Genomic DNA, 115,343 nt, shown 5'->3' with positions numbered 1-115,343 from the left:
CAGCCCTGTGTCGCGCTGTACACCTCGGGGGTGCTCGCATAGGTGTCGTCGGTCGGCGGGTACTGGGCGTTGCCTTCGTAGGCGCGGTCGATGCGCCCGCCGATCACCGCCTGCTCGCCGGTGGCGGTGGTGATCAAGGTGGCATACCAGCGCTGGTAGGCCATGGCCTGCGACTGCTTCGTCAGCTTGTTGTCGGCCGGCGTGAAGAGGTTGACGTCGTTGTTCGCGTAGTTGCGCTTGCCGTTGACGATGCGGTCGCCTCCGACCAGCAGCACATTGCCGCTGCCGGGCAGCAGCGCCTGGCCAGCGCAGAAGATGTCGGTACCGGTGGTGTTGGGCAGCATCGTTTTCGAGCTGTCGCCCGTGCCGAGCGCCGGATCCCACACCGCATAGTGCAGCAAGGCGCCCTGAGCACCGTTGGGCTTGGTGCCGAAGCTCAGCACGCGGCCATCGGGCAGCAGCACGGTGTGCAGCGGGATGAGCGGCCAGCCGAAAGCCTCGCCGAACACGCCCTTCAGGTGGGCATCGGCCGGGCCGTTCGGGACCGACAAGGCCTGGGCCACGCCGCTTTGCCCGAGCGCAGACCGGCGTGCGTCCTGGGCGGAGCTGGCGGCCGGCAGCCCCGGCCCCGGGCCGTAGTCGACCGGCGCCTGCTCGTGCTCGCCCACCAGGTCTTCCTGGGTCAACTGCTCGGGATCGGGTGTGCTGGAGCTGCCGTTGCAGCCGGCCAGAGCCGCCATCGCCAGGATCTGTAAAGCGAAGCAGCCGGTGCGGAGTGACTGCTGGTGGCGTTGTCGCAGCGTGTTCAACATGGCGGTAAACATCAGGTAAGAATTGGCGTTAGGGTCTGGTCTGGACAGGGTCCGGCCAAGCTTCGGCATCCTAGCCCTCCAGGCGGCCACACCCGTATCCCTAGGCAAGGGTGTCGTCAAGCGCCACCGGAATACGTCTGATCACGGCGATCATTGATTTGCATCAATGCAGCATCCTGGCGCGCTGCACTACCCGCGCCAGCGCGCCCGCTTCGCGGGCCTGCACACCCCTTCGCCGAAGGCCGCCGTTGCGGGGCGGGCCTGGGTGTTTGCCCTTGCCAAGCCGGCCCCCGGAAGCCGGTACCTTTGGCACCCAGACCCGTCCACCAGACACCCGTCACCACACGCTTGAGAGGCATCGACATGCGCTTCGAGATTCGTGCACTCGCCATCCGGGCCCTGGCGCCCATCGCCCTGGCCGGTCTTTGCGCATCGGCATGGTCCGATTCGACGCAGGTCAAGATCGCCAACCATCGCAGCGCGGCCATTTACGTCAGCTTCTCGAACGCCGAGCAAGGGGCCGGCACGATCAGCTGGGGCCAGGGTTGCCTGAAGCCCGGCGTCACGGCCAAGGCCTCTTACGCGCGGGTCAAGCCCGGCACCACCTGCGTGGCCAATGTGGCGAGCACCAACGGGTCGTCGCGCTTTTGTGCGGCCGCCAAGGCGCCGCCGTCCAACTGCTGGGAGGCCCAGGCCAACCACCTGACGATGGTCGAGACGAACTTCGAGCCGGCCAGCGCACCGGGTTGTTTTGGCGGCGGCTCCTGCGTCTGGTACGACGTGAGCGTGATCCCCTCGACCTGCACCGACGAGGCCTGGCGGCGCGACCAATGCCAGGGCCAGGGCGGTGCGTCGTACAACCTGCCGGTGTCGCTGTCGTGCGAGGGCAGCCCGGCGATGCCCACCTACACCTGCCGCGGGCCCAAGACCACGAAATACGGCTCGCAGATGTACCCCAGCAACTGTGGCAACCCGTATGGCACCTGCGCGGTGGGCACGTCTCCCAACGGCCACCCGTGCGAAGACGGGGTGGCGGCTTATTTCTTCCCGATGTTCACGCCGCCCGAGAACGCCTACCAGCCGAACGCGGTGTGCATTGCGCGTACGCTGGCGATCGATTTCGTGTCGGGCAAGTGAACCTCGGCGAGGGCTACAGCACGGTCTCGATGCCGTGGAAGTTCTCGTAGAACCCGAGCCCGAAGACCTGGCCCGCCTGCAGCGGGAAGCGCTGTTCGAGCCAGCCCTGCAGGCGGGCGGCCTGGGTTTCGTCGCCGTTCCAGACCAGGCGGGCCACCTTGCGGCAAAGCGACGGGGTCATCGTGAACGACAGGCGCCGGTGGCCGCGCAGCACCTCCAGCGTCACCGGCTCGGCATGGCCGGCCGCCCACGACAACGCGGCCGGCGTGTAGTTGAAGCCGTTGACGCCAGTGATCACGTCGTCTGGGGCGAGGCCGCTTCGGCCCGCGGGCGTGTCGTCCAGCACGTTGTAGACCGTGGGCGCGCCGGCATCGAGGAACATCACGCCGATCTGGTGCACCGTGGTGTGTTCCACGGTGAAGCCCAGCTGTTCGAGCAGCGCCTCGGTGGTGAGGCCCTCGGGGTGGCGGACCGCCGCTTCCATCATCGCGCCGAGCTCGGGCTGCAGGCCCTTGAAGTAGGCGATGGCGTTGTCGGTGGTGTAGCCCGCGCCGCTCGGGCCGCCGCCCACGTATTCTTCGTAGAAGCCGCGAAACGCGGTGTCGAGGGATCGCGAGGGTGAGCCCAGGTGCAGCATCGCGTCGGCGCCAAAGGCGATGAGCATGCCCTTGTCGTAGTAGTCGATGCAGTTGGCGGGCCGGCCGGCGTATTTGGGGCTGTGGTTCAGGTAGGTGGTCAGCGACGAATCAACCCCGCTGACACGCTGGTAGGCCGGCACGGCCTGCAGGTGCTCGAGGTAGCCCACCACGTTGCTGAAGAACTGGTCGGGCGTGTAGACCCGGGCGCGGGTGCACGAGAGAAACTCGTAGTAGCGGGTGAAGCCTTCGGCCATCCACAGGCCCTCTGTGAAGCTGCCGCTCGTCAACTCTTGGGCCACGTGCATCAGCGGCGCAGGGCGTAGGCGGCGCACGTTCCAGGCATGGAACAGCTCGTGGGCACAGACCCTGACGCCGATGTTGTGCTGATCGGGGTCGGTGAACACATCGGGCCCGAGGCCGCACATGGTGCTGGTCAGGTGCTCCAGGCCCCACTCGGCCTGCGGATTCAGGCTGAGGACGAAGGTGTAGTCGTCGAACGGGAACGAGCCGAACTGGCGGCCGTAGCCGGCGGCGACCGCCGCGATCTGGTCGACGAATCCGTCGACCTCGGCCTCGAAGCCCACGCCGCGATCGACGAAGACGAAGTAGAACGGTGTGCCGGCGACATCGCGTTGGCGGATGTCGTATCGCCCCATCACGACGGGCGTGTCGAGCAGGATCTCGTAGCTCGGGTAGCGCCAGCTGTTTTCGCCGAGCGGCGTGGCGCCTGAAGGGTGGTGCACGGTGCCTTGCCACGCGCTTGGCAGCTGGTAGGTCACGGTGCATGCGCCCAGGTGCGCCGGGCTGTGCAGGTAGCGTGTGCCGAGCAGCACGCCATATTGGCCGTCGAGAATGCCCGAGGGCTCGCTGAGGTCGGTGGCGTAGGCCCAGGCGCTGTAGGTGACGGTCACGTCACCATCACCGCCGTCGACGTGAAAAGCCTGCCAGCCATCGCGGCTGACGGCCAGCGGCACCGCATCGCGGCTGGTGGCGGCCTGCACCTCGAACAGGTCGCGGCCGAGCTGGGTGAAGGTGTAGTTGCCCGGCACCCAGGTCGGGATTTCCAGCCGGATGCGCCCCTGCGCCACGGCGCCGGTCAGCCGCATGCGAACACGCAGCTCGTGCCGTTCGGGGTGGATCTCGACGTGGTAGTGGACGTCGGAGGGCGCGGTCTGGCTCATGGCGATGTCTCCTGGTTGGATGGCGGCGAGGCCGGGCCTTACATCACCACCGGCGGGATCGGCGTGAGCATGGTGGGGTCGGCGCGCGCCGCCTCGGTGGGCTCGATCTCGAGCGAGGCGCGGATCGCGGATTCGATGGCGCCTTCGATCCAGGCGTGGCGCAGGGTCGTCCAGTCGCCGGCGAAGTGCAGGTTGCCGACCGGCCGGGTGACGTATTGCTGCAGCTCGCTCAGCTGGCCCGGCGCGAACATCGCGGCCTCGCCCATCGCGAAGGGGCTTTCGTCCCAGAAGACCGACGTGCCACCCAGGAAGTGACCGCGGATGTACTCGCCGTGCACCTTGGCCAGCCCGTCGAGCGCGTAGGCGACGCGCTGCTCGTTGGTCAGCGAGCCCCAGCCGCGGGCCTCGGTCTCCCAGGTGTAGCTGGCCAGCACCACGCCGGACGGGTCACCGAAGCCGTGGCTGGGGTAGTAGATCATCCGGTTGGCCATGTCGGTCACCGAGCCGCCGCCCCAGATGTTGTCCTGCGTTTCCCAGAAGCGCTCGTCGAACGCCAGCAGCACCTTGGCGGCCGAGTCGTAGTAGAGCTCGCGGATCAGCTTGCGCTTGTCGTGCGGCAGCAGCGGCGAGAAGTCGACCGTGCGCAGGCAGGGCACCGGCACCGTCAGGATCACCTCGTCGGCCTCGACACTGTCGACGAAGCCTTCGGCGCGCAACTCGGCGCCGAGCTCGACGCTGCCGTCCCAGGCTTTGTCGAAAGGCGAGAAGCGCAGCCTGGCGGTGCCGCCTTCGGGGGCGTAGTCGACGCTGTCGATCCACTGGTTGAAGTAGACCTTCACGCCGGCGGCCTTCAGTGGCGCGATCCACGCCTTCACCAGGTTGTCGGTGCCGTTGGTGATCTCCCAGTAGGTGTTGCTCGAGTTGATCAGCGAGATCTCGATCAGGTTCTGCACGAAGCTCAAGGCGCTGCGGCTCTCTAGGTTCTGCAGCACCTGCACATACTCGATACCGGGGTCTGACAGCAGCGTGAACTGCTTGAAGAAGCCCTGCACCGAGTACGAGTCGTAGCGCTCGATGGCCACTGGCCAGTTGGCGCGCGGGTTCTGGTTGACGAAGTCCTTGACCGGGTTGGTCGCGGTGCCGAGCAGGTCGGACGCGTTCATCTTCTGCTGCGCGAGCGGCAGCGTGGTGAGGTCGTAGCCGAGCGCCTTGCCGGGGAAGTCTTCGCTCAGGTACTGGTGGGTGCGCATCTTGACGCCGTTGACGAAGGTCCACGAGTTGTAGGCCTTGGTCGGCGCCTTGGCGGGCGCACCCTTGCAGATGACCTCGCTCTGGTTCTGCTGGTTGATGGTGTCTTTCTGCACATCGACCTGGAAGAAGATGTTCACCGGCACGGCGTACTTGCAGATGTAGCTGCGCAGCATCTCGTGGTAGACCAGCGGCAGGCGCATGGCACCCGCTTCGCCATAAAGGTCGGGGCGGCCGAAATACTTTTCGCCACGCAGCGTGTGCACGCGCCCGCCGATGCGCGTGTTGCCCTCGAAGATCGTCACCTGGTGCCCGGCCTCGGCGAGCAGCTGGGCGCAGGCCAGGCCCGAGATGCCGGCGCCGACGATGGCGATCTTCTTCGGCTTCGTCGTGCGGGGCAGGCCCTGGCGAATGATCTCGATGTAATGCTTGACGACAGGGTCGTCCGACTCGGGCAGCAGGTCGTGAAAGCTGGGCATGGCGGTTCTCCTGGGGTGTCTTGGTGGCGGCGGCGCGGTCACTGGCCTGGGCAGGCGGTCGACGTGGCCGGGATGTCGCAGCAGTCGACCTTCCAGCGGGTGTTGCTCGGCAGGTCGTTGCACACGTTGCGCACCGCCACGAGCGTGAAGGTAGAGCCGCGCGGCGCCGGTGGGCCGCCGGCGAAATCGCAGCAACCTGTTCCACCCGACCCCGATGTGCAGGGGCCGGAGGGTTGTGCAGGCGGCGGCGAGCCGGCCTTGATCTTGGCGATGACCTGCGCGAGCTCTTCGTTGGTGGTGACCTCGTAGCCCACGCCGCCAAAGCCCTGCGCCAGCGCGGGCCAGTTCCACAGCGACGTCTCGGGCACGCTCGTGAAGGGCGCGAACGGCGGCACCGGGTTCGGGCTGGGGTTCGTGCACTGCGCGGTTTCGGCCGCGGTGCAGAAGGCATTGGCGTTGACCAGGAACTGCTCGATCGCGAACACGCCGTTGGCCATCACGAAGACCACGTTGTCGAGGCCGAGCGCGGCAATGGTGCCGATCGCGTTCGAGCTCTGGCTGAAGGCCCCGTCGCCCGAGACCGAGACGACGCGGCGCGGGCTGCCGGTGGCGTTGAGCGCCAGCTTGACGCCGTAGCTCGCGGCCGGCGAGTAGCCGATGGCGCCCCAGGCCAGCTGCGCGATGAAGCCGTTCTGCGGCACCCTGACGTTGTTCAGGTTGTAGAACGTGAGGCCGGTGTCCGCCAGCAGCACCGGTGCATCGTGGTTCTCGTCGTTGCCGAAGGTGGTGAGGTAGCCGTGGTGCAGGAAAGACTTGAAGCTGTCCCAGGTGATCTGGGCGTTCGGGGCGTAGGTGTCGGGCGTCGGGATGTCCCACACGGCGCCCTGGATGCCCGGGAAGGGGGCGGCCGGCAGGCGGCCCTGGTGGCTGACGAGCTGTTGCTGCAGTGCCTGCAACTGCGGGTACTGCGCGACCAGCGCGTTCATCGCCGGGCCCGAGGGCTCGCAGATGACCTCGTTCAGCGTGGTGACGAAGGCCGTGAGCTGGATGTCGCCCCAGTAGACCTCGCCCTGGCTCCGGGGCATGAGGCCTGCGTTGATGCGGGCAGCACCCAGGCGCACCTCGATCGTGCTTTCGAGCGGCAAGCCGGGTGGGCTCTCGGGGTTGTAGTCGGTGCTGGCGACGCCGGAGAAGTTGAAGTCGGTTTCGCGCACGCCCAGGCTCAGGATCACATCGGCGCCGTTGACGAGATCCTGCACGTTCTGCTGCGAGTTGCGGCCGTTGTAGGTGCCGCTGAAGTACGGCGCGTTGTATTCGCTGAGCACGCTCTTGCCCAGCAGGCTCGACAGATAGGGCGCCTGCAGCGTGTTGAGCAGGTTGGTGAAGCGCGATTGCAGCGAGTACCGCGCAATCTCCACGCCACCCAACACCACCAGCCGCTGCGCGCCAGCCAGCACCGGCAGCACGGTGGCGATCGCCTCGTTCAGCGACGATTCGCTTTGCGGCACCGGCGATCTCACCAGCGCCGCGCGTGAAGACACCGGCGCGACCGGGTAGCCCTCCATCGTGTTCGCGATCTCGATGTAGACCGGCTTCGAATCGGTGATGCAGGCCGTCAGCGCCGCGTCGATCAGATCGGGTGCGAGGGCTGGGTTGTCGATGCGAACGGCCATGCGGGTGATCTGCTCGAAGATGCGCAGGTCGGTGAGCGAGCCGTCGAACATGTGGTGCCACAGCACCCCCTGGTCACGCTGCGAGTTGAACTGCGCGGTCGAGGGTGTGCCGTTGACCAGCACCAGCGGCACGTTCTCGACAAAGGCGCCGGCCACCGCCTGCGTCGCATTGAGCGCCCCGACGCCGTAGGTCGTCGCGACGCACCCCACGGTCTTGCCGCCGGTGGCGCGGCCGTAGCCATCGGCCGCATAGGTGGCACACATCTCGTTGTTGGGATGCACGCGCACCAGCCCCGCATTGCACGGGGTGTCGAGCGTCTCGACCCACTCGCTGATGTAGTCGCCGGGGATCGCCATCACGTGCTTGACGCCGATCTCGGCAAGTCGCTTGTTCAGGTACGACGCGACGGTCTCGGCTTGCGTGGCCGCGGTGGCGCCGAACGCCCGCGCGGCCCGGGCAGGCGCGGTGGGCAGGCCATCGGGCGTGCGGAAGTGGCGAAGAAACTGTCGGCTGGACATGAGCCCGCTTTGCGGCATGGTGGTTCTCCTGGTCGAGGGTGCCCAGGCACTGCCGCGTGGCGAACGGCGCGGCAGGGCGAGGGGCTGGAAAGAAGAGCGAACTCAGATCTGGATCTGGTTCATCACCGCCGAATTGAGGTAGGCCGGTGCCGTCCACGGTGTGAGGGCCGGGCTGAGGTAGTAGTAGGCCAAGCTGTTCGGCACAGGCGTCGACCCCTTCCACGATTCGATGCGCGCCTTCTGGTTGTTGGTGATCTGGCTGTTCACCGATGCCGGCCCGGTCCAGATCGTGTCCCAGAACTGGGTCACTGCCGCCAACTGGTTTGAACCAGCGGCGTAGGGGAAGACAGCCTGCATCGACGCCGGGCTGTCGCTGGTCTGGGCCAGCGTGTCGGGCGGCGTGACCCCGGCGGTGCCGTTCATCACGAAGGCGATCTGGTTGACGATGACGTTGTTCAGCGCCGATGGGTCCTGCGGGTTGGGCAGCGAGCTCAGCACGGTCTGCCGGGTCACGCTCTGGGCGTCCATCGGCGGGGCGGCCTGCATCGCGAACGCGCCATTGGGCGTGAAGGCCCAGCCGGCGAGCATCGTGTCGTTCACCGCGGTGTGCTGCACCGAGCAGGTGAACAGCAGGTTGGTGAGCGCACCGGTGAGGTCCACCATCGTCGGCTGCCAGGTGAAGCGGGTCTGGCCATCGTGGTTGAACGCGGTCTGTGCGGCGTTCATCCAGCCGTTGAGGCCAGCGTCCGCGGCCACTTCTGCATCGCTGGTGTAGGTGGCACCGACGATGCCTCTCACGAAGGCCTGGATGGCCTGCCACCAGACCTGGCCGTCGTCGCGGTAGGGGAACGGCACGCTCGCGATCGCGCCGCTCTGCAACCCGCGGTTGGTCATTTGCGCCGGGAACGCATTGGCGTCGAAGTCGTAGTTCTTGAACAGGTCGCTGACGACCTGGTACAGGCCGATGCGGCCGGTGGGCAGCACGGCGTCGCAGAAGTTGGCGGTGGCGGTGCTGCTCTTCTGGTAGATGCCGCTTTCATTGGTGCCGGGCGCTGCGATCACGACGTTGTTGATGTCGAACACCTGCGCCAGGAACGGCTGCGCCAGCACGACCAGCGGATGGGTCGCCGACAGCGTGCCGAGCTGGATCTGGTTCAGCGCGGCGATGCCGAAGGTCATGTCGATCGTGTGGGCGTTGAACAGGTGCGAGCCACTGAACCACCATTGCTGGTCGGCCGACGCTGCCCACAGCTTGGCCAGCAGCCAGGCGTCGCCGTTGGGGTCGTTCGGGTCGCCGGGCGTGAAGATGTAGCCCTCGACGTTGGTGCCGGTGATCTGGATGGCCAGCGGCATCAGCGCGTTGGTTTGCGCGTCGACCGTGAAGTAGCAGATCGGTGCCGCCAGGAAGCGCCCGTTGACGACGAACTTGTTCTTCACGGCGTTGCCGAGCACCGTGGTGTAGTCGCACACGTAGAGGTTGTTGGCGTTCTGTGCGGCCGTCAGCGTGCTGGCCAGCGCGGCCAGGCTGCTGCCGTTGGCCGAGCGCTGCACCCACAGCGCGACGTTGTAGCTGCCGGCATCGGCGGCACGGATGACGTTGGGGTTGGCGCCGCCCAGGCGCTGGCGGGCGAACTCGGCGTCGTCGGCGATCCAGTTCTGCGTCAGCGTTGCGGTCTGGTCGGGCTGGAAAGGCGCAGGCAACGCGCCGCCCGGGGAGAACGGCACGTAGTTCGGGTCCCACATGCCTTGCGTGTACCACTGCTGGATGAGGCCAGCCGTGGTCGTGGCCGTGTAGGTCTGGCCCGGCACGTTGCCCTGGACATAGGCCACCTCGGCTTGCACCTGTGCGGCACGCTCCTTGTTGTAGGCGTCCCATATGCTGCTCCAGCCCCAGTTCGCCGGCACGAGCGAGGCGTCGTTGAGCCATGGCGGCATCACGCCCTGGAAGGTGCCCGCCACGGGGTATTGGCTGGTGTCGTAGGTCAGGTCGGTGGGGGTCAGGCCGCTGTAGACGAAGTCGACCACGGGCGATTGGGCTGCGGCAGCCAGGCCGCGTGTGGCGGGCACGGCCTGTGCCGTGGCGTAGCGGCTGTGCGGGGGCTTGGCCAATTGGCTAATGTAGGCCCGCATCGGGGCCGGGATGCCGGCAAGCTTCGAAGTCAGGTTCGAGTCCATGGTGTCGATGACCTTTCAGTGACGGGGGCGGTCGATGGCAACCATCGACGCGTTTCAATGGCGTGGCGCTCGCCTGCCCGCGGCAGGCGAGCGAGCGGGGCGGTGTGGGGCCGATGCAGGGCCGGAGTGGTACCGGTGTGGGCGGATCAGGCCAGGTCGGCGAACACGCTTCGCGCGGTGTCCTCGATGTCTTTCCTGCCGAAGTAGGGGACCATCGTGGGCAGGATGAGGCCGCCGCCGAGGGCGTCGCGCAGGCGCTCCATCGTGGCCTTGTCCATGCGGCCTTCGAGCACGAGGATTTCCCACACCGTGCGGAAAGCCGAGTCGTAGGCCCCGGCGATCCAGTAGTGCACCATGTCGAGGTGTTCGCCCGCGAAGTGAAAGCGGCCCTCGGGCTCGCGGGCGTCCATGAACTTCTGCAGAAACTGACCCGGCGCGAAGAACTCGAAGCCGCCGCCGGCGAGCGGGTCGTTGTTCCAGACGATCGAGGCGCCGTGGCCCAGGTACTCGTCGCGCGCCACCTCGCCGTGCAGCTCGACCACGTGGCGCAGGCAGGCTTCGAACATCTGCTCTTGCGTCAGGTGCGCGAACTTGTCGGCGTCGTTCTGCCAGCAGTAGCTGGCCAGGATGTAGGCCGGCCCGGGTTGGTCGATCCCGAAAGACGGGTACACCACGCTGCGAACCGGCAGGTCGGTGTTGCTCTGGCCACCCGCCATGCGGGCGCTGTAGGGCCCCGGCCTTTCCCAGAATCGGCTCTTGAAACCAAGCGCCACCTTCACCGCATTGGTCATCTTGAGCATGCGGATGGCCTCGAGCTTCTGCACCGACCACGACCGCGGTGTCTCGATGAACCGCAGCACCGAGAACGGCACGGTGACGATGACGCGGTCGAATTCGGCCGACTCGGTGAGGTTGCCGTCGCCGAACCGGTAGTGCACCACCGTGCGGTCACCCTTTTCTTCGACGCGGAAGACCGAGGCCCCCATCGTCACCTTCTCGCGCGGGACGCGGTTGGCCATTTCTTGCGCGACGCGGGCGGTGCCGCCGTCCATCGCCGACCAATGCGTCGTGTCGTCGAACGAGAAGTTGTCCAGCAGCATCTCGATGAACGCCAGGTCGTAGACGCCGGTGTAGCTGAGCACGCTCTCCATGTAGTCGACGATGCGCACCGGGTAGGGCTTGTGGCGGTCGCCGATCTCTTGCAGGTAGCTGCGGCCCGAGTACCCGTCGTACTTCAGGATCTCGGCCCAGGCCTGGTCGATGTGGCCGCTGCCGAGCAGGTCCATGAAGGGCTGGATGGCGTTGTCCAGCAGGGTCTGGGCGGGCTTGATCTTGCCGTTCGCGTCCCTGAAGTAGTCGAACTCGGGGCCGTTGAAATACTCGTCGAAGCCGAGCAGCGAGTTGTCGAGCACGACTTGGTTGCGCGTCACCGGCGGCTGGCCGTTGTAGCAAAGCAGGTTGCCGGCCTTCGGGTCGGTGCTGGCGTCGTACAGGATGTAGGGGATGCGCGTGATCTGGCGCGCCCCCGGCGTGCTGGGCGCCGTCTGGTTGAGGTGGTCCCAGAAGCCGAACAACCGCGACTGCAGCCACGACTCGGGAAAGCGCATGGCCCCGAGCTCGGCGTACTGGTGCGATTCGTTGTTGAAGTAGTGCGTGCGCACGCGCCCGCCCAGGCGCTCGCCCGAGGCCTCGATCACGTGGTAGTCGATACCGAATTGATCGAGCAGCATTGCGGCGTACAGGCCCGCCATGCCGCCCCCCACGATGCCGATTCGCAAGGGGCCGCCCGTTCGCGCGGCCGTCGTCACCCCCGGGCTTCGCCGGCCGCGCTGGCGGTCGAGATCTTTGAAGTGCGCGTCGATTCGATCGAACAAGGCCTTTCGGTTCTTCGACACGAGTTGGTGACGCTGTTCGCGCTGCTGTCGCGCGGCCTCGAGGTCTTTTGATGACATGGCGTTCTCCCATTCACTTGGTGTCGCACCGCGCCGGCGGCGTGGCGCTGGCGATGCGTCGCAGCCCTCACCGCGCGGGCGCCAGCCGTAGCGGCGCCGGTGCGGGCTCTGTGCTCAAGCTTCTGGGGGCGATGGCATCTGCCGATGACTCTAGGCAGCCCGGCCATGAGCGTCCATTACAGGCCATTGCGGCGGGGCCGGCCGAAGCGTCGCCGATGCCGGTTCAACCTTGGGCGGCCGGCAAGGCACTCACCGCCGAGAAGCCCCCCGGCAGAACTGGAGTGCGGACATGAACACGGTCTTTGTGGTGACCCTCGCGCTGGCCTGCTCCATCGGTGGGCCCACGGCCCGCGCCGCCGACGGCGACCTGGACCCCAGCTTCAGCCGCGACGGCAAGAAGACGACCGACTTCGCGAAGAGCGCCGACCTGGCCCGCGCGGTGGCGCTGCAGGCCGACGGCAAGATCGTGGTCGCCGGCACGACCTACCAGAACAACGACTACTCGCACGAAGACTTTGCCGTGGCGCGCTACACCGCCAGCGGCCAGCTCGACGCCACCTTCGGCGCGAAGGGCCGGGTGACGACCGACTTTCCCGGCTTGGCGGCAGAGCCCTCGGCCATCGCCGTGCAGCCAGACGGCAAGATCGTCGTGGCGGGCGGCGCGTTCCCGTTGTTCGTGTTTGCCGGCAACTTCGCGCTGGCCCGCTACAACAGCGATGGCTCGCTGGACGCCGGCTTCGGCAACGGCGGCATCGTGACGACGAGCTTCGGCCACGGCAGCTATGCCTTCTCGCTGGCCCTGCAGCCGGACGGCAAGATCCTCGCGGCGGGCACCGAGTTCGTCGACTTCAGCAGCGACGATTCGTCGAACACCGATTTCGCGCTCGCCCGCTACCACCCCGACGGCACGCTCGATGCCACGTTCGGCATCGGCGGCCGGGTGACGACCGACTTCGACGGCTTCGACGACGACGCGTTCTCGGTGCTCGTGCAGCCCGACGGCAAGATCGTGGCGGTGGGCTCGGCGAAGAACCCGACCAACTTCTACGATTTCGCGCTGGTGCGCTACCACCCCAACGGCACGCTCGACACCCGCTTTGGCGCCGCCGGCAAGGTGCGCACCGATGCCGGCGGCCACAACTTCGACCGGGCCCGCGCGGCCGCACTGCAGCCCGACGGCAAGATCGTCGCGGCGGGCTTCGGCAGCTCGCCCTTCGGCACGCAGCGGTTTGCGGTGGCGCGCTATGCCCCGAGCGGCGCGCTGGACCCCACGTTCAGCCGCGACGGCAAGGCGCAGATCGACTTCGGCAGCTGCTGCGAATACGCCAACAGCGTGCTGGTGCAGGGCGACGGCAAGATCGTTGTCGTCGGCATCGCCGACACCGAATCGTCGGACTCCGACTTTCTGCTCGCGCGCCTGACGCCCAAGGGCGCGCTCGATTCGAGCTTTGGCAGTGGCGGCAAGGTGCGCACCTCGTTCGGCGACCTCAACGGCGGCGCGTTCGGCGCCGCGTTGCAGCCCGACGGCAAGATCGTGGCGGTGGGCTTCCAGGCCACCAACAGCGACCAATGGGCCGAGTTTGCGCTGGCGCGCTACCTGGCGAGCGGGGCCGGGGCGCAGGCAGCTTCGCGGTAGCGCCGTGCCCGCTCGCCGGGGCGTCGTTCAGCTGATCTTGGCGAGCAGGTTCTGAAGCCCCGCCTTGATGTGGGCCACGCCTTGATCGTCTTGCGCCGCCACCTGGCCACCGTCTGCGGGGGCCACGTCCAGCAGCGTGATCCGGCCGTCCTTGGTGAAGGCGATGTCGACTTCGCCGACGTGCTGGCAGAGCTGGTCGACACGGGTGAAGCCCGGGTTGGCCGCATCGACGGGCGCGAGCAGCTTCTGCAGCTCGCCTGCCAGCTTGGGCAGGTCGACATCGGCGGTGCGAAGCTCTCTGACCAGCCTGTTGGTCTGCATGCCGCCGGCCATCGGGTGCCCCAGCGCCTTGGGCTTCTTGGTCGCGACCGCGTCGACGGTGGCGAGCCAGACGCCGCCGCCGGTGGCCTGCACGGGCTTGTTGGCGCCGTTGCTGGTGATGCTTTCGGGCGGTGGGCGGTCGATGATCTGCGCCACCGGAAAGTGGAGGTCCGCCAAGGTCCGGATGGTGGCCACTTCTCGTCGAACCGCCTCGACCTTGCCGTTGTCGCGCGCCTGCAGCCAGCCCATGGTGCCCGACGGGTCAGGAAACCACTGCTTGTCGTTGCCGCCCTTGGGGTCGTCGACCACCAGCTTGGCCGGCGGTGCGGTGATCGTGGCGGTGGGGCTGGCGGGGGCCACCGCCGTGGCGCTGGTGGGCGCGGCCTGGGGGGACGCGGGCTGCGAAGTGGGCTGGGTGGTCGGCTGTGTGGTGGGTTGTGTGGTGGGTTGTGTGGTGGGCTGTGTGGTCGTGGGCGAGGTCCGGCCGGTCAGATCCTGCAGCGACAGGCGAGGGCGCGGGCTGGTCGGCGAGGTGTTGGCGTTCGGTCGTGGCGACAGGTTCTCGCCGAGTGGCGATGGCGAGGGGCCGCGGCTCGTCGGCGCGGGCTGTTGCACGGTCGACGAGGTGCCCAGCTCTTGAGTCGCGGGCGTTTGGGTGTTGACGCGAAGGTTGGTGTGCATGGGCGTAGCGGAGCGCGGGCGGTAGGGGTATGGGCCCACACTACCGCTGCATCGGCATCCATGCCCGTCTGCCAGGCGAACCGATGGCGTGGCAGGCGAAGTGGCCTGCCGGGCCGCACACGCTTCCCAGCGGTCGCGGCGCCCATGGCGCGGCCAGACGGCCGCGCACCAGATTCACAAAGGCGGCCGCCGCTCGGCGGGCCGCCCATGCTCAGCCTCAGTTGCTGGCCGAGAAGGTGATCTTCGTGACGTTCTTGGTCACCGCCACGCCGTAGTTGCAGGCCGGTGCGCTGCCCGACTTCATCGTGTTCCAGGTGGTCGGCGTGGTTTCGGTGCCGTTCTGGTCGAACACGTGGATGGCCGAGAAGGTGATGCTGCCGTTGGCGGGGTACTGGCTGCAGCTGCTCACGCCATAGACCTCTTTCGCGCCGCCGAAGTACCAGTCGAACGACTGGCCGTAGCCTTCTGTGTTGAAGGTGGTCGACTGGCCGGTGGTCTTGTCGACGCTCTTGATCGTCCAGTTGGTGCAGACGCCGTTGCTGCAGTTGGCGCCGATCATCGAGCCCTTGATCTTGTCGCCGGTGTTCACCGCGATGGTCGAGCCGTGCCAGGTCTTGCCGCTCTTGCAGCAGTTCCAGTTCGTCATCGTCCAGCGCGAATCGCCGAAGCCGTTCCAGGCCAGCACGGGCTGCAGGATGGTCTGCACCGCGCCGCCGTCTTCGAGCCCGGGGAAGTAGTACAGCACCTGGCCGCTCTTGGTGGTCGGGCCGCTGGGCACGCCGAAGGTGGCGACCATCTTCTTGGCCGGCGGCGTGACGTTGGGGTTCGAGTTGCTGTCGGCCACCCAGCCGTCGAAGGCGGGCTGTTCACCATTGGGCTCGATGCGCTGCACCGCGCCGGCGCGCGCGACGAAGCGCGGGTGCATGCAGGCGGCGGATTTGCTGGCCACTTCGGTGCCATCGCGGCGAACCACGGCGCCGTTGGCGGTCACGCGCTCGTCATCGGCCACCTCCACCACGCACGAGGGGTGGAACAGCCCGTTGGGCGTGACCACGTAGTCCAGCGGCACGCCGAGCGGGCGGGTGGCCGCGCTCAGGTCACTCACCTTGGTCAGCGCCGAGGTGCCGGCGAGGGCGGGGCCTGCCAGCGTGAGCGTGGCCAGCGCGGCGGCCAGGAATTGACTGCTCAAATTCATGAAGTCTCCTTTGGGGGGAATGAAAGGACGAGCGATGCCGGGCTTGCCGGCGCGGGGATCGTAGGGCGGGGCGTGCGCGCGCCGCACCCCTAAATCGAATCCGAAGAAACGACTCGGTAACGAACCGTTAGGCCGCGCCGGGTTCGGCTTGCCGCGGGTCAAACCGCCACCCGTTCGGCAACCCAGTCTGCCGCCGATCCCAGGGGCCGGCAATCGGCCGGGCGGGGCGCGCGCGGCCGGGTTGACCGAAGTTGACACTTGGTGGCCAGCTCGGTTGCAGCCCAGGGCAAGGTGCCTCGCTTGCGCCAAATCAATAATTCCAGTATCGTTGAAATATGGATGAGCAAGACGTCGTTCGAGCCTTGGCTGCCTTGGCGCAACCGTTGCGCCTGCAGGTGTTCAGGGCCCTGGTGGTGGCCGGCCAAGAGGGCTTGACGCCTGGCACGATGGCCGAGGCGCTGGCGGTGCCGCAGAACACCTTGTCTTTCCACCTCAAAGAGCTGACCAACGCCGGCCTGGTGACGCAAGAGCGCGCCAGCCGCCACATCATCTACCGGGCCGCGTTCGACCGGATGAACGCGCTGCTCGGCTACATGACCGAGAACTGCTGCCAGGGCGCTGCCTGCGCCGTGGGCAAGAGCACCTCGTCCTGCTGCTGAAGCACACCCTCAAAGGAGAAGCCATGAAGCGATTCCATGTCCACGCCCACGTCGAAGACCTGCAGGCGAGCATCGCCTTCTATTCGAAGATGTTCGGCGCCGAGCCGACCCGCGTCGAGAGCGACTACGCGAAGTGGATGATCGAAGACCCGCGCATCAACTTTGCCATCTCCACCCGCGGCGGCCAGCCGGGCGTCGACCATCTGGGCATCCAGACCGACACCGCCGAAGAGCTGGCGGCCTTGAAGGCCCAGGCCGAAGCGGCCGACCTGACGCTGCAGGACGTGGGCGAAACCACCTGCTGCTACGCCCGCAGCGACAAGCACTGGGTGACCGACCCGCAGGGCATTGCGTGGGAGCATTTCCACACGCTCGACAACATCCCCGTGTTCAGCGAGAAGGCGCCCGCGGCGGCCGAGGCCAGCGCCTGCTGCGCCACGCCGGCACCGCGCGGCAAGCCCATCGGCATTGCCGTGAAGCCGTCTTCGTCTTGCTGCTGAGCGGCTGGCCATGCGCGGCCTTCTGACGCGGCATCTGTATGCGCTGGCCGTGGGCGGCAGCCTCGTGGCCTTTGGCATCGGCCGCGCACTGGGCTGGCCACCGGAAGCGGTGGTGCTGGCCAGCAGCGTGCTCACGCTGATGGCGGGGGCGGTGCTGGAGCGGTGGGCGCCGTTCGACCCGCAATGGGCGAAACCTCGCGACGACGTGGCCACCGACGCCACCAGCGCCGTGGTCTTGATCGGCTTGGTCGACCCCTTGCTGAAGGCGGTGCTGCCGGTGCTGGCCATTGCGCTGTTGCAGGGGGTGGGGCAGCCGGGCCGGCCGGGCTGGTTCTTGGCCGATGCGCCGTTTGGTGTGCAGGTGCTGGCGGCGCTGTTGTGGGTCGAGTTCGCCAAGTACTGGTCGCACCGCGCCCACCACACGCTGGGCGGCCTGTGGCAGCTGCACGCACTTCACCATGGCAGCGAGCGGCTGTACTGGCTCAACAACTTCCGCTTTCACCCGCTGAACCATGCGCTGAACGCGCTGGTGAGCCTGCTGCCTTTGTGGCTGCTGGGCGTGCCGGCCGAGGTGCTGCTGGGCGCCACCGCGCTGACGCAGCCGGTATTGATGCTGCAGCACGCCAACATCGACCTGCGCAGCGGTTGGCTGAACCGGGTGTTCAGCACCAACGAACTGCACCGCTGGCATCACTCGGCGCGGCCGTCCGAGGCGAACTCGAACTTCGGCAGCGCCCTGGTGCTGTGGGACCACGTCTTCGGCACCTTCCGCCACCCGGGCGGCGCCGCGCGCCCGGCCCGCATCGGCCTGTTTGGCAGCAGCAGTGGCTACCCGGCGCGTGGCTCGTACCTGCGGCAGCTGCTGGCGGTGTTCATGCCGCCTTGCTGCCGGGCCTGATCCCATCTCCTTTTCCTCTTCGATTTCGTTTGTCATGACCACCAACGTGTTGATTCTTTGTACCCACAATTCGGCGCGCAGCGTGCTGTCCGAGGGCATGTTGAACCACTGGGCCGCCAAGCTCGGCAAAGACGTGCGGGCCCACAGTGCCGGCAGTGCGCCGAGCGGTCGCATCAACCCGTTCGCGATCGAGGCGTTGGCCAACGCCGGCATCGACGCGAGCGGCTACCGCAGCAAGTCGTGGGACGAGTTCGTCGGCGAGGGCGCACCCGAGATGCGCGTGGTCATCACCGTGTGCGACAGTGCGGCGGCCGAGGCCTGCCCGTACTGGCCCGGCAGCCCGGTGAAGGTGCACTGGGGCTACCCCGACCCGTCCAACGCGGCCGAGGCGCAGAAGGCCGCTGCCTTCGAGCTGACGCGCCAGGCCATCGGCTACCGCATGCTGCAACTGCTGCAGCTGCCGCTGGGCACGATGAGCAACGCCGAGCTGCAGCAGGCGTTGGTCGACATTTCGCGGAGCTGAGCATGCCCGTGTCGACGCAGCAGAAGCTGCTGGCCGAACTGCTGGGCACCGCGCTGTTGCTGGCGGTGGTGATCGGCTCGGGCGTGATGGCCGAGCGCCTGGCGGGCGGCAACCTGGCGGTGGCGTTGCTGGCCAACACGCTGGCCACGGTGGGTGGCCTGTATGTGCTGATCGAGGTGTTCGGGCCGCTGAGTGGCGCGCATTTCAACCCGGCGGTGTCGCTGGTGATGGCCGGTCGTGGCGCGCTCTCGCGCTCGCTGCTGCTGCCGTACATCGCCGCGCAGCTGGTAGGCGCGGTGCTGGGCGCCTGGCTGGCCCATGCGATGTTCGACCTGAGCATCGTGCAGTTCTCAACCAAGCTGCGCAGCGGCACGGGCCAGTGGGTGGCCGAAGCCGTGGCGACCTTCGGCCTGCTGCTGGTGATCTTGCGGGCGCCGGCGCCGCGGGTGGCGCCGATGGTCGCGGCCTACATCGGGGCGGCCTACTGGTTCACCGCGTCCACCTCGTTCGCCAACCCGGCGGCGGCGTTCGGCCGCATGTTCAGCGACAGCTTTGCCGGCATTGCCCCCGGCAGCGTGCCGGGCTTCGTGCTGGCCGAGTTGGCAGGGGCAGGGCTGGCGGTGCTGGTGAGCCGGTGGCTGGAACCCGCGGCGACCAACGTGCAGACGGGCTGACCGAGCCACCAGGCCAACGGGGCGCTGCCCCGTTTTTCTGGCCCGGATAGGTGCTATTGACAACCAACCAAGGCGAGCCGAAGATGCGCCCAGATAGTTGCTATTCACACCCACATGAAAAGTTCGAACGGATCGGCCGGCGGTTTGTTGCGCGAGGTGGCGCGCTTGTACACACGCGCCCAGCGGGTGGTGGCCGACTGTTGCCGCACCACCAGCACGCAATGCCATTTGCTCACCGAGCTGGGTCGCTCGGGGCCGCTGCCGCTGGTGGAGCTGGGCGCGCGCGTGTGCCTCGAGAAGAGCTGGGTGTCGCGCGCGGTCGATGCGATGGTCGAGCGTGGACTGGTCACCAAGGAGCCGAACCCGCAAGACGCAAGGAGCTGGCTCGTCACGCTCACCGCCGAAGGCGAGCGCACCGTTGGCGAATTGAACCGCACGCTCGATGAGCATGCCGACCAATTGCTGGGAGCCCTGGGCGAGCGCGAGCGCGCTGGCGTGGAGCAGTCCCTGCTTCTGTTGATGAAGGCCCTGCGCGAGGACACCGCAGCCAACTGCTGCGTCTCGCCGGCCGAAGCGAAGGAATCTCGATCATGTCGCTGAACACGAACATCACGCTGCGCCAGGGCAGCCAGGCCGACTGGCCCGCGGTGGCTGCGCTGCTGCAAGCCAACAAGCTGCCGCTGGACGGCGCCCAGGCGCACCTGAGCCACTACCTGCTCGCGCAATCCAACGGCGAGGTCATCGGCTGCGCCGGTGCCGAGGTCTACGGCGACATCGCCTTGCTGCGATCGGTGGCCGTGCTGCCGGGCTTGCAGAAGCTGGGCATCGGCAAGCTGCTGGTCGGGCGCTTGATCCAGGAAGCGCAGCGCCGCCAGGTCCGCATGCTTTACCTGCTGACGGTGACCGCGCCGGAGTACTTTGCCCAGGTCGGCTTCAAGCGCATGAAGATGGACGACGCGCCTGCGGCGCTGAAGGCCTCGGCCGAGTTCCAGGGCGCGTGCCCGGCCTGCGCCGCGCTCATGGCGCTGCCATTGGCGCAGCCCGTGGCGGTGGCACCCCGCGCCGAGTTGCCGGTGGCCGTGTTGGGTGCCGGCCCGGTGGGCTTGGCGGCGGCGGCGAAGCTGATCGAGCGCGGCCTGCCGTTCGTGGTGCTGGAGTCGGCGGCCCAGGTCGGCGCCAACCTGCTGGACTACGGCCACGTGCGGCTGTTCTCGCCCTGGCAATACAACGTGGACCCGAGCATGGCCCGGTTGCTGGCCGGCACCGGCTGGCAGGCCCCGCCGGCAGACGGCTTGCCGCTGGCGCGCGAAGTTGTCGAGCAGGTGCTGGTGCCGTTCGCCCAGCTGCCGCAGGTGGCCGCGGCGCTGCAGCTGAACACGCGCGTGCTGGGCGTGAGCCGCGAGGGTTTCGACAAGGTCAAGAGCGCCGGGCGCGAGGCGGCGCCTTTCGTGATCCGCGCCGAGCGGGGTGGCGAGGTGGTCGAGCTGCGGGCGAGGGCGGTGATCGACAGCACCGGCACCTGGCGCACGCCCAACCCGCTGGGCGCCAACGGCTTGCCGGCGATCGGCGAGGCCCAAGCCGCGGCGCAGATCACCTACGGCATCCCGGACATCCTGGGCGCGCAGCGCAGCCGCTACGCCGGCAAGAAAACGCTGGTGGTCGGCGCGGGGCATTCGGCGGCCAATGTGCTGCTCTACCTGGCCGAGCTGGCGCAGCAGGCGCCGGGCACGAAGCTGGCCTGGGCAGTGCGCTCGCCAGCGCTGCACCGCGTGTTCGGCAGTGCCGCAGACGCGCTGCCGGCGCGCGGGCAACTGGGCGCCTCGCTGCGGCGCCTGCGCGATGCGGGCGGCTTGGACTACGTGGCCGGGCTGCGGATCACCGCGCTGCGCCGAGACGCCGGCCAGCTGACCGTGGTCGGCATGGACGCCCAGGGCCAGCCGCTGCAGCTGGAGGGCATCGACGAGATCGTCTGCGCCACCGGCCAGCGGCCCGACCTGGCGCTGACCAGCGAGCTGCGCGTCAAGCTCGACCCGTGGCTCGAGTCGACCGAGGCCTTGGGCCCGCTGATCGACCCTAACCTGCACAGTTGTGGCACCGTGCGGCCGCACGGGCATCGCGAGCTGGCGCACCCCGAGCCGGGCCTGTACACCATCGGCGTCAAGAGCTACGGCCGTGCGCCCACCTTCTTGATGGCGACCGGTTTCGAGCAGGCCCGCTCGGTGGTGGCAGCGATTGCCGGCGACATGGCCGCGGCCGACCGGGTTGAGCTGGCGCTGCCGGAAACAGGCGTGTGCGGGCTCGGCGAGCCGGCGGCGGCGCCGGGCAGCGGTGGCTGCTGTGGCGCCACGGCCGGCCATGAACCCGTGGCCGCCGTGGCGCCGCCTGCCAAGGCTGGCTGCTGCGGCCCTGCGGCCAAGACCGCCGGTGCGGCAGCGCCCACCACTGCGTGCTGCGGATGAGGGTCGGCCTGCATCAGCGCGCCGGCACCGTGGCCGCGTTGGGGTGTGCCCAGACCCTGTCCTGGGCGTCGACCTACTACCTGCCGGCGATGCTGGCCGCGCCGATGGCGCGTGACCTGGGCGTGTCGACCCCCACGGTGTTTGCCGCGTTCTCGGCGGCGTTGATGGTGTCCGCATTGGTCGGCCCCTACGCCGGCCGCACCATCGACAAGCGCGGCGGCCGGCCCGTGCTGCTGGCCAGCAACGTGGTGTTCGCGCTGGGGCTGGCGCTGCTCGGGCTGGCCGATGGCGTGTGGGGCCTGTTCGCGGCCTGGGTGGTGCTGGGCATCGGCATGGGCAGTGGGCTCTACGAGGCGGCGTTCGCAACGCTGGTGCGGCTGCATGGCCGTGACTCGCGCAACCTGATCACCGGCATCACCTTGATCGCCGGTTTTGCCAGCACGGTGGGCTGGCCGTTGACGACGGTGCTGGAGGCCGGGTTCGGTTGGCGCGGTGCCTGCCTGGCCTGGGCGGCGCTGCAGCTGCTGCTGGGGCTGCCGTTGAATGCGTTGCTGCCGAGCGTCCGGCAGGCCGAGCACCACGAGGTGCCGCCGCCGGCCCCTGCGGCGGTGGCGGATGAGGCGGCGCCGCAGGGCACGCTGCGCACGGCGGTGTTGTTGTCGTTGATGTTCGCCGCCACGGGTTTCATCAGCACCGCGATGGCCTCGCACTTCCCGCGGCTGCTGCAGGCCGCCGGCGCCACGCTGGCCACCGCGGTGGCGGTGGGGGCGCTGATCGGGCCGGCGCAGGTGGCGGCCCGGTTGATGGAGTTCGGCTTTCTGCGCCGGGTGCACCCAGTGTGGTCGGCGCGTTTTGCAGTGGCGCTGCACCCGCTGGGCGTCGTGGTGTTGGCGGTGGTGGGGGCGCCGGCGGCGGCGGTGTTCGGCCTGCTGCACGGTGCCGGCAACGGCATCCTGACGATCGCCAAAGGCACGTTGCCGCTGGAGCTGTTCGGTGCCCACGGCTATGGGCGACGCCAAGGCCTGCTCGCCGCGCCGGCGCGCGTGGCCCACGCGCTGGCGCCGTGGTTGTTCGGCGTGTGCCTGGACCGCTGGGGCGCCGGCGCGCTGTGGCTGTCGGCGAGCCTGGGCGTTGTGGCGTTGGCCGCGCTGTTCATGCTGCCGCACCGGCACGCGGCGGCGGCCACGGCGGCCTCGCGGCAAGCGCGAGTCGAAGGCTGACACGCCCCACGCTGCGCCGGCAAGCTCGGCGCGCATCGGCCGAACAAATCGGCTGCTGACTCGTCATCTCTGGTGAAACAGCCTTCACCGGAGCGTCATGCAGACCGAACCTGTCCACGATGTCATTGCCGTCGGCCTCGGCCCCTTCAACCTGGGGCTCGCCTGCCTGCTGGAGCCACTGGGCCAGTACCGCTGCCTCTTTCTGGAGCGGCAGCCCGAGTTCAACTGGCACCCGGGCCTGATGCTGCCCGAGGCCACGCTGCAGAACCCGTTTCTGGCCGACCTGGTGACGCTGGCCGACCCGACCAGCCGCTTCAGCTACCTCAACCATTGCAAGCAAGACGGGCGGCTGTACCGGCGCTTCATCCGCGAGCAGTACACGCTCACGAGGCGCGAGTACAACCGCTATTGCCAGTGGGCCTGCGCGCAGCTGAAGTCGGTGCGCTTCGGCAGCGAGGTGCGGCAGATCGAGCACGACGCGGCCAGCGGCCACTATGTCGTCAGCGGCCTCGGGAACGACGGCGAGTTTGCCCACCATGCGCGCAAGCTGGTGTTGGGCATCGGCACGACACCGAGCTACCCCGCCTGCTGCGAGCCGCACCAGGCCCTGATCCACAGCAGCAACTACCTGCAACACAAGCGGCGCCTGCAAGCCAGGCGCTCGATCACCGTGATCGGCAGTGGGCAGAGCGGGGCCGAGATCGTGCACGACCTGCTGCGTGAGCAGCCGCAGCATGGCTACGCGCTGCAGTGGATCACCCGCTCGCCGCGGTTCTTTCCGATGGAGTACGCGAAGCTGACGACCGAGCTCAGCTCGCCCGACTATGCGCGCCATTTCCAGCGCCTGCCAATGGCCGCGCGGCAACGCCTGCTACGCGGTCAACGGCCCATCACCAACGGCATCAACGCGCAGCTGATCAACGCGATCTACGACCTGCTGGAAGAGCAGGCGCAAGAGGCGGGCCTGCGCACGTTCCTGCTGCCTGGCTGCGAGCTGCAAAGCTGCCGGTTCGAGCCCGAGAGCGCCGAGTACGAACTGCGCTTCTGGCATACCGATCTGCAGCGCCACTACCTGCATCGCACCGATGGCCTGATCTTCGCCACCGGCTACGCGCACCGCGTTCCGGCTTTCATCGACGGGTTGCGAGGCCGGCTGCACATGGACGAGCACGGCCGCTACGAGCAGGCGCCCAACCACAGCGTGGACGTGACCGGCCGCGACGTGTTCGTGCAGAACGCTGGCTTCCACGCGCTGGGCCTGACGAGCCCCGACCTGGGCATGAGCTGCCTGCGCAACGCCGCGCTGGTGAAAGAGTTGACGGGGGTGGACCACTACCCGGTCGAAGAGCGCATCGCCTTGCAACATTTCGAGCCGCCCGCGGGCGGGCCGCTGCAGCGGGTGCGCGAGGAGCCCAAGGCCATTGGCGAGGTGCTGGCGTGACGCCGACCTTGCGCAACAGCGTCATCGCGATGTCGGCACTGGCCTGCTTCAGCGACGCTGTGCTGATCGCCTTCTACCCGCAGTTCTTTGCCCAGCGCTACGGCGTGCTCAGCGAGTTTCACACCGGGGCTTACGTCGCCTGCATCTCGCTCGCGGTGATGGTGGCGTTCCCGTTGTGGGCGCGGGTGGCGCGCCGCGTCGAGACGCTGCACCTGCTGGTGTGGACGCAGGCCGCCGCCGGTCTGCTGTGCCTGCTGTCGACCCAGGCGGCCGAGCTGTGGCAGTACTGGGCGCTGTCGATGGCGATGTTCGTCTGCAAGAGCAGCTACCTGCTGATGTACCCGTACCTGCTACGACTGCAATCGACCGAGCAGCACGCGGGTACGGTTGGCGTGCTGTCGGTGGTGGTGCACCTGGTGGGCATTGCCGGCGCAGCGGTCGGCGGCGGGCTGCTGCAGAGCTGGGGCGCCACCGGCTGCCTGGTGTTCATGGCGGCGGGTGACTTCTTGCAGATGGCGGTGTGTGCGTGGCTGTTGGTCAGTCGCCGCGCCGTTCGGGTGGTGGACAACGGGGATCAACTGCCTCACCGCAAGGCCAGTCCGGCCATCTGGCGCCTGGCGGTGCTGATGCTCGTGTTCGACTTCAGCGCCTACCTCGTCGGGCCGTTCTTCACCGGCCACTGGCAAGGCCTGACCGGCTCGGCAGACCAGGTGGGGGCGGGCCTGGCCTATGCGGTGCCGGCCGCCATGGCGCTGCTGGGCCTGGGCATGAACCACCGAGCGCGCTGCACCGGCCGCCCGCCGCGCGACGCGTTGGTGCCCAACCTGCTGCTCGGTGGTGCGGGCTTGCTGCTGCAGGCAACGCCTTCGGTGCCGCTGCTGCTGCTGGGGCGTTGCCTGTTCGGCTGGGCCTTGTTCCAGGGCATCGTGAAGCTTGAGACCAGCGTCTTCAGGCTCAGCACGCCCGAGGCCTATGCCACCGACTACGCGCTGGCGAACTTCTTCCAGAACCTGGGCGTGTTGCTCGCGTCCTTGGCGGCCGGCTGGCTGGTCGAGGTGATGGGCGTGCCGTGGACTTTCGCCGTGGCGGCGCTGGGGTGGCTGGTCACGGCCGCGCTCTGCCCGTGGGCGCTCGCGCCGCGCCAAGCCGCCGCCGTTTCAAACCCCGCAGGGCCAGCATGCCTGACATGAAGATCGACTACACCATCCCGTCGAACGGCTGGCGGCCACGCGGCGCCGGGATCACGCGGCTGCGTGCGCTGCAGCCCGCGGCCGACGCCCCTTGGCTCCACGCCTGGTTCACGCAGCCTCGTGCCAGCTTCTGGGGCATGCAGCAGCACACGGTGGCCCAGGTCGAGGCGGCGTATGCCGAGCTGGTGGGCTCTGGCCACGCATTGGCGGGCGTCGGCGAGATCGAGGGCCGCGACGCGTTCGTGTTGGAGTGCTACGACCCGGCGCACGATGTGCTCGGCACGCATGTCGAGGTGCAGCCGGGCGATGTGGGCATGCATTTCTTCGTCGGGCCGGCGCACGCCCCCTCCGGGCCGATCCCCGGCTACACGCGGCACGTGTTTCGCACCCTGATGTGCTTCATCTTCGAGCACTTGCGAGCGCAGCGGGTGGTGGTGGAGCCCGACATTCGCAATCAGAAGGTGCATGCGCTGAACGCCGCCATGGGCTTCGTGGTGCATGCGCCGATCACCCTGCCGCACAAGACGGCGCTGCTGTCGAGCTGCACCCGCGAACAGTTCCGGCGCGCGATGGCGCTGGACTCTCGATTCGATTCACTGCTTCTTGAACAACCGCTGACCCAGGACGCTGCAACATGACCCGCCCCACCGACACGACGCCCACCGCCGCCCATTTGGTACCCGAGGTCTGGCAACAAGCCAACCGCCACCTCGTCCGCAAGGCGATCGCCGAGTTTGCGCACGAGCAGGTGCTGGTGCCCGAAACCTTGGGCCCAGCCTCGCGCAAGGGTTGGCAACACTACCGCCTGGTGTCGCCGGACGGGTTGGCCGTCTATGAATTCGACGCGCAGCCCATGCCGCTGCGGCACTGGCGTGTCGACGCCCGGTCTGTGCAGAAGACGTTGGACGGCCAGGCGGTGCCGCTCGACGCGCTGGCCTTCGTCATCGAGTTCAAGCAGACGCTGGGCCTAAAGCCCGAGCTGCTGCCGATCTATTTGGAGGAGATCAGCAGCACGCTGTATGGCGCGGCCTACAAGCTCATGAACGGTGAGCGGTCGAGCGCGGCGCTGGTCGATGCCGACTTTCAGGCGATCGAGTCGGCGATGAGCGAAGGCCACCCCGGCTTCGTGGCCAACAACGGCCGCATCGGCTTCGACGCGAACGACTACGCGGCCTACACGCCCGAGGCCGGGGCACGCTTCTCGGTCGTGTGGCTGGCCGTGCGGCGCACGCACGCCGAGTTCAATGCCATTTCGGGCCTGAGCCACGAGCAACTGCTGGCAGAGGAACTGGGGCCGGAGCTGCTGGCGCAGTTCTACGCCAGGCTGGAGGCGATGGGCTTGAATGCCGAAGACTACTGGCTGATGCCGGCGCACCCCTGGCAATGGGCCAACAAGCTGGCGATGGGCTTCGCGGCCGATGTGGCCAACCGCCACATCGTCTACCTGGGCACCAGCGACGACGCGTACCAGGCGCAGCAATCGATCCGCACCTTCTTCAACATCAGCCAGCCGACCCGGCGCTATGTGAAGACCTCGTTGTCGATCCTGAACATGGGCTTCATGCGCGGGCTGTCGCCGTACTACATGTCGGGCACGCCGGCGATCAACGAATGGGTGCACGCCTTGGTGCAGAGCGACGAGACGCTGCAGGCCTGCGGCTTCATGGTGCTGCGCGAGGTGGCGTCGATCGGCTACCGCAATCGCTACATCGAAGCGGCGGTCGACAAGGACAGCGCGTACCGCAAGATGTTTTCGGCGCTCTGGCGGGAGAGCCCGCTGCCGCTGCTGAAACCGGGGCAGACACTGATGTCGATGACGGCGCTGCTGCATGTCGACGCGCGAGGTGAATCGATGCTGGCACACCTGATCCAGCGCTCGGGGTTGGACGCCACCACCTGGGTGCGGCGCTACCTGCACACCTTCTTGTCGCCGATGTTGCATTGCTTCTACGCCCACGACCTGGTGTTCATGCCGCACGGCGAGAACCTGATCCTGGTGATGGAGAGCCATGTGCCGGTGCGCGCGCTGATGAAGGACATCGCCGAGGAGTGCGCGGTGTTCAACGGCGGCGAGCACCTGACCGAGCGCATCGGCCGCATCGCGATCGAGATGCCGGATGAGTTCAAGCTGCTGTTCCTGTTCATCGACGTGTTCGATGGCTACTTCCGCCACCTGCAGCAGGTGCTGGTCGACGCCGAGTGCATGGACCCTCAGGAGTTCTGGTCGCTGGTGGCCGAATGCGCGCTGCTCTACCAGCGAGAGCATCCCGAGTTCGCGGCCAAGTTCGAGCGCTTCGACCTGTTCGCGCCCACCTTCGCGCACTCGTGCCTGAACCGACTGCAACTGCGCAACAACACCCATATGCTGAACCTGGCGGATCCGGCGTCGGGCCTGGCGTTCGCAGACCCGCTGGAGAACCCGATTGCCGGCATGCGGCAGGGCGGTGCGCAACCGGTGGGTGTGCGGCGAGGCGAGATGGCGCCAACCGCTTGAGGCGCTGGTGCGAAGGGCAGTGCCAGGGGCGCTGCCCGGCGCGTATCACTCTGCGGGCAGGGCGGCGCGGCAGCAATCCATGGCCTGGCGCAACAAGGCGTGCGCGGTGGAGAGCGACAGGCCCAGCCGCGCCGCCACTTCGCGCAAGGTCAGGCCCTCGAGTTGGTACAGCTCGAAGGCCAGGCGAGGGCGCTCGGGCAAGCCCGCCAGTGCCTCGCTCAGCAAGGCCAGGTGCTGCCGGCCCATGGCCTGCCGCTCGGGCGACGCGCAAGGGCAGCCCACATCGTCGAAGCCCTCGCAGGCTTCTTCGAACAGGTGGCCCTCGAGCGCGGACCGGCGGTGCTCATCGATCGCGAGGTTGCGCACGATGCGGTGGCAGTACGACACCGGTTCGTTCAGCGCCGCGCGTGGGCACGCCGTGGCCTTGAGATACGCGTCGTGCAGCAGATCGTCGGCACGCTGGGCACAGCCGACGATGCGTTGCGCGGTGCGTTTGAGCTGAGGGCGATGGGTGATGAACACCACCGCCAAAGGATGTGTCGACAAAGGAAGTCTCCCTGGAATTTGGTTTCGAGCGTCACATTCAAATGAGAAGCATTCGCATTTGAATGGTAGTCGGGAGAGAGGCCAGGACGCTGAAAGCACCCGCCGTCGCGATGGTCAAAGCGGGCCGTGAAAGCACCGGCATGGCAAGGGCGCTGGCTCCTGCGCCAAGCCGCAGACCTAACGGCAACCCTGGGTGAACCCCCAGGCAGGCCGCCGATATAGTCGACCGTAGATCGCACCAACATCGGGAGGGACGGGCAATGCGGCGATTCGAGCTGATCGAAGGGGCATCGAGCAAGTTTTGGGAGGTCGAGCGCGCTGGCTGTGACGTGACGGTGCGCTTCGGTCGCATCGGCACCAACGGGCAGACCAAAACCAAGACGCTTGCCAACGACGCGGCGGCCCAGAAAGAATTCGAGGCGCTGGTCAAGGAAAAGACCGGCAAGGGGTACGGCGAGGTCACGGTGGCTGCGGGGGCGGCATTGCCTGCGGCGCCAGCGCCCGCACCCGTACCCGTACCGGCCCCCGCCCCCGCGAGCGTTGCGGTGAAGGCGGCGACAAAGGACGTACCTGTCGCGGCAACCGCCGCGGCGTCGGCAACGCCAGCCGCCACCATCGCCACGGCCTCGGCCAGCGCCGACTTGCCGCCGATCGACTGGCCCTCGGGCGGTTTCGATTGGAGCGATGCCTTGCGCAAGGCGATGCCCGTGGTGCGCGGCATCCACACGCGGCCACCGCTCGATGGCAAGGCGCTGCTCGCGCAGCCGATCAAGATCCGCGACGACCAACACGGTTTTCAGGCGCGCAATTTCGCCTCGGTGACCACGGCGATGAACGCTCGCTGGACCCACTGGGACGCCAAGACCCTGGCCGAGATGTGCCAGCCCGATGCGCTGAAGCGGGCCGAACCCTCGTTCTGGCTGGAGCTGTGCGTGCAGTGCCTGTGCGGGCAAATGACCTTTGATGCCGCCGAAGCCCACTTTGGCCGGCATGGCCACCACTACCGCAACCTTGGCCTGATCTGGGCCACGGTGGTGGGGGCTGCACTGCACGGCTTGCCCTTCATGATCGAGGTGGCCCTCGACCTGGCGCGTGGCATCCAGACCGAGGCATACCAACTCAACCACGTCATCAGCTCGCAGTTCGAGGCGCTGCGCGAAGCGATCGCCGTGTGCAGCGACGCCGAGCACGACGCGGTGATCGCCACGCTGGACCGGCAGGCCGGCTCGACGCCGCTCGATCGCCTGCTGCGGGCAGAGATCTGCCCGCATCGCACCGACTGGGTTCAGGCCAGCATGGCAGACGAATCGCCGCTCGACCAGCTGTACCTGCGCGACGCCGTGGCCCCGGCCGATGTGATGCGTCGCTACCTGAAGAAGGCGACGCCCTACCTCTACACGCTGGAGGGCGCGCTGGCGCTGCAACTGCACCTTCACGACACCGGGGCGTTCGAACTGCTGGCCGACCTGCTGCGGCGTGCGCCCGACCGCGACAACAGCGAAAAGCTCACCGCCCTGGTCGCGCGGATGCGCATGCCGCAGATGGTCGAGCTGCTGGTGGAGCTGATCGAGCGAAAGGAATGCCGCGCTGCGTTGGAAAAGGTGTCCGAGCGCTATCCGGCAGCCGTGCTGAAGTGCGTGATCGGCCACGCGCTGTCGTCTCGCTCGCGCCTGGCCGAGGGCTGGGCCGTGCGCCTGGCGCTGCGCGAGCCGGCGGCACTTGCGCAGGCATTGCCCGTTCTCGCCGCCGGTGAGCGAGAGCGCTTCGAAGCGCTGCTCGAATCGTTGCGCACCGCAGAAGCCAGCCCGGAACAGCTGCCGCCCCTGCTGCGCGAGCCGCCCTGGCTGCGCAAGGCTCGTGCGTCAGAACTGCCGACGCTGGATGTAGCGCCGCGTGCCACGCCGGACCGCATCGAGTGGACGCCCGAAGTCAAGGCGAAGCACGCCGCCTATCAGGTCAATGCCTGGCGGCTGAAGCGCGCGGCGAACCCGACCGAGCACGCGTTGACCGAAATGCATGTCACGCCGGCCGGCCGTGCCCGCGTGATGGCCGGCCAGTGGCTGCAGGCCGACGACGTTCAACTCACCAAGTCGTACTACAGCGGCGAGTCGCCTGAGATCGTGCTGATCTTTCCCGACCCGGCGGGATTGGCGCTGTGGAACAGCTACCCCGCCAAGTACTGGTACAGCTATGTTGACCCCGCCGCCCCGGTGGCCGCCATCCTGGCCCGGCACGGGGAAGCGGCGCTGCCCGGGCTGGTGGCCTTTGCGCAGTCCAACGCAGAGAGCGGGCTCGCCATCGCATTGACCGTGGACAGCGCCCAGCTCGTACCGACCGCGCTGCATGCGCTGCGAAACCTGAAAAAGGCCAAGGCCGTGGCGATGGCATGGCTGCGGGCGCACGCCGACACCGCGCTGACGGCGGCGTTGCCGTTGGCCTTCGGCAAAGACAAGACCCAGCGCGACAACGCGCAGTTCGGGGTGCGCTGGCTGGTGGCCAACGGCTTCGAAGAGCGGGCGCACGATGTGGCCGCGGCCTACGGCGCCGAGATGTCGCAGGCGTTGCAGGCTTTGCTCGACGCCGACCCGCTGCTCGTGCTGCCGGCGCGCATGCCGAAGCTGCCGGTGTTCTTTGTTGCGCCGTCGTTCCGCCGCCCGCTGTTGCGCGATGGTGGCGAGGCACTGCCGACGAGCGCCATCGAGCACATCGGCACGATGCTGGCGATCAGCAAGCTCGAAGCCCCGTATCCCGGCCTGGCCATCGTCAAGGAGGTGTGCACGCCGGCGTCGTTGGCGGAGTTCGCCTGGGATTTGTTCGAGGCCTGGATGGCCGCCGCGGCGCCGAGCAAAGACTCGTGGGCCTTCGCCGCGCTGGGCCTGCTGGGCGACGACGAGACGGCGCGGCGGCTGGCGCCCCGCATCCGCGAGTGGCCGGGTGAGTCGGCGCACCAGCGCGCGGTGACTGGCCTGGATCTGCTGGCCGCCATTGGCAGCGACGTGGCGCTGATGCACTTGAACGGCATTGCCGGCAAAGTGAAGTTCAAGGCGCTGCAAGACCGCGCCAAGGAGAAGATCGCCGCCGTGGCCGAGGCCCGCGGGTTCACCGCCGCCGAGCTGGCCGACCGGCTGGTGCCCGACCTGGGCCTGGACGAGCAGGGCACGCTGGCGCTGGATTTCGGGCCGCGCCAGTTCTTCGTCGGGTTCGACGAGACCTTGAAGCCCTTCGTGAAGGACGCGCAGGGTGTGCGCCTGAAAGACCTGCCCAAGCCGATCAAGAGCGACGACGCCGCGCTGGCCGAGGCCGCGACCGATCGCTTCAAACAACTGAAGAAGGACGCCAAGGCCATCGCCAGCCTGCAGGTCACGCGGCTGGAGATGAGCATGGTCGAGCGCCGCCGCTGGACGGCCACCGACTTCAAGCTGTTCTTCCTCGAACACCCGCTGACCCGGCACCTGGCGGCTCGCCTGGTCTGGGGCGTGTACGACGCCAACGGCGCACTGGTGAGCGGTTTTCGCATCGCCGAAGACTGGACGCTGGCCGATGCCGACGACTCGCAGACCGAGCTGCCCGCTGACGCGAACGTCGGCATCGTCCATGTGATCGAGATGCCACCAGCGATGCAGGCGGCCTTCGGCCAGATCTTTGCCGACTACGAGATCTTGCAGCCGTTCAAGCAGCTCGGCCGCGAGACCTACACGCTGACACCTGAGGAGCTGAAGAGCAGCGAGATCAAGCGCTTCGAGCACAAGACGGTGGCCACCGGCAGCGTGATGGGCTTGGTCAACCGCGGCTGGGAGCGGGGCCAGGCACAAGACGCCGGCTGGGTCGGCTGGTTCAGCAAACGCGTGGCCGATGGCCTGCAGGTCGATCTCGAGCTTGACCCCGGCACGATCGTCGGCGACATCAGCTACGAGCCGAAGCAGCGCATCCCGAAGATCGTGCTGCGGCACACCGGCACCTGGGACAACCAGGGTCACGCCAATTTCGAGCGCCTGGACCCGATCGCTGCCAGCGAAGTGCTGCGTGACGCCGAGTTGCTCGCACCGCTGAAGGAGTAGCTTCGATGACCGCGAAGAAGACGACGGCGCGCATCCAGCGGCCACCTGCCGAGCAGCTGTATGCCGACGAGCTGGCCCAGCTCGCCAAGACCGACAAGGGGCCGGTGCCGCCGGGCTGGCGGCTGTCGATGAAGGCGGTGATGCAGTTCATCGGCGGTGGCCCGGGCATTCGCCGCAAGATCGTCTGCGCGCCGAGCCTGATCGAGCGGGCGATGGTCACGCTGGCGTCGAACCGCGCCTTGCTGCTGGTCGGCGAGCCGGGCACGGCCAAGAGCCTGCTGTCCGAGCTGCTCGCGGCCGCGGTGTGCGGTACCAGCACCTTGACGATCCAGGGCAGTGCCGCGACCACCGAAGACCAGATCAAGTACGGCTGGAATTACGCGCTGCTGCTCAACGAAGGCCCGAGCCACCGCGCGCTGGTGCCTTCGCCGCTGTACCGCGCGATGCGGGAGGGCCGGATCGTGCGCTTCGAAGAGATCACGCGCTGCCCGCCCGAGGTGCAAGACGGCCTGTTGTCGATCCTCTCCGAGCGTTTGCTGATGGTGCCTGAGCTGGCCGAGGACAACGCGGTGTTCGCCGCACCCGGCTTCAACCTGATCGCCACCGCCAACACACGCGACCGCGGCGTCAACGAGATGTCGGCCGCCTTGAAGCGCCGCTTCTCGTTCGAGACGGTGTTCCCGATCGCCGACTACGACGAGGAGCTGGCGCTGGTGCGGTCCGAGCTGGCGCGGCTGCTCGCGCAAGACCAGTTGGCCGTGACGCCGCAAGACGACGTGCTGGAGGTGCTGGTCACCACGTTTCGCGAGTTGCGCACCGGGCTCGACAAGGACGGCAACGCCGGCGAACGGCTGTCGACCGTCGTCAGCACCGCCGAAGCTGTCAGCGTGGCGCATGCGGTGGCGCTGCGCGGGCACTACCTGCGCGGTGATGCGGGCCAGCCCGGCGACATCGTCGAGGCGCTCGCGGGCGCAGCGGCCAAGGACAACCCTGAAGATCTGAAGAAGATTCGCCGCTACATCGAGCAACGCGCCAGCCGCCGCAAGGGCGAGCACTGGCAGGCGTTTCACGCTGCGCGCCATCTGCTGCCTGAGTAGCCGCCGTTCGTGAGCACCGTTCGCGTCATCGGCGTGCGACACCACAGCCCGGCTTGTGCCCGGCTGGTCGCCCACGCGATCGCGCAAGATCGGCCGCAAGCCATCCTGATCGAAGGGCCGAGCGATTTCAACCCGCGCATCGGCGAGCTGCTGCTCGACCACCAGTTGCCGCTGGCGCTGTACAGCTATGCCAACGAGGCGGACCAGGCGGCCCAGTGCTGGTTCCCGCTGCTCGACTACTCGCCCGAGTGGGTGGCGCTGCGCGAAGGCCACGCCATCGGCGCTGCGCTGCGCTTCATGGACCTGCCGCATTGGCGCTACCGCACGCTGCCCGATGCGCAGCGCCGCACGGCGGGGCAGATGAGCACACGCTCCCGCTACGGCGAGGTGGTGGAGCGGCTGTGCCGCCGCTTCGCCTGCGACGGTGACGACGCACTGTGGGACCATCTGTTCGAGTCGGTCCCCGTCGAGGCGCAGGCCGACCTGGCCCAGCGCCTGGAGCTGTATTTCGCCGAGCTGCGCGGTGACGACCCCGGCACCGAGCAGGACCAGGCGCGTGAGCAGCACATGTCGCAATGGCTGGCCTGGGCCTCGTCGAATTTCGAGCGGGTGTTGGTCATTTGCGGCGGTTGGCACAAGCCAGCGTTGGAGCGCGCGCTCGTTGCGGGGGGCGTGCCCAACGCGGCCGAGCCCGACGTGCCGCAGCCACTGAACGAACGGGCCGCCGGCTGCTACCTGGTGCCGTTCGAATACCGCCAGGTCGACGCGCTCGGTGGCTACGCCGCCGGCATGCCTTCGCCGATGTACTACCAGTGGGTCTGGCAGCACGGTGTCGGTGCCGCGGGTGACCGTGCCGTTGCAAAGGTGGTGTCGCGCCTGCGCCGCGCGCAGGTGGCACTGTCGACGGCGGACCTGATGGCTTTTGAACGCACCGGTGCCGCGTTGGCCGGCTTGCGCGGGCACGTGGCGCCGCTGCGCGTCGACTTGCTCGATGCACTGCAATCCGCCGTGGTCAAAGAGGCGCTGGAGGCGCCCGCACCCTGGAGCGGCGCACGGCGGCTTCACGCGCATCACCACCCGGTGCTGCGAGAGGCGCTGCTCGCCTTGACCGGAGACGGCGCCGGCCGCCTGCACGGCGATACGCCTCTGCCGCCGCTGTTGCACGACGTGCGCCAACGCATGGCCGAGCAAGCGTTGGAGATCGGTCGTGATCCGCGCAAATTGATGCTCGACCGCCGCCGGGTTGAGGACGCGCCGCGAGCGCATCTGCTGTGGCAACTGCATGGCCTGAGGGTGAGCGGCGTGCAGTTGGTGGAGACCAAAGCGCCGCAGGCCGCACGGGGCCTGGCGCGTGAGCTCCACTTCGAAGAGCACTGGCGGCTGCATCAGAACGAGCGCTGGTACCCCGACCTGATCGAGGCGGCGGTGCACGGCGCGACGCTCGAATCGGCCGCACGGCAGTGCCTGCTGCGCCAGGTGGCCGATGCGCATGGCGACGCTGCCGAGTTGGCGAGATGCCTGATGCAGGCCATTCGCGCCGGGCTGTTCGACATGGGGCGCGACCTGGTCGGCCAATTGCGCGATGGCATTGCCGAGAGTCACGACCACGGTGCGCTGGCGCAGGCTGCGCAGCTTCTGGCCGGCGTGGTGCAGGCCGGCTTCTGGGGCGATGACCCGCGCGAGCTGCTCGAAGGCACGCTGGCGTTGATGGCCGAGCGCTTGTTGTGGCTGCTCGAAGGCCGCGACGGCGCCGGCAGCCCGCAGCAGATGGCTGCCGACGTGGGGGCAGCCGCGGTGTTCGACACCCTGCTGCGTCTGGGCCTGCCGGCACTGGACACCGCCTTCGTGGGCCAGACGCTGGCACGCCTGGCCCACGCGGCCTCGAAGCCGCCGGCCTTGCGCGGCGCGGCACTCGGCGTGGCCTGCCAACACGGCGCCCTGGCCGGTGGCGACGCCCAAGCCGCGCGTGACGAGGTGATCGCGCTGACACGCGCGATGCCGCCGCGCGACGCGCTGGGCGACTTTCTCTATGGCTTGTTCTCGTGCGCCCGCGCACTGGCCACCGAGACAGACGGCATCGTGCGGGCGATCCACGCGGCGCTCGACGGCATGGGGGTCGAAGACTTTCTCGTCGCGCTGCCTGCGCTGCGTGCTGCGATCGGCTGGTTTCCGCCCAGAGAGCGCGGTGCACTGGCGGCTCATGTCGCCAAGCTGCTGGGCTTGCACACGGGCCAGCATCAACGCCTGCTGAACCTGCGCGAAGGCGTCGAAGCCTTGCTTGATACCCGCCGCGTCGAAGCCCAGGCTCTGGCGTGGGCGCGCGAGATCGGCCTGTGGCCGGGTGTGGCGCCATGACGAAACCGCTGCCCGAACTCGACGCCGCCGAGCGCTGGCGCCTGCTGCTGGGCGAGGCCGGCAGCGCCAGCCTGGGCGCTTGCGGCGGCACGGCCGGTGGCATGGACCGTGCGCTGGCGTGGCTCTATGGGCGCGACGACACCTCGCAGGGCAACCACAACCCCGATGACGTGCTGGACCGCCACGGCGGCATCGGCCCGTCGCCCATCACCGTGCCGGAGTGGATCAACCAGATCCACGAGCTGTTCCCGAAAGAGACGATCGAGCGGCTGGAGCGCGACGCCATCGAACGCTACGGCATCGACGAGGTGGTGACCAACCTCGACGTGCTCGAGCGCGCCACGCCGAACCCCGCATTGCTGCAGGCCGTGATGCGCACCAAGCACCTGATGAACCCGCAGGTGCTGGCGATGGCGCGCAAGCTGGTCGAGAAGGTGGTGCGCGAGTTGATCGAGAGACTGGCGAAGCAGGTGCAGCGCGCGTTCACCGGGGCGCGCAAGCCCCAACAGTTGAGCCTGCAAGGTGCGGCGAACCAGTTTGCAGCGCGGGAAACGCTCAAGCGCAACCTGCGCCACTACGACCCGCAGCGCAAGCGGCTGGTGATCCAGAAGCCGCTGTTCCATGTCCACACGCGCCGTGTGCTGGAGCCCTGGCAGGTGTTCCTGCTGGTCGACCAGAGCGGCAGCATGTTGAACTCGGTCATCCACTCAGCCGTGACCGCCGCGTGCCTGTGGGGGCTGCCGGGCATCAAGACCCACTTGATCGCCTTCGACACCGAGGTGGTCGACCTGAGCGAGAGCGTCAACGACCCGGTCGAGGTGCTGATGGGCGTGCAGCTCGGCGGTGGCACCTGCATCGGCAAGGCCGTGGGTTATGCGGCCGAGCACATCAGCGTACCGCGGCGCGCCATCGTCGTCATCGTCAGCGACTTCTACGAGGGCATGTCCGAGCATGTGTTGATCGGGCACGTGCGCGCGCTGGTGGCGCAAGGCAGCATCGTGCTCGGCCTGGCGGCACTCGACGAGCGCGCCGACCCGGTCTACGACAAGGAGCTGGCCGGCAAGCTGGTGGAAGCCGGGGCGCATGTGGGCGCGATGACACCGGGCCAGTTGGCGGCCTGGCTGGCGGAGAAGCTGAAGTGAGCGCCGTTCGCGCCGACTTGCTGCTGCTGTCGCCGGAGGCACTGTCGCACGCCGCCAATGCGGGCATCGTCAAGCGGGCGGTGCGCGAGCTGGCCGGTGGCTATCGGCCGAAGTTGGTGGTGGACGCCACCGGGGAGATCGAGGCGACGTTCGACGACGGCGTGTCGTGTCGCTGGCCACCTGGGGCCACGATCCAGAGCGTGCGCTGCAGCTGCGGTGCGGCAGGCGTCTGCCGGCACCGGGTGATCGTGGCGTTGGCCTACCGCGAATCGGTCACTGCGGACGGGGCCGATCCGGCACCGGCCGTGGCGCCGGTGGCCAGTGCCAGCGACGATGCGCTGGCGCGGCTCATCCCGGCCTCGCTGCTGGCCGAGGCCCGTTTGCAGCGCGATGCGGGTGTCAGCATCGAGGTGCGCCGGCGCGCCGGCGGCGAGCCCTGCGACACCGCGCGGCTGCCCAGTGCCACCGTGCGCTTTTGGGGCGGCGCAGCGCTCGAGACGGCCCGTTGCGACTGCCTGCGGGCGTCGGCCTGCGAACACGTGGCGCTCGGCGTCTGGGCGTTTCGTGCGGCCGACGAACAGGATTCGGCTGCCGCCCACCTCACCGTCCGGCTGGGCGCGCAAGGGCATCGCGAAGCAATCGATCACGGGCCGTTCCATCAAATCGTGGAAGCGGTCGCCCGCCATGGGGTGGCGCGCGGCGGCGCCGCGCTGATGCAGCCGCTGTCGTCGGCACGCGTCGCTGCCGCCGATGCCGCCTGGATTTCGCTGGTGGTTGCCGACCTGGAGACCTGGTGCGAAGCCTATGCGAAGCGAAGCGCCTTGTATGACCCGGCTCAAGGCGTGGACCTGCTGGCCGAGCTGACGCTGCGCTTGACGGCCGGCGGCTTGCCCGGCCATGGCGGCGCCGTGCTCGGCACCGGCCAATCGGGCGAGACGGCGCTGGACCGGCTGCGGCTGATGTGCCTGGGCGCGCGCACCCAGCGCGATGGCGAAGGCCGGCGAACAACGCTGGTGATGGCCGACATTGACACCGGCACACGCCTGGTGATCACGCACGACTGGCAAGTGCCTGAGGCGCGCGGGGCCGACGAGGCCGCATTGCGCGCCGCCGAGCGGCTGGCGCCGGGCGTTCGCCTCGAAGCCTTGGCGCAAGGCCAGCTGCTGGCCCAGCAGGCCGCACGCCGGCCCGATGGCAGCGTGCGGCTGGCGCGTGCACGCAGCTCGCAGAACAGCGTGCTGCCCCAATCGGCAGACTGGGCCCAGCTCGGCAGCCCGGTGCGTTTCGACAACGTGGCCGCCTTGCGCGCAGAACAGATGGCGCACCCGAATGCCGCCCTGCAGCCCCGGCACGCGGCGCGGCGTTTCATCGTCTTCAGCCCGGCCGAGGTGGAAGAGCCTGTCTACGACGCCAATTCGCAATGCGTGGCGATGGTGCTGCGCGACGCGCAGGGCGAGCCGTTGCTGCTGCGGCGGTTCCATGAGCGTCACGCCCCCCATGCGCTCGACGCCATTGCCGCGGCAGGGACGCGGCGGCACGGCGAGCTGCGGCACGTGGCCGGTGTCTTGAGCTGGCACCACGGTGTACCCAGCCTGGACCCATGGGCCATCGCCTGCGATGGCCTGGTCGTGCCCGACTTCGCCAACGCCGAAGGAGCGCTGGCCGCCTTGCCATTGGGCATGGCTGAGCTGGCCGGCGACGACCCGTGCGCCCGTCACCTGGAAGCGCTGCGCCAGCACCTGGCCTTGCTGCTGCATCATGGCCTGGCAGGGTTGCCACGGACTTGGCCCACCGATACCGCCGCACTCGCCCAGCGGCTCGACGCCGCCGGGCTTCGCGAGCTGTCGCAGGGCTTGCGCGCGCTGGGCCCCGAGGTGGCTGCAGCCCAGGCCAACCCGGCAGACGCCAGACTCGCCCCGGCCCTGACGCCACTGCTGGCGCTGCGCCAGCTGCACGCCGACGCGGCGACACTCGATCAATCACCTCATACGCCATGACCCCGGCACCTGACCACAGCGGCACGGGCACGACCGGCCACGCGCCTGTGTTCAGGCCTGCCGATCTGCGCGTCGACCGGGGCGCGCTGTTCCAGCTCTCGGTCGAGTACATGCTGTGGGTGACCCAGGGCATCGCCGCCCAGGGGGCGACCACGGCGCCCTCATTGGCCTCGGTCGAGCGCCATGTCGCCGAGGGCCTCGACCTGCTGTGCGGCAAACAGCCGCCGGAAGGGGTGTTCTACCTGGTCGAGTGGGGCGGCGCGCCCGTCGGCACCGGTGGCCTGCGACAAATCACGCCCGGCGTGGCCGAACTCAAGCGGATCTACGTGCGGCCATCCCACCGCGGCCTGCGCTTGGGCGAGGCCATGCTGAACCGGCTGATCGCAGACGCCCGGGCCTTCGGCTGCGAGAAGGCCGTGCTGGATTCGGCGCCGTTCATGCCGGCGGCGCACCGGCTCTATGCCGCCGCCGGTTTCACTGACTGCCCGCCATACCCAGGCAGCGAAGCGCCGCGGCATCTGCTGGATGTCTGGCGGTTCATGGAGCGGCGGTTGTAGGCCTTCAGGTCGCCACCGGCTGCCCCAGCGCGCGCAGCGTGTCGCGGATGAACTGGGCCCGGTCGCGCGGCTCGGCGATCTCGCGCTCGATGCGCAGCTTGTCGTTGCCGGCGAGCTTGATGTGGCGGTTCTTCTGCACCAGCTCGATGATGCGCATCGCATCGATCGGTGGGTTGGGGCGGAAGGTGATGTTCATCAGGCGCGGGCCGGCGTCGATCTTCTGCACGCCGTAGGGCTTGGCGAGGATGCGCAGGCGGTGGGTGTCGAACAGCGTCTGGCCTTGCGTGGGCAGCTTGCCGAAGCGGTCGGTGACCTCTTCGAGCAGGGCGTCCAGGTGCTCGGCGCGCTCGGCCGTCGCCAGGCGCTTGTACAGGCTCAGGCGCATGTGCACGTCGCCGCAGTAGGCGTCGGGCAGCAGCGCGGGCGCGTGCAGGTTGATCTCGGTGGTGCTGCCGAAGACGCCGCTGGTGGGTGAGAGCAGGTCGGGCTCTTGCCCGTTCTTCAGCGCACGCACGGCTTCGCTCAGCATGTCGTTGTAGAGCTGGAAGCCGACCTCCATCATGTTGCCGCTCTGGTTGTCGCCCAGCACCTCGCCGGCGCCGCGGATCTCCAGGTCGTGCATGGCGAGGTAGAAGCCCGAGCCGAGTTCTTCCATCTCCTGGATGGCCTCGAGCCGCTGGGCCGCCTGCTTGGTCAAGCCCTCGACATCGGGCACCAGCAGGTAGGCATAGGCCTGGTGGTGGCTGCGGCCGACGCGGCCGCGCAGCTGGTGCAGCTGCGCCAGGCCGAACTTGTCGGCGCGGCTGATGACGATGGTGTTGGCGCTGGGCACATCGATGCCGGTCTCGATGATGGTCGAGCACAGCAGCAGGTTGTGGCGCTGGGCGACGAAGTCGCGCATCACGCGCTCCAGCTCGCGCTCGGGCATCTGGCCGTGGGCCACCGCAATGCGCGCTTCGGGGATCAGCTCTTGCAGCTTCTGGCGCCGGTTCTCGATCGTCTCGACCTCGTTGTGCAGGAAGTAGACCTGGCCGCCGCGCTTCAACTCGCGCAGCACGGCCTCGCGGATGGTGCCGGTGCCCTCGTTGCGCACGAAGGTCTTGATCGCCAGGCGGCGCTGCGGCGCGGTGGCGATCACGCTCAGGTCACGCAGGCCTTCGAGCGCCATGCCCAGCGTGCGGGGGATGGGGGTGGCGGTCAGCGTCAGCACGTCGACCTCGGCGCGCATGGCCTTGATCGCCTCTTTGTGGCGCACGCCGAAGCGGTGCTCTTCGTCGATGATCAGCAGGCCCAGGCGCTTGAACTTCACGTCCTTGCTGAGCAGCTTGTGCGTGCCGACGACGATGTCCACCGTGCCGGCCTCGATGCCTTCGAGCGCGGCCTGCACTTCCTTCGCGGTGCGAAAGCGCGACAGCTCGGCCACCTTGACCGGCCACTTGCCGAAACGGTCGGCCAATGTCTGGTAGTGCTGCTCGGCCAGCAGCGTGGTCGGTGCCAGCAGCGCGACCTGCTTGCCACCGTGCACCGCAATGAACGCCGCCCGCAGCGCCACCTCGGTCTTGCCGAAACCCACGTCGCCGCAGACCAGGCGGTCCATCGGCTTGGGGCTGATCATGTCCTGGATGACGGCGTGGATCGCGGCGCGCTGGTCGGGGGTTTCCTCGAAGCCGAAGCTGGCCGCGAAGGCCTCGTAGTCGTGCGGCGAGAAGCGGTGGGCCAGGCCCTCGCGCGCGGCGCGCAAGGCATACAGGTTCAGCAGCTCGGCGGCGGTGTCGCGCACCTGCTCGGCGGCTTTGCGGCGGGCCTTGTCCCACTGGTTGGAGCCCAGCTTGTGCAGCGGCGCTTCTTCGGCGCTGACGCCGGTGTAGCGGCTGATCATGTGCAGCTGGGCCACCGGCACGTACAGCGTCGCGTTGTCGGCGTAGGTCAGGTGCAGGAACTCGGAAGGGCCGTCGCCCAGGTCGATGTGGATCAACCCCTGGTAACGGCCGATGCCGTGGCTGGCGTGCACCACCGGGTCGCCGATCTTCAGCTCCGACAGGTCCTTGATCAGCGCATCGACGCTGCTGGTCTGCTCTTGCTTGCGGCGCCGGCGGGTGCTGGGGGCGCTGGCGAACAGCTCGGTTTCGGTCAGGAACTGGATCGCCTTGCCGGCTTCCGGTTCGTGCCAGAAGAAGCCGGAGGCCAAGGGCGCCGCGGTGATCGCCACCTTCTCGTCGCCGGCTTCGAACTCGGCCAGCGTCGCGACGCTCGGCACATCGATCTTGTGGTCGCGCAGCAGCTCGAGCAGGCTTTCGCGGCGGCCCTCGCTCTCGGCCACCAGCAGCACGCGGTGGGGCGTGGTGTCGAGGTGTTTTTCCAGCGCAGCCAGCGGCTCGGTGGCGCCGCGGTCGGTGGACACGTCCGGCAGCGGGCGGGCCCAATCCACCGGCTCGTTGCCACGCAAGCTCAACGCGGCGTGGTGGGCGGTGCGGGTGAAGAAGTCTTCGATCCGCAGGAACACGCTTTCGGGCGGCAGGATGGGCCGGTCCGGGTCGTGCTGCAGAAAGCGGTGGCGCTCGCGCGTGTCGGCCCAGAAGCGCTGCAGGGCGTCGTCGACTTCGCCATGCAGCGTCAGCATGGTGTTGTCGGCGAGATAGTCGAAGATCGTGGCCGGCTCGTCGAAGAACAGCGGCAGGTAGTACTCGATGCCCGCGGTGGCGATGCCTTGCGCGATGTCTTTGTAGATGCGCGACTTGGTCGGATCGCCTTCGAGCATCTCGCGCCAGCGCTGGCGAAACTTGGTGCGCGCCGCGTCGTCCATCGGGAATTCGCGGCCGGGCAGCAACCGCACCTCGGGCACAGGGTAGAGGCTGCGCTGCGAATCGGGGTCGAAGGTGCGGATCGAATCGATCTCGTTGTCGAACAGGTCGACGCGGTAGGGCACCGGCGAGCCCATCGGAAACAGGTCGATCAGCCCACCGCGCACCGCGTATTCGCCGGGTGAAACCACTTGGCTGACGTGGCTGTAGCCGGCCAGCGTCAACTGGCTCTTGAACGCGGCTTCGTCGAGCTTGGCCTTCTGCTTGAACTGGAAAGTCGTGCCGGCCAGGAACGACGGCGGCGCGATGCGCGTCAGCGCGGTGGTGGCGGGCAGCAGCACCACGTCGACCTCGCGCTGGTGGATGCGCCACAGCGTGGCCAGCCGCTCGGAGATCAGGTCCTGGTGCGGGCTGAAGGTGTCGTAGGGCAGCGTCTCCCAGTCGGGAAACACGGCCACCCGCAAGCCGGGGGCGAAGAAGGGCAGCTCGTCGGCCAGGCGCTGGGCATCACCCGGCTCGGCCGTGACGATGACGAGCATGCGCTGCTCGTCGGCCCGTGCCTGCGCCATGCGGGCCAGCAGCAGGGCATCGGCCGAGCCGGTGGGGCGGGGCAGGGTGAATCGTTTGCCGGGGGCGATGGATGGAAGCTGCATGCGGGCTGGGGTGATGACGGGGGATCGCCGAAGGGCCGCCCCGAGGCGATCGCTCCCCCTCGGGGGGACCGACGCCGAAGGCGGCGTAGGGGGCACATGACTCAAAGCAAAACACCCCGCGGCGATCGAATCGGCGAGGGGCAGGGGGCGCCGCATGGCGCATGAGGGGCGATTCTAGAATCGCCCCCATGTTGATCGACGCCGCAGGCACCATGCCCCGCTGTTATGCATTGGTACCTTGTGCCGGCATCGGTGCGCGCTCAGGCGCGGCCGGGCCCAAGCAGTACGAGCCGGTGGCCGGCAGCGCCATGGTGGCGCACACGCTGGCCGCGCTGGCCCAGGTGTCGCGCCTGGCCGCCACGCTGGTGGTGCTGTCGCCGGAAGACACGTTGTTCGACGCGGCCGTGCCCGGCTTTGCCGGCGAGCGCGCCTGGGTCGAGCGCTGCGGTGGCGCGACGCGCGCCGAGACCGTGGCGAACGGCCTGGCGGCGTTGCGCGAGCGCGGGGCCCAGCCGCATGACTGGGTGCTGGTGCACGACGCAGCGCGCTGCCTGATCCGCCCCGAGTGGGTCGACCGGCTGATCGACGCCTGCATGGACGACGAGGTGGGCGGCCTGTTGGCGCTGCCGGTGGCCGACACGCTGAAGGCTGAAGATGACGGCCGTGTGGCGCACACGGTGGACCGCAGCGGCAAATGGGCCGCGCAGACGCCGCAGATGTTTCGCCTGGGCCTGCTGGCACCCGCGCTGGCGCATGCCGGCGCCGCGGTGACCGACGAGGCCAGCGCGGTCGAAGCCTTGGGCCACGCGCCGAAGCTGGTGCGCGGCGAATGGGAGAACTTCAAGCTCACCTGGCCGGGTGACTTTCAACTGGCCGAGCGACTGCTGGCCACCAAAGAGGCATGACGATGACGAATTCCACCGCCGCTGCGCTGCCCGCCTTGCGGGTCGGCGAAGGCTGGGACACGCACGCGCTGGTCGTCGGCCGCCCGCTGGTGCTGGGCGGCGTGACGATCCCGCACAGCCATGGCCTGCTCGGCCATTCGGATGCCGATGCGTTGCTGCACGCGATCACCGACGCGGTGCTGGGCGGTGCGGGCCTGGGCGACATCGGCCGCCATTTCCCCGACACGGCCGCCGAGTTCAAGGGTGCCGACTCGTTCGTGCTGCTGGCCGAGGCCACGCGCCGCGTGCGCGCCGCGGGCTGGGTGGTGGTCAATGTCGACTGCACCATCGTCGCGCAGGCGCCGAAGATGGCGCCACACATCCCGGCGATGTGCCAGCGCATTGCCGAGGCGCTGGGCGTGGCCGCCGATCAAGTCAACGTCAAGGCCAAGACGGCCGAGAAGATGGGGCCCGTGGGCGAGGGCCGGGCGATCGAGGCGCGGGCGGTGTGTTTGCTGGCGAAGGCTTGACCGCCCCCCGTTTGACGCTTCGACGCTGAAGACTCGGGTGGGGCGCTGGCGCGCCGGCTACAGGCCCAACTCACTCAGGCTGGCGTGTTGGTCCGGTCGGCGCCCTGGCGCCCAGAAGTATTGGCGCTCGGATTCGTTGATCGGCAGGTCGTTGATGCTGGCATGGCGGTGCGTCATCAGGCCCGCGTCGTTGAATTCCCAGTTTTCGTTGCCGTAGCTGCGGTACCACTGGCCGGAGTCGTCGTGCCATTCGTAGGCGAAGCGCACGGCGATGCGGGCGCCGTCAAACGCCCACAGCTCCTTGATGAGCCGGTAGTCGAGTTCGCGGGCCCACTTGCGCGCCAGAAAGGCCTGCACGGCGTCGCGGCCCGTCACGAACTCGGCGCGGTTGCGCCAACGCGTGTCGGTGCTGTAGGCCAGCGCCACGCGGGCCGGGTCGCGGCTGTTCCAGGCGTCTTCGGCCAGGCGCACTTTCTGGGCGGCGGTTTCGCGTGTGAAGGGTGGCAGCGGCGGGCGGCTTTCCATGGGGTTCCTTTGTTTGGTGATCGTGGTGTGTGGACAGATCTGTCTACATCGGCGATTGTGGGTGATGTAGACAAGTCTGTCTACAATGCCGCCATGCTGACCGATGACACCCTCGACCTGCGCAGCCTGCCGGTGCGCGATCGAATCTTGTGGACCGCGCACGACCTGTTCTACCGAGAGGGCATCCGCGCCACCGGGATCGACCGGGTGATTGCCGAAGCCGGTGTCACCAAGGTCACGTTCTATCGCCAGTTCCCGAGCAAGAACGACCTGATCCTGGCCTTTCTGGCGTTGAGGCACGACCGTTGGATGACGTGGTTCAAGGACGCGTTGGTTCGCCACGGCAGCGAGCGCAAGGGCGTTCAGGCGCTGGTGCCGGCGCTGGCCGAGTGGCTGGGCCACGCCGATTTCCGGGGTTGTGCCTTCATCAACAGCGTGGGCGAGCTTGGCGGCACCCTGCCGGCGGTGGTGGAGATGGCGCGGCGCCACAAGCAGGACGTGGCGGACGTGGTCGCGGGGCTGCTGCCGCCGGGGCGGCTGCGTGCGCGCAACGCGAGGGCGCTGGTGTTGGCGATGGACGGCGCGATCGTGCAGGCGCAGTTCCAGGCTGAATCGGGCGAGGTCTTGAAAGGCCTGGAATGCCTGGTCACGGCACTGGTGGCTTGAGTCGTGAAGAGTTGGCCCATCGGGGCGCGCGGCTTGCTTGTTAACCCGTAGCTGGGGCGTGCGCTCGTCCAGGCAACATCTGTCCTTTCCAAAGACGATCCCGCAGGATCGATCACGACAAAGAGGGACTGATGATGAGAGGTGAGGGACGTCGATCGTTCACGTTGGGGCTGGCGTTGTGCCTGGCCACCGGCGCACCGGCCTGGGCTGCCAGTTCGACGCATTTCGAGAGCACGGCGCAGGTGCAGGGCGTCACCTTGCTGCTCAATGGCGGCGGCAGCCGGTTCAGGCTGATGTTCAAGGTCTATGACATGGCGCTGTACCTGCCGCGCAAGGCCAGCAGCGTCGACGCCGTGTTGAACATGGAAGGGGCCAAGCGACTGGCCTTCGTCGCCCAACGCGACATCCCGGGCACCGACCTGGGCCTGGCGTTCATCAAGGGCTTGCAGGCCAACAGCCCGGCGGACCTGGTGCAGCGGCACGCGCTGTCGTCCACACGCCTGATCGAGATCTTTTCCGGCAAGCCGAAGTTGGTGGCCGGCGATACCTTTGCGATGGACTACCTGCCCGGCAAGGGCACGCAGTTCTTCATCCAGGGGCAGCCGCAGGGCGCGCCGGTGGGCGATGCGGAGTTCTTCGCGATGGTGCTGCGGATCTGGCTGGGGCCGCAGGCCGTGGAGCCGGCCTTGAAGGACGCGCTGCTGGGCGTGGAGCCGCGCAGCACCTATTGACGGCTGACGCGGCGAGGCCCGGCTTGCGCGTCAGGCCCGCTTCAACCGGATGTGGGCGATCAGCCCGCCGTCGCGCGCGTTGGCGAGTTCGAGGTTGCCGTCCATCCGCTGCAGCGATTTCTTGACGATCGCCAGGCCCAGGCCGGCGCCGGTGGCGGCGGTGCGGGCGGCGTCGCCGCGGAAGAACGGGGTGGTCAGGTGCTCGAGCTTTTCTTGCGCCACGCCCTGGCCGTAGTCGCGCACGGTGACGATGATCGAGTCGCCCACCTGCACATGCGTGACCTTGACCTTGGTGACGCCGGTGTCCACCGAGCGGCCGTAGCGGCGGGCGTTCTCGAACAAGTTGGCGAACACGCGGCCCAGCTCGGTGTCGTCGCCCTTGACGATCAGCCCCGGTGTCAGCCGCAGCGAGATGCGGATCTGCGAGGTGTCGCGGAAGGCCGCGGCCTCGCGCACGATCACCTGCGTCAGGTCGACCGGGCCGGTGCGCGAATCGTCCGGCCGCGCGTAGTCCATGAACTTGTCGATGATCGCGTCGAGCTGGTCGATGTCGGCGGCCATGTTGCGGCGGGCCTCGTCGTCGGCCACGCTGATCTCGGCCTCCAGCCGCAGCCGGGCCAGTGGCGTGCGCAGGTCGTGCGAGATGCCGGCCAGCATCACCGCGCGCTGCTCTTCAACCTTGGCCAGCTCGCGCGCCATGCGGTTGAAGCCGATGTTGACCGCGCGGATCTCGCTGGTCATCGTCGACTCGTCGAGCCGCGAATCGAATTCACCCTCGCGGATGCGGCTGGCGGCGAACGACAGGTTCTGCAGCGGCCGGTTGATCAGCCTGGCGATCGTCACCGAGCCGAGCAGGGTGGCCACCAGCGCAATCGCGACCCAGACGAACCAGGTGCCCGGCGTCAGCGGCTTCAGCCGGGCCGATTCGGCCTGCATCCAGTAGGGGTCGCGCTCGATGTTGAAGCCGACCCACAGCGCGTCTACCCCGTTGACGGTGCGCGCGACGATCGTGCTTTCGCCCAGGCGGTTGCGCAGGTCGGTGGCCACCAGGCGGGTGAACCGGTCGGTCTCGAACGGCTCCCAGCGGTCGCCGGGCTCACGCGGCAGGATCTTGACCGCCTCCTGGTCGCTCATGGTCTTGACCACGGCGATGCGGTTGATGCCGTCGGAAAACCGCAGCGCAGCGCGCGACAGGTTCACCAGGCTGGCGATCTGCTGCGAAGCCTGCACCGCGCGCGGCTCGAACTCGAGCTGGCGCAGCGTTTGCACCCAGGCAAACACGCCCCCGAACAGCAGCAGGCCGAGCAGGAAGAAGGTGCGCCAGAACAGGTTCAGCGCAAAGGGGGGGCGGGCAATGGGCATTCAGCGAGCTCGGGCCTGCACCTCAGGCCGGTGATCAGCTCGCATTGTCAGTTCTCCATGGATCAATGCGTCAAACGCGACGCATGAATCCAACAGAACCTGGCGGCCACCGCGGAACCGGCCTGGCCAGGCCGCCGCTGGTGGCGGCCCCTCGAGCGCGAGGCGCCGATGGCGCTTCGGGGTGGGGTCAGTTCGTGTCACCCGGCACGAAGACATAACCGACGCCCCACACGGTCTGGATGTAGCGCGGGTTGGACGGATCGGGTTCCAGCATCTTGCGCAGGCGCGAGATCTGGACATCGAGGCTGCGGTCGAACGGCTCGAACTCGCGGCCGCGCGCCAACTGGGCCAGCTTGTCGCGGCTCAGCGGCTGGCGCGGGTGGCGCACCAGGGCCTTCAGCATCGAGAACTCGCCGGTGGTCAGCGTGATCTGCTCGCCGTCCTTGGTCAGGCGGCGCAGCGACAGGTCGAATTCGAACGGCCCGAAGTTGACGACCTGCGGGTCCTTGGCCGGGGCGCCGGGCGCTTCTTGCGCCGGGCGGCGGCGCAGCACCGCGTGGATGCGGGCCAGCAGCTCGCGCGGGTTGAAGGGCTTGGGCAGGTAGTCGTCGGCGCCGACTTCCAGGCCGACGATGCGGTCGACGTCTTCGACCTTGGCCGTCAGCATGATGATCGGGGTGGAGTCGTTGGCGGCGCGCAGGCGGCGGCAGATCGACAGCCCGTCTTCGCCGGGCAGCATCAGGTCCAGCACGATCAGATCGATGGTTTCGCGCGTCTGCAGCCGGTTCAGCGCCTTGCTGTCCTCGGCCAGCAGAACTTCGAAACCTTCTTGCGTCAGATAGCGCCGCAGCAGGTCGCGGATGCGGGCATCGTCATCGACAACGACGATGCGGTCCGGGCGGGCGTTGCTGGTGGTGCTCATGTCGACTCCTAATTTGTAACAGAGGCATTGTGCAAGCCGAAAACGGGGTTTCCGGGCGGTCTGACCCTCTGTTACAAATGTTGCCCCACCTGCCAACCGGTTGCGTCGGCCGGCCTAGAGGGGTAGATCATTGAAGGGTCATCGCCACTTCCATGCTCACCATGACCGTTGCTTCTTGCCTTGCCGGCCGCTTTGCGGACCGTCTTGCTGGCCGTCTTGCTGCCAGTCACCTGGCCTTGTTTTCGCTGGCCCTGGCGCCTGTCTTGGCCACCGCCCAACCCGCGCCGCCGGCCGCTGCGCCGCTGCAGGGCGTGTTGACGCTCAGCACCACCGCGACCGTCGAGCTGCCGCAGGACTGGATGGTGCTGACGCTGTCGGTCAACCGCGAAGGCACCGATGCCGGCGCCGTGCAGACCCAGCTGAAGCAGGCCGTGGACGCGGCCTTGGCCGAAACGCGGCGCGTCGCCAAGCCCGGGCAGGTCGAGGTGCAGACCGGCGCCTTTTCGGTCCAGCCGCGCTACAACCAAAAGGGCCAGTTGAACGGCTGGCAGGGCCGCACCGAGCTGACGATCGAGGGCCGCGACATGGCGGCGATCGCGCAGCTCAGTGGCCGCATCGGCACGATGACGATCGCCCGGGTGGACTACGGCCTGTCACGCGAGGCCCGCGAAAAGGTCGAGGGCGAGGTCTCGGCGCAGGCGGTGGGGCGCTTTCGGGCCCGCGCCGACGAACTGGCCAAGCAGTTCGGCTATGGCGGCTATGTGATCCGAGAGGTCAACGTGTCGACCGACGGGGCAGCCCCGCCACCCATGCCCTATGCCCGGGCCGGCATGATGAAGGCCGAAGCCGCCGACATCGCACTGCCCACCGAGCCTGGCAAGGGCAGCGTGACGGCCAATGTCAGTGGCAGCGTGCAAATGAAGTAGGGGCGATGGCGGCTGAGAACCCAGCCGCCGTCGATTTGCCTATTGCGCGACCCAGCCGCCATCCACGTTGATGGCAGCGCCGCGGATGTTGGCCGCTGCCGGTGAGCACAGGAACAGCGCCAAGCCGGCCAGTTCCTCCGGCGTCGTGAACTGCAGCGATGGCTGCTTTTCGGCCAGCAGTTGCTTCTTCGCTTCTTCGTTGCTGATCTTGTCGGCCGCGGCGCGCGCGTCGACCTGTTTTTGCACCAGCGGCGTCAGCACCCAGCCTGGGCAGATGGCGTTCACAGTGACCGGCGTGGTTGCCGTTTCGAGCGCCACGGTCTTGGTCAGGCCGATGATGCCGTGCTTGGCGGCCACGTAGGCCGACTTCTGCGCCGAGGCCACCAGGCCATGCACCGAGGCCACGTTGAGGATGCGGCCGAAGCCGCGCGCCTTCATGCCCGGCAGCGCGACGCGGATCGCGTGGAAGGCTGAGCTGAGGTTGATCGCGATGATCGCGTCCCAGCGCTCGACCGGGAAGTCTTCGACCGGCGCCACATGCTGGATGCCGGCGTTGTTGACCAGCACGTCGACCGCGCCGAACTCGGCCTCGCAGGCCTTGACCATCGCCTCGATCTCGGCCGGTTTGCTCATGTCGGCCCCGTGGTAGCTGACCCTGGCGCCGCCGGTGGCGCATTGGGCCACCTCGGCCTTGGCGGCTTCGGCATCGCCGAAACCATTGAGCATCACGTTCGCGCCCTGCGCGGCAAATGCCTGGGCGATGCCCAGGCCGATGCCGCTGGTGGATCCGGTGACGAGCGCGGTCTTTCCGTTGAGCATGAAGAATCTCCGGGTGGGGTTGCTACAGTGATTATCAAGAACATCAGCTTGCAAGAACATGAATACCACGCCTTCACCCCGCTTCGACAGCGTCCAATGCCTGGGCGCGCGCGGCCTGCACCGCATGGCCTGGGTCGAGTGGGGCGACGCCGCGAACCCGAAGGTGCTGGTCTGCGCACACGGGTTGTCGCGCCAGGGCCGCGATTTCGACACGCTGGCGCAGGCGCTGGCCGCCGACTACCGCGTGGTCTGCCCCGACGTGGTCGGCCGCGGCCGCTCGGACTGGCTGCAAGACCCGATGGGCTACGCGATCCCGGCCTATGTGGCCGACATGGTCACGCTGCTGGCGCGCTTGAATGCGAAAGAGCTGCACTGGGTGGGCACCTCGATGGGCGGCCTGATCGGGCTCAGCCTGGCCGCGCTGCCGAACACCCCGATCCGCAAGCTGGTGCTGAACGACGTCGGGCCGAAGATCGAGTTCGAGGCGCTCGAGCGCATTGGCGAATATCTCGGCGACCCGGTGCACTGGGACACGCTGGACGAAGCCGCCGACGCGCTGTGGGCGGTATCGCAAAGTTTCGGCCCGCACACCCGCGAGCAATGGCTGGCGCTGACGCGGCCGCAGCTCATGGCCGATGGCACCGGCTTCAAGCCGCACTACGACCCGCGGCTGGCGATCCCGTTCAACGCGGTGACGCCGCAGATCGCCGCGGCCGGCGAGGCGATGCTGTGGCAGATGTACGACCAGATCCAGTGCCCGACGCTGGTGATCCGCGGCGCCGTGTCCGACCTGCTGAGTGCCGAGACGGCCCTGCAGATGACCCAGCGGGGCCCGCGCGCGCGCCTGCATGAGGTGGCCGGCGTGGGGCATGCGCCGATGCTGGTCCAGCCGGACCAGGTCGAGGCGGTGCGCAGTTTCCTGCTGGGGCCATGAAGAGCCAACCCGTCGCGCTGGACGAGCCGTCAGCGCCGATCGTGGCGCTGGCCGATGACCTGAGCGCAGCGCCCACATCGCCCGCGGCCCGTGCCGCTGGCGGCGGCGACCAAGGTGCCTCGGCGCTGGAGCGGGCCCGCGCCTTCGCCGAGCCGCTGCTGCGCGGCCGTGCGCTGGACACCGGTGAAGACGCCTTCGACCATGCCGAGGGCGTGGCCGCGGTGCTGGGCGCCATCGGTGGCGCGCCGGGGCTGCAGGCGGCGGCCTACCTGGTCTATGCGGGCGACTTTCTGCAGCGGCCGGAAGAGGTGGTGGCCAAGGCGTTCGGCGAGTCGTATGCGAGCCTGGTGGCACTGACGCGCAAGCTGGTGCAGATCCAGCGGGCCGCGCGCGAAGCCCATGTCGAGCAAGAGTTCCAGGCCCGCCAGACCGAGCGCGTGCGCAAGATGCTGCTGGCGTTCTCGCGCGACCTGCGCGTGGTGCTGCTGCGCCTGGCCTCGCGGCTGCAGACGCTGCGCTACTACGCTGCGTTCAAACAGCCTTGCCCGCAGGCGCTGGCGGCCGAGTCGCAGCAGGTGTTCGCGCCGCTGGCCAACCGGCTCGGCATCTGGCAGATCAAGTGGGAGCTCGAGGACCTGGCGTTTCGCTTCCTGCAGCCCGACGAATACCGCCGCATCGCGAAGCTGCTGGCCGAAAAGCGCATCGAGCGCGAGGCCGGTGTCGAGGTGGTGCGGCGCCAGATGGCCGAAGACCTGAACGCGCACGGCGTGGCCGCGCTCGTCTACGGCCGGCCCAAGCACCTGTACAGCATCTGGAAGAAGATGCAGGGCAAGCAGCTCGACTTCGGCGAGGTGCTCGATGTGCGCGCCCTGCGCGTGATCGTGGCCGACGTGCCGGCCTGCTACGCGGCGCTCAGCCGCGTGCATGAGCGCTACACCGCGGTGTCGGGCGAGTTCGACGACTACATCGCCAAGCCCAAGCCCAACGGCTACCGCTCGCTGCACACGGTGGTGCTGGGCGACGACGGCCGGCCGATCGAGGTGCAGATCCGCACGCAGGCGATGCACGAGCACGCCGAATATGGCGTGGCGGCGCATTGGGCCTACAAAGAGGCGGGCGTCAAAGGCTATGCCGGCGTCAGCGCCGCGGGTGAGTTCGAAGAGCGCATCGCCGAGGCGCGCAAGGCGGTGCTGCGGCAGCTGCTGGCCTGGGAGCGGGGTCTTTCTGCGCCGGGCGCGCAGGAGGCCCGTGCAGACTCGGTGGTACCCGAGGGCCAAGCCGGTGGCTTCGACGACCGCATCTACGTCTTCACGCCGCAGGCCACCGTGATCGAGCTGACGGCCGGCGCCACGCCGATCGACTTTGCCTATGCGGTGCACACCGATCTGGGCCACCGCTGCCGCGGCGCCAAGGTCGACGGCGTGATGGTGCCGCTGAACAAGCAGCTGCACAACGGTCAGACGGTCGAGGTCACCGCTGTCAAAGAGGGTGGCCCGTCGCTCGATTGGCTGAACCCCGAGCTGGGTTTTCTGCAAAGCCCTCGCTCACGCTCGAAGGTGCGGGCCTGGTTCAACGCCCAGGCCCACGGCGAGACGATTGCCAAGGGCCGCGAGCTGGTCGAAAAGCTTCTGCAGCGCGAAGGCAAGACGGCGCTGAAGCTCGACGACCTGGCCGAGCGGCTGGGCTTTCGTGATGCGCAGGCGCTGTTCGAGGTGGTCGGCAAGGACGAATACTCACTGCGCAACATCGAGACGCTGCTGCGCCCGCCCGAGCCCGCCCCCGAAGAAGACGAGATGCCGGCGTTGCGCCGCTCGCGCGCCGATGCCACCGGCACCAAGGGCGGCGTGCTGGTCGTCGGCGTCGAGTCGCTGCTGACCAACCTGGCGCGCTGCTGCCGCCCGGCACCGCCCGACGCGATCGGCGGCTTCGTGACCCGCGGCAAGGGCGTGGCCATTCACCGGCGCGACTGCACCAACTTTCGCCACATGGCCGAGCGCATGCCCGAGCGCGTGATCGCGGTGGCGTGGGGCACGCCGCCGAAGGACCGCGACGCGGCCTACCCGGTGGATGTGTCGATCGAGGCCAGCGATCGCCAGGGTCTGCTGCGCGACATCTCGGAGGTCTTCGCGAAAGAGAAGATGAACGTGACCGGCGTGAAGACCCAGTCGGTGCGCGACGCCGAAGGCAAGACCGCGTGGATGATCTTCACCGTCGAGGTGGCCGATGCCTCGCGCCTGCGCCAGGTGATGGCCCAGGTGGCACGCGTGGCGGGTGTGCGCCACGTGCGCCGCAAGTAGGACTTTCGGTAGAGCCCAAAAAGCTTGCTATACTGCGAGGCTTCGCATCAGGCGCGTAGCTCAGTTGGTTAGAGCACCACCTTGACATGGTGGGGGTCGTTGGTTCGAATCCAATCGCGCCTACCAGACACGATGGCCCCTGGTTCTTCACGGAACCAGGGGCTTTTTGCTTTCTGCCGGGCTGGTGGGGCGGTTGCAGCCAAGGCGCCTGGGCCCGAGCGCGATCCCCCAAGTTTGACGTTGGCCACGCGTGCAATACGCCACGCGTGCGCCGCGGGCCATAGGGCTGCAGCCGTGGCGTTGGCGGCCCTCCTTGTTCACCATCGGTGCCAAGGGGGATGGCTTCATGTTGCAACACCAACGTTCAGGCGCCCAGCGTGTGGCCGCATCGTTGCGGGCCTGCGGCGCATCGCTGGCCGGCGAGTCGCGCGGTGCCGCGCCGTCAGCCGAGAGCGGCTGGCTCGAGTCGTCCTGGGACCTCAGCCACGGGCTGGAAATCTCGGATCTCGACGGCGAACTGGCCGAAGAATTCGTTCGGCATCTCACCTCGCCACCGGACTGACGCCGTCAAAATCCTGCGATACTGCGCGCCTTCGCAACAGGCGCGTAGCTCAGTTGGTTAGAGCACCACCTTGACATGGTGGGGGTCGTTGGTTCGAATCCAATCGCGCCTACCAGACACAAGCCCTCGGTTCAGCCATGAGCCGGGGGCTTTTCGCTTTCTGCGGCGTTGGTTCACCCGCCCCCTTCGGGCCTCAGCCGCGGGGCCACTTCGTGCAGCGACTCGATGCAGGTGCGTGCGCCGTGGCGGTGGGTGCCTGGGCGGTCGAGCAGCCAGGCAGCCAGACCGGCTTCGAGGGCGGCGTCGTGGTCGAGTTCGGGTGAGTCGCCCACCATCAGCGCTTGGGCCGGCTTCAGGCCGAAGCGGTCGACCACGTGGGCGAAGGCGCGTGCCAGCGGCTTGCTGGCACCGATCTCTTCGCCGATCGCGACATGGTCGACCTCCTTGTCCAGCCCGGTCGCGCGGAGCTTGCGGCGCTGCCCGTCGGACGGGCCGTTGGTGAGGATGGCGGTGCGCACCCCCAGGGCCCGCAACGCCTGCAGCATCGGCAACGCGTCTGCGTGCACCTGCGGGCTGTCGTTGACGCAGTCCATGAACACGCGGTTCACCGCCTCGACCAGGCCAGGCGGCGGTGCCATGCCGATGCGCTCGAACGGGTCGCTGAAACGGCGCAGCCGGTAGGCCGCCCGGGTCAGCTCGCCGCGCTCGAACTGTGCGAACAGCGGCCGGTCGACCTCGGTGCAGGCCTTCAGGTAGGCCACCGCGTCGAGACCCTCGCGGGTCATCAGCTGCCCGATCTGCTCGTAGGCGATGCGCCGGGTGGTCGCGAAGTCGATCAGCGTGTCGTCGAGGTCGAGGATCACCAGGTCCATGGTCGAGCGTCCTTTGACATGTCAGAGGTTGAGGGTTTTTCGGCCGTGCCCGAAAGGCGCGTCAAAGCGCACCGGATCGAGGCGCAAAGCGCAGCCATAGCTCGGGCTATGGCGAGCATTTGCAACGAAGAGCCGGGGTGTTTTGGCGCGCAAGGCGGGCATGGGTGAAAGACTCTCAACCTCTTTAGTCGTCCCAGACCGGGCGCACGCCGATCGTGGTGGTGCCCAGCCGCTCCCACTTGCCGCGGCGGGCGGCGATGCGCAGGTGGCCGGGGCCTTTGCTCCAGGCGCCGCCCTTGACCACGCGCTCGCCGGCGGCGCCGCGGGGGTCGGCGTCCTGGCACCACTCTTCGAGGTTGCCCGCCAGGTCGTACAGGCCCAGTGGGTTGGGCTCGAAGCGGCCCACCTCGACCGTGCCGGCGTAGTGCTCATCGTAGTTCGCCAGGGCCGGCGTCGGCTCGGCCGCGCCCCAGGGGTAGATGTGCCCGGGGTCGCCGGCGCTGGCAAAGTCTTTCCACTCGGCCTCGCGGGGCAGCCGGCCCCCCAGGTGCGCGCAGAGGCGGGCTGCCGCGAACCAGTTCAGGCCCCAGACCGGGTGCCGTGCCAGCTCTGGCGCCGCATACCAGCCGCCGCGGTGGGGGTCGTGGCGCAAGGCGCAATGCGGGTTGTGCACGTTGACGTAGCGGTAGGCGCAGGCCGGCTCGGGCGGCAGGCCCATCTCGTTCAGCGCGGCGGCAGCCAGCTCGCAGGTCAGCAGAGTGCAGGCCACGCGCAGCCCGCGATGGCCCGCTGCCCGTGCGTGCGGCGGGCAGCGAACCGCCTGTTCAATGTAGTGCCGTATCAACCTGGTATGCATTCGATTCGCCTGGCCAACGGCTTGGCTCGCACCAGTTCACCGCGTGCAGCACCCGCTCGATCGCGTCGACCTCGGCGCGCTGGAGATGGGCTTGCCAGCGAAGCGACACGCCCGCCGGGTCTCGAAACGACGAGAACGTGCCGCCGCGGTTGGTGGCCCAGCGCGCCCGCGCAAACTGCACGGGCGACGGGTGGGGCTCCACGCCGAGCAGGCGGGCCATCGCGTCCAGCGCGTGCGCCGGCGCGCGCGCCACCGCGTCCAGCCCAAGCACCAGGTGGTCGAAGCTGCCCAGTGCGCGCCGCGCCAGCTCGTAGCGCACCACCACGCTCATGGCCGCGAGCGTGGCCACGTCGGCCGTCTGCGAGGCCGTGAACGCCAGCGAGGCCCGATGCGGAAACAGGCGCGCAAAGGCCGGCGGCACCAGCTCGTGGTAGCGCCAGAAGCCCATCAGCTCGCTGCGCATGACCGAGGACACGATCGCGCGCGGGTCGCGCCAGAGAAAGACGAGCTTCAGCCCAGGCAGGTAGGCGCGCAGCCAGTCGAGCTGGCCGAACAGGCCCGTCTCCTTGAACCCGATGACACGTGACGGGCTCGCGCCGGTCAGGTACCGGCGCAGGGCCTGCAGGTAGTCGTGGATCTCGCCGTGGGCCGGCAGGCTCGGGTGCAGCTGCTGCGCGTCGAACTCGGCCGCCGACCACGGCTGCAGATCGTGCGTGCGAAAAAACGGCGCGTGCATCGAAAAGGGCTCGTTCAGGCATTCCACCTGGGGGTGGGCCTGCAGCAGGTCGGTGACGAAATTGGAGCCCGACCGATGGTGGGCCAACAACAAATAGGGTGTGCACGTACCGGCCACCTTCATTCTCCCTGGCTGCCGCGCTTGGCTGCGGGCAGGTCTTGATGGTGACGCACTCGCCGGGGCGGCGCATTAGCATCAACTCGGACAAGGGTATTGAAACCCCGCCTGAAAGGGCGCGATGCGTGCAAGGTCGACGCCAACGCCCCGAACCGGCTTGTCATCCGGCGCCTGCGGTCGTACCCTTTGCTTTCGAGCACATCGAAACGGCTGCGGCACTGAACCGACGGCCCGGTGTGCCGACGTCATTCTTGGGTGACGCCACCAGGGAGAAAAGACGCGGTGGGTATTCGGTCCAGCATCGTCGGGCCCGTGTTCGATTGCCGGCGGCGATCGAGGCGGGCGGCGGCACTTGCGGCGCTGCTCGTGGCCACGATGGCCGCAGCGTGGCCGCGGATCACCGAGGCCGCGGCCCCCGGCGGCCTGTTGCCCGCGGTCAGGATCGCCGTCTCGTCCACCCCCCACGCCACCTTGCTTCACCTGGCCGCCGCGCGCGGCTTTTTCGCTGCCGAGGGCCTGACGGTGACGCTGCTGCCGGTGAGCCACGGCAAGGCAGCACTCGAGCGCCTGGCCAAGGGCGAGGCCGATCTGGCCGCAGCCGCCGAGCTGCCCTTCGTCGTCGGCGTGCTCAAAGGTGACCCGTACGGTGCGCTGGCCTCGGTGGCCAGCGAGTCGGGCGAGATGGCGGTGGTGGCCCGGCGCGACCGCGGCGTCGCCCAGCCGGCCGATCTGGCGGACAAACGAATCGGCGTGACGCAGGGCACCAGCGGCGAGTACTTTCTCTGGGCCTTCCTGATCCGCCACCGCATCTCGCCACGCGCCGTGTCGATGGTGAACCTGCCACCCAACCAATTGGCGCAGGCGGTGGGCAACGGCTCGGTCGACGCCATCGCCACCTGGCAGCCGGTGCGGCGCGACGCCGAGCGGAGCCTGGGCAGCCAGGGCGTCAGCTTCACCTCGCCGGACGCCTACACCGTGACCCACATCGTCGTCGGCCGGCAGGCCTTTCTGGCGGCCAACGCCGAGGCCATGCGCCGTGTCGTGCGCGCCTTGCTGCGCGCCGAGCGCTTCGTGCGCGAGCAGCCGGCCCAGGCGCTGGCGATCACCGCCGAGCGGCTGGGCATTTCGCCGGCCGACCTGCAGGTGCAGTGGGCCGCGCTGGAGCTGCGGGTCGACCAGAGCCAGTCTCAGTTGATCACCTGGGAGGACGAGGCGCGTTGGGCCATGACCCAGGGTTATGCCGAGCGGCGGCCGGTGCCGAACCTGCTGCCGCACCTGTACCTGGACGCTCTGGCGGCCGAAGCGCCGGACCGTGTCAGCGTGGTGCGCTGATGGGGAGCCCTGATTGAAGATCAGCACCAAAGGCTGGCTGGCCACCGCAACCACCCTCGGCACCATCGCGCTGATCGCGGTGATGGCGTGGCGCGCCAACGCCGAGGTCGAGAGCGCGACGGTGCAGCGCCGGCAGACGGCGCAGATCGGCCAGGCGCTGCGCGACATGAGCCTGGTCACCTTCGAGTACATGCTGCTCGGGCTCGAGCGGGCCAGCATCCAGGAAGAGCAGGTCTGGCGCCGCGTGTCGACGCTGATCGAGCAGGCCGCCGCGCCGGACAGCGAATCGGCCGACCTGATGGGCGAGCTGGCCAAGCGCAGCGCCGCGTCGCACCGGCTGTTCGGCGAGTACCGGGCCGCGGCATCGCAGCGCAGCCCGGACGCCGACGTGCAGCAGCGCTTCGAGGCTCAGCTGGCCAGCCGGATGCTGCTGCTGCAGCAAGAGGCGCTGGCGGATGCGTCGCGCCTGGGCGACCTGGCCTCCGAGCGCATCAACGCGGCCCAGCAGCGCCTGCTGCTCGTCATCGTCGGCGGGCTGGTGCTGATCGGCGTGACCACCGGCGCGGGCGCCTTGCTGGTCCAGCGCGACGTGCTGCGCCCGATCGGGCAACTGGAGCAGGCCACGCGCGAGTTGGCGGCAGGCAACTGGGACTATCGCCTGCAGACCACCCGCGCAGACGAGATCGGCGACCTGTCGCGCCACTTCGACGCGATGACCCGCGCGCTGCGTGAATCGTTCGCCCAGGTCGAGCTCAGCAACCGCGAGCTGGTGGCGCTGAACCGCGAGCTCGAATCATTCAGCCATTCGGTCTCGCACGACCTGCGTGCGCCGCTGCGCTCGATGGACGGCTTCTCGCTGGCGCTGATCGAAGACTATGCCGACCGGCTCGACGACGAGGGGCGCGACCACCTCGAGCGCATCCGCGCCGCCAGCCAGCGCATGGGGCGCCTGATCGACGACCTGCTGAGCCTGTCGCGCGTGACCCGGGCCGAGTTGAACCTGCGCGCGGTGGACCTGAGCGCGATGGCGCGCGAGGTTGCCGACAGCCTGTCGCACCGGCAGCCGTCGCGGCGGGTGAACTGGCACATCACCGACGGCATCTTCGTGCGCGCCGACCGGGCGCTGCTGCAGGTGGCGGTGCAGAACCTGCTGGAGAACGCGTGGAAGTTCACCAGCAAGACCGACGAGGCGCAGGTCCGCGTCGATGCCGAGCGCAAGGGCGACGAGCAGGTCTGCCTGATCGCCGACAACGGCGCCGGCTTCGACATGGCCTATGTCGACCGCCTGTTCGGCGCCTTCCAGCGCCTGCACCACGAAAGCGACTTCCCCGGCACGGGCATCGGCCTGGCCACGGTGCAGCGCATCGTTCGCCGCCACGGCGGGCAGATCTGGGTCCAGGCGGCGCCGGGGCAGGGCGCCACCTTCTACTTCAACCTCAAAGAGGCCGCCGATGAGCGACGCGAACAAGAGCATCCTGTTGGTTGAAGACAGCATCGACGACGTGACGCTGACGCTGCGCGCCTTCAAGCGCAGCCACCTGATGAACCCGATCGAAGTGGCGCGCGACGGTGTCGAGGCGCTGGATTTCCTGTTCGCCCGCGGTGCCCACGCCGGGCGCATCAACGAGCCCCTGCCCACGCTGATCCTGCTCGACCTGAAGCTGCCCAGGCTGGACGGCCTGGGGGTGTTGCGCACCATCCGCTCGACCGAGCTGACCAAGCTGCTGCCGGTGGTGATCCTCACGTCGTCCAAAGAAGAGCAAGACCTCATCTCGGGCTATTCGCTGGGCGCGAACAGCTATGTCCGCAAGCCGGTCGACTTTGCCGAGTTCCTCGAAGCGGTGCGGGTGCTCGGCATCTACTGGCTGGCGCTGAACCACGTGGCGCCGTCGTCGATCAAGGTCTTGCCGTGACCCACCAGCCGCACCGCCCGATCAAGGTCCTTTTCGTCGAGGACTCGGAGGACGACGCGCGGCTGGCGCTGCGCGCGCTCAAGCGCGCCGGCTTCGACCCCGGCCACCGGCGCGTGCAGGACGCGCAGGCGCTGCTGGGCGCGCTGCGCGACGAGCGGTGGGACGCGGTGATCTCCGACTTCAGCATGCCGGGCTTCACCGGCATCGACGCGCTGAACGTCTTTCGCACCACCGGGCTCGACGTGCCGTTCATCTTCGTGTCGGGCACGATCGGCGAAGAGACCGCGGTGACGGCGATGAAGGCCGGCGCCAGCGACTACGTGATGAAGCTCGACCTGCGGCGCCTGGGGCCGGCGCTGGAGCGCGAGCTGCAGCAGGCGACCATCCGGGCCGAGCGCCGGCAGGCCGAGATCGACCTTCGCAAATACGAGGCCCAGCTGCGCCACGCGCAGAAGATGGAATCGATCGGCACGCTGGCCGGTGGCATCGCCCACGATTTCAACAACATCCTCGGCGCGATCCTGGGCAACACCGCGCTGGCGCGCGAAGAGCTGGGCGACCATCACCCGGCGCTGGTCAACATCGAAGAGATCCACAAGGCCGGCCTGCGCGCGCGCGACCTGGTGCGCCAGATCCTGGCCTTCAGCCGCAACCAGCCGCAAGAGCTGCGCATCCAGTCGCTGCAGCCCATCATCGAAGAGACGCACAAGCTGCTGCACGCCACCTTGCCCGCGCGGGTGGTGCTGGAGGTGGCGGTCTGCGACACACCGCTGTACGCGCGCGCCGATGCGACGCAGGTGCAGCAGGTGCTGATGAACCTGTGCACCAACGCCTGGCACGCCTTGCCCGACGGGGTCGGGCGCATCGGCGTCGGGCTGGACGCGGTCAGGCTGGACGCCGATGGCGCCGCGGCCCTTGGCGGGCTGGTGCCCGGGCGCTACGCCCACCTGTGGGTCAGCGACACCGGCGTCGGCATGGACGCGGCCACGCGGGCGCGGATCTTCGAGCCCTTCTTCACCACCAAGCCGGTCGGTCAGGGCACCGGCCTGGGCCTGTCGGTGGTGCACGGCATCGTCACCGCCCACGCCGGCGGCATCGCGGTGGACAGCCGCCCGGGCGACGGCAGCACTTTCCACCTGTACCTGCCGGCCTGCACGCCGGTGGCGCCGGCCGATGCGCGGCCGGCCCACGAGGGCGAGGTCCGCCGCGGCCAGGGCGAGCATGTGCTGTACGTGGACGACGACGAAACCATGGTGCTGGTGGCCTCGCGCCTGCTGCAGCGCGCGGGTTACCAGGTGAGCACCCAGAGCGACGCGCGCGCCGCGATCGAGTTCGTGCGCGCGCAGCCGAAGGCGTTCGACCTGATCGTCACCGACTTCAACATGCCCGGCTGCACCGGCCTCGAAGTGGCGCGCGCCGTGGCGGCGATCCGGCCGGGGCTGCCGGTGATCATCAGCTCGGGCCACCTCACCGACGACCTGCGCAGCGAGGCCAGCGCCATCGGCGTGCGCAGCCTGCTCGAAAAGGAGAACACCTTCGTCGAACTGTGCCCGCTGGTGGCACACGTGCTCGGCGAGGGCTGAGCGCGCCCCATCACTCGCTTGGCAAGTCCACCACCTGCAGCCAGACGCTGCGGTTTTCCTGCTCGGCCTTCTCCGGCTTGGTCATCACCGGCAGGTCGTTAGGCCCCAGGGCGGCGGCAAAGACGCGGTTGGGCGCCAGGCCCCCGGGCCGGATCAGCTCTTCGGTCACGGCCTGGGCCCGGCGCTGGGCCAGTCTCGCGTTGTGCGCGTCGCCACCGCGGGTGTCGGTGTAGGCATGGACGAGCACCGCGGTGCCGGGGTGTTCGCGCAGGTGGTCGCGCGCCTGGGCGATCAGCGCACGGCTGTCGTCGTTCAACTCGGCCCGGTCGGTGACGAAGTGGATCGGGCCGAAGCGCGGCGGCGGCACGTTGTCGCCGGCGGGGCCGGCCGCACGGGTCCATTGCTCGTTGACGACCACCGGCCCCGCGGCGGCCCCGGCGTCGGGCTTGGCGCCGCCGCCGACGGCCCAGGCAAACGCCAGCACGCCGGCCAGCGCCGGGAACGCGGTGCGAAACGCCAGGCGCATCGCACGCGACACGCGGCGCTGGAAGCGGACGAACGCCGCCCAGTGGCTGAGGCCGTGCAACGCGTCGTGGTAGCGCTCGTAGTCGACCAGGTCGGCGGGTGTCGGCGCGGCCGGCAGCGCGTCCCACAGCGCCTTGACGTAGCTCTCCAGCGCCTCGACGTTCGGGCTGGTCAGGCCGCCGGGCAGCAGCACGCCGCGCTGGCTGTCGAAGACCGTGCGCAGGTCCTCGATCTCGGCGCGTTGCGCCGCGTCGGCAATGCTTGCGGGGTCGAAGCCATCGCGCAGCACCTGGTAGCCGACCAGGTCGGGCTTGAGCGTTTCGAGCAGCAGCCACATCGTGCGGGCCAGCAGCCACACGGCGATGGCCAGGCCGGCAACGGCCAGGGCGAGCCGGCCGCCGAGCGGCAGGCCGCCCAGCCCGGCGAACGGCGTGCCGGCCAGCAGCAGGCTGGCCGCACCCGAGATCGCCGCCAGCAGCACCTTGACGTTGTCACGCAGGTTGGCCTTGGCGGTCGCGTAGGGGTCGGGCAGGGCCATCGCCTCAGGCTCTCAGCCCGGCACGCCGGCGTCCGGGGCGTCGAAATGCAGCTTCACCCCTTCCAGCCCCAGCGTCGGGTCGTCGGCCAGGCGCTGCAGGCGGGCGATGTCCAACGGCGCATGCAGCAGCGAGGGCTGCACGTGCACGGTCAGGAAGCAGCCGGCATGCGGCCGCCCGCCCACCATGGCCCGCACCCGGGACTGCAGGTTGTCGAAGGACTCGGACTGCAATGTTCCCAGCGGCAGCTCGAGCGCCGGGTCGACCGGCCAGTCGGCGGCGAACCAGGGCATCTGCCGCGTCATGCCGCCCAGCCGGCGCGAGACGATGGTCATCGCGCCGGGCAGCGGCGGCGGGTAGCCGATCTTCGGCGGCTTGGGCGGCGGCGGGCTTGGTGGCACGGGCGCAGTCGTCGGAGCCGGTGCCGCCATCGGTGCCGGTGGCACGCCCGCCCCGACCGCGGCGGCGGCCCGCAGCGCGGTGGACAAGGGCCACACCACGTAGTCGTCACCGCAGCGGATGAGCAGGTCGCCGGCAGCGGTGTAGTCGATCTGGATGCTCATCGCAACTCCTCGCGCCCGGGCGGGCAGGTGGCCGCAGGGGCACGCCAGCAGGCAGCATGCGCCCGGGGCGAGGTCGCTGTCCACCGCCGGCCTCATACCGATGGGGGATGCCTGTGGCGCGCCCGGCGTTGCTACAGCGCGGCGCGGCGCAATTGCACCAGCCTGTCACAACCCTGCGCGTGATCGGGCCACCGCAACAGGGTTGACCCGCAGCGGCACCGCGGTTCTCGGTGGGCCTGCGTGTGGCCCACGCGTGGCACGCGCTTTGCGCTGATGGGCGTGTCGCCCCGGTGGCTTTTCGGCCGCAACCGGGGGCGCCCTTCGTCGCAACAGGAGACAACGACCATGCGCCTTCCCGCCCTTCGCGCCATTGCACTGGCCGCACTTGCCGGCGTGTCCGCCGCCGCCACCGCCACGGTGTCCGACCAGATGATCCAGAACGACGCCAAGAGCGGCAAGAACGTTCTGTCGTGGGGGCTGTCGACCGACGGCCAGCGCTACTCGCCGCTGAAGCAGGTCAACACCGCCAACGTGGCCCGCCTGGCGCCGGTGTGGGCCTTCTCGTTCGGCGGCGAAAAGCAGCGCGGGCAAGAGAGCCAGCCGCTGATCTACAACGGCAAGATGTTCGTCACCGCGTCGTACTCGCGCATCTTTGCGCTCGATGCGGCCACCGGCAAGAAGCTGTGGAAGTACGAGCACCGCCTGCCCGAGGGCATCATGCCCTGCTGCGACGTGGTCAACCGCGGCGCCGCGCTGTACGACAACCTGGTGATCTTCAGCACGCTCGACGCACAGCTCGTCGCGCTGAACCAGGACACCGGCGAGCTGGTGTGGAAAGAGAAGATCGACGACTACCAGGCCGGCTACTCGAACACCGCCGCGCCGATCATCGCCAACGGGCTGCTGCTGACCGGCGTGTCGGGCGGTGAGTTCGGCGTTGTCGGCCGCGTCGAGGCGCGTGATGCGAAGACCGGGCGCCTGGTGTGGACGCGGCCGACGGTCGAGGGCCACATGGGCTACCGCTACGACGCCAACGGCAACAAGACCGAGAACGGCATCTCCGGCACCACCAACCAGACCTGGCCCGGCGACCTGTGGAAGAACGGTGGCGCGGCCACCTGGCTGGGCGGCACCTTCGACGCGAAGACCGGCCTGGCCTATTTCGGCACCGGCAACCCGGCGCCGTGGAACAGCCACCTGCGCAAGGGCGACAACCTGTTCTCGTGCTCCACGCTGGCGATCGACGTGAAGACCGGCCAGATCAAGTGGCACTACCAGGGCACGCCCAACGACGGCTGGGACTTCGACGGCGTCAACGAGTTCGTCACCTACGACGCGGCCGACGGCAAGCGCCTGGGCGGCAAGGCCGACCGCAACGGCTTCTTCTACGTGATCGACGCGAACTCGGGCCACCTCGAGAACGCCTTCCCGTTCGTCAAGAAGATCACCTGGGCCACCGGCATCGACCTGAAGACCGGCCGGCCTGATTTCGTGCCCGAGGGCCGCCCGGGCGACCCGACCGCCGGCGACGGCAAGAAGGGCGCTTCGGTCTTCTCGGCCCCATCATTCTTGGGCGGCAAGAACCAGATGCCGATGGCCTATTCGCCCGACACCAAGTTGTTCTACGTGCCGGCCAACGAATGGGGCATGGAGATCTGGAACGAGCCGATCGCCTACAAGAAGGGCGCCGCCTACCTGGGCGCCGGCTTCACCATCAAGACCCTCAACGACGACTACATCGGCGCGCTGCGGGCGATGGACCCGAAGACCGGCAAGATCGTCTGGGAGGTGAAGAACAACGCGCCGCTGTGGGGCGGCGTGCTCACCACCGGCGGCAACCTGGTCTTCTGGGGCACGCCCGAGGGCTACCTGAAGGCCGCCGACGCGAAGACCGGCAAGGTGGTCTGGGAGTATCAGACCGGCTCCGGCGTGGTCGCCCCACCGGTCACCTGGGAGCAGAACGGCGCGCAGTACATCGCCGTGGTGTCGGGCTGGGGCGGTGCGGTGCCGCTGTGGGGGGGTGACGTAGCCAGGAAGGTCAACTACCTCGAGCAGGGCGGCATGGTCTGGGTCTTCAAGCTGCCCAAGTAAGGCGCCCGCCGTGTTCGTTGTGTGGGGCGGCCGGCGCGCCGCCCCTTTTCTTGCCTGGAGAGCACTGACATGACCCTGCCTGTTTCCCGACGCCGTGCCGTCATCCGCATCGCCTGTGCCGGCCCGGCGCTGGTGGCCGTTGGCGCGAGGGCCGCGCCGGCCCGTGTCGACGAGGCCGACGAGGCCGCCGCCGCCATGGGCTACCGCCACGACACCCGCCAGGTCGACGGCAAGAAGTTCGCCACCCATTCGCCCGACCAGCACTGCGCGAACTGCGGCTTCTGGCAAGGCCAGGCGGGCGACGCCTGGGCCGGTTGCTCGATGTTCGGCCGCAAGCACATCGCGGCCGGCGGCTGGTGCGCGGCCTGGCGCAAGCCGTGACCGTGGGCCTCGCGCCACGCCCCGCAGGGTTCCTGCTCATCCGCCCGGCGGGCCGATGCGTTGCAATCGCAGTGCAGGGCCCGGTTGAAGTTGACCGGGCCCGCAGGGCAAGGAAGGCGGGGCAATGCCAGCAGACGAGGATCTGCTCTGGAGAGGCACCGAGGCGGGCTCGATCGCGCGCGAGGTGGCCGGGCTGGCGCTCACCGCGCTGGGCTGCGGCCTGCTCGCCTATGCGAGCCTGCGCTGGAGCCCGCTGACCGGCCACCCGATCCTCGACGCCGCCGGCGGCCTGGCCCTGGCCGCGATGCTGGTGCAGGGCTACCGCGCGGGCTGGGCGATTGGGCTGGGCGCCGCGCTCGGCCACTGGCTCTGGGCGGCTGAGCAGCCGGCCTGCGGCCACGACGACTGCGCCCTGTGGACGACCGCGATCGTGCACGCCGCGGCGATGGCGCTGCAGGCGGTGCTGGGCACCTGGCTGCTGCGGCGCAGCCACGCGGCCTCTACCCGGCTGGCCGAGCCGCGCGAGATCCTGGCCTTCGTCGTCAATGGCGCGGCTTGGCCGGCGCTGGCAAGCGCGGCGGTCACCACCGTCTACCACGCCGGCTTCGGCAACATGCCGTGGGCCGCGGCGCCCATGGACGCGGCCGGGCACTGGGTGGGCGCGGCGCTGGGCGTGATGGTCGGTGCGCCGATCGTGCTGGCCTGGGCCGGCCAGCCACGGCGCGACTGGGCACCGCGGCGCTGGCCGATGACGCTGACCGGTGTGACCAGCGCGGTGCTGGTCCACCTGGGCGTGGCGGCCGTTGCCGACGCCGACGCGCGGCGCACTCAGAACGAGTTTGACCACAGCGCGCAACTGGCGGTGGCGCTGGCCAAGGCCGAGCTGCACAGCACCTTGCAGGCGGTGCGGGCGATGCAGATCTTCTTCTCGCAAAGCCGCGAGGTGTCGGACGGCGAATTCCGCGTCGCGACCAGCGGCTGGTTGTCGGCGGCCGACGAGGCGCAGGCGATCGGCTGGGTCGATTGCCAGAACCGGCAGGCGCAGGGGCCGCTGCAGCCGACCGTGCGCTACATCGAGCCCGGCTTCTACCGGCCACCCGACCTGGGCCCGAGCTGGTTCACCGAAGCGGCGGTGCAAGAGGCGCTGGTGCGGGCGCTGCAGTCGGGCCGCCCCGCGGCCAGCAGCAGCATCAGCATCGGCCCCACGGCCGGTGGCCGGGCGGGTGCCTGGCCGTCGCCGGCGGTGGTGGTGTTCCAGTCGGCGGCGCAGATGTGGCGGCCCGGCGTGGGCTGCGACCACGGTGTGCGTGGGCTGGTGTTTGCCACCTTGCCGCTGCCGCGGCTGGCCAAGCAGCTGAACGGCTCGATCGCGCCGCCGCTGGCGCTGTGCCTGGTCGACCGGCAGGTGCCCCAGCCCGGCCATGTGCTGCTCGGTGCGGACGACTGCGAGACCGCCACCGCCAGCCGCCGGCACGTCGAGGCCCTGGCCATCGGCGACCGGCGCTGGGACCTGGTGGTGTTCGACAAGAGCCGCTCCGAGGGCCGCGGCACCGACATCGTGGCCGGCGTCAGCGTTGGCGGCATGCTCGGTGCGGCGGCGCTGATGATCATGCTGCTCACGGTTACCGGCCGGGCGCGCCGCATCGAAGACGCCGTGGCCGAGGCCGAGGCGGCGCGCCGCACCGCCGAGGCCGCCAACCTGGCCAAGAGCAGCTTCCTGTCGCGCATGAGCCATGAGCTGCGCACGCCGCTGAACGCGGTGCTGGGCTTCGCGCAGCTGCTGGAGACCGCCACCAACCCAGCGCTGGCGCCCAACCACAAGCGCTGGGCGCTGAACATCCGCCAGGCGGGCGACCACCTGCTGGCGATGATCAACGACATCCTCGACCTCTCGCGCATCGAGTCCGACACCGTCAACCTGACGATGGGCTCGCTGGCCGTGGATGCGCTGGTGGCCGAGTCGGTGACCTTGATCGAGCAGCGCGCGGCGCAGCGCCGCATCACGATCCGCGTGGCGCTGGAGCCGCAGGCACAGCGCCTGCGCGGCGACGCCACGCGGGTGCGCCAGGTGATGGCCAACCTGCTGTCGAACGCGGTCAAGTACAACCGCGAGGGCGGCGAAGTGCAGCTGATCGCGCGGCGCCTGGGGCCCGTCATCGAGATCGAGGTGCGCGACACCGGCATGGGCCTGACCGCGACGCAGCTGGCGCAGTTGTTCCAGCCCTTCAACCGGCTCGGGCGCGAAAGCGGCCCGATCGAGGGCACGGGCATCGGGCTGGTCATCAGCCGCAAACTCGCGGCCCTGATGGGCGGCACGCTGACCGTGGCCAGCACGCTGGAGACGGGCTCGTCGTTCACGCTGGCCTTGCCGGCCGACGACGGCGTGGTGGGCCGGCCCGCGCCGGGCGAGGGGGCTGGTGCCGGCCAGTCGGCGCAGTCGGCGCAGTCGGCGCAAGGGCCGGTGCCCGCGCTGCCGGCGCAGCGCATCCACTACGTCGAAGACAACCCGTTGAATGTCGAGATCGTGCGCGCGGCGCTGGCCGGGGCCGACGGCATCCAGCTGGACCACAGCGCGACCGGGCAGCAATGCCTGGACAGCCTGCACCGGCCCGGCGCCGGGCGGCCAGACCTGATCCTGCTCGACCTGCACCTGCCCGACGTGGACGGGCTGGCGCTGCTGCGGCGCCTGAAGGCCGATCCGGCCACCGCCGACATGCCCGTGGTGGTGGTCACCGCCGATGCACTGGAGGTCACGGTCGAGACGGCGATGGCCTGCGGCGCGGCCGAGTTCCTGACCAAGCCGATCGATGTGCTGCGCCTGCGGCGGACACTGGCCCGGCACGGCCGCGCGGTCGTGCCGCCGGCACCCGCCGCTGCCGAGCCGGCGCCTATCCGCGAAGCCTGAAGCCCAAAGTCACGCTGCGCGGCGTGCCCGGGGCGACGAACAGCGCGTCGCGCTCTTCGCCGGTGTTGCGGCCCTGGGCGTCGAAGCGCGTGGTGGCCAGCGCGCCGTAACTGGCGTAGCGGCGGTCGAACACGTTGCCGACACTGGCGAACCATTCCCAGCCGGCTGCCGGCCGCCAGCGGGCACGCAGGTTCAGCAGTGCGTAGCCGGGCACGGCGACGTCGCCGCGCGCAGCGTCGCCGGAATCGGCGAGGCGGCCGTCTTCGTTGCCCGCGCTGACGCGGCGCGACACGGCCTGCAGGTCGCCGCCCAGGTCGAGCGTGGGCGCGCCGTGCCAGTCGAGCGACAGCTTCAGCGTGTGGCGCGCCGGGCCGGCGACCGGCGTGCCCGGCGTGATGCGCACGTTGCGCTCACCCTCGCGCAGCGTGCCGCTGAACCGGTAGCTCGCGTCGAGGTGGCTGTAGGCCGTGGCCCAGGCCCAGGCACCGCGACGGCCGTGCCACTCGGCGTCCAACCCCTGGTGGCGCGTGCGGGCCACGTTGCGGAAGTAGCCGAGCTGGCCATTCACGCTGACGCTGGCGAACACGATGTCGTCGCTGTTGTCGGTGCGGTAGAGCGTGAACGAGCCGCCGCCATCGCTGCTCTCGCTGCTGTCGCCACGGCGGCCCCAGCGAAAGCCGGTTTCCAGCGTGGTCGAGCGCACCGGCTTCAGGTAAGGGTCCGACTGCAAGCCGGCCGGCAGGCGGCAGGCGTGCTCGGGGTCAGCGCAGCCCAGCTCGATCACGGTCGGCACACGGGTGTTGCGTGCGGCGTTGGCGAACAGCGTCGCGTTCGGCGTGAGCCGCTGCGCGATGCCCAGCGCTGGGTTCCAGCTGCGGTAGCGAAAGCGCTCCTCGGGCTCGTCGGTGGGCAGGCCGGTGTCGTCGTCGGCCTGGCTCAGCGTGTGGGTCAGCTGCGCCTCGTTGTAGCGCAGCGTCGCGGTCAGGTGCGTGGCCTGGGCCAGGCGCCAGGTGTCGCTGGCGTGCACGCCCCAGCCGAGGCTGCGGCCTTGCACGGCGGCGCTCAGCGTGGCGTCTGAATCGTCGATGGGCCGCACGCCGCGGCCCGCGTCCAGCGTGCCGGCCTGCTCGGTCTGCCGGTAGCGCACGCGCGCCTGGTCGATGCTGGCGCCGATCTGCCATTGGTGGGCACCCTGGCGCGACGACCAGGCCCCCGCGGCGCCGTGGCCTTGCTGGCGTGTGTGGGTGCGGTTGAGCGAGGCGGGGGCGGCGCTGTCGATGTCATCGGCCAGGTCGCCGTTGACGCCGTCGCGCCGAGACTGGCGGGCATAGGCGAGGGCGTCGAGCATTGCGTCGCCGGCCAGGGCCAGGCGCCAGCTGAGGCTGAGTTGGGCCAGGCGTTGCTCGGTCTGGTCGGGGTGGGTGTAGACGGCGCTGCGGTCGAGCGCGCCCAGTTCGGGCGTGCGCTGGCCAAGCTCGCCCAGCCCGGCCCAGGGCACCAGGCCGTTGCCGACCAGGTGGCTCCGGGCGGCGAGCGCATTCAGGCCGAACCGGCCGGCGTCGGTCTGCACGCCAATCTTGCCCAGCAACGAGCCCAGGCGGCCGGCAGAGTGGTCGCGCCAGCCGTCTTCGGCGAACAGGCCGAGGCCGAGGTAGTGGTCCCAGTCGCCCTCGGCGCCGCCGTGCGAGAGGTTCACGCGCCGGCGGCCGAAGCGGCCCGCGCTGGCCTCGGCTTGCGTGCCTGGCGCATGGCGGCCGTCGAGGGTGGTCAACGAGATCGCGCCGCCCAGCGTGTTCAGGCCGAAGGCCGGGTTGGCGCCCGGCACCAGCGCGACGCTGTCGAGTGCGAATTCGGGCACCAAGTCCCAGTTGACGACGTCACCGAACGGCTCGTTGATGCGCACGCCGTCCAGGTACACCGACAGCCCCTGCGGTGCGCCCAGCAGGCCCGATGCGCGGTAGCCGCGGAACGCCAGGTCGCCCTGGTAGGGGCTGCCCTGGATGTCGCTGACCTGAACACCGGCGGCGTGACGCGCGAGCAGGTCGATGGTGTTGTCGGCCAGGGCCGCGTCGATGGTGGTGCGGCGCAGCACCTGGGTCATGTAGGGCAGCAGGTCACGGTCAATGCCCTGGCCGGGCAGCGGCGAGGTGGCGACGATCTCGACCTGCTGGACTGCCGCCTCGGGCTCGGCGCGGGCGCCGGCAGCCGACAGCGCCGCCAGCAACACAAGGCAGCGGCGCTTCATGCCGAGGCCAGGCGCCAGCCCGCAGTGGCGCCTTGGCAGCCGAGCTTGTCGACCCACAGGGCATCGACCTGCCAGCGGGCCGCCAGCGCGGCGATCTGCGCCGGCCCGGCGACGAACATCACCTTGGTCAGCGCGTCGGCCAGCGCACCACTGCGGGCCGCCACCGTCACGCTGGCCAGCCCGGCGGGCGAGTAGCCGCTGGCGGGGTCGAAGATGTGGTGGTGCCGGTGGTCGGTGGAAAAGCTGCTCGGCTCGTCGGCTGAGGTGGCCAGGCAGCGGCCATCGGCCAGCACGCGGGCGAGCAGGGCGTGTTCGTCGCGCGGGTTCACCAGGCCGAGGCGCCAGGGGCCGTCGGCGGGGTTGTGGCCGAGCGGGGCCAGCTCGCCGGTGTCGATCAGCGCGTGTTGCACGCCGTGCGCGCGCAGCACGTCGCGCACGCGGTCGCAGGCGTAGCCCTGGGCGACGCCGTTGAGCGTCGCGCTCATGGCTGGCCGGGTGAACTCGACACCACGCGGTGTCACCTGCAGGCCTTGCCAGCCGACCCGGGCGCGTGCGGCCGCCACCTCGGCGGCGCGTGGCAGCCGCGCGTCCTGGCGCGCCGCGTCGAAGGCCAGCCACAGCGGCTGCACCGTCACGTCGAACGCGCCGCCGCTGTGCCGCGCCACCCACTGCGACAGGCGCAGCACGGCCAACAGCTCGGGTGGTGGGTTCGGCAGCCGGCCCTCGCGGTTCAGCCGCGACAAGGCGCTGCCCGGGTCGTGCAGGCTCATCTGCGCTTCGATCGTGCGCACGGCCTGCACGCTGGCGTCGAGCGCGCGCTCGAGCAGCGCCTCGTCGTGCCCGCCGGCCCGCAGCGACAGCGTGGTGCCGAAGCCGAGCCAGTCGCGGCGGCGCCAGGTGAGCGCCGCGGGCGTTGCGCCGTGGGCCGGGCCGGCGGCGGCCAGGCCCTGGCCCATGGCTGCATAGAGGATCTGGCGCCGTCTCATGCGGGGGCTCCTCGGGTGGGTTGCGCGATGGGGTGGATCGGCACGATGCGCCGCCCGCCGCGCGCCTGCGCGATCAGCGGCGCGCAGCGCGCCGGGTCGTCGTGGATGGCCACGCAGTCCAGGCACTGGAAGCACTCGGCGTAGTGCACCGCGCCGTCGGGCCGGATGGCCTGGTAGTCGCAGCGGTGGCGGCAGGTCTGGCACGGCGTGCCGCATTCGGTGCGGCGGGCGATCCAGGCCCAGCGCCGCGCCAGGCCCAGCACCGCCAGCCCGGCACCGAGCGGGCACAGGTAGCGGCAGTAGCCCTTGTAGACGAAGGCGCTGAGCGCCGTGAGTGCGGCGGCCCAGGCCACATACGGCCACGCACGCACGAAACCCAGTGTGACGGCGGTCTTGAACGGCTCGACCTCGACCAGCGTGTCGGTCCAGGCCGGTGCGAACAGCGCGCTGCCCACCAGCAGCCCCAGCACCGCGTACTTGACGCGTTTGAGCCGCGCATCGACACGGCGGTGCAGCCGCCAACGCGGCAGCTTCAGGCGAGCAGCCAGCTGGCTGACCAGGTCTTGCAGCGCGCCGAAGGGGCAGAGCCAGCCGCAAAAGGTGCCGCGGCCCCAGACGACCAGGGTGAATGCGACGAAGCCCCACAGCACCAGCGTGACCGGGTCGTAGAGAAAGAAGCCGAGCGAGTGCCCGGCGCGTAGCGCCTGCAGCAGCGCCGTCAGGTTGACGATCGACAGCTGCCCCTGCGCATGCCAGCCGACGAAGACCAGCGTGAACCCCAAGAAGGCGTTGCGGCCCCAGGCCAGGCGCCGCGGGCTGCGCACCAGCCAGGCCGGCCGCGCGAGCATCAGCGCCAACAGCAGCAAGGCCGCGCCCAGCACGCCCAGCTCGGCGGCGCGCGCGGCCCAGATGCTGCGCCACGACTTGGCATCACCTTCGGGTGCCGTCACGTAGGCGGCGGGCAGCGCAAAAGGCAGCGTGAAGTCGCGGCTGACACGCTCGGGGTAGACGATGCCCTTGCTGCGCGTGACGCGGAACCTGAAGGCCAGCGGTTGCGATGGGTCGAGCCCCGCGGCGCCGTAGACGCGAAAGACCTTGGACTCGGCACCGTTCAACTCGGGCGGCAGGGCCAGCGGGTCGTCGAGGTCCAGGTCGCGCAATTCGAGTGGCAGGTCGCCCTGGCGCAGGCCCAGCCGATCGGGCACTGCGCCGCGCACGAAGGCCTCGCCGATGAAGCTGTCGTCGCCGCGGGCGACCACCAGCAGCGCGTGGTCGCCGGTGTCGAGCCGGCTTTGCAGGTGGCGCCAGCCGCTGTCGCCCAGCAGGCTGCGGCCGGCCGAGGGCACGCCCAGGTGCGCGAGCCAGAAATCCATGTAGGCCTCGGGGCCAGCGTCGGCCATGTCTTCGCCGACAGTGCCGGCAAAGGCCTGTGCCACATCGCGCCGCGGCAGGCGCACATGCTGCACCAGGCCGGCGGCGAGCAGGCCTTGCCAGCCCAGCGTGTCGGCGCGGTCGGTGCGCACGCGGCCAACCAGCTCAGGGTCGCGCCCGGCCGCGTAGCCCAGCTTGGCGCGCGCGACCTTCAGCGAGGCGGCCAGCAGGCTCTGGTTGACGATGCGCACCGAGGCCGTGGCCTTGGCAACGCCGTCGATCGTGACGTTGGCGCTGTTCGTGCGGCTGGCGCGGCCGTGCTCGCTGCCGACCTTGATGCTCTGCTTCAGCGACAGCCCGCGGTACTGCTCGACGAAGCGAAACAGCGGCGCCGGGCCCAACCCGTCGAGGAACACCGGCTCGTGGTGCGACAGCACGCGCACGTCCATGAAGCTGCCTTGCGCGTCCAGCGCGACCAGCAGGTTCAGCGGCGTGCCCGAAAAGCCCGGCACCGGCGCCAGGTCGATCGACTCGAACACATACGCCACCAGCACCGTGGCGGTGGCCTCTTGCTTGAACACGGGCCAGACGGGCAGGGCGGCGTCGCGCTCGCCCAGCATCAGTGGCGAGGGGAACAACGCCTGCAGTTGCTCGCGCGTCATCACGCCGGCGCTCGCCGGCCCGGTGGCGAGCAACAGGCACAACGAGCCGGCCAGCGTCATCAGCAGGCGGCGGCACCAGGCGGCGAGTGGGCGTGTCATGCGGTCTGGGTTCGCAACAGCCGTGCCCGTGATCGGCGGCGCTCGAAGCGGGCCAAAGCAAGGGTTTGCTGTGCCATGCCGGCCTGGGGCCGCTGGCGTGTCGCTCCAGCCTGGGTGTCACGACTGTCCCGCTGTCTTCATTTGGAGCAGCCGCGTGGTTGTTTTCCCTGAGCGGTGGCAGACCGGGTCGGTTTTGGCGCTGATGGCATGTGGCTTGCAGAACAGGCTGCAGTTCGCATCCACCGATCCAGGAGACTTCGAGATGAGGAGACAGAGCCTTCAGATGGCCGCATGGGCCGCGGCGGCACTCGCCGGCTGGGCCGCCTGCGCGCTGGCCGTGGCGCATGGCGACGTGACGCCGCAGGCCGTGGACACGCACGAGCTGCCGAGCCTGGGCGAGAGCTGGCGCGAGCAGAACCCGTTTCGCGAGCCCGAGCCTAACCAGGGTGTGGCGGTGCGCATCGGCACCTCGGCCTTCAACCAGAACTGCGCGCGCTGCCACGGGCTGGAGGCGATCTCGGGCGGCATCGCGCCTGACCTGCGCCGGCTCGACAACGACTGCAGCGTGCTGAAAGACGCTGCGAAGAAAGCTGCCTGCGTGGCCGAGAACGACCAGTACTTTCTGACCACCGTGCGCCACGGCCGCTCGCGCAACGGCGCGGTCTACATGCCGCCGTTCGAAGGCACGCTGAACCAGGAGGCCATCTGGGCCATCAAGGCTTACCTGGAGACACGGCGTGAAAAGCCCATGTGAGATCCATCGCCGTGCGTGGCTGGCCGGTGCCGGTGCGTTGCTTGTCTCCCCAGGCCTGGCCCTGGCCGAAGGCAGCCTGGCGCGCATTCGCGAGCGCGGCAGCCTCACCGTCGGGCTGTACCAGGAGATGCCGCCATTCCACGCCAACGGCCGCGGCATCGACGTGGAGCTGGGCCGCGCACTGGCGCAGGCGATGGGCCTGAAGTTCAGCCCGCTGCCGTTCCAGGCCGGCGAGAGCATGAACGACGACCTGCGCAACATGGTGTGGAAAGGCCACTACCTGGGCTGGGGGCCGGCAGACGTGTTGCTGCATGTGCCGACGGACAAGGCACTCGCGCAAGCCAACCCGCAGGTGCTGGTGCTGGCGCCCTACTACCGCGAGCGGGTGCTGCTGGCCGTGCAGCGCGAGCAGTTCGGCCGCATCGAGAGCCTGGCCGAACTGGCCGGCCACCCGGTGGCCGTGGCGGGCCAGTCGATGGCCGGCTGGCTGATGGCGGGAGCCTTGCCCGGTGCCGCGGCCAGCGGGCTGAGCACGGCATTTGCCGATGGCGTCGACGCGGCCCGCGCGCTGCGCGAGGGCCGGGTCCAGGCGGCGGCGGGCCTCGCGTCGGAGCTGGAGAGTGTGCTCGGCGGCGACACGCGCTTCGCCCTGCAGCCCTTGCCATCACCGCGCGTGCCGGCGGCTGGTTGGGCGCTGGGCTGCGCGGTTCGGCAAGACGCTGGCGAGCTGGCCGCGGCACTGCAAGAAGCGATGCAGGCGCTGCAAGCCAGCGGCCGATTGCAGGCTATCTTTGCCGCTCACCAAGTGGCTTGGCATCTTTGAGCAGACAACAACCATGAAACGAGACAAGCCCTTCTTCGCCCGGCGCCCTCATCGCCCCCTGCGTCGTGTGCCGGCCCTGGCCACCTGGATGCCGGCGCTGCTGCCATGGGCCCCGATGGCGGCCCATGCCCAGGTGGCGGACGCAGCGGCCCCATCGAGCGTGGTGGTGGTCGGCACGCGGCTGGCCGAGCAACCGTTCGACGTGCCCGCGTCGGTCGACCGCATCGGCGGTGACCAGATCCGCGACAACCATCTGCAGGTCAACCTGTCTGAAAGACTGGGCGCGGTGCCGGGCCTGCTGGCGCGTGACCGGCAGAACTACGCGCAGGACGTGCAGGTGTCGGTGCGGGGCTTCGGTGCGCGCTCAACCTTCGGCATCCGCGGCGTGCGGATGTACATCGACGGCATCCCCGCCACCTTGCCCGACGGGCAGGGCCAGGTCTCGCACGCCGACCTGGGCTCGGCGCAGCGCATCGAGATCCTGCGGGGGCCGTTCTCGGCGCTGTATGGCAACTCGTCGGGCGGCGTGATCGAGGTGACGACCCAGGAGGGCAGCGGCCCGCCGACCGTGGCCGCCGGTGCGGCCGCCGGCAGCGACGGCGTCCTGCGCGCCAACCTGCAGGCGCTCGGAGCGGCCGGCGACTTCGGCTACGCCGCGAACCTGAGCCACTTCGAGACCGACGGCTACCGCGAGCACAGCGCGGCGCGGCGCGACCTGGGCAACCTGAAGCTGAGCTGGCGACCGAGCGACGGGCCGCTCGCCGGCGACAAGCTGACCGTGGTCGCCAACAGCGTGGCCTTGCCCGAGGCGCAAGACCCGCTGGGCCTGACCCGCGACCAGTTCGACAACGACCCACGCAGCGTCGACCCGGTGGCGCTGAGCTTCAACACCCGCAAGCGGGTCGACCAGAGCCAGCTCGGCGCGGCCTACGAGCATGTGATCGGCGGCCAGCAGCGTGTGCAGGCGATGCTGTACGGCGGCAGCCGCCACACCGAGCAGTTCCAGGCCATCCCGACCGCACCGCAGGGCAGCCCCAAGCACCCGGGCGGGGTGATCGACCTGGCGCGCGACTACCAGGGCGCCGACCTGCGCTGGACGCTGGACGAGCGGCGCGGCGAGCTGCCGTTCGCGCTGGTGGCCGGCGTGTCGTTCGATGCGCTCGACGAACACCGGCGTGGCTACGAGAACTTCGTCGGCGACGTGCTGGGCGTCAAGGGTGACCTGCGGCGCGACGAGAGCAACCGCAGCACCGCGTTCGACCAGTACCTGCAGGCCACGCTGCGGCCGGCGCCCATGTGGCGGCTCGATGCCGGCGTGCGCCACAGCGAGGTCAAGGTGCGCAGCCGCGACCACTACATCAGCGGGCCCAATGGCGACGACAGCGGCCGCACCTCGTTCAGCGCGACCACGCCGGTCTTGTCGGCGATGTACCTCGCCAGCGACGCGCTGCACCTGTACCTGTCGGCCGGCCGTGGCTTCGAGACGCCGACGCTGAACGAGCTGGCCTACCGCAGCGACGGCTCAGCCGGCGTCAACACCACGCTCAAGCCCGCCCGCAGCGACAACCTCGAGCTCGGTGCCAAGTGGCGCATCGGCGCGGCGCAGCAGCTGAACCTTGCCGTGTTCGCGGTGCGCACCGATGACGAAATCGTCACACAGACCAACCTCGGCGGCCGGGCCAGCTTTCAGAACGCCGGCAAGACCCGGCGTGACGGCGTCGAGCTGGGCTGGGCCGCGAGCTTTGCCGGCGACTGGCAGGCGAACGCCGCGTTGACCTGGCTCGACGCGCGCTACGACGACAGCTTCACCACCTGCGCCGCGCCGCCCTGCGCCACGCCCACGCTGGTGATCCCGGCCGGCAACCGCCTGCCGGGTGTGGCGCGCACCTCGGCCTACGCCGCGCTGCAATGGGCCCCGGCCGAAGGCTGGAACGCCGGTGCCGAGCTGCGGGGTTTGAGCCGCGTGCTGGTCAACGACCTGAACAACGATGCCGCCGCCGGCTTTGCGGTCGCCAGCGCCAGCGTCGGCTACCGCGTGCGCCGCGGCGCGTGGGGCCTCGGCGGTTTCTTGCGCGCCGACAACCTGTTCGACAGGCACTACGCCGGCTCGGTGATCGTCAACGAGGGCAACGGCCGCTTCTTCGAACCGGCACCGGGCCGCACCTGGCTGGCCGGGTTCAACGCCAGCTACAACTTCTAGGAAAGCCCATGCACACGACGAATGGGACCCGCTACGGCCAGGTGGCGATGTGGCTGCATTGGGTGATCGGGCTGGCGCTGCTGGCCCAGATCGTGTTCGGCTTCGCGCTCGACGCGATCGTGCCCCGTGGCACACCGGCACGCGCCGGCGTGATCAACCTGCACAAGTCGATCGGCCTGCTGCTGCTGGCCCTGGTGCTGGTGCGCCTGGCCTGGCGCCTGGCGCACCGGCCGCCGGCCTGGCCGCGCAGCCTGCCACCCGCCGCGCAGCGGGCCGCCACCTGGGGCCACCGCGCGCTGTATGCCTGCATGGTGGCGCTGCCGCTGGCGGGCTACGTGGCGTCGAACTTCAGCCAGCACGGCGTCAAGTTCTTCGGCACGCCGCTGCCGCCCTGGGGGCCCAACCTGCCGGCGGTCTATGCCTTCTTCAACGGCCTGCATGTGGTGCTGGGCTGGGCCTTCAGCCTGCTGATCGCCGGGCACGTGGCGGTGGCCTTGTGGCACCTGCTGTGGCGGCGCGACCGCTTGTTCCAGCGCATGTGGCCGGCGGCGCTGGCGGGCGGCCTGGCGCTGGTCGCAGTCGGCAGCGTGCAGGCCGCGCCATTCGCCTATGTGCCCAACGAAGGCTCGGGCAGCCTGAGCGTGATCGACATCGCGAGCGATCAGGTGGTGGCCGAGATCATGGTTGGCAAGAAGCCGCGCGGCACGGTGGTCACACCTGACGGCCGCTATGCCTATGTCAGCGACCAGCCCGGCAACCGGCTGGTGATCGTGGACCTGACCAAGCGGCTGGCCACCGGCGAGGTGGCGCTGGGCGAGTCGCCCGAGGGCGTGGGCATCTCGCCCGATGGCCGCTGGGTGGTGGCAGCGGTCGAAGAGAGCAACGACGTGGTCTTCGTCGACACCGTGGCGCAGGCCCGGGCCTTCGTCGTCAAGGTCAGCGGCAAGAACCCCGAGCACGCGGTCTTCTCGCCCGACGGGCGGCTGGTCTTCGTCAGCGCCGAAGAGGGCGAGGCGGTCAACGTGATCGACGTGGCCAAGCGGGCCGAGGTGGCGCGCATCCCGGTCGGCGCGCGGCCCCGTGGCATCGGCTTCTCACCCGACGGCGGGCGGGCCTACGTGGCGGCCGAGAACGCGGACGAGGTCTATGTGATCGACACGCGCAGCCTGGCGGTGACCGCGCGGCTGAAGGCCGGCTCGCGCAGCAACGGCATCGCGGTGCACCCGAACGGGCAGTGGGTCTATGTTTCCAACGGCGGCGCGGCGTCGGTGTCGGTCATCGATGCGCGCACGCTCGACACGGTGGCCACGGTGCTGGTGGGCCAGCGGCCGTGGAACATGGCCTTGTCGCCCGACGGTGCCAAGCTCTACGTGGCCTGCGGCCGCTCGGGCAGCGTGGTGGTGGTCGACGCGCTGCGCCACACCCGCCTGGCCGAGATCCCGGTCGGCAAGCTGCCGTGGGGCGTGGCGATCAGGTGAGCGCCGTGTGCGCGGCCGCCGGGGGGCAGAGGCCGCCATGAATGAGCCGAGCGCTATGCGCTTCGCTAATTCGTTAGATGATGTATTGGCACCGATAGTGCGGTGATTTCATGAGTTAGCATCGCGGCTTCACTCTTGCTTGAGGAAGCCCCCATGCGTCGCTGGAAAACCCGCAGCCTGACCCTCTCGGCAGCGTGCCTCGGCCTGTTGGCCGCCCCAGCGGTGATGGCCGCGCCCACCTACCGCATCGAGCTGATCCCCAAAGCCCACGGCGTGGCACCGAAAACGCCGAACGCCATCAGCGACAACGGCAATATCGTGGGCCAGGGCTACGACAGCGAGACCGGCCAGACGCTGAAGTTCGTGTCCAGGAATGGCAAGAAGGTCGAAGCGCTGTCGAACACGAACGGGCCGACCTTCGGTGGCCCGCCTGACGTGAACAACGCCGGCACGGTGGTGGGCCGCTACCTCAACGGCGACGGCCAGGAACGCGGCGGCATGTGGTCGATCGACGGCACGCTGACCGACCTGGGTGAGGTGGTGGGTTGCGCCGAACCCCAAGGGGCTTACCCCAGCGCCATCAACAAGGCGGGCGAGGTGGTTCTGCACGTCGACTGCCATATCGACGGGGTCAAGGTCAACGGCGGCGTTTTGCTGCGCAACGGCGTGTCGACGATGATGCCGTCGCTGGAAGGCGGCTCCACCTACCCCTATGCCATGAGCAATGCCGGCCACGTGACGGGCAGCTCCATGGTCCAGGTGAATGGCAGCGCTGTTCAGCAGGCCTTCATCTGGCAGGACGGCCAGCCCATGCGCCCGCTGGGGACCAAGGGCGAAGAATCCTCCGGCTACGCGGTCAACGACAAAGGGCACGTCATCGGCGTCGTGGGCCGGGGCATCGATGCGCGGCCTTTCCTGTACAAGGGCGCGGCCCTGCGTGAGCTGCCCAAGTGCGACGACAGCCGCCTGTTCTGGCCCGTGGCGATCAGCAACGACGATTCGATCGTTGGCTACTACCAATGGTCGGGCCCCACCCAGACGGGGTTGATCCAGAACGGCCAGTGCGCCTTGCTGCAAACGTTGCTCGATGACAGCGGCGCCGGCTGGACCGACCTGCTGGCCCAGGACATGAACAACGACGGCGTGATCGTCGGCAGCGGCCGCTACCAGGGCCATCGCCGCGCGTTCATCGCGACCCCCTTGTCTCGCTGAAGGAGATCACCATGCGCTCGTTGAAGACCCGCCTGCTGCCGCTGTCGATGGCCGTCGTCGGCCTGTTCGCCGCCGGCGCGGCACTCGCCGCGCCCACCTACCGCATCGAGGTGCTGGGCAAGGGCCACGGGCCGGCGCCGAAATGGGCCAGCTCGATCAGCGACAACGGCAGCGTGGCCGGCGGTGCGGTGGACAGCGAGACGGGCGAGAGCGTCTCGTTCCGCGCGCACCGGGGCAAGAAGGTTGAGGCATTGGCCGAGACGCAGGCCATGCACTACCCGGGCAAGCCGCAGGTCAGCGACGCCGGTGTCGTGGTCGGCCGCTATCAGCGCGACTGGGACGACCACGGCGGCGTGTGGGCAGCCGACGGCACCGTGACCGACCTTGGCCCGATCGTCGGCTGCGACGATTCGCGCGGCGTCTATCCGCAGTCGATCAACGACGCGGGCGCCTACGTGGTCGAGATCGACTGCCCGATCGGCGGCGTGAGCACCCGCGGCGGGTTCCTGGTTCGCGATGGTGTCGCGGTCAAGGTGCCGCCATCGGATGGCCGTGTGACCTTTCCGATCTTGATCAACCGGCGCGAACAGGTGGTGGGCGTCACCGACTACCTCACCGGCACGCCGTACGCGTTCATCTGGGAAGAAGGTAAGCCGGTGCGCCGGCTGACGCCGCTGGGCCTCGAGGTCTACCCCGAAGCGATGAACGACCGGGGCCACCTGGTGGGCATGAAGGTCATCAACCTGACCTGGACCCCGTTCCTGCACGACGGCAAGGCCATGCGAGAGCTGCCGCTGTGCGGCCAGCACGACGTCTGGCCGGTGGCCATCAGCAACGATGGCTGGATCGCCGGCAACTTCTACGGCCTGGGCGTTTCGCGCGACGCTGCGCTGATCCGCGACGGCCAGTGCGCGGAGCTGCAGTCATTGCTCGACGACAGCGCTGCGGGTTGGTCCGAGCTTTCTGCAGACGACATGAACAACGACGGCGTGATCGTCGGCCACGGCCGGTTCGAGGGCTATCGCCGCGTCTTCATCGCCACACCGCTGAGCCGCTGATCGGCTGGGCCGCCGGCGTTCTGGCGCCCGGCGGCGCGCTCAATTCGACTCGCTGCCGCGCCAGCGCAGCTTGCGGTAGATGGTGTTGCGGCTGATGCCCAGGCGCCGCGAGGCGACCGAGATGTTGCCGCCGGCCTCGTCGACCGCACGCTGAATGGTGCGCAGCTCGAGCTCTTCGAGCGTCGGGCCATCGTGGGCGGTGGCGCCGGCCGGGGCCGGCTGCTGCGGCGAGGCTGCGGTGGCCTGCGGCGGCGGCTCGGCGGGCGCCTGCAGCTCGCGCTGCGCGTCTTCGAGAAAATCGTCGGACAGGTGGGCCCGCGTGATCACCATCTCGCTGCCGGCCATCACCGCCGCGGTGCGCAGCACATTGGTCAGCTGGCGGATGTTGCCGGGCCAGTGGTAGGCCTGCAGCAGGCGGATGACCTCGTCGTCCAGGTCGAGCGGGCGGCCGTTGGTCTCGGCGCGCAGGATCTTGCGCACGATCGTCATCAGGTCGCTGCGCTCGCGCAGGGCCGGCAGGCGCACCACCAAGCCGTTCAGCCGGTAGTAGAGGTCTTCGCGGAAGGTGTGGGCGCTGATCATGTCGCGCAGCGCCCGGTGCGTGGCGCTGACCACCGCCACATCCACCGGCACCGATTTGTCCGAGCCCAGCGGCGTGACTTGGCGCTCTTGCAGCACGCGCAGCAGCCGCGCCTGCAGCACCAGCGGCATGTCGCCGATCTCGTCGAGGAACAGCGTGCCGCCGTTGGCCTGCAGGATCTTGCCGGTGGCGCCCTTGCGGCGCGCGCCGGTGAAGGCGCCTTCTTCGTAGCCGAACAGCTCGGCCTCGATCAGGCTCTCGGGGATCGACGCGCAGTTGACCGCGACGAACGGGTAGCGCGCGCGGTCGGAGTCTTGGTGGAAGGCGCGCGCCAGCAGCTCTTTGCCGGTGCCGGTCTCGCCCATCACCAGCAGCGAGATGTCGCGGTTGAGCACCCGCTTGACCTTGGTGATCACGGCTTCCATTTGCGCGTCGCCGGTCTGCAGGTAGCGCAGGCCCGACAGGCCGGGTGACGCACCGGGCGTGGCCGGCCGGGTGCCGGCGGCGGCGGCGAAGAAGCCACCTGCCGGCGCCGGCGCCGGGGCGCTGACGGTGTCGACACCGTCGTCGTGGTGCGCGTCGATCGTCACGCTGCCCAGCGCATGCCAGGTCGGCCAGTTGAAGACCGCGCGCATGTGCAGCGGCTGGCCGTTGGGCAGCACCATCGCCATCGGCGGCGCCATCGGCGAGCGGAAATGGTCGATCACCGCGCCGACGGTGACGCTGAACAGCGTCGTCAGGCTGTTCATGCGCAGCGCGGCGCCGCTCAGGCGAAGCTGGTCCAGCGCGCTGCGGTTGGCACCGAGCAGCTTGCCGTCGCGGCCGACCGCGACGATGCCCTCCATCAGCGTGCCGATGAATTCGGGCCGGCTGTGGAAGTGGATGCGCAGCGCATGGCGGAAGTCGTCCGAGAGCCAGTGGTTCTCGATCATGCGGGCCGACATCTTGACCAGCCCCATCGTGTGCAGGTGGTACGAATGGTGGTCGCCAGACACGTCGAGCACACCCAGCATGTTGCCGCGCGGGTCGAAGATCGGCGCGGCCGAGCAGGTGAGAAAGCCGTTGGCGTGCATGTAGTGCTCGCCGGCATGCACGACGGTGGGCAGCTCGTCGACCAGGGCGGTGCCGATGGCGTTGGTGCCCTTGCTCGATTCGGACCAGTTCGCCCCCGGCGCCAGCGCCACCTTCGAGGCACGCTGCAAGAAGGCGTCGTGGCCGACCGAGTGCAGCACGGTGCCTTGCGCGTCGGTCAGCAGCACCATGCTCTGGGTCGCCATGGTTTGCTCCAGCAGCAGCTCCATCACCGGCGCGGCGTGCAGGTGCAGGCGCAGGTTGCGCTCGCGGGCCACGGCCAGGTCGGAGCGGATCACCGTGCTGTGGTCCGGCCGGTCGATGCGCGACAGGCCCAGCGCCGCGCAGCGTTCGTGCGATTGCAGGATGGTGTCGGCATGCATCGGGTCGCCCAAGGCTGGCAGGGCAGCATGGTCGCGGGCCAGGGTGGGGGTCGCCATCGCACGGATCCTTTCGCACACCACCGGGGCCGCCAAGGGCGGCAACTCACCGGCAGCGGCCAGGGCGCCATGCTAGGGCGTATCCAGGCACCGCGTCAGTGCAGAAATCCCTCGTGAGTGGGCGCAAAACCAGGCCCCGGTTGCGCCATATTGGCACAACCGGCGGGCTGGCTTGCGCGGGGCTGACATGGGGGCGGCTTTTTGGTGCGCTGGCTCAGGTGCTGGGGGCCAGGCCGCTGTCTTGCAGCCAGCGCCACTCGGCGTCGTCGTACAGCCGCGAGCGGGTCAGGAACCGCCGGCCCTCGGGGCCTTCGAGCGAGAACATGCCACCGCGGCCGGCGACCACGTCGATGATCAGCTGCGTGTGGCACCAGTACGCGTACTGCGACGTGCTGATGTAGAACGGCATGCCGCCGATGTGCCCCAGCAGCTTGTCGCTGTCGCCAACGAGAAACTCGCCGTCGGGGTAGCACATCGGCGCGCTGCCGTCGCAGCAACCGCCGCTCTGGTGGAACATCAGCGGCCCGTGTTTCGCCGCGAGGCGCTCGATCAGCTCGAGCGCCTCGGGGGTGGCGACCACTTGCGCAACGCTCATCGCCACGCCGGCCCGGTCAGAAGAACCCGAGCGGCTGCTCGCTGTAGCTGACCAGCAGGTTCTTGGTCTGCTGGTAGTGGTCGAGCATCATCTTGTGGTTCTCCCGCCCGATGCCCGATTGCTTGTAGCCGCCGAACGCCGCGTGCGCCGGGTAGGCGTGGTAGCAGTTGGTCCAGACCCGGCCGGCCTGGATGCCGCGGCCCATGCGGAAGGCGGTGTTCATATCGCGGCTCCACACGCCGGCGCCCAGGCCATAGAGCGTGTCGTTGGCGATGGCCAGGGCTTCTTCCTCGTCCTTGAAAGTGGTCACCGAGACGACCGGGCCGAAGATCTCTTCCTGGAAGATGCGCATCTTGTTGTGGCCCTTGAAGACAGTCGGCTGGATGTAGTAGCCGCCTTCCAGGTCACCTTGCAGCATCGCGCGCTCGCCGCCGATCAGGCACTGCGCGCCTTCCTGCTTGCCGAGGTCGAGGTAGCTGATGATCTTTTCCATCTGCTCGTTGCTGGCCTGCGCGCCGATCATCGTGGCCTTGTCCAGCGGGTTGCCCTGCTTGATCGCCGCCACGCGCTTGAGGGCACGCTCCATGAACTGGTCGTAGATCGACTCGTGGATCAGCGCGCGCGACGGGCAGGTGCAGACCTCGCCCTGGTTCAGCGCGAACAGCACGAAGCCCTCGATCGCCTTGTCGAGGAAACCGTCGTCCTTGGCCAGCACGTCGGGGAAGAAGATGTTGGGCGACTTGCCGCCCAGCTCCAGCGTGACCGGGATCAGGTTCTGGCTGGCGTATTGCATGATCAGCCGGCCGGTCGTCGTCTCGCCGGTGAAGGCGATCTTGGCGATGCGGTTGCTCGACGCCAGCGGCTTGCCGGCTTCGAGCCCGAAGCCGTTGACCACGTTCAGCACACCCGGCGGCAGCAGGTCGCCGATCAGCTCCATCAGCACCAGGATCGACGCCGGCGTCTGCTCGGCCGGCTTGAGCACCACGCAGTTGCCGGCGGCCAGGGCAGGGGCCAGCTTCCACACCGCCATCAGCAGCGGGAAGTTCCACGGGATGATCTGGCCCACGACGCCCAGCGGCTCGTGGAAGTGGTAGGCGTAGGTCTGGTTGTCGACCTCGCTGATGCCGCCTTCCTGCGAGCGCACGCACGAGGCGAAGTAGCGGAAATGGTCGATCGCCAGCGGCAGGTCGGCCGCCATCGTCTCGCGGATCGGCTTGCCGTTGTCCCAGGTCTCGGCGGTGGCCAGCAGCTCCAGGTTCTGCTCCATCCGGTCGGCGATGCGGTTCAGCACGATGGCCCGCTCGGCCGGCGAGGTCTTGCCCCAGGCAGCCTTGGCGGCGTGCGCGGCGTCGAGTGCGCGCTCGACATCGGCCGCGTTCGAGCGCGGGATCTCGCAGAACACCTTGCCGGTCACCGGCGTGATGTTCTCGAAGTATTCGTTGGTCGACGGCGCGACCCACTGGCCGTTGATGAAGTTGCCGTAGCGCTTCTTGAACGGAACGGGGAAGCCGAAGCGGCCGGGTTCGAGCATGTCCATGCGTGTCTCCTGGGAGCGAGAGTGAATAGAAAGCCCCTGCGCGGAGCAGGGCGTGTTGGATCGGGTGGCCCGTGACACTTCGCCAATCGCGTGCCAGGCCGTGGCCGCGCCGTCGGCACCGGTTACAGGCCTCGGCGCTGCGTGTTTCCACGGGTGTCGCGGCCGGCCGCTGCTCCAGGCGGGCGGGCGGCTGTCCCAGGCCGGAGCGGCCGGGGTGTCCCGTCATGCGACGCTCAGGCCGGCCAGGCAGCCCGGGGCCCCCTTCTGTACGCGTCGATTCCGCGTTACCGTAGCGTTGGCCGAGGCGGGGCGACGGGCACGCGGCGGCGCCAGGTGCCGGCGCTGCGGCGATTGATCAGGATCAACGGTTGCCCTGGCCAAGGGCGCGATCGTGGCGCCCGGGCATGCCTGGGTGTTTCTGTCGGCATCCCCAAAGGAGAGCGCGGTGAACCTGGCCAGCCCCTTGCGCCGAGAGGCCCTGCACTTCATCGACCCGCGTCGCGGGCCGCTGCCGGCCCCGGTGCGCTCGGTGCTGTTCGGGCTCGAGCGGTTCCACCAGCACGGCGTCAGCCTGGCCCAGGCGCAGCCGATCGAGCGGCGGCGGGCCTGGCGTCGCCGCATCCGGGCGCCGCGGTTCTTTCCGCGGCTCGAGGCCAACGTGCGCATGCTCGAGCGCACCCGCGGCTACCTCGAGCAGCTCGAACACGAAGGCGACGCGCTGAGCCCGGCGGCCGAGTGGCTGCTCGACAACTTTCACCTGATCGAGGCGCAGCTGCCCGACATCCGCACCGGCATGCCGCGCGGTTACTACGCGCAGCTGCCCAAGCTGCGCACCCCGCCGCTGGCCGGCCTGCCGCGGGTCTACGGCATCGCCTGGGCCTACGTGGCCCATACCGATGCGAACTTCGATGCGGCGCTGCTGGCGCACTTCCTGTCGTCGTACCAGGAGGTCGACCTGCTGACCCTGGGCGAGCTGTGGGCGCTGCCCAGCACGATGCGGGTGGTGCTGCTCGAAAACCTGGGCCGGCTCGCCGAGTCGGTGGCCGCCTCCAAGGCCGCGCGCGAGGCTGCCAACTGGTGCTGCGACCGCGAAGCGACGCTGCCGCTGGACCAGCTGGAGGCGATGTACCACAGCGTCGAAGAGCGCGGCGTGAAGGTCGTGTTCCTGGCCCAGATGGTGCAACGGCTGCGCAGCCACGAGCCGGTCGGGCCGGCACCCGAGGCCTCGCGCCTGGCCGCCTGGCTGGACGAGAAGGCGCCCGACCCCAACGCCTTGCTGGCCGCTGCGCAAGAGGCGCAGGCGGCCGACAACGTGAGCGTCGGCAACGCGGTCACCGCGCTGCGCAAGATCAACAACCTGGACTGGGTCGAGCTGGTGGCGCAGGTCAGCCCGGTGCTCAAGGTGCTGGCCCGCACGCCGGCGTTTGCGGCCGACAGCGAGCTGACGCGCGACCAGACCACGCATGCGATCGAGCGTCTGGCGCGGCGCCTGCGGCGGCCCGAGGTCGAGGTGGCGCGCAAGGTGCTGCAGCTGTGCGAGGCCGATGCCGACAACCCGGCCCATGGCCCGGCGCACTGGACCATCGGCTGCGGCCGGCCGGCGCTGGTGGCGGCGCTCGGCGCCCCGGCCGGTGCCGGCGACGAGCGCGCCGCACTGTGGTGGAACCGCTGGCGCACCTCGCTCTACGGCCTCACGCTGACAGTCGGCGCGGCCGGGCTGCTGGCCTGGCTGCTCACCTCGAACCGGCCGTTCGGCGCGTCGGCCGCCATCGCGCTGGTGTTGATGGCGTTCCCGGTGCTCGAATGCATGGTCGCGCTGCTGCACCGCGTGCTGGCCGAGGCCGTGCACGTGCGCCGCCTGCCGCGGCTGGCGTTGGACAACGGCCTGCAGCCCGAGCACCGCACGATGGTCGTCGTGCCGTGCCTGCTGACCTCGCTGCCCACCATCGCCGTGCTGGTCGATCGATTGGCGCAGCACCACCTGGCCAACCCCGAGGCCGAGACCTCGTACGCGCTGCTCAGCGACTGGGCCGATGCACCCACCGCCGAAGCCCCGGGCGACGCGGCCTTGCTCGACGCGGCGCGCGAGGGCGTCGATCGGCTGAACCGCCAGTACCCGGCGGCCGATGGCGTGCCGCGCTTCTTGCTGCTGCACCGGCGGCGCGTCTGGTCCGAAGGCGAGCAGGCGTGGATGGGCTGGGAGCGCAAGCGCGGCAAGATCGAGCAGTTGCTGGCCCTGCTGGCCGCGGGCAATGCGGCCGGCGCCTTGCCGCCCGAGCCGGGCCCGTTCGTCGACCTCGGCCCGCTGAGCCGCCCCTGCCTGGGCGTGCGCTACGCGGTGGTGCTCGACGCCGACACCGAGCTGCCGCCCGGCAGCCTGCGCGACATGGTGTCGATCGCGGCCCACCCGCTGAACCAGCCGCACATCGACACCGCCAGCCGCCGCGTCGTCGACGGCTACGGCATCCTGCAGCCGCGTGTCGCGATGCCGTTTCCGCCGGCCGACGAGGTCACCCCCTTCGGCTGGATGTTCGCCGGGCCCTGGGGCACCGATTCGTACAACGGCGGCAGCTCCGAGGTCTACCAGGACGTGTTCGGCGAAGGCAGCTTCGTCGGCAAGGGGCTGTTCGACGTGCGTGCCGTGCACGACGTGCTGCACGGCCGCGTCACGCCGGGCAAGCTGCTCAGCCACGACCTGTTCGAAGGCCTGTGGGCGCGCTGCGCCTTCTTGAGCGACGTGGTGGTGCTCGAAGGCCACCCGATGCACCCCGAGGTTGCGGCGTCGCGCGTGCACCGGTGGACCCGCGGTGACTGGCAGTTGCTGGCCTTTCTCGGTGCGGTGCTGGGCGGCGGGGTCGGTGCGCTGAACGTCTGGAAGGTGTTCGACAACCTGCGCCGCAGCCTGCTCGCGCCGGCCAGCGTGGCGCTGCTGTGGCTGTCGTTCACCACCCACGTCATCGCGCCTGGCGTGGCGGTGGCGTTGGTGCTCGCCGCGCTGGGCCTGGGGCCGCTGATCGGCGCGCTGGCCGGCTTGACGCCCGGGCGCGGCCACGTGGCCTGGAGCCACCTCGCCCGCGAGGGCCTGCGCGATGTCTTTCGCGTCATCGCCGGCACGGCGTGGCTGGCCGCCACCTTGCTGCACGCCGCCTCGCTGCAGGTCGACGCGATCGCGCGTGCGCTGTGGCGCATGCTGGTCAGCCGGCACGGCCTGCTGCAGTGGACCACCGCCGCGCAGGCGCAGGCCGTGGCGCGGCGCGATTTCGCCGGCTTCTGGCGCCGCCATGCGCGGGTGAGCCTGGTGGCGCAGGCCTGGCTTGTGCTTGGCTGGGCCGTGCCGGGCGCGGCGCAGGCCTGGCTGGCGGGCGTGGGCCTGTTGTGGGCGGCCACGCCGCTGTGGCTGTGGCTGGGGGCGCAGCCCGTGCGGCGGCCGCCGCGCGAGCTATTGACCGAGGCCGATCGGGCCTACCTGCGCGAGGCGGCGTGCGACACCTGGAGCTACTTCGCCACCTGCGTGACCGCCGCAGACCACGACCTGCCGCCCGACAACCTGCAGACCGAGCCGCAGGCCATGCTGGCCCGCCGCACCTCGCCCACCAACATCGGCTTCTACCTGCTCAGCGCGTTGTGCGCGCAGTGCTTCGGCTTCATCGAGGCCGGTGAGCTGCGCGAGCGGCTGCAGCGCACCCTGGCCACGCTGGAGCGCCTGCCGCGCCACCGCGGCCACCTCTACAACTGGATCGACACCGCCACGCTGGCGACGCTGATGCCGGCCTATGTGTCGACGGTCGACAGCGGCAACCTTGCCGGTGCGCTGTGGGCCGTCGCCCAGGCCTGCCGCGAGCAGGCGCAGGCGGCGGGCGAACAAGGCGACGAGGCGGGTGCCGCCGCATGGCGGGCCCTGGCGCTGCAGGCCGACAGCTTCGCCGGCGCGATGGACTTCACCTTCCTCTACGACCGCAAGCGGCGCCTGTTCCACATTGGCTACCGGCTCGACGACGCGATGCTGGACCGTTCGTACTACGACCTGCTGGCGTCGGAATCGCGGCTGACCAGCTTCGTCGCGATCGCCAAGGGCGATGTCTCGCGGCGCCACTGGGAGGCGCTGGGCCGGCCGTTCCTGGCCTGCGGGCGGGCGCCGGCGCTGCGCTCGTGGTCGGGCTCGATGTTCGAGTACCTGATGCCGGCGCTGCTGATGGACGAGCCCGCCGGCGGCATGCTGCGGCGCATGGAGCACGTGGCGGTGCAGGCGCAGCGCGCGTTCGGCGATCGCCACGGCGTGCCCTGGGGCGTGTCGGAGTGTGCTTATTTCTCCCAGGACCACACCCTGGCGTTTCAATACTCGCCCTTCGGCGTGCCGGCACTGGCGCTGCGTCGCACACCGCCCGAAGACCGGGTCATCGCGCCGTATGCGACCGCACTGGCGCTGCTGGTCGATGCACCGGCCGCGCTGGCCAACCTGCGCCGGCTCGAGCAGCAGGGCGGGCGCGGCGAGCACGGCTTCATCGAGGCGCTCGACTTCTCACGCTCGCGTGCCGCCGAAGGGGGCGCACCGCAGCGCGTGGCCACCTTCATGGCGCACCACCAAGGCATGAGCCTGGTGGCCCTGTGCGACCTGCTGTGCGACGGCGCGCCGCGCGGCTGGTTCGGCCGCGCGGCCCAGGTGCGCGCGCACGCCAGCCTGCTGCACGAGCGCATGCCGCGCGAGATCGTGCTGCAAGAGCCCACGTTGTCGCGCGAGCCGCCGCCGCCGTCCGAAGAGCCGGCCACCGTGGTGCGCGAGTTCGAGCCCGCCACGCCGCTGGCGCTGCCGCCGACCCACTGGCTGGGCAACGGCAGCTACAGCGTCAGCCTGCGGCCCAACGGCGCCGGGCAGAGCCGCTGGCGCGGCCGGGCCATCAACCGCGCCCGCGACGACCTGCTGCGCGACGGCTACGGCAGCTGGCTGATGCTGCGCCTGGGCGAGGCCGGCGCCTTCCACTCGCTGACGCTGGCGCCGAACCCGCACCCGTCGGCCGCGTACCGCGCGCGCTTCTTCGCCGACCACGTCGAGTTCGAGATGCGCAGCGACGAGATCGAAGCGCGCACGCTGGTCTGGGTCAGTGCCGACGAAGACGTCGAGTTCCGCCGCACCACGCTGCACAACCTGACCGATGCGCCGCTGACGGTCGAGCTGCTCAGCCTGTTCGAGGCCGCGCTGAACCCGCAGGCGGCCGACGAGTCGCACCCGGCGTTCGCCAACCTGTTCGTGCTGGCCCACGCGCTCGACCCGCGCTGCGCCATGCTCGAGCGCCGGCCGCGGCTGCCCGGCGAGCAGGGCCTGTGGGTGGCGCATTTCCTGGGCGCCTGCGACGACCCGCCCGAGCGGGTGGACGTGTGCTGCGACCGCGAGGCGCTGCTGCCGCGCGGCGGCCGGCTCGACCAGCTTCGCCCCGCGCCGCCGACCCGCCCGCTGGCCGACGGCCGGCTCGACACCGGGCTCGACCCGGTCGGCTCGCTGACCGTGCGCCTGACGCTGGCACCGCGGGCCCGCACCGCGCTGACCTTTGCCACGGCCGCCGCGCAAGACGCCGACACGCTGCTGAGCTGGATGGACGAATACCGCCAGGACGTGCACGTGAACCGCTCGCGCCGGATGGCCGCGGCGCTGGCGCGCATCCGCCAGCGCGAGCTGCGCATCGCCCCGGCCGACCTGCAGGCCGCGCAAGACCTGGCCACGCTGGTGCTGATGAATCGCTCGCGCCGCCGCGCGCCGCCGCCGGTGGCGCTGGACCGCCGGGCGCTGTGGCGCTTTGGCGTGTCGGGCGACCGGCCGATCATCGTCGTGCGCATCGGCGCGGTGCAGGGGGTGGGGGCGGTGCGCTCGCTGCTGGCCGCGCAGCGGCTGTGGGAGATCGCCGGTTTCCCGGTCGACCTGCTGATCGTCAACGGCGAGCCGGCCTCGTACCTGATGCCGCTGCAAGAGCAGATCGCCGCGCTGCGCCACAGCCTGGACGGCGGGCGCATCGTGCAGCCCGAGCGCGGCAACGTGGTGGTGCTGCGCCAGCCCGACATCTCGCCGGCCGAGTCTGCCGCGTTGCACGCCTGCGCCCGGCTCGACCTGACGGCCGATGGCCGGCCACTGGCGCGCCTGCTGGCCAACGCCTGGACCGACGACCTGGCGGCGGGCCCGGCGGCACCGCAGCGGCCCGTGCCGCCCTGGCCGCAGGCGCTGGCGCCCAGCCGCTTTGCCGACGACGGCAGCAGCTTCGAGATCGACATCGACGCCACGCACGCCACGCCCCGGCCCTGGGCCAACGTGATCGCCAACAAGGATTTCGGTTGCCTGGTCACCGAATCGGGCAGCGGCTTCACCTGGGCGCTGAACAGCCGCATGAACCAGCTCACCCCGTGGAGCAACGACCCGCTGCTCGACCCGCCGGGTGAACACTTCCTGCTGCAAGACTGGGCCGACGGCGAGCCGGGCGCCTGCTTCGGCCTGCTGCCTACGCTGGACCGCAACGGCCGCGCCGGCTACCGCGTGCGCCACACCCAGGGCCTGAGCGAGTTCACGCACCAGCGCGACGGGCTGCAGGTGCGGGTGCAGGTGGCCGTGCACCCGAGCGAAGCGGCCAAGTGCCTGCATGTGAGCCTGGCCAATGTGGGCGCTGCGGCGCGCACGCTGCGCCTGATCGGTTGCGTCGAATGGGTGCTGGGCGCCAGCCGGCGCGAGCGCATGACGCTGGCCACCGAATACGTGCACGACAGCCAGGCCGTGCTGGCGCGCCAGCTCGAGCACCAGGGCGGCTTCGGCGAGGGCACCGCCTTCTTGATGCTGCACGGCCAGCCGGTGCACCGCTGGACCTGCGCGCGGCGCGAGTTCTTCGACGCCCAGGGCGGGCTGGCACCGCCCGAGCGGCTGCAGGGCGCCGGCGGCTTCGGGCTCGACCCCTGCGGCGCACTCGACACGATCGTCACGCTGGCCGCGGGCGAGCAGGCCGAGGCCTTCTGGGTGATCGGCTATGCGCCCGGCCGCGAAGCCGCGCTCGCGCTGGCGCGCCGCCTGGCCGTGCCGGGTGCGCTGGCCGGGCTGGCGGCCCAGGCCACGGCGGCGTGGGACGAACGCTTGTCGGCGATCCAGGTGCAGACACCCGACCCGCTGTTCGATGCGATGGTCAACCGCTGGTGGCTGTACCAGTCGGTCGGCTGCCGGATGTGGGCCAAGGCCGGCTTCTACCAGGTCAGCGGCGCCACCGGCTTTCGCGACCAGTTGCAGGACGCGCTGGCGCTGGCCTGGAGCGAGCCGCAGGCGCTGCGCGAGCAGATCGTGCTGCACGCGACGCGCCAGTTCCCCGAGGGTGATGTGCAGCACTGGTGGCATTCGCCCACCGGTGCCGGGGTGCGCACCCATTTCAGCGACGACCTGCTGTGGCTGCCCTATGCCATGCAGCACCACCTGGCCACGCTCGGCGACAACGGCCTGCTCGACACCGAGCTGCCGTTCCTCGACGGGGCGGCGGTGCCCGAGGGCGCAGAAGACGCCTACTACGTGCCCACCACCGCCGCCGAGACGGCCACGCTGTACGAGCACGGCGCCCGCGCGATCGACCATGCGCTGCGCTTCGGCGCGCACGGCCTGCCGCTGATGGGCAGCGGCGACTGGAACGACGGCATGAACCGCGTCGGCCACGGCGGGCAGGGTGAGTCGGTCTGGGTCGGCTGGTTCCTGCTGGCGATCCTGCCGCCCTGGCGCCGGCTGGCGGCGGCGCGCGGCGAGCCTGAGCGGGCCGCCCGTTGGGAGGCCGCCGAGGCGGCGCTCGACCGGGCGATGCGCGAGGCTGGCTGGGACGGCGAGTGGTTCCGCCGCGCCTACTTCGACAACGGCCACCCGCTCGGCTCGAGCGCCAACGCCGAATGCCGCATCGACCTCATCGCCCAGGCCTGGGCGGTGTTCGTGCGGCCACCCGGCGATGCGCAGGCGGCGCAGGCGATGGCCGCAGCCGATGCGCAACTGGTGGACCGCACGAACGGCCTGGTGCGCCTGCTCGACCCGCCGCTGCAGCGCAGCGCCGACCACGCCGGCTACATCCAGGCCTACCCGCCGGGGGTGCGCGAAAACGGCGGCCAGTACTCGCACGCCTCGACCTGGGCGGTGATCGCGCAGGCCCGGCTGGGCCATGCGGCCAAGGCCTGGGAATACCTGGGCATGCTGAGCCCGGCGCACCGCGCCCGCAGCGAGGCCGAGCAACGCCGCTACCGGCTCGAGCCCTACGTGATGCCGGGCGACATCTACGCCGCGGCGCCCTACGAAGGGCGCGGCGGCTGGAGCTGGTACAGCGGCTCGGCGGCCTGGATCTGGCGCGCCGCGGTCGAATCCATCCTCGGGCTCGAGCAGCGGCCCGGTGGCCTGCGCGTGACGCCGTGCCTGCCGCCACACTGGCCGCAGGCCCGCATCGACCTGCGTTTGCACGGCCGGCGCCTGCAGGTGCTGCTGCAGCACGACACGACGCTGCCCGCCGGCGCACAGCCGCTGGCGGTCGGCCAATGGGTCGATCTGGCGCGTCTGGCCGACGGCGCGGTGCTGGGCGTGGTGTTGGCGCCGTCGATGGCCGAAGCGTCGATGGCTGGCGGGCCGGTGCGCGAGGCGCCCTGAGCGCTTCAGGCGCCGGCTGGCCGGCCGGCCAGGTAGGTGCGCAACACCGTCGCCGCGCGGCCATGTTCGTCGGAGACCTCTTCGGCCAGCCGGGCGATTCGCTCGCGGTCGCCGGCCTCGATCGCAGACTGCAGCGCGCGCGCCGCGGCCGACAAGGCCTGCGCTCCCAGGATCCCCGCCGTCGACACCATCGAATGCGCCATCACCATGGCCTGGGCCGAGTGACCGGCGCCCAGCATGGCCCTGATCTCTGCCGGCCAGTCGACCCCGCCGGCCACGAAGCGGCGGGCGATCTTGTCGTACAGGTCGACCCGGCCCATGCAATGCACCAGCCCACGCTCGACCGACACGCCACCTGCCGGCGCCGATGCATCCGACTCGTCGCCGGGGCGCGTTGTCGCGCCGGTCCAGCGGGCCAGCACCGCGAACAGGTGATTGGGGTCGAAAGGCTTGGTGACGAAATCGCTCATGCCAGCCGCCAGGCACAGTTCACGGTCTCTCGCGGTGGCGTGCGCGGTCATCGCGATGACCGGCAGGTCTTGAAGCGCCGGTTCCGCGCGAAGGCGCCGGGTCGTTTCGTAGCCGTCCATGTCCGGCATCTGCACGTCCATCAGCGCGACATCGAAGCGCCGGTTGCGCAGCAGCTCCAGCGCCCGCCAGCCGGTGGGCGCCACCGTGACCTCCATCTGGGCCACGCTGGTCAGCAACTCGTGCGCGACCAGTTGGTTGAACTCGTTGTCCTCGACGAGCAGCACTTGCCGCCCGGCCAGCCGGTTCAAGGGGCGCGGGTCGTCCTTCGGGGTCGCGGCGGCATCGGCCCGGCCGGCCTGGGTCATGCCCAAGGCGTCGGCGATGGCCTGGCACAACGCGCCTTCGGTCACCGGCTTGGCCAGGCAGCCGTTCAGGCCGGCAGCTTGTGAACGCTCGGCGGTGGCGTCGTCGCCGTACGCCGTGACCAGGATGACCCGGGGCTTGTGCGCCAGCTGCTCATCGGCGGCGATGCGTCGCGCGGCCTCGAACCCGTCCATGCCGGGCATCTGCCAATCCATCAGGACCACGTCGACAGCCGCCTGGCGCGCACCGCCGAGCATCGCCAGGCATTCGCCGGCGTCGGCCGCATGCACCAGGTCGCAGCCCAGCGGGGCCAGCAGCCCCGCCACCACCTCGCGTGCGGCGGCGCTGTCGTCGACGACCATCACGCGCACCCCACGAAGGTCGACCGGTGCTGCCGCTGGCGCTGCCGGGGCAGGGGCCGGCTCCAGATCGACCTCGAACACGAACTCGGTGCCCAGCCCCGGTTGGCTCGACACGCGGATGGCGCCGCCCATCAGCTCGACCAGTTGCCGGCAGATCGCCAGCCCCAGGCCGGTGCCGCCGTATTGGCGCGACGTGGAGGCATCGGCCTGCGCGAAGGGCTGGAAGAGCCGTGCGCACTGGTCCGCGTCCATGCCGATGCCGGTGTCGCGCACCGAGAACCGCAGATGGCCGGGGCGATCGGTCTTGCTGACGCGCGACACCGTGACCACCACTTCGCCGTCGGCCGTGAACTTGACGGCGTTGCTGCAAAGGTTGATGAGAACCTGGGTCAAGCGCTGCTCGTCACCGACGAGCCGCCTGGGCACGTCGGCGGCCACGGCGATCAGCAGCTCCAGGCCCTTTTGCTGGGCCCGCTGCCCCACCATCACCACGGCATGTTCCAGCACATCGTCGAGCGAGAACTCCCGTCGCTCCAGCTCCAGCTTGCCCGCCTCGATCTTCGAGAAGTCCAGGATGCCGTTGATCAGCTCCAGCAGCGACTCGGCCGCGGTCTGCGACTTGGTCAGGTAGCTGCGCTGCTTGGGCGTCAGGTCGGTGCGCAGCGCCAGGCCCGTGAACCCCAGCACGGCGTTCATCGGGGTGCGGATCTCGTGGCTCATGTTCGCCAGGAATTCGCTCTTGGCCTGACTGGCCGCCTCTGCCGCCGCGCGCGCCTGCAGCGCCTGCCGGTTGGCCGTGATGTCCAGGCCCACGAGCAGCCGGCATGGTTCGCCGCCGTATTCGATCGGCTCGATGCTCAGCAGCAGCGTCACGCTGCCACCGGACCGGTTGGTGCCGTGCACTTCGAGGCTGCTCACCCGGCCGGCCTGGCGGTACTCTTGCATGGCGCGCTTCTGGTCTTCGTCCCGCAGCGCGATCCCCGCTTCTGAAATCGTTCGCCCCACGATCTGGTCGCGCGACGATTCGTAGAGGCTGCAGCAGGCGCTGTTGGCCTCGACGATGCGCTCGTCCCGCTCGGAGATGACGAGCATGATCGTCGCCGCCGCGTCGAAGACACGGCGAAACCGCGCCATGCCGGCCTGGGCCTCGGTGGTGGCCAGGCGGGCCGCCACGGTGGCCGCGCGCTGCTGCTGCAGCGCGGTGCGAAGCCTCAGGCCGAAGACCACCACGCCGGCCAGGCCGAGCAGGAACACCGCCCCCGGGCCCACCGATGCGGCGAACCACAAACGATAGAGCTCGGCCTGCGGGATGATGGCGCCCACGTACAGCGGCAACGATGGCGCCTTGGAATAGCCGACGAGCTGGCGCTCGCCGGTCACGAAGTTGTCGCTCTCGAAGCTGCCCACGCGCCGCGAGCGCAACTCGCGCAGGCTGCTGGCGGCCAAGGGCGGGCCGCCCACTTCGAAACTGTCGTGTGCCTTGTAGTAGCGCAGCAGCCGCGTGCCGTCGTCGGTCACCAGCGAGACGAAGCCTTCGCGCAACAGCAGCAGCGTGTCCGCGCCGGCCAGCAGCCGCCTGGCCGGTATCAACGCCACGCAGTCGCCGCCGGCCGGGCCCAGCGAGACCACCATCGGCACGTACCAGTCGTCGTGGTCCGGCAGCCTGATCACGGGCCTCATCTCGACCTCGGGCCCCTGCGCGGCATCGGCCAGGGCACGCACCTCGCGGTCCAGTTCCGGCGAGGCCCGCCTGCCGGCCTGGTCGACCACGACGACGTCGGCGCGCCCCTTCGATCGGTAGCCCAGATAAGCCGAGGTCGGGTCGAAACGCATCGCGTTGCGCAAGACGCCCTCGACCCGCGCCACCGCGCCGCGAGACTCCACCAGGTCGGCACCGATCCCGCGCAGGCTGTATTCGGACTGGGTCAGCCGCGCACTCACCGCCGATTCCAGCCCCATGGCCACGTGCGTCACGTTGTGGCGGCCCGAGCGCCAGACCTCGGCCCGTTGCTGAAGAATCAGGTAGACGGCCGACGCCGTGAGCAGCGCCAGCGCGACGCCCAGCAAGACGCTGATCCGGCGGCTCGACCAGGCGGCGTTCGACGGCAGCGCCGGCGCCTCGGCGACCGCGCCAGCCCGCATGCCCGCGCCCGGATCGTCAGCCCCGCCGGCCAGGACGCCGGCCGCCACCTGACCAGTCTGCATCGGAATGGGTCTCATCGATGGATCCTGCTCCTTGCGACATGCATGGCTACTGTCGATGCCGTCACTCGTGACGTTTCTGCGGACTAACCCGAAGGTGACATGGCCCTGCAAGGCCGGCGCCCCACAGGCCCACGATGCCGCCGCATAAGATGGTGCCGTGAGTTCCGCCGCCACGCCGCCATCGTTTTCCACCGCCGAGGTGGCGCAGCGGCTGGGCGTGTCGGCCCCCACTGTGCAACGCTGGGTCGACCAGGGCTACATCAAGGCCTGGAAGACGGTGGGGGGACACCGCCGCATCGATGCGGCCAGCGTCGAGAGCTTTCTGGCCAGCCAGCAACTGCAAGCCGTGGCCCGCCCGGCCGGCAAGACGCCGGCGCGCCCCGGCCCGTCGGTGCTGGTGGTGGACGACAACCCCGACGATCGGGACCTGCTGAGCGCCGTGGTCGAAGCCACGCTGCCGGACGCGGCCATCCAGGTGGTCGAAAACGGTTTCCAGGCGCTGGTGGCCATCGGGCAGGTGACGCCCGACATCCTGCTCACCGACGTGGTGATGCCCCACATGAACGGGCTCGAGATGCTGCGCGAGCTGCGCCAGGCGCGAACGCCCGGGCCGCGGGCCATCGTCGTCGTCACCAGCCTGGGGCCAGAGCGCCTGGCCGCCCTGGGCGGGTTGCCCGCCGGCGTGGGCCTGGTCCACAAGCCGGTCGCCCCCGATGGGCTGGCCGCCGCGCTGCGCGCCTGCCTTGAGCCGCCAAAAATAAACGAATAAAACGCTCAATTCGAACAAATCGAAAGTCGATAAATCACTAACGTCAGCCCTGGTGGTTTGGCGTTCGACTGACGATTTGGGAGAACAAGCGTGTTGGATGACGGCATCGTCGATTGGCTGAAGGCGCGCGCTGCGGCGCTGGTGTCTGCCGTGGGGGCGTCGGCCGCGCTCGGGTTCGGTGGGCTGGAGCCCGGGCCGGCCCTGGTGGCGGCGGCGCTGCTGGGCGCCGGCTTGGCGGCCAGCGCCCAGCATCTTCGCGGCACCGCCCGCCTGCGCCAGGCGATCGACGCCGGTCTCGCCGGCCAGCACGCCTTCGGTGACGCTCTGCTGCCCGTCTGGGCGCGCCAGATCGACACCTCGCGCCAGCAGATGGAGCACGGCGTCTCGTCGCTGGCGGCGCGCTTTTCAGACATCGTCGCGCAGCTGGCGCAGGCGACGTCGATGTCCGAACTGGCCACCGATTCGATCGGCAGCGGCGACATGGCCCTGGTCAAGGCTCTGGACGAAGGTGAACACGAGCTGGGTGCCGTGGTCGCGTCGCTGCAGTCGGCCATGGCCAGCAAACAGCTGATGGTCGATCGCGTCGGCGAACAGCGCCAGTTCATCCAGGATCTCGAAGCCATGACGGGCGACGTGGCCCGCATCGCGCAGCAGACCAACTTGCTGTCGCTGAACGCCGCCATCGAGGCCGCCCGTGCCGGCGAGGCCGGTCGCAGCTTCGCCATCGTCGCCCAAGAGGTGCGTGCACTGTCGGCCCGCTCGGCCGAGACCGGACGCAGCATCGCCCGCAAGGTGGCCTTGGTCAGCCAGGCGATCGAAGACACCTGCGCCGCGGCCGAGCAATCGCTGCTCGAAGACAACGCCGCGGTGGCCGCGTCCAGGGGCTCGATCGAATCGGTGATCGGCCGGTTCCGCGGCTCGACGCAGGCGCTGACCCAACGGGCCGACGAGTTGAAGCAAAGCCGCGACTACCTGCAGCACGAGATCAACCAGGCCCTGGTGCACCTGCAGTTCCAGGACCGGGTCAGCCAGATCATGGGCCACGTGAAGACCAACATCGAACGTGTCCCGCAACTGATGGCCGAGGGTCGCGAGCGCTGCGGCGGCGGCCAGTTTCCACCGGCCCTGGATGTGCGCGCGTTGCTGCACGAGCTGGAAAGCAGCTACGCCATGGCCGACGAGCGCGACAGCGCTGACCCCAGCACCAAGGGTGCACCGGCGGCCAGCACGATCACCTTCTTTTGACGAGGCAAACGGCATGGGCAAGACGATTCTGATCGTGGACGACTCCTCTTCGGTGCGTCAGGTGGTGGGCATCACGCTGCGATCCGCAGGCTACGAGGTGCTCGAAGGCCGCGACGGCCGCGACGCGCTGTCGCAGCTCAAGGGGCAGAAGGTCCACCTGATCATCAGCGACGTGAACATGCCGAACATGGACGGCATCAGCTTCGTCAAGGAGGTGAAGCAGCGGCCCGAATACCGCTTCACGCCGGTGGTGATGCTGACCACCGAGTCGCAGGACGCGAAGAAGGCCGAGGGCAAGGCGGCCGGCGCCAAGGCCTGGGTCGTCAAACCCTTCCTGCCCGAGGCGCTGGTCAACGTCGTGCAGATGCTGGTGCTGCCATGAGCGAGCCGAGCACCCTGACGCCACCGCCAGGCCGCGTGCGCCTGGAGGGCGAGGTCACGATCTACCACGCCGCCAGCCAGAAGGCGCTGCTGATCGACGCGCTCGCCGGCTGCGGCGGCACGCTGGAGCTGGACCTGTCGGATGTGACCGAGATCGACACCGCCGGCCTGCAACTGCTGATGCTGCTCAAGCGCACCGCCGTGCGCCAGGGCCAGGCGCTGCGGTTGATCGGCTGCAGCCCGGCGGTGTCCGAAGTGTTGGAGCTGGTCAATGTGGCTGGCCTCTTCGGCGGCCCCTTGTCGGTCGACGGCCAGGCCGGCGACGGGAGCACACCATGAACCTCGAAGCCGCGCTGCAGACCTTCATCGAGGAATGCCGCGATCTGTTGGCCGACATGGAAAGTGGGCTGCTGGCCCTCGGCCCATCGTGCGACATGGCCGAACACGTCAACGCGATCTTTCGCGGCGCCCACACGATCAAGGGCTCGGCCGGCCTGTTCGGGCTGGACCACATCGTGGCATTCACCCACGTGGTCGAGAGCGTGCTCGACGGTGCCCGTGAAGGCCGCGTCACCATCGACGAAGCCTTGAAGGTTCTGTTGCTGTCGTGTTGCGACCACCTGCTGATGGCCATCGACGCGGTGGCCAGCGGCGAGCTGCAGGCCGACGAAGAGTCGACCCGCAATGCCGGCGCCCTGATCGACCAGCTCGGCCGCTATCACAAGCCCGCCGCCAAGGCACCCGCGGCGGCGGCGGTCGACAAGCCTTCGTTGCCGCTCGTCGCAAGTGGTGGTGCAGGCGATGTCGCCGGTGGTCGCCGCCACCACTGGCACTTGTCGCTTCGCTTCGGCGCCGACGTGCTGCGCAACGGCATGGACCCGCTGTCCTTCATCCGCTACCTGCGGCGCATCGGGCGCATCGTCGGCATCGCGGCGCTGGACGACGCGCTGCCGGAGCCTGCGCAGATGGACCCCGAAGCCTGCTACCTGGGCTTCGAAATCGCGCTGGCCAGCGACGCCGACAAGGCCAAGATCGAAAGCGTCTTCGAATTCGTGCGCGAAGACTGCGAGCTGCGCATCCTGCCACCCGACAGCTTGGTCGACGACTATGTGCGCCTGATCCAGGCGCTGCCCGAAGGCTCGATGCGGCTCGGTGAGATCCTCATTGGCTGTGGCAGCCTGACACAGCGTGAGCTCGACGAGGCGTTGAGCATGCAGGCCAGGCTGGCCGCCGACGACGCGTCGTCGTCCGAGCGGCCCAAGCTGGGGGCCGTGCTGGTCGACCAGCAGTTCGTGCAGCCCGCGCTGGTGGAAGCAGCGCTGTCCAAGCAGACCCAGTTGCGCCAGGCCAGCGACAACCGGTCGCAGGAAGGGCGCTCTCTGCGCATCGACGCCGACAAGCTCGATCACCTGATCAACCTGGTCGGAGAGCTGATCATCGCCGGCGCCAGCGCCGACCTGCTGGCGCGACAGACCCACCGCGGCGAGCTGCAAGAGGCGACCTCGCGCATGGCGGGCCTGGTGCAGCAGGTGCGCGACAGCGCCCTGCAGCTGCGCATGGTCAAGATCGGCGCCACCTTCAGCCGGTTCCAGCGCGTGGTGCACGACGTGGCGCGCGAAACCGCGAAAGACATTGCGCTGCAGATCAGCGGCGAAGACGCCGAGCTGGACAAGACCGTGGTCGAGAAGATCGGCGACCCGCTGATGCATCTGGTGCGCAATGCGATCGACCACGGCATCGAGCCGGCCGAGGCCCGGCTGGCCTTGGGCAAGCCGGCGCAGGGCACGGTGAAGCTGCATGCCTTCCACGACTCGGGCAGCATCGTGATCGAGGTCACCGACGATGGCGGCGGGCTCAAGCGCGACCGCATCGTGGCCAAGGCGCTGGAGCGCGGGCTGATCGAGCCCGAGCAGCGCCTGAGCGACGACGACGTCTTCGCGCTGATCTTCGAGCCTGGCTTCTCGACCGCCGAAACCGTGACTAACCTGTCCGGCCGCGGTGTCGGCATGGACGTGGTCAAGCGCAACATCACGGCGCTGCGCGGCACCATCGCCATCCGCAGCGCCGAGGGCCAGGGCACGACCGTCAGCGTGCGCCTGCCGCTGACGCTGGCGATCATCGATGGGTTCCTGGTCGGTGTCGGCGGCTCGGTCTTCGTGGTGCCGCTGGACGCCATCGAGGAATGCATCGAGCACGCCAGCGAGCCTGGCCAGTCCTGGTGCAACCTGCGCGGCCACGTGCTGCCGCAGATCCGCCTGCGCGACTATTTCGAGATCCAGGCCCCGCCGCTGCGCCGGGAAAGCGTGGTCGTGATCCAGCAGTCGGGTCAGCGCTTCGGCCTGGTGGTCGACCAGTTGATGGGCGAGTTCCAGACCGTCATCAAGCCGCTTTCGCGCTTGTTCGCCAATGTCAAGAGCATCAGCGGCTCGACGATTCTCGGCAGCGGCGAGGTGGCCTTGATCCTCGACGTTTCAGCCCTGGTGGCGGGCCAGCTGTCCACCGCCGCCCGAGCGAGCCCGGTGAGCTGACGAATCACCTCGGCCGCTTTTCACCCCCCGTTTTCCCGATGCCGCGCTCGATGCCGGCCACCCGCACCCTGAAAGGGACCCCCATGTTCTCGAACCTGTCTCTCAAGACCAAGATCCTCGCCCTGCTGGGCGTGGGCGTGGTCGCCTTGCTGTCGGTGATCCTGATTGCCTTCAGCGGCCTGCAGCGCGATGCCGAAATGTTGTCCGAGATCGGCGAGAACCGGCTGCCGTCGGTCAACTCGCTGCAGGTCATCAACGAGGCGCAGACCGCCGTGCGTTCCAACAGCCGGCTGGTCGACGCACTGGCGAGTCACCCGGACGAGTGGAAGGACATCGACTCGGCACTGGACCGCAAGGCCCAGGCCTGGGCCCGCGTCGACCAGGCCTGGAAGATCTATGACCCGCTGCCGCAGACCGCGGAAGAAGCCGTGGTGTGGAAGCAGTTCGTGCAGGAATGGGAAACCTGGAAGGCCGGCGACGCCAAGCTGACCAACATCACGAAAGAAATCTCCAAGTCCGACAACGCCACCCGCCGCAAGCAGCTGTTCGACGACTACCACGCCGCGCTCGTCGCCAACCGGCCCGCCTTCAGCGCTGCCGAGGCCAGCCTGGGCAAGCTGGTGGCGATGAACAATCAGTACGGCGAAGACGCGGTCAAGCACGCCGGCGAGTCGTCGGCGCGCGCCCAGTGGCTGATGTACACGGTGTCCGGCGTCGCGCTGGTGGCGCTGGTCGCCATCGGCCTGTTCATCCTGCGGGCGGTGATGCGCCAGCTGGGCGGCGACCCGGCGTACGCGGCCGAGGTGGTCGACAAGGTGGCCGCGGGTGACCTGACCGTCGACATCGCGCTGCGGGCCGGTGACCAGGCCAGCCTGCTGGCCGCGATGAAGAAGATGGTCGAGAAGCTCTCGCACGTGGTGTCCGAGGTTTCCAACGGCGCCAACGGCCTGAGCAGCGCCGCCGAGCAGGTCAACGCCACCGCGCAATCGCTGTCGCAGGCGGCCACCGAGCAGGCCTCGGGCGTCGAGGAAACCAGCGCGTCGGTCGAGCAGATGACGGCGTCGATCAGCCAGAACACCGAGAACGCCAAGGCCACCGACGCGATGGCCAGCAAGGCCGCCACCGAGGCGACAGAGGGCGGCGAGGCGGTCAAGTCGACCGTGGCCGCGATGAAGCAGATCGCCAAGAAGATCGTCATCATCGACGACATCGCCTACCAGACCAATCTGCTGGCGCTGAACGCGGCGATCGAGGCGGCACGCGCCGGCGAGCACGGCAAGGGCTTCGCGGTGGTGGCGGCCGAGGTGCGCAAGCTGGCCGAGCGCAGCCAGGTGGCGGCACAGGAAATCGGCGAGGTGGCCGGCAGCAGCGTCGAGCTGGCCGAGCGCGCCGGGCACCTGCTCGACGAGATGGTGCCCAACATCAAGCGCACCTCCGACCTGGTGCAGGAAATCACGGCCGCCTCCGAGGAGCAGTCTTCGGGGGTGTCGCAGATCAACGCCGCCGTGGCTCAGCTCAGCCAGACCACCCAGCAGAACGCAGCCGGCTCCGAGGAGCTGGCCGCGACCGCCGAAGAGATGAGCGGGCAGGCCGAGGAGCTGCAGAACATCATCGCCTTCTTCAAGACCGGCGCCGCGGTAGCTGCGCCGCAGCGCAGCACGGTGCGCAAGGCGCCGGCGCGCGCGCCGAACCCGGCGCCTGCCCCGGCTGCCCGCCACACCCCACGCGCTGACAACGGGCACGCTCGCCACGAAGCAGCGCTGGACGAAACCCTGTTCGTCAAGTATTGACCCGAGCCGATCGAAGCGAGGACCGAAAGATGAACGCTCTTGCGCAAGCCGCCGCGCGCGGCCCCACCGAGGCCGGCCGCGCGCCGGTGCAGGACCCGACGCAATACCTGACCTTCATGTTGAGCGGCGAGGTCTATGCGATCGGCATCCTGTCGATCAAGGAAATCATCGAGTACGGCCGCCTGACCAGCGTGCCGATGATGCCGGCCACGATCCGGGGGGTGATCAACCTGCGCGGTGCCGTGGTGCCGGTGATGGACCTGGCGGTGCGCTTCGGCAAGCCGGCCAACGAGGTCAGCAAGCGCACCTGCATCGTGATCGTCGAGCTGGCGAACGGTGACGAGAAGCAGGTGGTCGGCATCGTGGTCGATTCGGTCAATGCGGTGCAGGAGATCGCCGCTGCCGACATCGAGCCGCCGCCCGGGTTCGGCACCGCCATTTCCAACGATTTCGTGTTCGGCATGGGCAAGGTCAACGGCAAGTTCGTGATCCTGCTCAACACCCAGCAGGTGCTGGCCATCGACGGCCTGGCCGCGGCCGATGCCACCGACGCCACGCGCCCGCTGGCCACCCACTGAGCGCCGGGCCATGCCAACGTTTGCGCCGACGGGTGAGACGACCGAGCTGAGCGATCGGGAGTTCCAGCAGTTCCGGGCCTTCATCCACGAGGCGGCTGGCATCTCGCTGTCGCCCAACAAGAAAGCCCTGGTCAGCGGGCGGCTGGAAAAGCGCTTGCGCGAGCGCCGGCTGGCCAGCTATGCGGACTACCTGGACGTGCTGCGCAGCGGGTACGACAGCGCCGAGACCCAGCTCGCGATCGACCTGCTGACCACCAACGAAACCTACTTCTTCCGCGAGCCGCAGCATTTCGAGCTGTTGCGCGAGATGGCGCTGGCGGCACGGCGCGAGGGCAGGCCGCTTCGTGTGTGGAGCGCGGCCTGCTCCAGCGGCGAAGAGCCCTACAGCATCGCGATGGTGCTGGCCGACTGCCAGGGCGACCTGGGCTGGGAGGTGCTGGCCTCGGACATCAGCACCCGCATGCTCGCGCGCGCCCGCACCGGGCACTACCCGGAAGCGCGCACCGAGGGCATCCCCACCGCCTATCGCCAGCGCTATTGCCTGCGCGGCACCGGGCCGCAAGAGGGCACCTTGCTGGTCCAGCGCGCGTTGCGTGAGCGGGTTCGCTTCATGCAGATCAACCTCGACCGGCCGCTGCCTGGCATCGGCAGCTTCGACCTGGTTTTCCTGCGCAACGTGATGATCTATTTCGCCGCCGAGACCAAGCGCAGCGTGGTCGCCCGGCTGGTGCAGACCATGAAACCCGGCGGCCAGCTGTTCATCGGCCATTCGGAATCGCTCCATGACCTGAGCCCCGATTTGCGCGCGTTGGCCCCGTCGGTCTATTGCCGGCCATGAGGGCATGCGAATGAGCATCCGGGTCATGATCGTCGACGATTCGGCCGTCGTGCGTCAGGTGCTGGGCGGGCTGCTCGATGCAGCGCCGGGCATCGAGGTGCTGCATGCGGTGGCCGACCCGCTGATCGCCATCGAGCGCATGAAGACCAGCTGGCCCGACGTGATCGTGTTGGACGTCGAGATGCCGCGCATGGACGGCATCACCTTCCTGCGTAAGATCATGGCCGAGCGGCCGACGCCGGTGGTCATTTGCTCGACGCTGACCGAGAAGGGCGCCACCACCTCGGTCGAGGCCTTGTCGGCCGGCGCGGTGGCGATCGTGACCAAGCCCAAGCTCGACCTGAAGCAGTTTCTCAACAACAGCTCGGCCGAGCTGGTGGCCGCGGTCCGCGCCGCCGCGCGCGCCAACGTGGCGAGGCTGGGCGCACGCGCGGCGCGCGCCGAGGCGCCGGTGCGCCACACGGCCGACGCCATCCTGCCCGCCGCGCAGCCGCGGGCGATGCTGCAGACCACCGAGCAAGTGGTGGCCATCGGCACCTCCACCGGCGGCACGCAGGCGCTCGAGCAGGTGTTGACGGCGCTGCCTCGTGTCTGCCCCGGCCTGTTGATCGTGCAGCACATGCCCGAGAAATTCACCGCCGCGTTCGCACAGCGCTTGGACCAGATCTGTGCGATTGCCGTCAAGGAGGCCGAGAACAACGATCGGGTGCTGCCCGGCCGTGCGCTGATCGCCCCCGGCGGCCGCCACATGCTGCTGCGCCGCGCCGGCGCGCAGTACGTGGTCGACGTCGTCGACGGGCCGCCGGTGAGCCGGCACCGGCCGTCGGTGGATGTGCTGTTTCGTTCGGTGGCGCGGGCCGCCGGTTCGAACGCGATGGGCATCATCATGACCGGCATGGGCGACGACGGCGCCGCCGGCCTGCTCGAGATGCGCCAGGCCGGCGCCAGGACGGTGGCGCAAGACGAGGATTCCTGCGTGGTCTATGGCATGCCCAAAGAGGCCGTCCGGCGCGGCGCGGTCGACAAGAGCGTTCCGCTGCACGCGATCGAGCGCGAGATCCTTGCGCAGCTCAGCCGCCCCGGGCGCTGACCGAAACGCGACCCCCGCAGACCGAGCCTCAAGCCGCCAGCGACGAGGCCGCGGCCAGCAGCACCAGCAACAGCACCACCGTCACCAGGTGGCGATGCAGGAAGCTCAGGGCTTCGAGCAGGGCGTGGCGCAGCCCGTCGCGCCGGTTGTGCGGCTCACTGCAACGCCGCAGCTGATCGGCCAACGCGCCATGGTCGGACTCGACGAAATCGAAAGTCCGCGAGTGCTGGTACAGCAAGCCGCGGTGAAGGTGCAGTCGATCAGCCATGGCGAGCTCCCTTGGCGCGGGCGGGCAGGTGGTGGGCGAACCACCGGCCGGCCAGTTCATTGACGCGGTCCAGTGACTTGGGCTGTTCGAGCACGAAGCCGGCGCGTGGCACCAGCACCAGTTCATGCGGGCCGGGCAGGCGGGCCAGTGCGTCGCGGTTCACTGCGACCAGCGCGGTTTCGGCGCCGCCGGCGATCAACAGCGTGGGCACCGCGACTTGCGGCAATTTCTTCAACACCGGTTCGAGCTGGCCGCTGCACGAGACGACCGCGCCCACGCGCTGCGGCCGTGCCGCCGCTGCCGCGAGCGCCGCGGCGGCACCGGGGCCGGCGCCCAGCAGGCCCAGCGGCAGGGTGGCCAGCGCCGGGCGTCGGTCCATCCAGTCGACCACGTCGACCAGGCTGTCGGCGATCAGCTTGGCGCTGGCGCCTGGCTCGGCGGCCGATGGGGCCGGCCGCAGGTCGAACAGCAAGGTACCCAGGTCGTGCTCGTGCAGCGCACGCGCCATCTGCTGGTAGAGCGGGTGGCGGCGCGTGCTGCCGCTGCCCGGCGCGAAGACGACCAGGCCCCGGGCCTGCGGTGGCACGACCAGGTCGCCGTCCAGCGCGAGCGGGCCGATCTGGACCCGTTTGGTCGGCAGCAGCAGGTCTTCCATCGTCATCTCCATCTGTTCGAGCATCCGGTCACGTTTATGCGCGCCTTGCCCTTGGCAAGACTTGCGCCGGGTCAAATCAACCGAATTCAGGGGAGGCGGGGCAGGCCGGCCGTGGCCCGCCTGGCTCGTCAATGGCGGGCCATCGCCTCTTGCAGGTAGGCGACCAGCGCATCGAGCGAGTCGACGCGGGCGTAGTCGGCCTCGGGCACCTCGACGCCCAGGCGCTGTTGCAGCGCGATCAGCAGGTTCAGGAAGTCGAACGAGTCCAGGTCGAGCTGCTCGCGCAGCGACTGCTGCGGGGCGACCTGGGCAAAGTCGGCTTCGGGCGCGATCTCCAGCACGCTGTCGATCACTGCCTGGCGCACGTCTGTGTCCATCATGGCAACTCCGGTTGGCTCAGCCGGCGCTGCAGCGCGGCCAGGAAACGCGCGCCGATCAGCCCGTCGCTGGCGCGGTGGTCGGCGGCGAGCGACAGGTGCACCGTGCGCGCGGCGACGATCGCGCCGTCTTGCACCACCGGCCGCGGCGCCACGCGGCCCAGGCCGACCAACGCGACCTGTGGCGGGTAGATCACGCCATAGACCATGTCGGTGCCGAGGTCACCGAGGTTGCTGACGGTGACGGTCGAGTCGGCCAGGTCCGAGCTGCGCAGCTGGCCGCTGCGCGCGCGGGTGAGGGCCTGGTGCAACTCGCGCATCAGCTCGGGCAGGCTCAAGTGATCGGCGTCGTGCACGGTGGGCACTACCAGGCCGCCGCCGCGCAGCGCGGTGACCACGCCCAGGTGAATCGCGGTCGAGGGCTCGAAACGGCCGTCGACGAAGCGGCCGTTCAGCTCGGGGGCGTCGCGCAGCGCGAGTGCGACCGCGCGCAGGGCCAGCGCGGCGAACAGCACCCGCTCGGCCACCGGCCGGCCGGCGTTGAAGGTTTCGAGCGAGCGCAAGGCCGGCTCGACCACCGCCTCGCAGCCGAGGTAGTAGTGCGGGATCTCGCGCTTGGAGCGGGCCATCGCCGCGGCAATGGCGGCGCGCATCGCGTCTTGCGGCGAGGGCGGCGCCGCGTTGGCCGGGGCCGCGCCTTCGACATCGGCCAGCGTGATCGGCCGGTCGCCGGCCTTGGCCGCCAGCGCGACCAGGTCGACCCCCAGCTCGCCCGCGCGACGGCGGGCGGCAGGGGAGATGCGCGGTGCGGCGGCTGCTGCGGGCTGCGGGGGTGACGGCGCGGGCGCTGCGGGCGGCACGACGGGAGTCGCGCCCGTCTCGATGGCCGGCGCCGGTGCAGTGGCGGCCTGTTGCGCCACGGCCTGCCAGTCTTCGCCCTGCGCGGCCAGCCAGGCCAGTGTGTGGCCCACGGGCAGCCGCTGGCCGGGCTCGGCGACGAGCTTGGCGACGGTGCCGTCCTGCCAGATCTCGACGTCGATCGCGCCCTTCTGCGTCTCGACCACGCAGACGATGTCGCCCCGGTGCACCGGTTGGCCGGGCTCGACGTTCCATTGCACGAACTCGGCGTCGTCCATGTCGGCGCCGAACGAAGGCAAGCGCAACTCGAACATCGTTCAACTCCCGGTGGTGGGGGCGACCAGCGCGCGCGCCGCCGCGACGATGCGCGGCACGCTGGGCAGCGCGGCGTCTTCCAGGTGCTTGGGGTAGGGGATCGGCACCTCGGCGCTGCAGACCCGCGCGATCGGCGCGTCCAGCTCGTAGAACGCGTGTTCGACCAGCGTCGCCACCACCTCGGCGGCCAGGCTCCCGGTCTTCCAGCCTTCGTCGACCACCACCGCGCGGCGCGTGCGGCGCACAGTGGCGACGATCGCCTCGACATCCAGCGGCCGCAGCACCCGCAGGTCGAGCACCTCGGCCTCGATGCCGCTGGCCGCGAGCTGCTCGGCCGCGGCCAGGCAGCGCGGCAGCGAGCCGCCGTATGTGACGAGGCTGAGGTCGCGGCCCTCGCGCCGCACGGCGGCATGCGAGATGTCCACCGGCGCCGGCTCGCCGGCCAGCTCGCCCTCGGCGTTGAGCAGCATCGCGTGCTCGAAGATGATCACCGGGTCTTCGCATTGCAGGGCCGCCAGCAGCATGCCGCGGGCGTCGTCCAGCGTGGCTGGCGCCAGCACGCGCAGGCCCGGCACATGGGCATACCAGCACTCCAGGCTGTGCGAGTGTTGCGCCGCGAGCTGGCGGCCGGCGCCGGTGGTCATGCGGATGACGACCGGCACGCCCACCTGGCCGCCCGACATGTGGCGCAGCGTGGCGGCGTTGTTGACGATCTGGTCCAGCGCCAGCAGGCTGAAGTTCACCGTCATCACCTCGACGATGGGCTTCATGCCGTTGATCGCCGCGCCGATGCCGCAGCCGACGAAGCCCGATTCGGACAGCGGCGTGTCGCGCACCCGGTCTTCACCGAACTCGGCCAGCAGGCCGTGGCTGACGGCGTAGGTGCCGCCGTAGCGGCCCACGTCCTCGCCCATCAGGAACACGCGCTCGTCGTGCTGCAAGGCGGCGCGGAGGCCGGCGCGCAGTGCGTCGCGGTAGGTGGCGCGTGCCGGGCTCATGCCGCTCTCTTCAAGGCGACCGGCGGCATGGCCACGGCGCCCAGGGCGGCGACGAAGGCGTCGAGCTTCGTCGCCGCGGTCCCGGCGTCGATCTTCCGGTCGGTCAGCGCGAGCGTGGCCACCGGGGCCTGGCCGATCGCCAGCTGCAACTCGGCCAGCGCGGCCTCGGCGCCCGACCCACCCAGCGTGCAGAACAGCGCCACGCGCTTGACCCGGCCCTGCCAGCGCAATGCCAGCGTGCGGGCCGGCGGCGACGCGTGCGACGCCCAGACCGGCGTGCCGATCAGCACCAGGTCGAATTCGCCCGGGTCGGCGGCCGGCGCGGTGATCTCGACCTCGGCCCGGCGCATGGCCTCGCGGGCCGAGCGGATGTAGCCCAGGATGCCGCGGCGCGAGCGGGGCTCGTCGATCGGCGCCAGCTGGGCACCGAGCCTTTGCGCCAGCGACTCGGCCACCCGCCGGGTGTAGCCGGTGCGCGAAAAATAGACGACGAGGATTCGGCTCATGGGGCTACTCCGGTGGCGGCCGCCACGGGGGCGACGACGTGCTGGGTCAGGTTCTCGACCGGCTCCCACTGGCCGGCCTCGGCGAAGGCGATGGCGGCGGCCAGCTCCTGGGCCACCTCTTGCTCGATGGCGGGCCGGTCCACGGCCAGGCCGAGTGCTTGCAGGTGTGCCTCGAACGCGGCGATCGGGCAGTGCTGCTTCCAGCGCTCGACCTCGTCCTTGGCGCGGTACAACTCGGGGTCGAACATCGAGTGCGGGCGGAAGCGGTAGGTGCGGAACTCGACGAACATCGGCCCCTCGCCGCTGCGCACGTGGGCCACGGCATGGCGCATCGCGTCGTGCACCGCGGCCACGTTCATGCCGTCGACCGAGATCGCGCCCAGCCGGTAGCTGCGCGCCTTGGCGCACAGGTCGGTGTCGGCTTCTGATCGGTCGAGCGCGGTGCCCATCGCGTAGAGGTTGTTCTCGCACAGCATCAGCAGCGGCAAGCGCCACAGCGCGGCCAGGTTGGCCGCCTCGTGGAACTCGCCTTCGGCCACCGCCCCCTCGCCGAAGAAGCAGGCGGCGATGCGGTCGGTGTGGCGCAGCTTTTCGGCCAGCGCGAAGCCCGCGGCCATCGGCAACGCGCCGGCGACGATGGCGTTTCCGCCGAAGAAGCGCCGGCCGGCATCGAACAGGTGCATCGAGCCGCCGCGGCCCCCGCTGCAGCCCTCGCGCTTGCCGAACATCTCGGCCATCACCGCCTTCATCGGCACGCCGCGGGCCAGCGCGTGGCCATGCTCGCGGTAGGTGGCGAGCACGCTGTCGTCGGCGCGAAGCTCGGGCATCGCCGCCGCGGCAATGGCCTCTTCGCCGATGTACAGGTGCAGAAAGCCGCGGATCTTGCCGGCGCCATAGAGCTCGGCGCAGGCTTCTTCGAAGCGGCGAATGCGCAGCATCTGCCACAGCAGGCGGCGGCCGTCTTGCGCGTTGAGGTTCATTGCGACTCCAGCGTCGAGGTGTCGCCCTCGGGCAGGCCGAGCTCTCGCGCCTTCAGCAAGCGGCGCATGATCTTGCCGCTGCGGGTCTTGGGCAGGTTGGCGGTGAAGGCGATCTCTTTCGGCGCCACCGCCGCGCCCAGGCGCTGGCGGGCGAAGCCGAGCAGCTCGCGCTTGAGCGCATCGGTGGGCTCGACGCCGGGCTTGAGCGCGACGAAGGCCTTGACGATCTCGCCGATCATCGGCTCGGGCTTGCCGATCACGCCGGCCTCGTGCACGGCGGGGTGTTCCATCAACGCCGACTCGACCTCGAACGGGCCGATCAGGTGGCCGCTGGACTTGATCATGTCGTCGGCGCGGCCGACGAACCAGTAGTAGCCCTCGGCGTCGCGGCGCGCCAGGTCGCCGCTGAGGTACCAGTCGCCGGCAAAGCACTTGGCGTAGCGCGCCTCGTCGTTCAGGTAGGCGCGGAACATCGATGGCCAGCCCCTCTTCAACGCCAGCTCGCCTTCGACCGCCGGGTCGTCGACCAGCGTCACGCTGCCGTCGGGCTGGCGCTGCACGATGGCCGCGTCGATGCCGGGCAGCGGCTTGCCCATCGAGCCGGGGCGGATGTCCATCGACGCGCAGTTGGCGATCATGATGCCGCCGGTCTCGGTCTGCCACCAGTTGTCGTGGATAGGCAGTCCGAAGGCTTCGAGGCCCCAGCGCACGGCCAGCGGGTTCAGCGGCTCGCCCACGCTGGCGATGAAGCGCAGGTCAGGGCAGCGGTGCGCGCGCGCCGCGTCCAACCCGCCGCGCATCATCATGCGCACCGCCGTCGGCGCGGTGTACCAGACGTTGACCCGCTCGCGCTGCAGCGTGGCGTACCAGCGCTCGGCGTCGAACTCGGCCTCGTCGACGATCAGCGTGGCCCCCAGCGCCAGCGGCGCGAGGATGCCGTACGAGGTGCCGGTCACCCAGCCCGGGTCGGCGGTGCACCAGAAGACATCGTCGGGCCGCAAGTCGAGCGCCATGCGGGCGGTGGCCACATGAGCGACGATGGCCTCGTGCACGTGCAGCGCGCCCTTGGGCTGGCCGGTGGTGCCGCTGGTGAAGTGCAGCAGCGCGGCGGCCTGCGCGTCGGTCGGCTGGGTCGCGTAGTCGGGCGAGGCGGCGTCGAGCAGGGCCTGCAGGTCTTGCGTGCCGGCCGGCAGCGGGGCATCGTCGTCACGCACCAGCAGCACATGCACCAGCTGCGGCACCTGCGCGCGGATCGATTCGACCTTCTTGCGGTACAGCGACGAGGTGGTCACCAGCAGCTTGCCGGCGCCCAGGCGCAGCCGGGTGGCGATGGGCTCGGGGCCAAAGGCCGAGAACAAGGGCGTGACGACGCAGCGGTGCTTCAGCGCGCCGAGCATCGCCACATACAGCTCGGGGATGCGGCCGCTGAGCAGAAACACGTGGTCGCCCGGCAGCAGCCCGAGCGTGGCCAGCACGTTGGCCAGGCGGTTGCCGCTGGCCGCCAGTTCGCGGTAGTTGATCTCGCGCCGCCCGCCGGCCTTGCCGAGCCAGCGCAGCGCGGCCTTGTCGGCCTGGGCACCGCTGGCGTGGCGGTCCACCACCTGCGCCATGTTCAGGCTGCCGAGTGGCAGATCGGCTTGCAGGGCCCGGCGCGAATCGGCCCAGCTGAAGCGGCGGCGCTCGGTCTCGAGGTCGGCAAGGTTGGCCGAGCGTGCCGAGGCGGGCTTGCGGATGAGGTCGGGCGGTGCATTCATCGCACGCCCCCATGGCCGGCACGGGCGACCCGGTGCGCGGCGCGGCGTTGGGCCATCGGGAGCAGTAGCAGTCTCATGCCGGCGTCTCCTCGTTGCGGAGCGGGGCGGGGGCGACAGACGCTCGGGCCGGCTCCAGTGGGGCGATTCTTCGCCTCGGTCCCTGCGCGCCGTTTGAGGAATATCAGTTCCCGGCCGAACCGGGCCGGGCCGGCCGGGCTGCCGGTGAAGGCCGTGCGCTTGAGAAATCTCATGCCCCGGCGGCGGGCGATGGGCCATCGTTGGCGCCACAGATCGGAGGACGCACGATGAACACACTCACCAAGCTCGTGCTGGGCGCGATGGGCGCCTTGCGGCCAGAACCGGTGCTGGGCGACGCCGAGCGGCGCATCACCTTGCCGCCGCCCGAGCGCGAGCTGCCGGCCGCGCTGATGCAGGCGCTGGCCCGGCGCTGCTCGATACGGGCGTTTCGCGCCGAGCCACTGCCGAGCCAGGTGCTGGCCAACCTGCTGTGGGCGGCCGACGGTGTGAACCGCAACGGCGGCGGCCGCACCGCGCCCTCGGCGCTGGGCGCCAACGAGATCCGCGTGATCGTGGCGCTGCCGGAGGGCGCCTACGCCTACGAACCGTCGACACACACGCTGGAGTTGGTGGCTGCGGCCGACCTGCGCCGCGTGACCGGCTACCAGGATTTCGTCGACGACGCGCCGCTCGACCTGGTCTACGTGGCCGACCACGCCCGCATGAGCCTGGTGCCGGTCGCGCAGCGCGAAGGCTATGCCAGCGTGGCGGCCGGCGCGATTGCGCAGAACGTGTACCTTTACTGCGCGGCCGCCGGGCTGGGCTCGGTGCTGCGGGCGTGGATCGACCGCGAGGCGATTGCGCAGGCGCTGGGCCTGCCGCCGAGCCAGCATGTGCTGCTGTCGCAGACGGTGGGTTACCCGCAGGCTCACACATGACGAAGCGCGTGGCCGCAGTTTTCGGGCCGACCCTGACAGTGCAATCCCGTGGTGGGGTTCACTGGGGGGCCGCCTAGAATTGTTTGTGCAGTCGCACAAGCAGCCCCCTGTCCGCAGCGCACAAAATGCAGGCGAACAGGCCGTTTCCAGGAGTCTCGCCGCATGCCCAACACCCGCCGTACCGCCGCCGAAGCCGCACCCGCTGAAGCGCCGGCCCTGCGAGTGCTGAAGAAGTACCCGAACCGCCGGCTGTACGACACCAGCGCCAGCACCTACATCACGCTGGCCGACGTCAAGCAGATGGTGCTCGACGGCATCGAATTCGAAGTGCGCGACGCCAAGACCGGCGACGAACTCACGCGCAGCATCCTGCTGCAGATCATCCTCGAAGAAGAAACCGGCGGCGCGCCGATGTTCACCGCCCGCATGCTGGCCCAGATCATCCGTTTCTACGGCCACGCGATGCAGGGCATGATGGGTTCGTACCTCGAAAAGAACCTGCAGACCTTCGTCGAGATGCAGGCCCGCCTGGCCGAACAGGCCCGCGGCCTGTACGACCCCAAGGCCTTCACACCCGAGATGTGGGCCCAGTTCATGAGCGGCCAGGCCCCGATGATGCAGGGGCTGATGGGCAACTACCTCGAACAGTCGAAGAACCTGTTCGTGCAGATGCAAGAGCAGATGCAAAAGCAGGCCGGTGGGCTGATCCCGGGGTTCCCGGGCTTTCCGCCGACGCCGGGGCAGAAGTAGCCCGCGCTGGTTGGTGCGGCCGCGGGGCTTGGGGGACCGGCTCCGTTCATGTCCCCCGCCGCTGGCCTTCGGCCACCGGCTCCTCCT

General features: G+C 69.6%; 89 protein-coding genes and 2 tRNA genes (1 of these 91 running past the window's edge). 56 read left to right on the top strand and 35 right to left on the bottom strand.

The window, feature by feature from the left end; translation table 11 throughout:
- Nucleotides 1-812, bottom strand: the 5' portion of a protein-coding gene (locus ACE3SG_RS08485) for a galactose oxidase-like domain-containing protein (RefSeq protein ID WP_374564103.1). Its footprint begins 919 nt before the window's first position; the window shows 812 of its 1,731 coding nt (coding positions 1-812); its start codon is at nt 810-812; its stop codon lies beyond the left edge, outside the window.
- A gap of 363 nt (nt 813-1,175) precedes the next feature.
- Here ACE3SG_RS08485 and ACE3SG_RS08480 point away from each other — a divergent pair, with 363 nt between their 5' ends.
- Nucleotides 1,176-1,949: a hypothetical protein gene (locus ACE3SG_RS08480; protein ID WP_374564101.1), complete on the top strand. Its 774-nt coding sequence runs from the start codon at nt 1,176-1,178 to the stop codon at nt 1,947-1,949.
- 13 nt (nt 1,950-1,962) lie between these two features.
- On the opposite strand, the gene ACE3SG_RS08475 is transcribed toward ACE3SG_RS08480, so the two are convergent.
- The 5 genes from ACE3SG_RS08475 to ACE3SG_RS08455 all read right to left on the bottom strand — a co-directional run bounded on the left by ACE3SG_RS08475 (nt 1,963) and on the right by ACE3SG_RS08455 (nt 11,592).
- Nucleotides 1,963-3,768 (bottom strand): hypothetical protein, encoded by a 1,806-nt coding sequence (locus ACE3SG_RS08475; RefSeq protein WP_374564099.1) that lies wholly within the window; start codon nt 3,766-3,768, stop codon nt 1,963-1,965.
- 38 nt (nt 3,769-3,806) lie between these two features.
- A complete protein-coding gene (locus ACE3SG_RS08470) occupies nt 3,807-5,495 on the bottom strand; it encodes a flavin monoamine oxidase family protein (RefSeq protein WP_374564097.1) in 1,689 nt (562 codons plus the stop codon).
- 38 nt (nt 5,496-5,533) lie between these two features.
- A complete protein-coding gene (locus ACE3SG_RS08465; protein ID WP_374564095.1) occupies nt 5,534-7,687 on the bottom strand; it encodes a thiamine pyrophosphate-binding protein in 2,154 nt (717 codons plus the stop codon).
- A 102-nt stretch (nt 7,688-7,789) separates the two neighbouring features.
- On the bottom strand, nt 7,790-9,862 hold the full coding sequence (locus ACE3SG_RS08460) for a lipoxygenase family protein (protein ID WP_374564093.1): 2,073 nt from the start codon (nt 9,860-9,862) through the stop codon (nt 7,790-7,792).
- Between the two features lie 146 nt (nt 9,863-10,008).
- Complete coding sequence (locus ACE3SG_RS08455) at nt 10,009-11,592, bottom strand: flavin monoamine oxidase family protein (RefSeq protein WP_374564091.1); 1,584 nt, start codon at nt 11,590-11,592, stop codon at nt 10,009-10,011.
- Between ACE3SG_RS08455 and ACE3SG_RS08450 the strand changes: the two genes are divergently transcribed.
- Nucleotides 11,578-11,808 (top strand): hypothetical protein, encoded by a 231-nt coding sequence (locus ACE3SG_RS08450; RefSeq protein ID WP_374564089.1) that lies wholly within the window; start codon nt 11,578-11,580, stop codon nt 11,806-11,808. The genes ACE3SG_RS08455 and ACE3SG_RS08450 overlap by 15 nt on opposite strands.
- Before the next feature lie 295 nt (nt 11,809-12,103).
- Nucleotides 12,104-13,450 carry a delta-60 repeat domain-containing protein gene (locus tag ACE3SG_RS08445; RefSeq protein ID WP_374564087.1) on the top strand — a complete coding sequence of 449 codons (1,347 nt, stop codon included), beginning with the start codon at nt 12,104-12,106 and terminating at the stop codon, nt 13,448-13,450.
- A gap of 27 nt (nt 13,451-13,477) precedes the next feature.
- Here the strand turns inward: ACE3SG_RS08445 and ACE3SG_RS08440 are convergent, their stop codons facing one another.
- Complete coding sequence (locus tag ACE3SG_RS08440; RefSeq protein WP_374564086.1) at nt 13,478-14,452, bottom strand: hypothetical protein; 975 nt, start codon at nt 14,450-14,452, stop codon at nt 13,478-13,480.
- 217 nt (nt 14,453-14,669) lie between these two features.
- The gene (locus ACE3SG_RS08435; RefSeq protein WP_374564084.1) at nt 14,670-15,647 is read right to left on the bottom strand and encodes a hypothetical protein; all 978 of its coding nucleotides are present in this window, start codon (nt 15,645-15,647) and stop codon (nt 14,670-14,672) included.
- A 335-nt stretch (nt 15,648-15,982) separates the two neighbouring features.
- Between ACE3SG_RS08435 and ACE3SG_RS08430 the strand changes: the two genes are divergently transcribed.
- The 5 genes from ACE3SG_RS08430 to ACE3SG_RS08410 are packed head-to-tail and all read left to right on the top strand — an operon-like array spanning nt 15,983 to nt 18,901.
- Nucleotides 15,983-16,306 carry an ArsR/SmtB family transcription factor gene (locus ACE3SG_RS08430; RefSeq protein ID WP_374564082.1) on the top strand — a complete coding sequence of 108 codons (324 nt, stop codon included), beginning with the start codon at nt 15,983-15,985 and terminating at the stop codon, nt 16,304-16,306.
- A 23-nt stretch (nt 16,307-16,329) separates the two neighbouring features.
- On the top strand, nt 16,330-16,806 hold the full coding sequence (locus ACE3SG_RS08425; protein ID WP_374564080.1) for an ArsI/CadI family heavy metal resistance metalloenzyme: 477 nt from the start codon (nt 16,330-16,332) through the stop codon (nt 16,804-16,806).
- A gap of 10 nt (nt 16,807-16,816) precedes the next feature.
- Nucleotides 16,817-17,704: a sterol desaturase family protein gene (locus ACE3SG_RS08420; protein ID WP_374564078.1), complete on the top strand. Its 888-nt coding sequence runs from the start codon at nt 16,817-16,819 to the stop codon at nt 17,702-17,704.
- Between the two features lie 34 nt (nt 17,705-17,738).
- Complete coding sequence (locus ACE3SG_RS08415; RefSeq protein ID WP_374564076.1) at nt 17,739-18,227, top strand: arsenate reductase ArsC; 489 nt, start codon at nt 17,739-17,741, stop codon at nt 18,225-18,227.
- A gap of 2 nt (nt 18,228-18,229) precedes the next feature.
- Nucleotides 18,230-18,901 (top strand): aquaporin, encoded by a 672-nt coding sequence (locus ACE3SG_RS08410; protein ID WP_374564074.1) that lies wholly within the window; start codon nt 18,230-18,232, stop codon nt 18,899-18,901.
- A gap of 104 nt (nt 18,902-19,005) precedes the next feature.
- On the opposite strand, the gene ACE3SG_RS08405 is transcribed toward ACE3SG_RS08410, so the two are convergent.
- A complete protein-coding gene (locus tag ACE3SG_RS08405) occupies nt 19,006-19,137 on the bottom strand; it encodes a hypothetical protein (protein ID WP_374564072.1) in 132 nt (43 codons plus the stop codon).
- On the opposite strand from ACE3SG_RS08405, the gene ACE3SG_RS08400 reads away from it, so the two are divergent.
- The 7 genes from ACE3SG_RS08400 (at nt 19,130) to ACE3SG_RS08370 (ending at nt 27,705) form a co-directional block, all read left to right on the top strand.
- The gene (locus ACE3SG_RS08400) at nt 19,130-19,501 is read left to right on the top strand and encodes a MarR family winged helix-turn-helix transcriptional regulator (protein WP_374564070.1); all 372 of its coding nucleotides are present in this window, start codon (nt 19,130-19,132) and stop codon (nt 19,499-19,501) included. The genes ACE3SG_RS08405 and ACE3SG_RS08400 overlap by 8 nt on opposite strands.
- Nucleotides 19,492-21,360 carry an arsenic resistance N-acetyltransferase ArsN2 gene (gene arsN2 / locus ACE3SG_RS08395; RefSeq protein ID WP_374564068.1) on the top strand — a complete coding sequence of 623 codons (1,869 nt, stop codon included), beginning with the start codon at nt 19,492-19,494 and terminating at the stop codon, nt 21,358-21,360. Before ACE3SG_RS08400 ends, arsN2 begins: the two co-directional genes overlap by 10 nt.
- Nucleotides 21,357-22,580 carry an MFS transporter gene (locus tag ACE3SG_RS08390; protein ID WP_374564066.1) on the top strand — a complete coding sequence of 408 codons (1,224 nt, stop codon included), beginning with the start codon at nt 21,357-21,359 and terminating at the stop codon, nt 22,578-22,580. Before arsN2 ends, ACE3SG_RS08390 begins: the two co-directional genes overlap by 4 nt.
- A 97-nt stretch (nt 22,581-22,677) precedes the next feature.
- Complete coding sequence (locus tag ACE3SG_RS08385; protein ID WP_374564064.1) at nt 22,678-24,021, top strand: lysine N(6)-hydroxylase/L-ornithine N(5)-oxygenase family protein; 1,344 nt, start codon at nt 22,678-22,680, stop codon at nt 24,019-24,021.
- Entirely contained in the window at nt 24,018-25,211 is a 1,194-nt protein-coding gene (locus tag ACE3SG_RS08380; RefSeq protein WP_374564062.1) for an MFS transporter, read from the top strand. The genes ACE3SG_RS08385 and ACE3SG_RS08380 overlap by 4 nt, the downstream gene beginning before the upstream one ends.
- Nucleotides 25,199-25,849, top strand: coding sequence for a GNAT family N-acetyltransferase (locus tag ACE3SG_RS08375; protein WP_374564060.1), 651 nt, complete (start codon nt 25,199-25,201; stop codon nt 25,847-25,849). Before ACE3SG_RS08380 ends, ACE3SG_RS08375 begins: the two co-directional genes overlap by 13 nt.
- Nucleotides 25,846-27,705: an IucA/IucC family siderophore biosynthesis protein gene (locus tag ACE3SG_RS08370; RefSeq protein WP_374564059.1), complete on the top strand. Its 1,860-nt coding sequence runs from the start codon at nt 25,846-25,848 to the stop codon at nt 27,703-27,705. Before ACE3SG_RS08375 ends, ACE3SG_RS08370 begins: the two co-directional genes overlap by 4 nt.
- A 45-nt stretch (nt 27,706-27,750) precedes the next feature.
- Here the strand turns inward: ACE3SG_RS08370 and ACE3SG_RS08365 are convergent, their stop codons facing one another.
- Nucleotides 27,751-28,251, bottom strand: a complete 501-nt coding sequence (locus tag ACE3SG_RS08365) for a sigma-70 family RNA polymerase sigma factor (protein ID WP_374564057.1) — start codon at nt 28,249-28,251, stop codon at nt 27,751-27,753.
- Nucleotides 28,252-28,511: 260 nt separating this feature from the next.
- Here ACE3SG_RS08365 and ACE3SG_RS08360 point away from each other — a divergent pair, with 260 nt between their 5' ends.
- The 6 genes from ACE3SG_RS08360 to ACE3SG_RS08335 are packed head-to-tail and all read left to right on the top strand — an operon-like array spanning nt 28,512 to nt 39,457.
- Nucleotides 28,512-32,309 (top strand): DUF4132 domain-containing protein, encoded by a 3,798-nt coding sequence (locus tag ACE3SG_RS08360; RefSeq protein WP_374564055.1) that lies wholly within the window; start codon nt 28,512-28,514, stop codon nt 32,307-32,309.
- A gap of 5 nt (nt 32,310-32,314) precedes the next feature.
- Nucleotides 32,315-33,406 (top strand): AAA family ATPase, encoded by a 1,092-nt coding sequence (locus ACE3SG_RS08355; RefSeq protein WP_374564053.1) that lies wholly within the window; start codon nt 32,315-32,317, stop codon nt 33,404-33,406.
- A 9-nt stretch (nt 33,407-33,415) separates the two neighbouring features.
- Nucleotides 33,416-35,761, top strand: a complete 2,346-nt coding sequence (locus tag ACE3SG_RS08350) for a DUF5682 family protein (protein ID WP_374564051.1) — start codon at nt 33,416-33,418, stop codon at nt 35,759-35,761.
- Nucleotides 35,758-36,903, top strand: a complete 1,146-nt coding sequence (locus ACE3SG_RS08345) for a VWA domain-containing protein (RefSeq protein WP_374564049.1) — start codon at nt 35,758-35,760, stop codon at nt 36,901-36,903. The genes ACE3SG_RS08350 and ACE3SG_RS08345 overlap by 4 nt, the downstream gene beginning before the upstream one ends.
- Nucleotides 36,900-38,900 carry a hypothetical protein gene (locus ACE3SG_RS08340; RefSeq protein WP_374564047.1) on the top strand — a complete coding sequence of 667 codons (2,001 nt, stop codon included), beginning with the start codon at nt 36,900-36,902 and terminating at the stop codon, nt 38,898-38,900. The genes ACE3SG_RS08345 and ACE3SG_RS08340 overlap by 4 nt, the downstream gene beginning before the upstream one ends.
- Before the next feature lie 47 nt (nt 38,901-38,947).
- Complete coding sequence (locus tag ACE3SG_RS08335; RefSeq protein WP_374564045.1) at nt 38,948-39,457, top strand: GNAT family N-acetyltransferase; 510 nt, start codon at nt 38,948-38,950, stop codon at nt 39,455-39,457.
- Nucleotides 39,458-39,461: 4 nt separating this feature from the next.
- Here the strand turns inward: ACE3SG_RS08335 and mfd are convergent, their stop codons facing one another.
- Nucleotides 39,462-42,911 (bottom strand): transcription-repair coupling factor, encoded by a 3,450-nt coding sequence (mfd, locus tag ACE3SG_RS08330; RefSeq protein WP_374564043.1) that lies wholly within the window; start codon nt 42,909-42,911, stop codon nt 39,462-39,464.
- A 188-nt stretch (nt 42,912-43,099) separates the two neighbouring features.
- Between mfd and ispD the strand changes: the two genes are divergently transcribed.
- Both ispD and ispF read left to right on the top strand, forming a co-directional pair.
- A complete protein-coding gene (gene ispD, locus ACE3SG_RS08325; protein ID WP_374564041.1) occupies nt 43,100-43,816 on the top strand; it encodes a 2-C-methyl-D-erythritol 4-phosphate cytidylyltransferase in 717 nt (238 codons plus the stop codon).
- A 2-nt stretch (nt 43,817-43,818) separates the two neighbouring features.
- A complete protein-coding gene (gene ispF / locus ACE3SG_RS08320; RefSeq protein ID WP_374564039.1) occupies nt 43,819-44,325 on the top strand; it encodes a 2-C-methyl-D-erythritol 2,4-cyclodiphosphate synthase in 507 nt (168 codons plus the stop codon).
- 57 nt (nt 44,326-44,382) lie between these two features.
- Here ispF and ACE3SG_RS08315 read toward each other — a convergent pair whose 3' ends face one another.
- The gene (locus ACE3SG_RS08315; protein ID WP_374564037.1) at nt 44,383-44,850 is read right to left on the bottom strand and encodes a DUF1348 family protein; all 468 of its coding nucleotides are present in this window, start codon (nt 44,848-44,850) and stop codon (nt 44,383-44,385) included.
- A gap of 93 nt (nt 44,851-44,943) precedes the next feature.
- On the opposite strand from ACE3SG_RS08315, the gene ACE3SG_RS08310 reads away from it, so the two are divergent.
- Together ACE3SG_RS08310 and ACE3SG_RS08305 are read left to right on the top strand one after the other, a co-directional pair.
- Nucleotides 44,944-45,516 carry a TetR/AcrR family transcriptional regulator gene (locus ACE3SG_RS08310; protein ID WP_374564035.1) on the top strand — a complete coding sequence of 191 codons (573 nt, stop codon included), beginning with the start codon at nt 44,944-44,946 and terminating at the stop codon, nt 45,514-45,516.
- A 131-nt stretch (nt 45,517-45,647) separates the two neighbouring features.
- Nucleotides 45,648-46,247: a chalcone isomerase family protein gene (locus tag ACE3SG_RS08305; protein WP_374564033.1), complete on the top strand. Its 600-nt coding sequence runs from the start codon at nt 45,648-45,650 to the stop codon at nt 46,245-46,247.
- A 30-nt stretch (nt 46,248-46,277) separates the two neighbouring features.
- Here ACE3SG_RS08305 and ACE3SG_RS08300 read toward each other — a convergent pair whose 3' ends face one another.
- Entirely contained in the window at nt 46,278-47,609 is a 1,332-nt protein-coding gene (locus ACE3SG_RS08300; RefSeq protein ID WP_374564031.1) for an ATP-binding protein, read from the bottom strand.
- A gap of 187 nt (nt 47,610-47,796) precedes the next feature.
- Nucleotides 47,797-48,531: a two-component system response regulator OmpR gene (gene ompR, locus ACE3SG_RS08295; protein ID WP_329720229.1), complete on the bottom strand. Its 735-nt coding sequence runs from the start codon at nt 48,529-48,531 to the stop codon at nt 47,797-47,799.
- A 263-nt stretch (nt 48,532-48,794) separates the two neighbouring features.
- On the opposite strand from ompR, the gene ACE3SG_RS08290 reads away from it, so the two are divergent.
- Nucleotides 48,795-49,457 carry an SIMPL domain-containing protein gene (locus tag ACE3SG_RS08290; RefSeq protein ID WP_374564029.1) on the top strand — a complete coding sequence of 221 codons (663 nt, stop codon included), beginning with the start codon at nt 48,795-48,797 and terminating at the stop codon, nt 49,455-49,457.
- 39 nt (nt 49,458-49,496) lie between these two features.
- Here the strand turns inward: ACE3SG_RS08290 and ACE3SG_RS08285 are convergent, their stop codons facing one another.
- Nucleotides 49,497-50,276 (bottom strand): 3-hydroxybutyrate dehydrogenase, encoded by a 780-nt coding sequence (locus ACE3SG_RS08285; RefSeq protein ID WP_374564027.1) that lies wholly within the window; start codon nt 50,274-50,276, stop codon nt 49,497-49,499.
- A 58-nt stretch (nt 50,277-50,334) separates the two neighbouring features.
- Between ACE3SG_RS08285 and ACE3SG_RS08280 the strand changes: the two genes are divergently transcribed.
- The 5 genes from ACE3SG_RS08280 (at nt 50,335) to ACE3SG_RS08260 (ending at nt 54,184) form a co-directional block, all read left to right on the top strand.
- Nucleotides 50,335-51,210, top strand: a complete 876-nt coding sequence (locus ACE3SG_RS08280) for an alpha/beta fold hydrolase (RefSeq protein ID WP_374564025.1) — start codon at nt 50,335-50,337, stop codon at nt 51,208-51,210.
- Nucleotides 51,207-53,507 (top strand): bifunctional (p)ppGpp synthetase/guanosine-3',5'-bis(diphosphate) 3'-pyrophosphohydrolase, encoded by a 2,301-nt coding sequence (locus ACE3SG_RS08275; protein ID WP_374564023.1) that lies wholly within the window; start codon nt 51,207-51,209, stop codon nt 53,505-53,507. Before ACE3SG_RS08280 ends, ACE3SG_RS08275 begins: the two co-directional genes overlap by 4 nt.
- Before the next feature lie 49 nt (nt 53,508-53,556).
- Nucleotides 53,557-53,633 (top strand) — tRNA-Val (locus ACE3SG_RS08270).
- A 187-nt stretch (nt 53,634-53,820) separates the two neighbouring features.
- Nucleotides 53,821-54,069: a hypothetical protein gene (locus ACE3SG_RS08265; RefSeq protein ID WP_374564021.1), complete on the top strand. Its 249-nt coding sequence runs from the start codon at nt 53,821-53,823 to the stop codon at nt 54,067-54,069.
- A 38-nt stretch (nt 54,070-54,107) separates the two neighbouring features.
- A tRNA-Val gene (locus tag ACE3SG_RS08260) sits at nt 54,108-54,184 on the top strand.
- 58 nt (nt 54,185-54,242) lie between these two features.
- Here the strand turns inward: ACE3SG_RS08260 and ACE3SG_RS08255 are convergent.
- The 3 genes from ACE3SG_RS08255 to ACE3SG_RS08245 all read right to left on the bottom strand — a co-directional run bounded on the left by ACE3SG_RS08255 (nt 54,243) and on the right by ACE3SG_RS08245 (nt 56,650).
- The gene (locus ACE3SG_RS08255; protein ID WP_374564019.1) at nt 54,243-54,941 is read right to left on the bottom strand and encodes an HAD family hydrolase; all 699 of its coding nucleotides are present in this window, start codon (nt 54,939-54,941) and stop codon (nt 54,243-54,245) included.
- A gap of 184 nt (nt 54,942-55,125) precedes the next feature.
- Entirely contained in the window at nt 55,126-55,710 is a 585-nt protein-coding gene (locus tag ACE3SG_RS08250; RefSeq protein WP_374564018.1) for a formylglycine-generating enzyme family protein, read from the bottom strand.
- Nucleotides 55,711-55,765: 55 nt separating this feature from the next.
- The gene (locus ACE3SG_RS08245; RefSeq protein WP_374564016.1) at nt 55,766-56,650 is read right to left on the bottom strand and encodes a sulfotransferase; all 885 of its coding nucleotides are present in this window, start codon (nt 56,648-56,650) and stop codon (nt 55,766-55,768) included.
- 375 nt (nt 56,651-57,025) lie between these two features.
- Here ACE3SG_RS08245 and ACE3SG_RS08240 point away from each other — a divergent pair, with 375 nt between their 5' ends.
- From ACE3SG_RS08240 to ACE3SG_RS08225, 4 genes are read left to right on the top strand one after another with little or no spacing between them, the layout of a single operon-like run.
- The gene (locus ACE3SG_RS08240; RefSeq protein WP_374564014.1) at nt 57,026-57,982 is read left to right on the top strand and encodes an ABC transporter substrate-binding protein; all 957 of its coding nucleotides are present in this window, start codon (nt 57,026-57,028) and stop codon (nt 57,980-57,982) included.
- Between the two features lie 13 nt (nt 57,983-57,995).
- A complete protein-coding gene (locus tag ACE3SG_RS08235; RefSeq protein WP_374564012.1) occupies nt 57,996-59,468 on the top strand; it encodes an ATP-binding protein in 1,473 nt (490 codons plus the stop codon).
- Nucleotides 59,434-59,895 carry a response regulator gene (locus ACE3SG_RS08230; RefSeq protein WP_374564010.1) on the top strand — a complete coding sequence of 154 codons (462 nt, stop codon included), beginning with the start codon at nt 59,434-59,436 and terminating at the stop codon, nt 59,893-59,895. Before ACE3SG_RS08235 ends, ACE3SG_RS08230 begins: the two co-directional genes overlap by 35 nt.
- The gene (locus tag ACE3SG_RS08225; protein WP_374564008.1) at nt 59,892-61,478 is read left to right on the top strand and encodes a response regulator; all 1,587 of its coding nucleotides are present in this window, start codon (nt 59,892-59,894) and stop codon (nt 61,476-61,478) included. The genes ACE3SG_RS08230 and ACE3SG_RS08225 overlap by 4 nt, the downstream gene beginning before the upstream one ends.
- 10 nt (nt 61,479-61,488) lie before the next feature.
- Here ACE3SG_RS08225 and ACE3SG_RS08220 read toward each other — a convergent pair whose 3' ends face one another.
- Together ACE3SG_RS08220 and ACE3SG_RS08215 are read right to left on the bottom strand one after the other, a co-directional pair.
- A complete protein-coding gene (locus ACE3SG_RS08220; RefSeq protein ID WP_374564006.1) occupies nt 61,489-62,541 on the bottom strand; it encodes an OmpA family protein in 1,053 nt (350 codons plus the stop codon).
- Nucleotides 62,542-62,553: 12 nt separating this feature from the next.
- Nucleotides 62,554-63,102 (bottom strand): hypothetical protein, encoded by a 549-nt coding sequence (locus tag ACE3SG_RS08215; protein WP_374564004.1) that lies wholly within the window; start codon nt 63,100-63,102, stop codon nt 62,554-62,556.
- Nucleotides 63,103-63,447: 345 nt separating this feature from the next.
- On the opposite strand from ACE3SG_RS08215, the gene ACE3SG_RS08210 reads away from it, so the two are divergent.
- From ACE3SG_RS08210 to ACE3SG_RS08200, 3 genes are all read left to right on the top strand, one after another.
- Entirely contained in the window at nt 63,448-65,193 is a 1,746-nt protein-coding gene (locus ACE3SG_RS08210; protein WP_374564002.1) for a PQQ-dependent methanol/ethanol family dehydrogenase, read from the top strand.
- A 69-nt stretch (nt 65,194-65,262) separates the two neighbouring features.
- Nucleotides 65,263-65,574: a high-potential iron-sulfur protein gene (locus ACE3SG_RS08205; RefSeq protein WP_374564000.1), complete on the top strand. Its 312-nt coding sequence runs from the start codon at nt 65,263-65,265 to the stop codon at nt 65,572-65,574.
- 124 nt (nt 65,575-65,698) lie between these two features.
- Complete coding sequence (locus ACE3SG_RS08200) at nt 65,699-68,479, top strand: ATP-binding protein (protein WP_374563998.1); 2,781 nt, start codon at nt 65,699-65,701, stop codon at nt 68,477-68,479.
- Here the strand turns inward: ACE3SG_RS08200 and ACE3SG_RS08195 are convergent.
- Genes ACE3SG_RS08195 through ACE3SG_RS08185 form a run of 3 tightly spaced genes read right to left on the bottom strand, consistent with a single transcriptional unit; the run spans nt 68,463 to nt 73,842 of the window.
- Nucleotides 68,463-70,724, bottom strand: a complete 2,262-nt coding sequence (locus ACE3SG_RS08195) for a TonB-dependent receptor (RefSeq protein ID WP_374563996.1) — start codon at nt 70,722-70,724, stop codon at nt 68,463-68,465. The genes ACE3SG_RS08200 and ACE3SG_RS08195 overlap by 17 nt on opposite strands.
- On the bottom strand, nt 70,721-71,710 hold the full coding sequence (locus tag ACE3SG_RS08190; protein ID WP_374563995.1) for an FAD:protein FMN transferase: 990 nt from the start codon (nt 71,708-71,710) through the stop codon (nt 70,721-70,723). Before ACE3SG_RS08190 ends, ACE3SG_RS08195 begins: the two co-directional genes overlap by 4 nt.
- A complete protein-coding gene (locus tag ACE3SG_RS08185; RefSeq protein WP_374563993.1) occupies nt 71,707-73,842 on the bottom strand; it encodes a 4Fe-4S binding protein in 2,136 nt (711 codons plus the stop codon). The genes ACE3SG_RS08190 and ACE3SG_RS08185 overlap by 4 nt, the downstream gene beginning before the upstream one ends.
- A gap of 262 nt (nt 73,843-74,104) precedes the next feature.
- On the opposite strand from ACE3SG_RS08185, the gene pedF reads away from it, so the two are divergent.
- The 6 genes from pedF to ACE3SG_RS08155 all read left to right on the top strand — a co-directional run bounded on the left by pedF (nt 74,105) and on the right by ACE3SG_RS08155 (nt 81,367).
- Complete coding sequence (gene pedF, locus ACE3SG_RS08180; protein ID WP_374563991.1) at nt 74,105-74,596, top strand: cytochrome c-550 PedF; 492 nt, start codon at nt 74,105-74,107, stop codon at nt 74,594-74,596.
- Nucleotides 74,580-75,419, top strand: coding sequence for a substrate-binding periplasmic protein (locus ACE3SG_RS08175; protein WP_374563989.1), 840 nt, complete (start codon nt 74,580-74,582; stop codon nt 75,417-75,419). Before pedF ends, ACE3SG_RS08175 begins: the two co-directional genes overlap by 17 nt.
- A gap of 88 nt (nt 75,420-75,507) precedes the next feature.
- Nucleotides 75,508-77,619: a TonB-dependent receptor family protein gene (locus ACE3SG_RS08170; RefSeq protein WP_374564472.1), complete on the top strand. Its 2,112-nt coding sequence runs from the start codon at nt 75,508-75,510 to the stop codon at nt 77,617-77,619.
- Nucleotides 77,620-77,627: 8 nt separating this feature from the next.
- Nucleotides 77,628-79,097 (top strand): cytochrome b/b6 domain-containing protein, encoded by a 1,470-nt coding sequence (locus tag ACE3SG_RS08165; protein WP_374563987.1) that lies wholly within the window; start codon nt 77,628-77,630, stop codon nt 79,095-79,097.
- A 153-nt stretch (nt 79,098-79,250) separates the two neighbouring features.
- A complete protein-coding gene (locus tag ACE3SG_RS08160; RefSeq protein WP_374563985.1) occupies nt 79,251-80,309 on the top strand; it encodes a hypothetical protein in 1,059 nt (352 codons plus the stop codon).
- Nucleotides 80,310-80,320: 11 nt separating this feature from the next.
- A complete protein-coding gene (locus ACE3SG_RS08155) occupies nt 80,321-81,367 on the top strand; it encodes a hypothetical protein (RefSeq protein ID WP_374563983.1) in 1,047 nt (348 codons plus the stop codon).
- A 39-nt stretch (nt 81,368-81,406) separates the two neighbouring features.
- On the opposite strand, the gene ACE3SG_RS08150 is transcribed toward ACE3SG_RS08155, so the two are convergent.
- The 3 genes from ACE3SG_RS08150 to adh form a co-directional block, all read right to left on the bottom strand.
- Complete coding sequence (locus ACE3SG_RS08150) at nt 81,407-83,458, bottom strand: sigma-54-dependent Fis family transcriptional regulator (protein ID WP_374563981.1); 2,052 nt, start codon at nt 83,456-83,458, stop codon at nt 81,407-81,409.
- A 214-nt stretch (nt 83,459-83,672) separates the two neighbouring features.
- A complete protein-coding gene (locus ACE3SG_RS08145) occupies nt 83,673-84,053 on the bottom strand; it encodes a DUF779 domain-containing protein (protein ID WP_374563979.1) in 381 nt (126 codons plus the stop codon).
- Nucleotides 84,054-84,069: 16 nt separating this feature from the next.
- On the bottom strand, nt 84,070-85,590 hold the full coding sequence (gene adh, locus ACE3SG_RS08140; protein ID WP_374563977.1) for an aldehyde dehydrogenase: 1,521 nt from the start codon (nt 85,588-85,590) through the stop codon (nt 84,070-84,072).
- 445 nt (nt 85,591-86,035) lie between these two features.
- Here adh and ACE3SG_RS08135 point away from each other — a divergent pair, with 445 nt between their 5' ends.
- Entirely contained in the window at nt 86,036-94,219 is an 8,184-nt protein-coding gene (locus tag ACE3SG_RS08135; RefSeq protein WP_374563975.1) for a GH36-type glycosyl hydrolase domain-containing protein, read from the top strand.
- Between the two features lie 5 nt (nt 94,220-94,224).
- On the opposite strand, the gene ACE3SG_RS08130 is transcribed toward ACE3SG_RS08135, so the two are convergent.
- A complete protein-coding gene (locus tag ACE3SG_RS08130) occupies nt 94,225-97,635 on the bottom strand; it encodes a response regulator (RefSeq protein ID WP_374563973.1) in 3,411 nt (1,136 codons plus the stop codon).
- Between the two features lie 142 nt (nt 97,636-97,777).
- On the opposite strand from ACE3SG_RS08130, the gene ACE3SG_RS08125 reads away from it, so the two are divergent.
- The 9 genes from ACE3SG_RS08125 (at nt 97,778) to ACE3SG_RS08085 (ending at nt 106,839) form a co-directional block, all read left to right on the top strand.
- The gene (locus tag ACE3SG_RS08125) at nt 97,778-98,389 is read left to right on the top strand and encodes a response regulator (RefSeq protein WP_374563971.1); all 612 of its coding nucleotides are present in this window, start codon (nt 97,778-97,780) and stop codon (nt 98,387-98,389) included.
- A gap of 90 nt (nt 98,390-98,479) precedes the next feature.
- Nucleotides 98,480-99,634: a methyl-accepting chemotaxis protein gene (locus ACE3SG_RS08120; RefSeq protein ID WP_374563969.1), complete on the top strand. Its 1,155-nt coding sequence runs from the start codon at nt 98,480-98,482 to the stop codon at nt 99,632-99,634.
- A gap of 13 nt (nt 99,635-99,647) precedes the next feature.
- On the top strand, nt 99,648-100,016 hold the full coding sequence (locus ACE3SG_RS08115; protein WP_374563967.1) for a response regulator: 369 nt from the start codon (nt 99,648-99,650) through the stop codon (nt 100,014-100,016).
- Nucleotides 100,013-100,354, top strand: coding sequence for a lipid asymmetry maintenance protein MlaB (locus ACE3SG_RS08110; protein WP_374563965.1), 342 nt, complete (start codon nt 100,013-100,015; stop codon nt 100,352-100,354). Before ACE3SG_RS08115 ends, ACE3SG_RS08110 begins: the two co-directional genes overlap by 4 nt.
- Nucleotides 100,351-102,543 (top strand): chemotaxis protein CheW, encoded by a 2,193-nt coding sequence (locus ACE3SG_RS08105; RefSeq protein ID WP_374563963.1) that lies wholly within the window; start codon nt 100,351-100,353, stop codon nt 102,541-102,543. Before ACE3SG_RS08110 ends, ACE3SG_RS08105 begins: the two co-directional genes overlap by 4 nt.
- A gap of 83 nt (nt 102,544-102,626) precedes the next feature.
- On the top strand, nt 102,627-104,333 hold the full coding sequence (locus tag ACE3SG_RS08100) for a methyl-accepting chemotaxis protein (RefSeq protein ID WP_374563961.1): 1,707 nt from the start codon (nt 102,627-102,629) through the stop codon (nt 104,331-104,333).
- Between the two features lie 29 nt (nt 104,334-104,362).
- Nucleotides 104,363-104,911, top strand: a complete 549-nt coding sequence (locus ACE3SG_RS08095) for a chemotaxis protein CheW (RefSeq protein WP_374563959.1) — start codon at nt 104,363-104,365, stop codon at nt 104,909-104,911.
- A 10-nt stretch (nt 104,912-104,921) separates the two neighbouring features.
- Complete coding sequence (locus ACE3SG_RS08090) at nt 104,922-105,749, top strand: protein-glutamate O-methyltransferase CheR (protein WP_374563957.1); 828 nt, start codon at nt 104,922-104,924, stop codon at nt 105,747-105,749.
- A 10-nt stretch (nt 105,750-105,759) separates the two neighbouring features.
- A complete protein-coding gene (locus ACE3SG_RS08085) occupies nt 105,760-106,839 on the top strand; it encodes a chemotaxis response regulator protein-glutamate methylesterase (protein WP_374563955.1) in 1,080 nt (359 codons plus the stop codon).
- Between the two features lie 28 nt (nt 106,840-106,867).
- Here ACE3SG_RS08085 and ACE3SG_RS08080 read toward each other — a convergent pair whose 3' ends face one another.
- The 8 genes from ACE3SG_RS08080 to acsA form a co-directional block, all read right to left on the bottom strand.
- Nucleotides 106,868-107,107: a hypothetical protein gene (locus tag ACE3SG_RS08080; RefSeq protein ID WP_374563953.1), complete on the bottom strand. Its 240-nt coding sequence runs from the start codon at nt 107,105-107,107 to the stop codon at nt 106,868-106,870.
- Complete coding sequence (locus ACE3SG_RS08075) at nt 107,100-107,786, bottom strand: alpha/beta hydrolase (protein ID WP_374563951.1); 687 nt, start codon at nt 107,784-107,786, stop codon at nt 107,100-107,102. Before ACE3SG_RS08075 ends, ACE3SG_RS08080 begins: the two co-directional genes overlap by 8 nt.
- A 104-nt stretch (nt 107,787-107,890) precedes the next feature.
- Nucleotides 107,891-108,142: an acyl carrier protein gene (locus tag ACE3SG_RS08070; RefSeq protein ID WP_374563949.1), complete on the bottom strand. Its 252-nt coding sequence runs from the start codon at nt 108,140-108,142 to the stop codon at nt 107,891-107,893.
- Entirely contained in the window at nt 108,139-109,311 is a 1,173-nt protein-coding gene (locus ACE3SG_RS08065; protein WP_374563947.1) for a dihydrolipoamide acetyltransferase family protein, read from the bottom strand. The genes ACE3SG_RS08070 and ACE3SG_RS08065 overlap by 4 nt, the downstream gene beginning before the upstream one ends.
- Before the next feature lie 3 nt (nt 109,312-109,314).
- On the bottom strand, nt 109,315-110,310 hold the full coding sequence (locus ACE3SG_RS08060; RefSeq protein ID WP_374563945.1) for an alpha-ketoacid dehydrogenase subunit beta: 996 nt from the start codon (nt 110,308-110,310) through the stop codon (nt 109,315-109,317).
- Nucleotides 110,307-110,816, bottom strand: coding sequence for a flavodoxin family protein (locus ACE3SG_RS08055; RefSeq protein ID WP_374563944.1), 510 nt, complete (start codon nt 110,814-110,816; stop codon nt 110,307-110,309). The genes ACE3SG_RS08060 and ACE3SG_RS08055 overlap by 4 nt, the downstream gene beginning before the upstream one ends.
- Complete coding sequence (pdhA, locus tag ACE3SG_RS08050; RefSeq protein WP_374563942.1) at nt 110,813-111,796, bottom strand: pyruvate dehydrogenase (acetyl-transferring) E1 component subunit alpha; 984 nt, start codon at nt 111,794-111,796, stop codon at nt 110,813-110,815. Before pdhA ends, ACE3SG_RS08055 begins: the two co-directional genes overlap by 4 nt.
- Complete coding sequence (gene acsA / locus ACE3SG_RS08045) at nt 111,793-113,550, bottom strand: acetate--CoA ligase (protein ID WP_374563940.1); 1,758 nt, start codon at nt 113,548-113,550, stop codon at nt 111,793-111,795. Before acsA ends, pdhA begins: the two co-directional genes overlap by 4 nt.
- A 305-nt stretch (nt 113,551-113,855) precedes the next feature.
- On the opposite strand from acsA, the gene ACE3SG_RS08040 reads away from it, so the two are divergent.
- Both ACE3SG_RS08040 and phaR read left to right on the top strand, forming a co-directional pair.
- Nucleotides 113,856-114,506 (top strand): nitroreductase family protein, encoded by a 651-nt coding sequence (locus ACE3SG_RS08040; protein ID WP_374563938.1) that lies wholly within the window; start codon nt 113,856-113,858, stop codon nt 114,504-114,506.
- A 162-nt stretch (nt 114,507-114,668) separates the two neighbouring features.
- A complete protein-coding gene (phaR, locus tag ACE3SG_RS08035; RefSeq protein WP_374563936.1) occupies nt 114,669-115,256 on the top strand; it encodes a polyhydroxyalkanoate synthesis repressor PhaR in 588 nt (195 codons plus the stop codon).
- Nucleotides 115,257-115,343 lie beyond the last annotated feature (87 nt).

Source organism: Ideonella sp., from assembly GCF_041914305.1.
In the GTDB taxonomy this organism is placed as follows: Bacteria; Pseudomonadota; Gammaproteobacteria; order Burkholderiales; family Burkholderiaceae_C; genus Ideonella.
Note: the sequence above shows the minus strand (reverse complement) of the source record. Positions and strands in the feature narration are given on the sequence as shown.

Excerpts from the sequence above, each read along its gene's own strand:
- ACE3SG_RS08360 (WP_374564055.1), top strand. The coding sequence starts at position 28,512 with ATGCGGCGATTCGAGCTGATCGAAGGGGCATCGAGCAAGTTTTGGGAG.
- ispF (WP_374564039.1), top strand. The coding sequence starts at position 43,819 with ATGACGAATTCCACCGCCGCTGCGCTGCCCGCCTTGCGGGTCGGCGAA.
- ACE3SG_RS08255 (WP_374564019.1), bottom strand. The coding sequence starts at position 54,941 with ATGGACCTGGTGATCCTCGACCTCGACGACACGCTGATCGACTTCGCG.
- ACE3SG_RS08285 (WP_374564027.1), bottom strand. The coding sequence starts at position 50,276 with ATGCTCAACGGAAAGACCGCGCTCGTCACCGGATCCACCAGCGGCATC.
- ACE3SG_RS08130 (WP_374563973.1), bottom strand. The coding sequence starts at position 97,635 with ATGAGACCCATTCCGATGCAGACTGGTCAGGTGGCGGCCGGCGTCCTG.
- ACE3SG_RS08150 (WP_374563981.1), bottom strand. The coding sequence starts at position 83,458 with ATGGCGACCCCCACCCTGGCCCGCGACCATGCTGCCCTGCCAGCCTTG.
- ACE3SG_RS08435 (WP_374564084.1), bottom strand. The coding sequence starts at position 15,647 with ATGAATTTGAGCAGTCAATTCCTGGCCGCCGCGCTGGCCACGCTCACG.
- ACE3SG_RS08100 (WP_374563961.1), top strand. The coding sequence starts at position 102,627 with ATGTTCTCGAACCTGTCTCTCAAGACCAAGATCCTCGCCCTGCTGGGC.
- ACE3SG_RS08420 (WP_374564078.1), top strand. The coding sequence starts at position 16,817 with ATGCGCGGCCTTCTGACGCGGCATCTGTATGCGCTGGCCGTGGGCGGC.
- ACE3SG_RS08470 (WP_374564097.1), bottom strand. The coding sequence starts at position 5,495 with ATGCCCAGCTTTCACGACCTGCTGCCCGAGTCGGACGACCCTGTCGTC.
- ACE3SG_RS08215 (WP_374564004.1), bottom strand. The coding sequence starts at position 63,102 with ATGAGCATCCAGATCGACTACACCGCTGCCGGCGACCTGCTCATCCGC.
- ACE3SG_RS08410 (WP_374564074.1), top strand. The coding sequence starts at position 18,230 with ATGCCCGTGTCGACGCAGCAGAAGCTGCTGGCCGAACTGCTGGGCACC.
- ACE3SG_RS08345 (WP_374564049.1), top strand. The coding sequence starts at position 35,758 with ATGACGAAACCGCTGCCCGAACTCGACGCCGCCGAGCGCTGGCGCCTG.
- ACE3SG_RS08055 (WP_374563944.1), bottom strand. The coding sequence starts at position 110,816 with ATGAGCCGAATCCTCGTCGTCTATTTTTCGCGCACCGGCTACACCCGG.
- ompR (WP_329720229.1), bottom strand. The coding sequence starts at position 48,531 with ATGAGCACCACCAGCAACGCCCGCCCGGACCGCATCGTCGTTGTCGAT.
- ACE3SG_RS08110 (WP_374563965.1), top strand. The coding sequence starts at position 100,013 with ATGAGCGAGCCGAGCACCCTGACGCCACCGCCAGGCCGCGTGCGCCTG.
- ACE3SG_RS08160 (WP_374563985.1), top strand. The coding sequence starts at position 79,251 with ATGCGTCGCTGGAAAACCCGCAGCCTGACCCTCTCGGCAGCGTGCCTC.
- ACE3SG_RS08155 (WP_374563983.1), top strand. The coding sequence starts at position 80,321 with ATGCGCTCGTTGAAGACCCGCCTGCTGCCGCTGTCGATGGCCGTCGTC.
- ACE3SG_RS08085 (WP_374563955.1), top strand. The coding sequence starts at position 105,760 with ATGAGCATCCGGGTCATGATCGTCGACGATTCGGCCGTCGTGCGTCAG.
- ACE3SG_RS08375 (WP_374564060.1), top strand. The coding sequence starts at position 25,199 with ATGCCTGACATGAAGATCGACTACACCATCCCGTCGAACGGCTGGCGG.
- pdhA (WP_374563942.1), bottom strand. The coding sequence starts at position 111,796 with ATGAACCTCAACGCGCAAGACGGCCGCCGCCTGCTGTGGCAGATGCTG.
- ACE3SG_RS08310 (WP_374564035.1), top strand. The coding sequence starts at position 44,944 with ATGCTGACCGATGACACCCTCGACCTGCGCAGCCTGCCGGTGCGCGAT.
- ACE3SG_RS08105 (WP_374563963.1), top strand. The coding sequence starts at position 100,351 with ATGAACCTCGAAGCCGCGCTGCAGACCTTCATCGAGGAATGCCGCGAT.
- adh (WP_374563977.1), bottom strand. The coding sequence starts at position 85,590 with ATGGACATGCTCGAACCCGGCCGCTTCGGCTTCCCCGTTCCGTTCAAG.
- ispD (WP_374564041.1), top strand. The coding sequence starts at position 43,100 with ATGTTGATCGACGCCGCAGGCACCATGCCCCGCTGTTATGCATTGGTA.
- ACE3SG_RS08080 (WP_374563953.1), bottom strand. The coding sequence starts at position 107,107 with ATGGCTGATCGACTGCACCTTCACCGCGGCTTGCTGTACCAGCACTCG.
- ACE3SG_RS08145 (WP_374563979.1), bottom strand. The coding sequence starts at position 84,053 with ATGAGCGTTGCGCAAGTGGTCGCCACCCCCGAGGCGCTCGAGCTGATC.
- ACE3SG_RS08465 (WP_374564095.1), bottom strand. The coding sequence starts at position 7,687 with ATGTCCAGCCGACAGTTTCTTCGCCACTTCCGCACGCCCGATGGCCTG.
- ACE3SG_RS08480 (WP_374564101.1), top strand. The coding sequence starts at position 1,176 with ATGCGCTTCGAGATTCGTGCACTCGCCATCCGGGCCCTGGCGCCCATC.
- ACE3SG_RS08090 (WP_374563957.1), top strand. The coding sequence starts at position 104,922 with ATGCCAACGTTTGCGCCGACGGGTGAGACGACCGAGCTGAGCGATCGG.
- ACE3SG_RS08115 (WP_374563967.1), top strand. The coding sequence starts at position 99,648 with ATGGGCAAGACGATTCTGATCGTGGACGACTCCTCTTCGGTGCGTCAG.
- phaR (WP_374563936.1), top strand. The coding sequence starts at position 114,669 with ATGCCCAACACCCGCCGTACCGCCGCCGAAGCCGCACCCGCTGAAGCG.
- ACE3SG_RS08460 (WP_374564093.1), bottom strand. The coding sequence starts at position 9,862 with ATGGACTCGAACCTGACTTCGAAGCTTGCCGGCATCCCGGCCCCGATG.
- ACE3SG_RS08425 (WP_374564080.1), top strand. The coding sequence starts at position 16,330 with ATGAAGCGATTCCATGTCCACGCCCACGTCGAAGACCTGCAGGCGAGC.
- ACE3SG_RS08185 (WP_374563993.1), bottom strand. The coding sequence starts at position 73,842 with ATGACACGCCCACTCGCCGCCTGGTGCCGCCGCCTGCTGATGACGCTG.
- ACE3SG_RS08355 (WP_374564053.1), top strand. The coding sequence starts at position 32,315 with ATGACCGCGAAGAAGACGACGGCGCGCATCCAGCGGCCACCTGCCGAG.
- ACE3SG_RS08230 (WP_374564010.1), top strand. The coding sequence starts at position 59,434 with ATGAGCGACGCGAACAAGAGCATCCTGTTGGTTGAAGACAGCATCGAC.
- ACE3SG_RS08190 (WP_374563995.1), bottom strand. The coding sequence starts at position 71,710 with ATGAGACGGCGCCAGATCCTCTATGCAGCCATGGGCCAGGGCCTGGCC.
- ACE3SG_RS08240 (WP_374564014.1), top strand. The coding sequence starts at position 57,026 with ATGGCCGCAGCGTGGCCGCGGATCACCGAGGCCGCGGCCCCCGGCGGC.
- ACE3SG_RS08440 (WP_374564086.1), bottom strand. The coding sequence starts at position 14,452 with ATGCACACCAACCTTCGCGTCAACACCCAAACGCCCGCGACTCAAGAG.
- arsN2 (WP_374564068.1), top strand. The coding sequence starts at position 19,492 with ATGTCGCTGAACACGAACATCACGCTGCGCCAGGGCAGCCAGGCCGAC.
- ACE3SG_RS08170 (WP_374564472.1), top strand. The coding sequence starts at position 75,508 with ATGCCGGCGCTGCTGCCATGGGCCCCGATGGCGGCCCATGCCCAGGTG.
- ACE3SG_RS08205 (WP_374564000.1), top strand. The coding sequence starts at position 65,263 with ATGACCCTGCCTGTTTCCCGACGCCGTGCCGTCATCCGCATCGCCTGT.
- ACE3SG_RS08220 (WP_374564006.1), bottom strand. The coding sequence starts at position 62,541 with ATGGCCCTGCCCGACCCCTACGCGACCGCCAAGGCCAACCTGCGTGAC.
- ACE3SG_RS08430 (WP_374564082.1), top strand. The coding sequence starts at position 15,983 with ATGGATGAGCAAGACGTCGTTCGAGCCTTGGCTGCCTTGGCGCAACCG.
- ACE3SG_RS08475 (WP_374564099.1), bottom strand. The coding sequence starts at position 3,768 with ATGAGCCAGACCGCGCCCTCCGACGTCCACTACCACGTCGAGATCCAC.
- ACE3SG_RS08445 (WP_374564087.1), top strand. The coding sequence starts at position 12,104 with ATGAACACGGTCTTTGTGGTGACCCTCGCGCTGGCCTGCTCCATCGGT.
- ACE3SG_RS08300 (WP_374564031.1), bottom strand. The coding sequence starts at position 47,609 with ATGCCCATTGCCCGCCCCCCCTTTGCGCTGAACCTGTTCTGGCGCACC.
- ACE3SG_RS08095 (WP_374563959.1), top strand. The coding sequence starts at position 104,363 with ATGAACGCTCTTGCGCAAGCCGCCGCGCGCGGCCCCACCGAGGCCGGC.
- ACE3SG_RS08040 (WP_374563938.1), top strand. The coding sequence starts at position 113,856 with ATGAACACACTCACCAAGCTCGTGCTGGGCGCGATGGGCGCCTTGCGG.
- ACE3SG_RS08390 (WP_374564066.1), top strand. The coding sequence starts at position 21,357 with ATGAGGGTCGGCCTGCATCAGCGCGCCGGCACCGTGGCCGCGTTGGGG.
- ACE3SG_RS08370 (WP_374564059.1), top strand. The coding sequence starts at position 25,846 with ATGACCCGCCCCACCGACACGACGCCCACCGCCGCCCATTTGGTACCC.
- ACE3SG_RS08315 (WP_374564037.1), bottom strand. The coding sequence starts at position 44,850 with ATGGAAAGCCGCCCGCCGCTGCCACCCTTCACACGCGAAACCGCCGCC.
- ACE3SG_RS08065 (WP_374563947.1), bottom strand. The coding sequence starts at position 109,311 with ATGTTCGAGTTGCGCTTGCCTTCGTTCGGCGCCGACATGGACGACGCC.
- ACE3SG_RS08165 (WP_374563987.1), top strand. The coding sequence starts at position 77,628 with ATGCACACGACGAATGGGACCCGCTACGGCCAGGTGGCGATGTGGCTG.
- ACE3SG_RS08070 (WP_374563949.1), bottom strand. The coding sequence starts at position 108,142 with ATGATGGACACAGACGTGCGCCAGGCAGTGATCGACAGCGTGCTGGAG.
- pedF (WP_374563991.1), top strand. The coding sequence starts at position 74,105 with ATGAGGAGACAGAGCCTTCAGATGGCCGCATGGGCCGCGGCGGCACTC.
- ACE3SG_RS08060 (WP_374563945.1), bottom strand. The coding sequence starts at position 110,310 with ATGAGCCCGGCACGCGCCACCTACCGCGACGCACTGCGCGCCGGCCTC.
- ACE3SG_RS08280 (WP_374564025.1), top strand. The coding sequence starts at position 50,335 with ATGAATACCACGCCTTCACCCCGCTTCGACAGCGTCCAATGCCTGGGC.
- acsA (WP_374563940.1), bottom strand. The coding sequence starts at position 113,550 with ATGAATGCACCGCCCGACCTCATCCGCAAGCCCGCCTCGGCACGCTCG.
- ACE3SG_RS08275 (WP_374564023.1), top strand. The coding sequence starts at position 51,207 with ATGAAGAGCCAACCCGTCGCGCTGGACGAGCCGTCAGCGCCGATCGTG.
- ACE3SG_RS08195 (WP_374563996.1), bottom strand. The coding sequence starts at position 70,724 with ATGAAGCGCCGCTGCCTTGTGTTGCTGGCGGCGCTGTCGGCTGCCGGC.
- ACE3SG_RS08075 (WP_374563951.1), bottom strand. The coding sequence starts at position 107,786 with ATGCTCGAACAGATGGAGATGACGATGGAAGACCTGCTGCTGCCGACC.
- ACE3SG_RS08305 (WP_374564033.1), top strand. The coding sequence starts at position 45,648 with ATGATGAGAGGTGAGGGACGTCGATCGTTCACGTTGGGGCTGGCGTTG.
- mfd (WP_374564043.1), bottom strand. The coding sequence starts at position 42,911 with ATGCAGCTTCCATCCATCGCCCCCGGCAAACGATTCACCCTGCCCCGC.
- ACE3SG_RS08200 (WP_374563998.1), top strand. The coding sequence starts at position 65,699 with ATGCCAGCAGACGAGGATCTGCTCTGGAGAGGCACCGAGGCGGGCTCG.
- ACE3SG_RS08455 (WP_374564091.1), bottom strand. The coding sequence starts at position 11,592 with ATGCTGCTCGATCAATTCGGTATCGACTACCACGTGATCGAGGCCTCG.
- ACE3SG_RS08210 (WP_374564002.1), top strand. The coding sequence starts at position 63,448 with ATGCGCCTTCCCGCCCTTCGCGCCATTGCACTGGCCGCACTTGCCGGC.
- ACE3SG_RS08385 (WP_374564064.1), top strand. The coding sequence starts at position 22,678 with ATGCAGACCGAACCTGTCCACGATGTCATTGCCGTCGGCCTCGGCCCC.
- ACE3SG_RS08415 (WP_374564076.1), top strand. The coding sequence starts at position 17,739 with ATGACCACCAACGTGTTGATTCTTTGTACCCACAATTCGGCGCGCAGC.